Raw genomic sequence first — 115,343 nt, forward strand, 5'->3', positions numbered from 1 at the left:
ATATAAGGATCCATAGAAAGAAAGGTGCACCAAAAAGTGCTGTTACAATCCCAATCGGCAATTCTGCGGGGGCAACAATTAAGCGTGCAAACATATCAGCAAAAATAAGTAATGCTGCTCCCAAGAGAGCAGAGCAAGGAATGAGATAGCGATGATCAGGACCTATGAGCTGACGTAAAATATGAGGAACAATAATACCAATAAAACCAATACCACCACTGACAGCAACAGCACTACCGCACATAAGAGCAACAAGGGGAATAGCAATATTTTTGACGCGTTGAATATGGAAACCAATATGGCCAGCAACAGCTTCTCCAAGAGCAAGGGCATTAAGTGCTCGTGATAAAAAGGGAGAGAAAAGAAGACCAATAACGATAAAAGGGAGAACAAGCCATACTTTCAACCATGTAGCGCCCGCAAGAGAGCCCAGACTCCAAAAAGTGATATCACGCAGTTGTTGGTCATTTGCGACAAAAATCAATGTTCCGACAACTGCACTGCTTAATGCACCAAGAGCAATACCTGCAAGCAGCATGGTTGCAATAGAGGTAAAGCTGTTATGCGTTGCTATTATGTAGAGAATAATCGTTGATAAAAGTCCACCAAAAAAAGCACCTATGATAACTTTATAAGGCTCTAGAAAAGGTGCAAAAGAAACAGGAAAAGCAATGCCGACAACAATTGCTAAGACTGCTCCAAGTCCAGCACCTGCTGATACACCTACAATTCCGGGATCTGCAAGAGGATTACGAAAAAGCCCTTGCATAAGAACACCGGAGACAGCTAAAGCTGCTCCAATTAATAATCCCAAGATAACACGGGGAAGCCTTATGTCGATGAGCACGAGGTAATCACGCGTTTTACTACTTACCGAAAAATCTTGTGTAAGTATCACATGGAGGAGATCAACGAAAGAAACCTTTGCTGCACCATTCAAGAGCCCACCAAAAATACTGAAAATAAGGAATATTATTAAGCTTAATAATAAAATTTTTCCCTGCTTTGAACGGTTTATTTTTTTACCTTCTTTTTCTTTAGGTAAATGCATCTTGGATGTACCGTCTACCATTTTTATCAGCTCTTACCGTTTTGATGTGCACCATAAAGTATCTCAATAAGCTCTCTTGATGCGTCTGCAGTACGTGGACCAAATCCCAAAAAATACATAGCATCCATCTGTTTTATGGCATGATTTTTCGCTGCAGTTGTTGCTTGAATTGCCGGTATGGCTAAAATCTTATCAATGCTGGTTGATCTTGCACCATGTTTTACAAGCAAAATAACATCAGGATCTGATTTCAATAATGCTTCGCCGTTGAGAAGTTTATATCCTTTATAATCGGTGATAGCATTGATAGCACCTGAAAGTTTGATCATACTATCAGCTGCAGTACCTGTTCCAGATGCCATGACGCGTCCATTTTGCACAGAGAAAACAAAAAGAACACGCTTTGGTGTTGTTACTTTCGCCAAACGCGCATCGTTGTCTAAAAAATTACGCTTCAATTTCTCAATTAACGCCGCGGCTTGCACTTCCCGATGAATGGCTTGACCAACGAGGCGAATCTTTTCTATCACATTTTCACGGGAGTAGTCTTCTGGTATGATCACCAGAGGTATTGATGTTTTTTTGAGAATATCAATTGTTGAAGCGGGACCACTTCCTTCAACAAGCAATATACCCTCTGGAGCAAGTGATAAAACCCCCTCAGGTGAAAGAGCACGCATATATCCAAGCACAGGAAGCTTGAGCGCTTCTTGTGGGTAGACGCTTGTACTATCACGGGCGACAAGTTGATCTTGGGCTCCCAATGCATAGACAATTTCTGTAAGTGCTCCGCCGATAGAAACAATTCGAGCATTTTCAGGAAAACGCGTTGCAGGTTCAGCAATTACTTGTTTAGAAAAACAAGTAAGAGAGAGCAGTAAACACGTAAGAAAAAGGTTTGATAACCTATGTAAAAGAGATATGAACATGTCTAACCTTATCTTATCTTAGTTACTGCTGTTTTCTTGGCATGATGGCAAACTATTCAATAAAGAACGCCAATCTTCACGTTCTTTTTGACCCTCCTTGCGTACGCCAAAAAATTGAATAACCATCTCATCATCTTTATCGAAAACTTCAAGTGAACTGACATAACCATCACGGGTAGGTTTGCGAACATGCCATACTCTAGCAATCCCAGACGTGAGTAAATGAAGGTCAAATCTTGGATCAAGAACATTAAGCCAAGGTCCCATTTGCTTAATGTTTTTTACAGTCCCACTAAAAATTTGAATACACCCTTTATTCCCAACAAAACACATGATTGGCAGTTCTTGTTGTGCGACTTGGTTAAGCATTATTTCAACAGCATTTACCTGTAATTCATCGGCAAATTCATTACCAACATATTTTACAGCATGATGTCGATTAATTTTAAATTCGGAAATAATTTTGTGAAGTTGGTGTACATCTGTCATTTTCCGCCAACGATCCCGAAAACTCTCAATATCCAATTCTGTTATGTCACATTGGGCTGGGAGAGAAACGGGAAGAATGTTAAGAACAGGAGACTGATCTTCAAGAAGGAGCTTTTCAACAAGTTCATTCCACTCTTCCATATTTGTCATATCTTTAGAATAGACCTTTAAAATAGCAACGCCATGTTGATCAAAGAATTGCAGACTTTTTGTAGGTTTTCCAAGAATAACGACATCATATTCAAAACCGAACTTCCATTGTTTTGTAAAAATACGCAAATCAATTTCACCAAGTGTGATAGGAATATGTTCGTTTTGAACAATTTTTTCAAAGCGTCCCGTTATTTCGTGAACAGCATATTCATTGCGAGTTAAGACCATGACGGTTCCAAGTCGAGGTGCATTTTCCAAGAGAGTAGCAACATCAGTTTGTAGCCTTTTTGCTTTTCCAATGGTACAATAAGCCGCAATAAGCTCCGCTTCAGATATACCAATCGAAACCGCAAAATCGCGGTTTCGCATTTCTTTTTTTTCTTCACGCAAACGAAGAATCATTTCAGCTGTATGTGCCATGAATTTACCTTATGTTACTTAACTCAAAAACTAACTTTCAAATTTTACAATTCCAAGGCAATAAATTAAATTCTTTTAAGAGTTCAATCTATCACAAAATAACACTCTATCGCCAACAGCTGAGCAATCAAAAAACGATAAAACAGAAAGAATTAAAACTTTTCTACCAAATCTTTGTAATTTTAAAGATGTTGAAAATAGAAACACAATAATTAATCCTTTTATCAATACGATTTTATTGACCGAATAATTAACAGAAGTGACTAAAACTTTTGTACAAACGACACCTTAAAGTTACGACCAGGCTGGCTATAATAATCTTTTGGTGTTGAACTTTTACCTGAAGGAAGTTCAGATACATTCCAATATTTTGTATTGAAAAGATTATAAACACCGGCTCTTAGAATAGGTCCCGTTTCACCGAATGGTTTCCACCACCCTGTCATATCAACGACATGATATCCTGGAATTTTTTGGTAATCAGATTCTCCGGCTACTTTGTCACGTTTAGCTGCCAAAGTAAGGATAATATCGCTTCCCCAAACCTCTTTTGCATATCCTAATCCGATAACTGCTTTCAAAGGAGGAATTGAGTTAAGATACTCCTTTTTATCAAGATCTTTTCCTTGTGAATAAGCAAGAGCAACATTGCTATGAAAACCATTTTTAAGAACTAAATGGGCTTTTGTCTCAACACCAAAAATTTGCACGTGAAAACGATTCATGTAATGCCGACGCGCAAATCTAAATTCCTCTGATGGCCCTCTATCCTCAGTATCTATGAAATTCTTATATTTATTGAAAAAGGCATTGAAGGAACCACCGAAATTTACATTTCCATACCGTAGACCAACATCATACCCATTGCTTGTTTCTGGTTGAAGATCAGGATTCCCTTTCACGTAATAAGCAGAAGGTTTGATATAAGAGACGTAAAGTTCTGAAATACGTGGTGCACGAAAAGCCTGTGCCCACTGAGCATAGAGCGTTACTTGATTACGAACATCCCACTCCACGCGTAATTTAGGAGAAAAGCGTGAACCATTTCTTTCTGGAGGGAATTTATCAGAAATCAGTGCTTTCTCATAAGAAGGTGTTTTCTGAGGAACATATTTGTACCAATCATACCGGATTCCCGGTGTTATACGAAAACGATCATCAACCAACCCAATTTCATCTTCAAAAACAAAACCTAAATTGTAACCATTTGTGTCTGGTGAATCTGATCGATTAGCAGGAACAAAAAGACATCCCCGAGCGTATTCTTTTATATGACAATTGTCTTTACCTAACAAATAGTGATGAAATTTAGATGACGAAACATTCATTACAAACTTTAACGTATGGTTTATAGTGCCAAAATCCACTTTTTTAAGGGCATCAGCATTGAAACCATAATTGATATTACGCAAGAAATTATCTCTCAAATAATCCCCTTTGGGAGCTGAAACACGAACGCCTGTCATAACGTAACGACTTGATTGCCTTTGCCAATAAAGCTGCCCATTAAACGCATCAAGAACTGCATCACCATTACCATTATAATTATAAGAAAGAGAAAAGCGCTCACGAAGTTTATTATCCTGCTCATAAACGGAACCTGGAGCGTATCTTTTAGACGAATTTAATTCATGTGTGTTACTATTATGACCAAAACGCTCTGCGGTAAAACCAAGGCGGTGATTATCACTCAAATATTGATGAATTTTAAAAAGCAAGTTATTTTTATCAAAGTGAGAAGGGTTTTTGCGCGTGCGTTCCTCATACCCTTCTACTGTTCCCATATTTTTGCGCTCATGACCTTCTACATAAGATCCTTGAAAAAGTAAAAATGTTCGGTAATTACGCACAGCAAAAGCTTGATCGGTGCGCCAGCTGTTATCAACAGAATTATAACCACCTTTTATAAGGCTTCCCCAATTCTTTTCTTCCACGATCAGGTCTTCAGGATCAAGGGTACGCAACGCAATGATTCCCCCTAAGGCGCCAGAACCATAAAGACTAGAATCTGATCCTTGAATAGTATCAAACGTAGAAAGAGCATTGAAATCAAAAGTTGTGTTTCCACCTCCACCACGGAATATATCATTAAACCATGGAAGAGAAATACCATCCATTGTCGTAAGAACACGGTTTGCATCTAAACCCCGAATAACGAAACTGTTATTTTCTGAGTTATAGGATACGGAAGGATTAAGACGACTCACATCATAAACATCAGTTATTTGTCTTTCATCAATATTCTTGTTGGTCTTACGATCAGTCAGAATGGTTATTGAATTTGAAGCATCTTCTATTTTTTTTCCTTTAATAAGGATTGGTTTGAGTTCAGTGACAGCACTTCCATCTTTATTTTGTGCAAAAACAAATGAAGGTATACAGACCGATAATGCACTTAAAATTACACAGCTTTTATAGATATTTTTTCGTCTTATTTGCATAACACATCATAACCCTTTTAAACATCCCCTCTCTGTTTTGAAATTTTTTAATACAAAAAGGCTGGACTCACTGATTAAAACTTGCCAGCCAAGTAGGAATGATTTTGACAACGGCACAAAATCATTAGAAGACCATATTAAACATGACAAAATCAGTCAAGAAAAAAGTTGCAATTTCAAAATAGCCTGTTTTAATGAGATTGAACACCAATATTAAGCTTAAAATAGTGGCAGAAGAAACGATGATTTTTGCAAATACGAAACAATTATTAACTCTTTGGATTGGTGCATTTATTGGGGCTTTCTTTTTGCATGTATTATTGGCAGCACAGTTTTATTTTCAAAGTACTGGTATAAGTAATGGTTTGCTCTCGTCGGAGATTATGCTGACTTTTATGCAAGAAACTGTATATCCGGATGTTGATACAGACTTGCCAGATATTCATAGAGAGTCGGATATTAATACAGAGCAAGAAGTATTACAGTCTGATCTCCTAGAGCAGGAGTCAGAAGGATTGGAATCCGTGGATGAAGTTCAATCGGAAGAACCTCAGCATATAGTAGAACAAGATGACTTAAAGCCTTTAGAAGAACCCCTACCTCAAAAAGTGGAGCATAAAGCGTTTATCAAAAAAACAATACCGATGCCAAAGGCTGTAGTAAAGCGCTCCAATGCAAAGGCGGTACGTTCTTCTTCCATCAACAAGGGCGGCGGTACAGCAGGGCTTGAAGATATGTTGTTAATGGAGTGGTTAGCAAAGGTACAGTCACAATTAGAAAGGCAAAAAAATTATATTGTGGGACAGCGCACCAATCGTACAAAAGGAACGGTGAAGTTAGAATTTATGGTGCATGAGCAGGGGAGTATTTTTTCTAGTCGTGTAGTAGTCTCTGCTGGTGACCCGGAACTTGATCGATTAGCGATGGCAGCCCTTCGACGCGTTGGTTCTTTTCCACCACCACCACCATCAAAAGTGAATAAAACAATTAGAGTATCCCTAATATTTAGCTGATTTTTTATGCGGGGCGCTTTCTTATAATATATTGATTTATAATGATTGTTTATAATTTTAATGAAAGTTCAAATATAATTTATTCGAATTTTTTTGATGTTGAATCAATCAAAACCATCCGCTTACTTATGATACAAGTTGAGGAGGAGCATGGATAAAAAACTTCTAAAAAGCAGTGAATATACTTCTTATGAGTGCTCTAAATGAAAGGGCTTTTGCAACATTGGGAGTTAAGGGATGATAGAGCTATAGCTTTTATTAATTAAAGGTCTAATCGATTTTTATACCATTCGTGAGAGGATTTTCGTAAGTACTTTTCAGATACACCGTTGTGAAATGGACTTAGAAACATTAAAATAAAACAATAATATAAATAAGAAAAACATACTATTTGGGGATACTCTGTTTTGTGTGAAGGATGTGAGCTTATATGTAAAGCTTATATGTAAAAATGAGAAAAACAAAAAGCAAAGTTTCATCTTCATTATTAAAAGATATTGACATATTTAAAAGTCGTAAAACCGAATGAAAAGGGAAGATGCAGAAGAAAATTGTTTGTCTTTAAAGGCTTTCTAACTCAATGTGTCTGTCTTTCTGTTATCAGAAATAATCCAAACGATATATATATATAATAACGTGCTCTTATTTGGTATAGAAATGTTATAAGCAGAAAAAATAGTTTTAAAAAATGCTGTTTCACAAGATTTGAATATTGTCTAATAAGCAGTAGTAAAAGGATGAGCTATTTGTTTCACTCTTTTCTTATATTTGTAATCTCTATGATATTGTCGTTTATGTTGAGAAGAAATGAACTATTTGTACGACATGTTTATTTATAATGATAATTCATCATTTTGTATTTGGAATAAAAGACCAAAATAGCGGAGGGTTTTCTCATTTCGAATTTATTAATACTGAATTAATTAAAATTACTTTTTATATATCCTAAGAAGGTTGGTATGTGGGTACTATTTAAAAAGGAATAAAAACACTTCTTGTGAACGCATTTCAAATGCTATTTGGGAAGTTAAGGCATATTATTTCCGTCGACCAGAAAGCAAGTCGGTTGTTATATCTATTTTCCCAGTGAGTCTTGCTTTGTAGACACCATAATTTTCCATGACACGCATCACGTAATTACGTGTTTCTGTATAAGGAATACGTTCAATCCAATCAATGACGTTATCGAGAGATTGACCTCGAGGATCGCCATAACGTTTTATCCATTCATTGACTCGACGGGGACCCGCATTATAGCCAATAAGAGTTAGTATATAGGATCCATTAAAACGTTCTAATTGTTCATTGAGAAAATGAGCACCTAATGTTGCATTATAATGAGCATCACTGCTAAATTTTTTAGGAGACCATGCGATTGAGTATTTTTTTGCCAGTGCTTTTGCTGTTGTAGGAAGCAATTGGAGTATACCTTGTGCACCTGCTTTTGATATGGCTGTTGGATTAAATTCGCTTTCTTGGCGTGCAATGGCATAGATAAGCGATTTTTCTTCTACAGAAATATTAGCAGAAGCTGGTATAGCTCCCAGAGGATGAGAGAGTGCACCGACATTTTTCCCCTGAAAAACAGCCATTTTTCCAATTTTGAGGCTGGTATAATAGTCTCCATTTTTTTCTGCCATAACAGCCAGAAGAGCTAATTCACCGGGGCTTTCTATTTTTTTTCCGAGCTCTCTATAAAAAATTTTAGCAAAATCAGCATAGCCGGCTGCTTCAAGACGTTGAATTGCTTTGATCGCTTTTCGTGCACTAAAATGTTGTCGCTCAGCGGTTGTTGGTTTGGGAAAGAAAACTTTAAGCTTTTTTTGGTTGAGTCGTGCAGCGGCTAATTGACCATAGTAAGTTGCACCAAAATGAGCTGCGCGATGAAAGTATTGCTGGGCATTTTGATGTTCTTCTAGCGTTTCTGCTGTTCGTCCCATCCAGTAATATCCACGTGATGCATAAAAAGGTAAAGAAGAGAGTTGAGGAATACGTGAAAAATGCTGCATTGCCAATTTAGGGTTATGAAGAAACCGTAGTGCATACCACCCTGCATGAAACTCAGCATCGACGGCTAATGCAGATGTTATACCAGTGTGCATTGCAACAAGTTGATAAGCAATTTTTGGTTTGTTTAAATCGAGCATTTCACGAGAAAGGGCGCGTTGTTCTTTCCACAATGAATGAGGGTTCATAAGGCGGAATGCATCTTTTGATGTTTTCATCATGAGTGCTGCTGCTGCATCATATTGCTCTGTTCGTCGAAGATGGCGTATTCGAGCAAACTGAAAAAGAGGATCTTTTTGCCATGATCTCTCTACAGCTTTTAATTTTTGTGTAGCTCTAGGATCATTTTTTTCAACGGCCACAAAAGCATTAAAAAGAGATTGAGCATGGGCTAATTTTGCAACGCGTGCTGCTGAATCAAAACGATGTGCATAGAGCATAAACTGCATGCGTCTCAAATGATCAATAGGTTTTAATGCAGCGTTTGCATTTTTAAGAACAAATACTTCTTCTTTTGCATTAAGCTGTGTTTTATGCCACCATGGCGCAATAACGTGTTGAGCACGAGTGGTTTGTCCCGTTGCGATAAGTGCTTTAGCGAAGAGAGCCATCCCTTGTGCTGTTTGGGGCGGGTGATGAGAAAATTTTTGGATGATTGCGCGTGTGACGTTGGTTTCGTTAAGAAAAGCACGTTCAGCATTGCGTTGCATCGTTTCTATACCGGGCCATCCTTTTAGCATGTTGATTGCATTAAATATTTCAGAACTGGGTATATTAGCTTGGTTTGACACCCCCAGCGCCCATGTCAAAATATGACGATCAAGGCTATGTTTTTCCATTGAATTACGAAGATTTATTGTTTTTGCAATATTGTTGTTTGCTAGTGCATCTAGCCCAGTTTTCAGTTGCTGAAGTGTAGCAGTATTGTGTGATGTAGTGTGTATCTGTTGAAGAGATTCTTGAGCTTCTTTTGCGGTAAAGGGAGTAGGGCGAACCAAAGGGATTGGTACTTTCCCTTGCAAAAGGGGTGTTTGCGCGTATGCACTTGAAAATAAAATTCTTATTGCCAGTATAAGTGTAGTAAAGGTTGATACGAAAAGAGAGGTGGATAATACACGCATAGAGAAAAGACCTTGAGACCTTGCTTTTTGTAAAAACTTAAGGATTTATAGAACACAAGCATGAAAAACGCGTTAATATAGACGGCTTATTTTAAAGAAATGTTCAACATTTAAGGAGGGACATTTTCATCTTATGGGGGCTTTTTTTGAAATTCATCTTGCTTCAATGATAGAGCAAGATTATGTTCTATTTAAAATTTATAAAAGGCGATTATAAAAAAATAAAAGCAAACATTATAGGGAGTTTATCATGCTCAAGGGAGCTATAACTGCGCTTATCACACCGTTTGATAACAAGGGCGCGATTGATGAGAAGGCGTTTTGTGATTTTGTTGAATGGCAGATCACACAAGGGATTAACGGTGTAAGCCCTGTTGGGACAACAGGTGAATCAGCAACGTTAAGTCATGAAGAACATAAGCGGATTATAGAATTGTGTGTTGAGCAGGTTGCAAAGCGTGTTCCTGTTGTTGCTGGAGCGGGATCAAATAGCACAAGCGAGGCTGTAGAGCTTGCACAATACGCGCAAAAAGCTGGTGCAGATGCAGTTTTGGTTGTCACTCCCTATTATAATAGACCAAATCAATCTGGTTTATACAAGCATTTTTCTTCCATTGCCAAAGCTGTTTCTATTCCGATTATAATTTATAATATTCCTGGTCGTTCTATTATCGATATGGCTGTAGAAACGATGAAAGACCTTTATCAAGATTTTAACAATATCATTGGTGTTAAGGATGCAACGAGCAGAATTGAGCGCGTTAGTGAACAAGGTGAAAAGTGTGGAAAAGATTTTGTGCAGCTTTCCGGTGATGATTGTACGGCGTTAGGTTTTAATGCACATGGAGGTATGGGGTGTATTTCAGTTTCTTCTAATGTTGCTCCAAAGCTTTGTGCTGAACTTCAAGCTGCTTGTTTTCGTGGTGATTATAAAACAGCACGAGAATTAAATGATCGCTTGATGCCTCTTAATCGTGCTGTGTTTATTGAACCTAGTCCAGCAGGTATTAAATATGCTGCTGCAAAATTAGGATTTTGTGGTGATACTGTGCGTTCTCCTATTGTTCCATTAACAGAAAGAACAAAGAAGATTATTGATGCAGCCCTCAGTCATGCTGGTCTTTTAAAAGCATAAAATGATATTGACAAAGCCATGAATAAAAAAAAGAACGCGCCCGTACGGAAAATAATTGCTGACAATCGTAAAGCACGTTTTAATTTTGAAATCCTTAATAATCTCGAGGCTGGTCTTGTCCTTCAGGGAGCGGAAGTGAAGTCCTTACGTTCTAATCATGCCAATATTGCTGAAAGCTATGCGAGTTTTGAGAATGGGGAATTATGGTTAGTAAACAGCTATATTCCTGAATATACGCAGGCTAATCGTTTTAATCATGAACCACGACGTTTGCGCAAATTATTACTTTCAAAACGTGAGATGGCACGTTTTTTTAATGCAACGTCTCGTGAAGGAATGACACTTGTTCCTCTCAAACTTTATTTTAATGAACGAGGGCGCGTTAAGTTGGAGATCGCTCTAGCGCGTGGGAAAAAGCTTCATGATAAGCGCGAAACGGAAAAAAAACGCGATTGGGGACGTGAAAAAGCAAGACTTTTAAAAAGATATGGCTAATGGATGCGATCTAGATATTCTTTATTCATAGCGCTGTTTAAAACAGTTTTAGCATTGATCTAAGTATGTTTTTGCTGCTTGAAAGATTTGGTGAAACATGGCGTCTGTCAAGCGCCCAGTATTTGTATTATAACGAGAACAGTGATAGCTCGAAAAGATGCGTAATCTGCCGATGTTATTGATTTCACCGTGTCCAAAAGGGTGAGATAAAACTTTTGCATTAAGGGCACGTATCGTTGAATGGTGCGCAATGGTGCCTAAGGTAATAACGGCTTTAAGTTTGGGAAGATTTGTTAAAAGAGGTGAAAAGAAATAGCGGCACGTGTTAATTTCTGCACCGGTGGGTTTATTTTCTGGTGGAACGCAACGAACAGAGTTAACAATTGCTGCATCAATAAGTTCAAGAGTATCGTCTGCTCTTTCTTCAAAGGTTCCTTGGGCAAAACCAAACTTTTTTAAAGTTGAATAAAGTAAGTGCCCAGCATAATCACCAGTAAATGGACGTCCAGTTCGATTTGCTCCGCGTAATCCAGGAGCAAGCCCAACAATAAGAAGGCGTGTTGTATCTGGCCCTTTATAAGGAAAGAATGGGCGCACCGGTGCGTTATACCAACTTGGTTCTTTTACACGCCAGCCAGCGATAAATTGATGAAGCCTAGGACATAAATTGCAATTTTGGGGTGGTTCTGGGTAAAGTGATGTTAATTGGCTATTCATGGTGTTAGGCATCAATCGTTTTTCTATTTTTTTGAGTCTTTATATAGCGTATATGACGGGTTATGTTTTGATAAACAATCTATAATGAATATAAATAAACTTTTTTAGAAGAAAGTTTAATATAAACTTATTGCTCATTATTGTGTAAAGAGAGATCATCTTTCAGTAATTTATTCGATGAATAAGAGTGCGATACACATGATGTTCAAAGAAAAAAGTTTTCTCTTTAGATAAAGATATTATCATAAAAAGTATGTATAAGGCTGCTGTTATTGCAAAGGGTTTAAACAGCAGGTATTCCTTTTAAAAGGATAAGGACTCCAGACAAGTATTTTGTCAAGAAAGACCTCCCTTTGTTTGAAGTCAATCTATTGGAATGCTTTTAAAAGAAATTTTGATAACAAGCATGAATAGGTTATACATTTTTATAAATTTTCCAAGAATTTTTTTAAATAAGTTCTTTAATCAAAAAATATAAAAGTTTGTGTTGTTTTTCTTGTATTTTATTTTGATTATTGTATATACTCCTCTATCCGCTATTAAATTTTTTTATTTGAGAAAGAGGCATAAATGGCCCGCGTAACGGTAGAAGATTGTATTGATAAAGTTGACAACCGCTTTGAATTGGTACTTTTAGCAGGTCATCGGGCGCGTCAGATTTCACAAGGAGCGCAGATTACGGTTGATCGTGATAATGATAAAAATCCAGTTGTTGCTTTGCGTGAAATAGCAGAAGAAACATTGTCGCCTGCTGATTTAAAGGAAGACCTTATTCATTCGTTGCAAAAGCATGTGGAAGTAGATGAGCCAGAAATGGCAAGTGAATTTATTACCCATTCAGGTGAAGCTGAAAGTGTTTTTAATACGTCGTCGCAAGAAGAAGGTACTTCATTTGATCATATGTCAGAAGAAGAGCTTTTAGCGGGTATTGAAGGTTTGGTTGTTCCAGAAAAAAGTGACGATTATTAATTGCAGCAATTTATGTTACAGGAGTAAAGATACCTTGTCATGTAAGGAGCAATTATTTTTCTTGTCTTTTATTGATAGGACATGTTCAATAAAGATTAGAGGTGTGAAAAGATAAAGGATATGCTCGTATGATGCGTCAGTGTGAGCTTGTTAGACGTGTTCAACGTTACAAGTCTGACGTAGATGAGGCTCTTTTAAACAGGGCCTATGATTATGCAATGAAAAAGCATGCACATCAAAAGCGTGCGTCAGGTGATCTTTATTTTTCTCATCCTTTAGAAGTTGCTGCTATTTTGACAGATATGCGGTTGGACGAGGCAACGATTGCTGTTGCTCTTTTGCATGATACAATTGAAGATACAAGCGCTACACGAGCAGAAATTGATCAGCTTTTTGGTTCTGAAATTGGGAAGTTGGTTGAAGGGCTTACAAAGCTTAATAAGCTTGATCTTGTATCAAAGAAAGCCGTACAAGCAGAAAATCTTCGTAAACTTCTTATTGCTATTTCTGATGATGTTCGTGTTCTTTTAGTCAAACTTGCTGATCGTCTTCATAATATGCGTACCCTTGGTGTTATGCGTGATGATAAACGTCGGCGAATTGCTGAGGAGACGATGGATATCTATGCGCCACTTGCAGGTCGTATGGGTATGCAGGATATGCGTGAGGAATTAGAGGATCTCTCTTTCTTTTATTTAAATCCAGAAGGTTATCGTACGATTACCAATCGACTTTCTGAATTATTGAAACACAACCGTGATTTGCTTTCCACAATTGAAAATGAATTGACAAAACTTTTTTTCGAGCATGGCATTAAAGCAGATGTTAAAAGCCGTCAGAAAAAATCTTATTCAGTTTTTCGCAAAATGGAAAGTAAAGCATTATCTTTTGAACAATTATCGGATATTTTTGGATTTCGTGTGATTGTTGAGTCCGTGAATGATTGTTATCGTGCTCTTGGTGTCATTCATACGACATGGCCAATGGTTCCTGGTCGTTTTAAAGATTATATCTCTATACCAAAGCAAAATGATTATCGTTCTATTCATACAACAATTGTTGGTCCTTCAAGACAACGTGTTGAGTTGCAAATTAGAACGGCTGCTATGGATGAAGTTGCTGAATATGGGGTTGCTGCTCATTCCATATATAAAGAGCACGGTTCCAATTATTCGACTGTGAAGTTATCAAGTGAAACGAATGCCTATGCATGGTTGCGTCAAACGATACAATCTTTGTCTGATGGAGATAATCCAGAAGAGTTTTTAGAACATACAAAACTTGAGCTTTTTCAAGACCAAGTTTTTTGTTTTACGCCGAAAGGTCGATTAATTGCTTTTCCTAAAGGAGCTACGCCTATTGATTTTGCTTATGCCGTCCATACAGACATCGGTGATTCTTGTGTTGGTGTAAAAATCAATGGTCGTATTATGCCTTTAATGACCAAATTAAAAAATGGTGATGAGGTTGATATTATTCGCTCACACGCTCAAATTCCGCCAGCAGCATGGGAATTTCTTGTTGTCACGGGTAAAGCACGTTCAGCTATTCGACGAGCAAGTCGTGCAGCGGTACGTAAACAATATTCGGGTTTAGGATATCGTATTCTCGAGCGTTCATTTGAATATATGGGAAAGCAATTTTCAAAAGACCTTTTGAAGAAAGTTTTGCCACGTTTAGCACGTAAAGATGTAGAGGATGTATTGGCTGCTGTTGGGCGTGGAGAGCTGTTTTCCGCTGATGTGATTAAAGCGGTTTATCCTGATTATCAAGATCACCGTGTGGTACAAAAGTCATCTTTTAAGCCTGGGGAAGAAGGTTGGTTTAATATTGAAAATGCTCAAGGTATGATTTTTAAAGTTCCAGAAAATGAAAAGAATGCAATGGTCGAGAATCATCAATCTAAAGCCTTGCCTATTAGAGGAACCCGTGGAGATATACCCGTACGTTTTTCACCGGAAGGAGCAGTACCTGGAGATCGGATTGTTGGTATTATGCAGCCAGGAGCTGGGATTGTTATTTATCCAATACAGTCTTCAGCTTTGATGGCATATGATGATCAGCCAGAACGATGGATTGATGTCCGCTGGGATATTGATGCCCAAATGAATGAACGTTTTCCTGCACGGATGAATATTTTAGTTGTAAATAGTCCTGGTTCTCTGGCTGAAATTACACAAATAATTTCTGCTAACGATGCCAATATCCAAAATTTATCTTTTATCCGTACAGCACCAGATTTTACAGAAATTATGATTGATTTGGAAGTGTGGGATTTAAAACATTTGAATCGTATTTTTTCTCAGTTAAAAAAGGCAGGTTCAGTAAGTACAGTACGGCGGGTTCATGGATAAAAAGAAAGATTTTGCAATGAAGACACAAGATGTCATTGATATTTTTAAACAAGCAGATGCTATTCTAGAAGGGCATTTTATTTTAACATCGGGGCGCCATAGTGCGACTTATATGCAAAAAGCGAAAGTATTCATGCATGCTGACTTGACGGAAAAGTTATGTCGTGGATTGGCTGAAAAAATCAAAAAATCTATCGAGGGAAAAATTGACTATGTTGTTGGTCCCGCAATTGGCGGTCTTATTCCTTCCTATGAAACTTCACGTCACCTTGGTGTTCCTTCTCTTTGGGTAGAGCGTGTAAATGGCATCTTTGAATTGCGTCGTTTTGAAATCAAGAAGAGTGCACGGGTTGTTATTGTTGAAGATATTGTAACAACGGGTCTTTCCATTCGTGAGACTGTTGAAGCGCTTGTTGCAGCAGGAGCAGAGGTATTGGCTAGTGCATGTATCCTTGATCGTTCTGGTGGTAAGGTCAATGTTGGAGTTCCATTGATTGCGCTTGCTGAATACGAGATAACCTCTTATGCTAGTGATGCACTTCCTGCAGAGCTTTCTGTTCTTCCCGCGATTAAACCAGGCAGTCGAAATATTTAATTGTCGTTATATTTTTTTTGTGCAAAAGCTTAAAAAGATTAATTTGGATGATATAGATTATTTCATCATCAAAAGATGTATATTGAGAGTCATATGCTTTTTCGTCGTCGAGAACCAATAGATTTTGTAACGCGTATTCGACTTTGGTTATGGCCACGTCGTTCATTTTCTCGCTCATTTTGCTACATACATAAACGTATTTTGCGTATATCAGCAACACCGCATGAAGTAGCATTAGGGGTTGCTGTTGGCGTTTTTTTAGCTTGTTCCCCTTTCTTTGGGCTGCATATTATTTTGGCAATATTTTTTTCTTGGCTTTTGCGTGCAAACTTTGCTGCCGCAATCATTGGGACAATTTTTTCTAATCCACTCACATTTTTATTGATTGTCATGGCTGATTATAAAGTAGGGTATTTTTGTTTATCACTTTTTAGCGATGTCAAAGAGATTTCTCTTTCGCAAATTCGTGCTCTATTTAATGGTTTGACATTGTCAAATCTCTCTCTCCTCTTTAAAGGCGCATGGGACACAATTATGAGTCCTATGATTTTAGGGGGAACTCTTTTAGGTATTGTTTTTGGTGGTTTATCTTATATAGGTGTTTACAGAGCAACGGTTCGTTTTAAACAAAAGCGATATCAAAAGATTATAAAAAAAAGGCGTTTAAAGAAGCGCTCATCGCCTGTATTAAAACAGAAATAAATTTAAGAAAGATCGGGTAATATCTTATGATTATTGGTCTTGGAAATGATCTGGTTGATATACGACGTATTGAGAAAATGTTGGTTCGTTATGGTGAGCGTTTTATTGAACGTATTTTTACGGATATTGAAAGAAATAGATCTGAAAATCTCAAAAAAAGCTCCTCTTCTTATGCAAAAAGATTTGCTGCTAAAGAAGCATGTGCTAAAGCCTTAGGAACGGGAATCGCTTGTGGTATCAATTGGAAAGACATGGGGGTAGTTAATTTGCCGTCTGGTAAACCAATATTGCAATTAACAAATCGTGCGCAAATACAACTTCAAAAGTTATTACCTCCTCATCATGATGCAGTTATTCATCTTAGTATAACAGATGATTTTCCTTGGGCACAGGCATTTATTATTATCGAAGCACTTCCACGTGGATAGATGGCATGAGAGATTGTGCTTTTGTTATTTGAATATTATGATGAAAAAAATTATATCTGTGATGAGAAGGCAGTTGGTGATGATCCAAAAAGATAAAGTGCATAAAAAAGAAAAAAAAGGTGGGCTTCGTGAATTTATTTCTGTTTTAATACAGGCTTTGCTTTTAGCAGCGTTTATTCGGACACTTTTTTTCCAGCCGTTTAGTATTCCTTCCGGTTCAATGCGTCCTACTTTGTTGGTGGGAGATTATCTGTTTGTTTCTAAGTATGCATATGGGTATTCTCGTTTTTCCATCCCCTTTTCTCCTCCTCTTTTTTCTGGACGGATTTGGGCATCTCAACCTCAACGTGGAGATGTGGTCGTTTTTCGCTTACCAAGTAATCCGAAGATTGATTATATAAAACGCGTTGTTGGGCTACCAGGTGATCGTATACAAGTCCGTCAAAGTGTCCTTTATATTAATGATGAGGCTGTTTCACGTCACTTTATGGGGGAGATTGATAATTCTGATATAACAGAGGTTAACTATCCTGTTGAGGTTTATCGCGAGACAATGCCTAACGGTGTCAGTTATGATACACTTGATTTAGCTTTCATCCCGAAAGTTGATGATACAGAAGTCTTTGAAGTTCCTCAAGGACATTACTTTATGATGGGAGATAACCGCGACAATTCAGATGATAGTCGTTTAGATGTAGGCTATGTTCCAGAAGAAAATCTTATTGGTCGCGCGAGCGTGATTTTCTTTTCTATCAGTAATGGTTCAAGTGCTTGGCAGATTTGGCGCTGGCCATTTGATGTGCGTTGGAAACGTTTGTTTTCTTTCATAAATACGGTTCATGATTTGCCGCTTATCAAGCAAGGAAACAACGATGAAACGTCTCATGATTGATCAGCTTTTCAAGCTGACGGGGCATCGTTTTAAAGATGAAGAGAGGTTAAAGAAGGCATTAACACACTCGAGTGTACAAGATTCGGAACAGGGGAATTATGAACGACTAGAGTTTCTAGGGGATCGGGTTTTAGGGCTTTTGATTGCAGAGATGCTGTATCAACTTTTTCCTCAGGCAAGTGAAGGTGAATTATCAGTCCGTTTAAATCATCTGGTCAATGCACAGACATGTGCTGATATTGCGCGTGAAATGAGACTTCCTGATATGATCCGTGTTGGTTTTGAGATGAAAAATTTTGAGGGGCGTCGACTTATCAACATGCATGCAGATGTCGTGGAAGCTTTGATTGCCGTAATATATCTCGATGGAGGATTGGAAAGCGTTCGCCCTTTTATTCAAAAATATTGGCAAAGTCGGGCAAAGAAAATGGATGCTGGTCGACGTGATGCCAAGACAGAATTACAGGAATGGGCGCATATCCAAGGCAATGCACAACCACATTATCAGGTTATAAAACGTTCAGGTCCAGATCACGATCCTGTTTTTATGGTAGAGGTCAGTATTTCTGGGTTTGCTTCAGAGATTGGGCAGGGAAGCTCCAAAAGATATGCTGAAAGAATGGCAGCTGAAAAAATTTTGCGACGAGAGGGTGTATGGAAAACAGTAGGAAAAAATGATCATGAGTGACGTTATGAAAAAGCGTTCTGGGTTTGTTGTGCTTATTGGGATGCCTAATGCCGGTAAATCGACATTGGTTAATCAATTGGTTGGAACAAAGGTTTCAATTGTAACACATAAGGTACAAACAACACGAACTTTAATCCGCGGTATTGTCATTCATGATGATGTGCAAATTGTGTTGGTTGATACACCGGGTGTTTTTCGTCCCCATAAGCGCTTAGAACGAGCCATGGTCTCTGCTGCTTGGGGAGGGGCTAAGAGCGCTGATGTTCTACTCGTTTTAATTGACGCTCAAAGTGGTCTTTCGGATGAAGTTGATATGATGTTAGATATTGTAAACAATATGAAACAAGAAAAAGTTCTTGTTCTTAATAAGGTTGATACAGTTGTTAAATCATCTCTTCTAGCGTTAACCACTAAAATAAATGAACGTGTAAAGTTTGCGCAAACATTTATGATTTCTGCTCTAAACGGTTCTGGTTGCAAGGATTTACTTCATGCGTTGAGTAACATGATGCAGGAAGGGCCATGGTATTATCCGGAAGATCAAATTTCTGATATGCCTATGCGTCATCTTGCTGCTGAAATTACGCGTGAAAAACTTTTTCTTCGTCTTCATGATGAACTTCCTTATTCCTCAACGGTTGAAACAGAAAACTGGGAAGAGCGTTCAGATGGTTCCGTTAAAATTAATCAAGTTATTTATGTCGAGCGTGAGAGTCAGAAAAAAATTGTCTTAGGAGCAAAAGGCGATACAATTAAAGCGATTGGTCAAGCAGCACGTAAAGAACTCATGGAAATTATGGATCAAAAGGTGCATCTTTTTCTCTTTGTGAAAGTGCGAGATAATTGGGATACCGATCCAGAACGTTATCGTGAAATGGGATTGGATTTTTTAAAATAAGATTTTTAAAAATAATTAAAGTAAAATGAAGTGGAAAGAACAAGCCGTTATACTTGGTACACGCCAATATGGTGAAACAAGTGTTATTCTTGAGATTATGACACGTGAACATGGTCGTTATATGGGAGTGGTAAAAGGGGGGCGCTCGCGTCGCATGGCAGCTCTTCTTCAACCTGGAAATTTTGTGGAGGCTGAATGGTGGGCTCGTTTAGACGAACATTTGGGACTTTTTCGGCTTGAAGCTCTTGATTTACATGCGGCACGATTAATCTGTCTACCAGAAGCACTTTATGCTTTGCAATTGATAGCTTTTCATTTGCGGCTTCTTCCCGAACGTGATCCGCACCCCATTTTATATGATATTTTACACCTTTTTATGCAGAATTTTGATGAACCATTTGTCAATGCAGAATTGCTTGTACGTTTTGAAATGCGGCTTCTTGAAGAACTTGGTTTTGGTCTTGATTTATCTTGTTGTGCTGCAACAGGTCGTCAGGAAAGGCTTCATTACGTATCACCAAAATCTGGACGGGCTGTCTGTGAAGAAGCAGGGGAACCTTGGAAAAAAAAGCTTCTCATTCTACCACAGTTTCTTGTACACAGAACGACTCGTCCTGCTGATTTTAGTGACATAATAAATGGTTTTATACTGACGGGTTTTTTTCTTATGCGTCATGTCTGGGAGCCACGAGATATAAAGCAGCCGTCAGTGCGCATGAATTTGATACAATTGTTTGAGCGTCAATTTGGTGTACAGGCATTAATTGGTTGATCTGATGATAATTGAATGGGAAAATGAGAATTTTAAAGACAATTGCTGAAGTCCGCCAATATACTTCAGAGGAACGACGTTTAGGTTTTTCGATTGGTTTTGTTCCAACAATGGGGGCATTGCATGATGGCCATCTTGCATTAGTACAGTATGCAAGAGCAATGTGTGATCGCGTAGTGGTTTCTATTTTTGTCAATCCAAAGCAATTTGGACCTCATGAAGATTTTTCTCAATATCCAAGAGATTTGAAGGGCGATTGTGCTTTGTTAAAAGAAGCAGGTGTTGAATGTGTTTTTGCTCCTTCTGTAGATGAAATGTGGCCACTGGGGAATGATACAATTGTACAAGTGAAAAAATTATCACGTATTTTGATGGGAAAATTACGTCCAGGGCATTTTTGTGGTGTAACAAGCGTTGTTGCTAAACTTTTTAACATTGTCCAACCAGATAAGGCTTTTTTTGGGGAAAAGGATTTTCAACAAATTTTAATTATTCGGCGTATGGTTGAAGATTTGGCTTTTCCTATTGAAATCGTTGGAGTTCCTATTCTACGGGAGTCAGATGGTGTAGCGTGTTCTTCACGCAATCAGCTTTTAACATTAGAAGATCGTAAAGCTGCCAAAATTATTCCTGAAAGTGGAAAAGCTGCTGAAAAGCTTTATCATGAAGGTGAACGGTCGGTTGATAAATTATGCAAAACTGTTCGTGATATTTTACAACAAGAAACGCGTGCAATCATTGAAGCGATAGATTTACGGGATATGGAAACTTTATGCGTGGTTAAAGGAACATTGAATAAACCAGCAGTTTTACTTCTTACTGTCCGCTTTGGTGAGATAAGGCTGATTGATCAATATATATTGCAAGAGAAGGGTGGAAAATGAGTGTACATAAAACCGTAAAGCGTATAACATCTTCCGAAATACGTGCACGAAAGGGACAACAGCCAATTGTTTCTTTAACAGCTTATCAAGCTTATACTGCGCGGATTGCTGATCCATATTGCGATATCCTTTTGGTTGGTGATAGCGTTGGGATGGTTGTGTATGGGTTTGAGACAACGCTTCCTGTTAATTTAGATATGATGATTTCACACGGGAAAGCCGTGGTGCGTGGATCTCAAAAAGCTCTTGTTGTTATTGATATGCCTTTTGGTTCTTATGAGGAAAGTCCAGAGCAAGCTTTTTTAAATGCATCGCGCATTCTTGCACAAACGGGGTGTGGTGCAGTTAAGCTTGAAGGGGGCGTTTATATAGCCGAAACAGTAGATTTTTTGTGTAAACGTGGCATTCCAGTGATGGGGCATATCGGTCTTACACCCCAAGCAATGAATCGTTTTGGTGGTTTTAAAACACAAGGACGCAAGGAGAATGATTGGCAAAGAATTGAAGCAGATGGAGCAGCGATTGAAGAGGCAGGTGCTTTTGCTGTTGTTTTAGAAGCAATGGTTGAACCTTTAGCGGTGAAACTGACAGATAAGCTTTCTATCCCTACGATCGGTATAGGGGCGTCCAATCAATGTGATGGGCAAGTATTGGTTATGGAAGATATGTTGGGCTATGGTTCTCATGTGCCAAAATTTGTACGCCGTTATGGAGACCTTGAACAAGCCATGGAAACTGCAATAAAGAATTATGCAGAGGATGTCACATCTCGTGCTTTCCCAGCGGATAATGAAGTTTATAAACTAAAATAAACTTCAGTTTAAGATGAAAGGTTTGACAAGAGAACATTTGTTATTTTGATAATGAATGTGCATTTTTAATATATTTTGTATGCAATTTGAACTGTGATTTTTTCCATTTCTTTAATGAAGTCACGCCTCTCATGCAAAATAGAACGCCATTGGGTCGCTAATTCACATGCTTTTTTAAAGAAAGCTTTCTTAAGGTACCCAACCTATTTCGCGACGGCGTTCGTGAATAGTATAGTGGTAAGTCCCTTATGAAGTGTATAAAATTTATAGAGTACTCCCGTCTTTACGCTTCATAAGAGAGCAAGCCGGCATCATCACACACTTTGCCAATTTTCAATGCTGCGACAGCGCTTAGCACTTGAGATGGTTCATAAGAAGCATTTTAACTCTTTCTTTAAAAAATTTTACCCACACGCCAGACCCGCTTGTGGTGTGCAAGAGAATGATTTTGATTGATTCAATATAAACAGATTTGAAATGAGTGAAGCTTACGATATTAGGAGCTCTCATTCAAAATGAAAAAACAATGAATTATTATTATAAGTCAGTGTGATGATTCTGTAATGACAAGGAATCAACAATGCGAAGGGGCTATAATCTTTGGACATCCAAGTCATTAAAGCGCGTTAAAAATGCGTTTTCAATGTGTTGGGTAGAATAGGGGGATAAATTCAGATCATCGGGTAAAATATTATTGGGAGAGCCAAAATAGTGAAGGGCTTCTTCTGTATTAAATCCAGCAAGCGTAATCGCTTCATAATAGGCAGCGATACGGTCGGCTTGTTTAATTTTTTTTAAAAGTTTTTGAGAAAGATCAACGGGAAGAGAAAAGCGCATGTGGATAGCATCTTGGATGCGCTTTTCAACGCGTTCATATTGTTTTCCTATAACAGCTTTAAAAGGGGAAATCATATCGCCGATGACATATTCTGGAGCATCATGAAGAAGGGCATAAAGACATTCGTTGCTTCCCGATTGTGGAAAAAGTTTTTGAAATATTTGTTCAACCAAAAGTGAATGTTGTGCAACAGAATAGGCATGCTCTCCTCGTGTTTGACCGTTCCAACGTGCTACGCGAGCAAGTCCATGGGCAATATCTTCAATTTCAACATCAAAAGGAGAAGGGTTGAGAAGATCAAGTCGCCTTCCAGAGAGCATTCTTTGCCAAGCGCGGGCTTCTCCATTTTTTAATAATTCAGCTTTAGCCATGAGTGTTTTCTATAGTATTTTCAGGAAAGGTAAAATTCATATTTTCAGCAATGCTTATAGTGACAGGAATGTTTTTTACAGTAAAGGGGATGTTATGATCCATAGCATCTTTGACGTGGTCAATACGCATTAAAGCAAGAGCCTCATTTTCTACACATGTTCCCAAGTAGCCAAGCACTTTTGTTCCTGCTTCAATGCTAGATTGAGGGGTTAATTTACACTGGCCTTTTACAATAAAAATACGGCGACGTGCTGCACGGCGGTGGTGCATTCGTGAAACAATTTCTTGTCCAATATAACATCCTTTATTGAATGCAAGTCCATTGATTTGATCGTAATTAATATCATGAGGAAAGACTTTGCCAATTTCATAGTCTTGATCACTTTCCGCAATTGCATAACGGATACGCAATTGATTCCATGTGTCATGATATTCTGAAGTTAAAAAAGGTTTTTTGCCATAGATTCGTATTATTTTTTCTTTTTGTGGGAAGCGTTTATCAACAAAACTTGAATCAAAATTTAAAGCATCTGATTCATTATTCAAAGAAACTGTAACAAGCTCTTGGAATGGTTGTGTAATTTCTACTTTTTTGCGCAGCTTATAGAGCAACAGACGCTTATGGAGCGTATCAGCTAAAGGCATCCTGATATCAATCAGGTAACCATCTTCTTTTTTTCCGATAAGAAAATCAGCAAGAACCTTTCCTTGTGGGGATAAAAGGGCTCCAGGGAAAAGTTCCTGTGGACTGATTTTTTTTACATCTGTCGTGATCAGGGATTGTAGAAAATCTGTTGCTTCTTCGCCTGTAATTTGAATAAGTCCGCGGTTTTTTAAGCAAATGGCATTTTGTTTTTCAATCATGGTTCTTGCCTTTCTGCTCAAAGTTACATAATCGATAAGTGAGCAATATGTAAGGAGCGTGGTTATGTTTAAAACATTTGATACAATTTTTAAAGGTGCAACACTTGTGAATCATGATGGAAGAAGCAAGCGTGATATTGGTATTACAAATGGTCGTATTGCTGAAATAGGCGACCTTACATGTGCATCGGCTAGTGAGGTCATTGATTGTACGGGGCTTCATATTTTACCAGGAATTATTGATAGCCAAGTGCATTTTCGTGAGCCAGGAAATGAATATAAGGAGGATTTGGAAAGTGGCTCGTATTCTGCTGTGTTAGGGGGTGTTACGGCAGTTTTTGAAATGCCTAATACCAATCCATTGACAACATCAGAAGAAACATTAAGCGATAAGGTTCAACGCGCATTTCATCGAATGCATTGTGATTTTGCATTTTGGGTTGGAGGAACGCGTGAAAATGCTCATGAACTATCTGAATTAGAAAGACTTCCTGGTGCGGCTGGAATTAAAGTCTTTATGGGGTCCTCTACCGGTGATCTTTTGGTTGATGATGATGAAAGTGTACGCCTTATTTTGAAGAATACACGCCGTCGTGCGGCTTTTCATTCTGAAGATGAGGCGAGGCTCAAAGAGCGTAAAATATTGCGTATTGAAGGGGATGCATCGTCACATCCGATTTGGCGTGATGAAGTTGCGGCATTAAAATGTACGCAGCGTTTGGTAAAAATTGCTCATGAGACGAAGGCTCGGATTCATGTGTTACATCTTTCGACAGAAGAAGAAATTGATTTTCTAAAAAAACATAAGGATGTTGCAACAATTGAAGTGACACAACATCATTTGACGCTCACGGCTGATGATTATAAGAAGTTTGGTACATTAATTCAGATGAATCCGCCTATTCGTGAGCCGCGCCACCGTGACGCTCTTTGGTACGGTGTTCAACAAGGAATTATTGATGTCTTAGGTTCAGATCATGCGCCTCATACTCTTGAAGAAAAACTTCAACCTTATCCCTCTTCACCTTCAGGTATGACAGGCGTGCAAACAACAGCAGCAATTATGTTGACACATGTGAATGCAGGAAAAATATCTCTTGAACGTTTTGTTGATCTCACTTCACATGGCCCTAGTCGTATTTTTGGTATAAGTTGTAAAGGGCGCATTGCTGTTGGGTTTGATGCTGATTTAACCATTGTTGATCTTAAGCGAGAGGAAATTATTACGAATAGCTTAATTGGTTCTCGCGCCGGTTGGACACCTTATGATGGTCAAAAAGTTAAAGGTTGGCCTGTTGGGACTATTATCCGTGGTATGCGCGTTATGTGGGAAGGTGAAATTGTCACACCTTCACAAGGAGAGCCTGTTAAATTTATGGAAACTTTGGTGTAAACAGATTAAAATTATAAGTATGCCGTAAAATACCATCCTTTAGAGTGGTGATATAGGGTATGTCAGCCTCTTTGGTACATAAGTGTTTTTTTAATGAGTGGTGAATATTCTTAGGCTTGTTTGTAGAAACTATGCAGCAAATTACATGTGCTAGAAGCCAAGAGAAACCTTGTTCAACAAGAACCTAGATTATTTACAGAGCAAATTTAGTTAAAAATCTTTGTCCGTTAAAGTGTGGGGAGGAAGCCAAAGAACAGTTTTGTATGGGGAAAAAGGCGCATATGAATAAAAGCGTATCAAGACATTATTCTTTAAACGTCTCTCTATTTTCAGAGCTGGTTTATTGCTCCCCGCATTTGTGAAAGGAGTATCATTGATATCGCTAAGATTGAGAGAGCTACTTTTTGTATAGATTAATTATTTATAATGCATGAGGAGGTTTTCAGATAAAATTCTTCCTTCCTCAATGTATCTTTGGTTGGCTTCAATGGCTGCTTGTGTACAATGATGATAATTTTCTGAGAAAGCACGATACGCTTCATTAAACGCTTCATAAAAATAAGCACGTCTTTGTGGAATGGGGCGTTCTGCTTCAATCAGTGCATTCATATAGTCATACCATTGGTTTGTTGGAGGCTCGCAAAGATTTTGGAGAGAATGCAATGATCCCAAAATTTCTGCTAGTCGGAGTAATTTTTTTTCATAAGGTGGAGATTGTTGTGCAAAGGTTGGCATTGAAATGACAAGAAATATTAAAATAATGATGTTCATCAATCTATACCGCATTATTTTTATTGCTTTCTTTGAATAAAACTCTGTAAAGATAAAATAATTTTGTCATGAGAACGGTGTAAAAATAAAGTTAATTGCTACATTATTCTCAATTATTGATTATAAAATATAGGGCGTAAGAGGCAGTAAGGAACCCATTGTGGAATATTGAAAATACTGACGAAGCTTTGTGTGGTTAAAAATTTAAGATTTTCTTTCTGCAAACTATCTATTTTTCACATAGATTTATATTGTATTGCCTATAGATTTTTTTCTAAGCTCATTTTCTTTAAGGAGAGAAAGCATCTCTAATGATAGAACGCTTTTGTCCAATCAAATAAAATAGATTGTTTTTATGATAAACGATGGATACAGCCGTAAATACAATGGGAAAATGGTAAGAAGAATTTACTATAAGATACAAGTTTTTAGCTTAAACCGCGTAATACAATGATTTGAGATAAGATACATCTAAAAGGATCGGTGCATAATATCGTCCATGGAGTCAATAAATGAAAGAGTTGCGATTTTATAATACGCTAACACGTAAAAAAGAAAAATTTACACCAATAGATGCGACAAGAGTACGCCTTTATGTTTGTGGACCGACAATTTATGATTATGCGCATATAGGAAATGCACGTCCTGTTATTGTTTTTGATATTTTATTTCGCTTATTGCGTCATGTTTATGGCAATGAGCATGTTCTATATGCACGTAATATTACAGATGTCGATGATAAAATTAATGCACGAGCAGCTAGCGAATATCCAAACGTATCATTGAATGAGGCTATTCGTCACTTAACAGAACGTACATATTCTCAGTTTCAGCAAGATACCATAGCACTTGGTTGTCTGTTGCCAACCAGTCAGCCACGCGCCACTGAGCATTTAGAGGAGATGCGCTCTTTAATTGAAAGGTTGCTTGAAAAGGGGCACGCTTATGAAGCGGAAAATCATATATTATTTTCTGTAAGTAGCATAAAAAATCCTCCCCATTATGGGGCATTTGCAAATCGTTCTTTAGATGAAATGAGGGCGGGGGCGCGTATCGATGTTGCTGCTTATAAAAGGGAAGAGATGGATTTTGTTTTGTGGAAGCCTTCTGTGGAAGGAGAACCAGGTTGGAAATCACCGGGCGGAATTCCTGTTTTAGGTCGTCCAGGTTGGCATATTGAATGTTCTGCAATGTCAATGGCAAAGTTATTAGCGCCCTATGGCGGTGGTTTAACCTGTGATGATCCGACCGCCAATGTTTTTGATATCCATGGTGGTGGAATTGATTTAATTTTTCCTCATCATGAAAATGAGATTGCACAAAGTTGTTCAGCTTTTGGGACGGAGCGAATGGCTAATTTTTGGATGCATAATGGTTTTTTACAAGTTGAAGGCAAAAAGATGTCGAAAAGCTTTGGCAATTTCATAACTATTCGTTCTGTTTTAGAGAATAATTTGGGGGAGTTTAATGGTATTTTAACCGATGAAATGAAGCAAAATTGGGCTGGTTTGTCTGCGCGTTTTTCGATGTTGCAAACGCATTATCGTGAACCATTAAATTGGACAGCACAGCGTTTAATACAATCGAGCAGCGAACTGTATCGTTGGTATGAATGGCTTCGCAGCAAAAAGAGTGAGATGAAAAACAATGAAGCAATTGATGATACTTTGATAGATGCACTTAGTGATGATCTTAATACTCCAAAAGCACTGACTCTTTTGCGAAAATTTTATAAAGAAGGAAATGCTTTGGCTCTTCTGAATGGGATGAATTTATTAGGACTGTTAAGACAAGAATGGATTAAAGAAATAGATTGCCCATTATTTACGAGAAAAACTTTCCTTGATACAAAATTTATTGATCAGCGCATTGCCGAAAGACTAAGACTTATCCATAATAAAGAGTGGGAAGCTGCGGATACAATTCGTGATGAGCTTGCAGCCAAGGGGGTTCTTTTAAAAGACAGTAAGGATCCGCAGAGTGGTGAGCGCATAACTGTGTGGGAAATAAAGCGACACTAATGTCTCTATTCCAGCAGCTCCATAAAAAAGGAGAATATGATGGAATTTTTATATCATTATGGGTATGTTGCACTAAAACTAGTTGTAGGACTTATCGCTTTCCTCTTGATTTTAAGAACCACAGGTCGTGGTAGTCTTAGTCAAATGACGCCAGTTGATTTGGTAAGTAATTTTGTCATGGGAAGTATTATTGGAGGCGTTATTTATAGTCCGGATGTTAGCAGTATTCAATTGTTGATTGTCTTATTTATTTGGCAGACTTTAGTCACATCTCTTAATTTTCTGATGCGCTATTCAGTTTTTTTTCGTCGTCTTATTGCAGGACGACATATTGCATTGGTTTTAGATGGAGTATTTCAAGTGGATAAGATTAAAAAATTAGGTATCAGTGTGAATGATCTGATTACAATGTTGCGCATTAAAGGCTGTAGTTTACATGAAGCTGCTTTCGTTCGTTTAGAAACCAATGGCGATTGTTCCGTTATTAAAAAGGAAGAAGGAAAGAAGTCTATCATTTTAATACAAAATGGTGAAATTCTTGATAAGGGGCTGAAAGAGATTGGTAAAACAAAAAAATGGCTTCAGGCAGAATTGAAAAAAAAACATGTAAAAGTTGAAAATTTATTTGCAGCAGAGTGGTATGAAAATACAGATCAAAATAATAAATTGTATAGTGGATTATTTCTTGTTCCTTTTTCAAAAACAGTCTAACTTCAAAAAACGGGTAGGTATAGCTTATTGGAAGCCATAATGAAGAGATGAATCTATAAATAACCACAGAGGGTATTTTGCCTGTTTGTGCGGATGATAGAGAAGTAAGGACTTTATGAAACGCAATGAAATGACAAAAACTGTATCATCAGATACAGGGAAGACTCTGCACACACTTTACAATTTATGGCCCTATATGTGGCCGGTAGGGCGGCGTGATCTAAAAATGCGTGTGCTATGGGCAATATTTTATCTTGTTTTGGCTAAGCTCGTTCTCATATCTGTACCGTATTTATTTAAATATTCTACGAATGTGCTTGATTCAAGCTTTCAGCTACCTGAATGGTTCCCATCCAGTTGGATTATTCCCATCATGCTTGTTTTGGCATACAATGTCGCGCGTATTATGCAGGCTGGATTAAATCAATTACGCGATTCCCTGTTTGCCACTGTTGGTCAATACGCTGTTCGTCAATTAGCTTATAAAACCTTTGTACATATGCATGAGTTATCTTTGCGATTTCATTTGGAACGCCGAACAGGTGGGCTTTCTCGTGTGATTGAGCGTGGAACAAAAGGAATCGAAGCGATCGTAAGATTTTCAATTCTTAGTACAGTACCAACAGTTTTAGAATTTATATTAACGGCACTGGTATTTTATATAAGTTATGGGTGGCATTATCTTCTCATTGTTGTTGTAACGGTTGGATTATATATTTTGTTTACCATTAAGGCGAGTGATTGGCGTATTCGCATTCGACAAAAAATGAATACAGCGGATACTGAGGCGAATACTCGCGCTGTTGATTCTCTTTTGAATTTTGAAACGGTCAAATATTTTGGTAATGAAACTCTAGAAGCCGATCGATTTGATGCTTCTATGGTAGGTTATGAAAAAGCCGCAACAAAGATTTGGACATCTTTAAGCTGGCTTAATTTTGGTCAGACTCTTATCTTTGGTATTGGAATGACGATCATGATGCTGATGTCAGCTTATGAAGTTTTTTATAAGACACAAACTTTAGGAGATTTTGTTTTTATTAATGCGCTTTTAATGCAACTTTCCATTCCACTAAATTTTATTGGTTCAATGTATCGTGATATTCGACAAGGTTTAACGGATATTGAAGCAATGTTTGATCTTTTAGATGTTCAGAAAGAGATCGTTGATAAATCGGATGCTAAACCGTTAGAGATAAGCGATGGGACCATTTGTTTTCATCAGGTAAAGTTTTCCTATGATTCGAGACGTCAGATTCTCAGAGATATTGATTTTGAAGTTCCTGGAGGAAAAACAGTCGCTATTGTCGGTCCATCGGGTGCCGGTAAATCTACTATTTCTCGGTTGCTTTTTCGGTTTTATGATGTTGATGCAGGCTCTATCACAATTGATGGGCAGGATATTCGTGACGTAACACAAAAGAGTTTGCGTGAAGCGATTGGCATGGTCCCACAAGATACGGTGTTATTTAATGATACAATTGCCTATAATATTTGCTATGGGCGTCCAAGTGCTACAGATGAAGAGATGCGCAAAGCTGCTGAAATGGCACAAATATCAAAATTTATTGAAATTTTACCGGAAGGTTTTCAGTCTATGGTAGGAGAGCGAGGTCTCAAATTATCAGGTGGTGAAAAACAACGCGTGGCTATTGCACGGACACTTTTAAAAGCTCCTCCACTTCTTATTCTAGATGAAGCAACGGCGGCTCTTGATACGGCGACGGAACAGGAAATTCAACAAGCATTGGATATTGTAAGCCGTGGACGTACAACATTGATTATTGCGCACCGTCTTTCTACTGTTATCAATGCGGATGAAATTTTAGTTCTTAAAAGTGGTCGTATTATTGAAAATGGGACGCATACAGAGCTTTTACGCAAGAAAGGTCTCTATGCTTCAATGTGGAATAAGCAGCTTGAAGCATCGCAAGCAGAAGAAAAATTACGTAAAATGCGTGAAGAAGATGAGACGAGTGTTGTTAATCGTAAAAAATAAATAGAGCAAAATGTAATCTATATCTTTATATGGAGTGATTGATTAAATACATAAAAAGACACAAGAGGAACAAAAAGCTTTGTTGCTTGTTTAAGTTTACGATGAATAGGAAATTATATGAGTATTCTGCAATCTTTCCATAATAGCTTTGTAACGGTTCATAAAGAAGGTTATCCTTTTATTGTAGCGTTTTTTGTTATTTCGCTCATTCTTGGTTGGATATGGAGTCCGTTGTTTTGGTTTGGTCTCGTTCTCACGGTGTGGTGTGTATACTTTTTCCGTGATCCAGATCGTGTGATCCCTTTGAATTCAAATTGGGTTATGTCGCCTGCAGATGGGCGTATTTCATTTGTGGAATCATGTGTTCCACCTGAAGAATTAGGATTAGGGAAAGATGAAATGATCCGTATTTCCATTTTTATGGATGTTTTTTCATGCCATATTAATCGTATTCCTATCAGTGGTACAGTAGAGTCTATCGTTTATCATCCAGGTCGATTTACCAATGCTGACTTTGATAAAGCTAGTCAGTTTAATGAGCGTAATGGGGTGGTAATTGATAGCAAACATGGTAAAATTGGTGTCGTACAAATAGCGGGAATGGTTGCGCGCCGGATTGTTTGCTGGTCAAAAGAAAACGATGCCGTTATGACTGGTGAGCGATTTGGATTGATTCGTTTTGGTTCTCGCCTTGATGTTTATATACCAACTGAAATGAAATTGCGTGTTGCAGTTGGACAGACAGCAATTGCTGGAGAAACAGTTTTGGGTTCTTTTGATGATAAGAGTGCCACAACGGACTTCAGATACGATTAGGACTCACAATGAAAAATTTTTCGCCATTTTCTTCATTCAATCCTGAGGGGCAGCATGATGATGTTGCAAATCGGCGGCGTTCACCTACATCAATGCGGTATGTCATTCCCAATATCATTACTATTTTAGCAATTTGTGCAGGGATGAGCAGCATTCGTTTGGCTTTTGAACATCGCTATGAAGCTGCTATTTTAATGGTGCTTTTGGCCGCAGTTTTAGATGGTGCTGATGGTCGCATTGCCCGTTTAATAGATGGTAGTTCATCTTTTGGGGCACAGATGGATTCTCTTGCTGATGTTATAAATTTTGGTGTTACCCCTGCACTCATTGTTTATTCTTTTATCTTGAATCAAGCGAATCATATTGGGTGGGTTGCTGCCCTTGTTTATTGTGTTGCTTGTTGTTTGCGATTAGCACGTTTTAATGTGATGTTAGATAACCCCAATATACCTAAGTGGCAGAGAAGTTATTTTGTTGGTGTTCCAGCACCAGCAGGAGCATTATTACTTTTATTGCCTACCTATTTAGGCACTCTTGGTTTGGTCCCCAATTGGGGGTGGGCATTATTTTTTAGTCTTTATACTGTAATTATTGCTTTTCTTTTGATTAGTCGTTTACCGGTATGGAATGCAAAAACAATTGATCAAAATTTAAGGCGCGATATCGTTATACCTTGCATGTTGGTCATTGTTATTTATGTCGGTTTTCTTGCGACTTACACATGGGAAACTTTATTGATTACAGCTGTTAGCTATATGATTTTTCTCCCTTGTAGTTTTATCGCTTATAATAAACGTGCTACTTTAGAAGAGAAAAAGGCTGATGCTAAAGCTATCCAAGAATTATAAAGTGCTTCATTCTTCTGTCGAAAAGCACAGGAAAAAGAGAGAGTCAAACGATTTACTTCTCATATGATGATCAATCAGGTACATGATAATCTACAAACCGATTTTTATGGACATTAAAGAGTTTGCCAGTTTCCTTTAAATCAGGTGATAACAAATGGACTATCTTTTTTGCAACCTCTTGTGGTAAAGGAAGAGTTTGTGGATCTTCACCGGGCATAGCTTCAGCGCGCATGGCAGTGCGTGTGGCACCAGGGTTGACACAATTAATCTTAATAGGGGTTTGTTTGAGTTCTTCTGCCCAACAGCGGGCAATCACCTCTAAAGCCGCTTTAGAGGCTGCATAAGCTCCCCAGAAAGGGCGCGCAGCATGCGCAACGCTTGAGGATAACAGGATGGCTCGTCCAGCATCAGATTCACGTAATAAAGGCTCAACGGCTTTCATTAAGCGCCATTGGCTGAAAAGATTTATTTGAAAAACATCTTCAAATACCGTGTTTTCTATATGCGCTATTGGTGAGAGTGTTCCAAGAATTCCTGCGTTTGCAACGATAATATCAAGTTTTTTCCAGCGTTTGGCAATTGAGATAGCAAGGGTATCGATGTTTTCCATATGATGCAAGTCAAGGGGAACAAGGGTTGCATGAGCTCCTTTTTCTCGGATTTGATTATCTAATTCAGTAAGTCCACTGACTGTTCGTGCAAGAGCAATAATATGAGCACCGCGTGCAGCAAGCTCGAGTGCCAAATAATAGCCAATCCCTCTTGATGCGCCAGTAACAAGTGCAACACGCCCATGGAGACTAAAGTCACGTTTTGTCATCATTAATCTCTTGTTTTAAGAACAGATGATTGATGAATTTTGGAGAGATTTTCTTGATCAACCAGATGCGTAGGATAATATCCAGTAAAATAATGGTCAGTAAATTGTGGATCGGCGTTATTCCGTTTTTCCCCTGCTACAGCAAGATATAATCCATCAGTTGAAAGAAATTCTAATGAATCCGCTCCAATAAAATCACACATAGATTTTAAATCTGGATATTGATTTGCTAAAAGGTTTTCAGCTTTAGGTGTATCAATACCATAAAAGTCAGGATAAAAAATCATAGGGCTAGAAATGCGCATATGAACTTCTTTTGCTCCTGCATCGCGAAGCATTCGTACAATTTTAAGGGATGTTGTTCCACGCACAATAGAGTCATCAACCAGAATAACACGTTTTCCTTCAATCACAGGACGGTTTGCCGAATGTTTTAACTTGACGCCAAAAGCGCGAATTTGTTGTGTTGGTTCGATAAAAGTGCGGCCAACATAGTGATTACGAATAATACCAAGCTCGAAGGGAATTCCAATTTCTTGTGCATAGCCAATTGCAGCAGGCGTTCCTCCATCAGGAACAGGAACCACAACATCACCCTCACAAGGGGCTTCCTGTGCTAAACGGATTCCCATATTTTTACGTGTTGTATAAACACTACGCCCTCCAACGATTGAGTCCGGGCGGGCAAAATAAACATATTCAAATAAACAAAGCTTTTCTGGTGTCTCATTTTCTGGTTTTATAATTTTTTTCGTAATTTCCCCATTTTTTTGTATTTCACATATGATGATTTCTCCATTTTTAACATCACGGACATATTTTGCTCCAATAATATCAAGAGCACAAGTTTCAGAACAAAAGATAGGCTTACCATCAAGTTCCCCCATCACGAGAGGTCTAATTCCTGTTGGATCGCGTGCCGCAATAAGCTTTGTACGTGTGAGCGCTAACATAGCATACCCACCTTCTACTTGCCGAATCGCATCAACAAAACGATCAGAGGACGATTCATAACGTGAGCGGGCGATAAGATGGAGAAAAACTTCTGAATCTGACGTTGATTGACAGATAGCACCAGAAGCGATGAGTTCACGGCGTAATGTGAGACCATTGGTAAGATTACCATTATGCGCAATAGCAATACCTCCAACTTTCAATTCAGCAAAAAGGGGTTGAACATTGCGTAATGCCACTTCTCCAGTTGTTGAATAACGGGTATGTCCAATAGCACGATTTCCTGGTAAGCGGGCAAGTGTTGCAGGGTTTGTATAGTGATCGCCAACAAGACCTAAATGCTTTTCTTGATGAAATATTTTATTATGGTAAGAAACAATCCCAGCTGCTTCTTGCCCACGATGCTGAAGTGCGTGGAGTCCAAGAGCTGTTAATGTTGCGGCATCTTCATGCCCAAGAATACCAAAAACTCCACATTCTTCATGAAGGGTATCATCATCTAATGAAAATTCTTGACAGAAAACATCGCTTTTTATCATCATATTCTTTCAGTTGTGATATGGAGGAATCATTAATATCACATTTTACATCATTTAGTTCTCTTTCCTCATGAAAAACTATTCTCTATTTTTTGAAAATTATCTTTTCATGAGAGTGTTGCTCATACGTATGTTTATTGCTGTCTTTAAACAAATTTTCCGTCTTTTCGAGAACAGATCCAATATCTTTGGGGAGTATTTCCCAGACTTTTTGTCCCAATGAATCTAAAATAGGCCTTGTTTTTGCATTTTTTAACCAATTCGCTTGAAGCTCGGGTTTAATCAGTGCATTAAGCAGTAACATACCGATGACCATGATAAGTAAACCACGAAGTGCTCCAAAAATAAAACCAATAGCACGGTCAAGGATACCAATTCGACTATCAATAATAAAATCAGAGATCTTCATTGTAATAATTGAAGTAATAATGAGAACAATAATAAAAATTGTGACCAATGTTGTGATCAATGCAATCATTTTATTAGAGAGATATTGTTCAAAGAAAGGTAAGACAGGTTTGAATAAAAACAGTGTCGTAACAGCTGCAACTGCCCAAGAAATCAACGATAACACTTCACGTGAAAATCCTCGAAGCATAGCAAGAAAAGCGGACAACAGGATGATTACTACGACAATTCCATCAAGGATTGTTATGATCATTTGTTTGTTCCTTATACATAAAGTTGTGTTCTTTTAAGTCTGTGTGCAAATATATTTTTTGTTATGCCATTTTTTGTTCTTATAGCAAGGATCTTTTGTATTTTATAGAGTTTTTTCTATATTATCATATCTGTGGTGCAGATCATTTTTTACTTACGGTAAGAGTAGCAACGAGTTCGGGAAGGTCGGAGAAAGTTTTTTGTTGAAAGTTGAGCGACTTCATCATTTCGGTTGTTGTTGTGGGGTGAAAGGCTCCTTGAAAACCGAGTTTTTTTGCTTCATTGATGCGCTGTGCTGAATGTGCAACAGCGCGGGTAGCTCCTGAAAGACTGACTTCACCAAAATATACATAATCCGTTGGCAATGCGATATTGGCAAGAGAAGATACCAAAGCAGCGGCTACAGCTAAATCAGCAGCAGGTTCTGATATGCGATATCCACCTGCCACGTTCAGATAGACATCATGCTGTCCAAAACGAATGCCACAATGAGCTTCTAAAACGGCAAGAATCATAGAAAGGCGATTTCCATCCCATCCGACAACCGCACGTCTTGGTGTCCCAAGGGAAGAAGGAGCAACAAGCGCTTGAATTTCTACGAGTATCGGGCGTGTCCCTTCCATTCCTGCAAAAACAGCAGCGCCTGGTGCTTTTTCATTACGTTCCCCTAAAAATAATTCAGATGGATTTATCACTTCGCGTAATCCTTTATCAGACATTTCAAAGACACCAATTTCATCTGTTGGTCCGAAGCGATTTTTTACAGTTCTAAGAATGCGATAATGATGTCCTCCTTCACCCTCAAAATAGAGAACGCCATCAACCATATGTTCAACGACTCGAGGACCAGCAATTTGTCCATCTTTTGTAACATGCCCAACAAGAACAACGGCGGCTCCTGTTTTCTTGGCAAAGCGGATCATTGCCTGAGCACCGATACGTACTTGTGTGACAGTGCCAGGTGCTGAATCTGCTGTATCTGACCATAGGGTTTGAATCGAATCGATAATCACCATATCAAGGTTTTTATGTTCGCTTAAGGTTGCCAGAATATCTTCAACATTGGTTTCAGCAGCAAGTTTCACTTCTGTATTGTTAGCTTCAAGCCTTTGTGCGCGCAGACAAATTTGCGCAATAGCCTCTTCACCTGAAACATAGATGACATTATATCCTTTACGTGATAAAGCAGCGGCTGTTTGTGTCAGCAATGTTGATTTACCAATACCCGGATCACCTCCAACAAGGAGTGCTGATCCACGGACAAAGCCCCCACCGGTAACACGATCAAGTTCAGCAATACCAGAATGAATACGTGGAGCATCTTCGATATTTCCAGAAAGAGATGTGAGTGTGACAATGCGTCCTTTACGAGCATTCTGCTTAGGACCACTTCCTATGCCGCTATTTATAGTTTCTTCGATAAGGGAATTCCATTCCCCACAAGCGCTACATTTTCCTGCCCAACGGGAATGGATGGTTCCGCAATTTTGACAGATAAATTGAATACGATTACGCGCCATGTCGATTTAACCAATTTGCTCTGGAAGGTAATTGCTATCGGCCAGATCACTAAAGCGTGTGAAATCAGATTGAAAGGCAAGGGGCACGATTCCTGTCGGCCCATGGCGCTGTTTTGCAATAATAACGTCAGCTTTTCCAAAAGCTTTATCCATTATTTCTTGCCATTTCGTATGTTCCAAGCTACCTAGTTTTGGTTCTTCATTTTTGAGATAGTATTCTTCGCGATAGACAAACAGAACGATATCGGCATCTTGCTCAATTGAACCAGATTCACGTAAATCTGAGAGCTGTGGACGTTTATCTGTTCTATTTTCTACTTGACGAGAAAGTTGAGAGAGAGCGATAATAGGAATATTCAATTCTTTTGCTAATGCTTTTAATCCTGTGGTAATTTCTGTGATCTCTTGAACACGATTTTCTGATGAACGCTTTGAACTGCTTGTCATGAGTTGGATATAGTCAATAAACAAGATATCTAAACCATGTTGCCGCTTGAGACGCCGCGCACGAGCAGCTAATTGCGTAATTGATATTCCCCCAGTTTGATCAATATAAAGTGGTGCCTTTTGTAGTTGGTTCACCGCACGAATAATTTTTGAAAATTGTTCATCTGAAATATTGCCACGCCGAATATCAGAAGAAGAGACTTCTGTTTGTTCAGAAATAATACGGGTTGCAAGCTGTTCGGATGACATCTCAAGTGAGAAGAATCCCACAATGCCGCCTTCATTTTCTTGGATATTGGCATTACGATTATAAGCATTAGCAATATTAAAGGCAATATTGGTAGCCAGTGAGGTTTTACCCATACCAGGGCGGCCCGCAAGGATAATTAAGTCAGATGCTTGTAATCCTCCCATTTTTTCATCAAGTGTTTTAATATGGGTGGCTATCCCTGATAATTGTGAAGAGCGCTTTTTCGCAGCACTTGCCATATCGATAGCTTTTTTAATAGCCTCATTAAAATTTTCAAATCCACCTCCATATTTCCCTTTTTCTGCTAGCTCAAATAACTGATTTTCAACAGTTTCAATTTGTTGGGTAGGTGTGAGTTCTACAGGAGCATCAAAGGCTGTATTGACAACTTGAGTTCCAAGGTTAATCAAAGACCGTCGGATAAAGAGATCGTAAATGACGCGTCCATAATCTTCAGCGTTAATAATAGTGACTGCCTCTGTGGCTAAGCGAACAACATATTGGTATACAGTAATATCTCCAATTTTTTCTTCCATTTGGATATAGGGCTTGATTGTAACTGGATCTACACGTTTTCCTATTTTAATAAGGTGAGATAAAACATGATAAATTTTTTGATGCAATGGTTCAAAAAAATGTTCTGGTTTTAGAAAATCTGAAACGCGGTCAAGAGAATCATTGTTGATAAAGATGGCACCAAGCAATGCCTGTTCAGCTTCAATATTATGCGGAAGTTGCCGAAAAGAAGGAGAATCCTCTTTCTTTGAAGAGCTGACATTAACAACGTTAGTTTCTTCCATAATATTTTTCCACTAAAATTCTAAGTCTAGCTACTTTAGGCGATAAATTGAAAATCGTATAATTAAAAGAATAGAGCTACAAATCTTCATTTTAAGTTAAAATTATATAATTTTTAAAAACTCTCTTTTCGTTCCTCATTTATCATTTGTGTATTATTTATATAACGTCTATCTATTTTATTTTATAATATGTGATTTTAAAGTGGAAGTTTTGCTACTCTAAATTTAAGTATTTTTAAGTTACTTAACCTTAAAATTCCAATATCTGTGTAAGTAGAATTATTTTTTTATAACTGAAATTATTTCAGATCATGTGAGGATATAATCAACTTAACGCTCATACAAACTTTAGCCTTAAGGGTAGAACTTTAAATTATTTTTGCTTTATATGCTGGAAAAAAAAGACATTTCACTCTTAGTGATATTATCATTCTCGGCATGTAATGCCTTTAAATAATATATTTCTAATTCTTTCATAAAAATTAGGTTCTTTATGTACGATAGCCATAAAATACTCACTTTTAAAGTGTGAGTATTTTATGAGCGATATTTAAAATGGAATAAAAAATATAAAACAGAAAGCAAAAATAGCAATTAAGCTTCTTGATGAGAACTGTTTATATCGTTGTCATTAATTTCTTCTGCCAATAATTCTTCCTGACTTTCTTCTAATAATTCTTCTTGAATATTATATATTTCTTTAGCCGAAGTGAGGGTTTCACCTTCTGCTTGGCGTTGTGCTTCACTGGTAGAACGCGCAACATTAATAATCACAGAAATTTGAACCTCTGGATGTAAGCTAAGAGTGATAGTGTGAAGACCGATCATTTTTATTGGATGATTAAGTTCGATTTGATTTCTTCCAATAGAAAAGCCTTCATCTGTTATGATTTCAGCAATATCACGTGTTGACACAGAACCATAAAGTTGTCCTGTTTCACCAGCAGAACGAACAACAATGAATGATTGTCCATCAAGTTTTTCAGCAATTTTTTGCGCTTCGCTTTTGCGTTCAAGATTACGTGCTTCAAGTTGTGCACGTTGTACCTCAAAATGTTTTTTATTAGCTTCATTTGCGCGTAAAGCTTTACCTTGAGGCAAGAGAAAATTACGCGCATAACCATCTTTAACTGAGACAATATCACCCATCTGACCAAGACGAGGAATGCGCTCAAGTAAAATAATATCCATAGTTTTTCCTTTCGAACAAATAAATTTAGTGGAGTTTTTTGCGTGATTGAAAATTGTATTGAATAGCAGCCCAAATTCCCATCAAAAGCATCATGAAAACAATAGGTGGAGTAAAAACGACTGTAAAAATAGCAATATAAACAAGAGAAAGTATAATAATCCGACCGTTTACCCCTTTTGTAATATTGTGAAGATATGCTAGACCGCTAATTAATATGATGACAATGTATGCAGTACTAAAGACACGGGTACTCAAGTTAAGAGAAGCGCTCAGCTCAACCATCGATGCTATGCAAACAATAATGAAAATAACAATTCCAGAAATGGGAAGGCGGAGAGTTTCGCTCCAATCATCACGGGGTCTTTTCAGCCATTTCATATGTTGTGCTGCTATCATGGAAAAGTAAAGGTTACCAATGAGAAAAACCAAACTATAAATAGTCAAAGAAAAAGCAGTAAAAGTTGCTGTATGCGTCATTAAAAGCTCACTAAAAGCGCGTATATCGGCTTCTTTTATTGACTGTGTTTGTTGCAGAGTTTGTGCTATGTTTTCGGTGATTTTTTTTGCAACGATGGGTGTGGAAGGACGTGTTTGAACATAGAGCCCAATGAAAGTTGCTATAAGAGCGATAAAATTAGTTAAATGAAAAATAACCGATGATAATGGATACCATATCAGTTCGTTTTCTTTTTGCGCTGGTCGTGCAAGCCCAAGAAGCCAAGAAGCATAGACAGCAGGAAGGAAAAATAAGAACATAAAGCCAAGAGCAATATAGGTATTAGTGGTTATGATAAGAACAACAGTGGCACTTATGAGGGCGATGAGACTGGCTAATGTTCCTTGACCGAACGCAACAATAAAAATTGGCAATGAAAGAAAGCAGCCAAGAAGAAGAGAAAAAAAGGGCGCGATATTTGCAACACTGATGATTGCCAGTCCTATCACAACAGCAAATAATCCTGCCAAAATACCGGTTAATATCTCATAAGTACGATTTTTTTTCATTTATTGCTGTCCTGCTTTCTGCAGTTAGAGGTGTGTCAATACCCCAACTTTGACATTTAATAGCTTAACATAGGATACAACAAGCTATTTTTTAACCATATAAGAAATGCAACTGGAGAAACTCTCCAGTTGCATAGCGTATTGATTGCTTACTTTATAACGTACGGAAGTAAGCCTAAAAAGCGAGCACGTTTGATAGCATTAGCTAATTCACGCTGTTTTTTCTGACTAACAGCAGTAATCCGTGAAGGAACAATTTTCCCACGTTCGGAAATATAACGTTGTAACAACTTGATGTCTTTATAATCAATTTTGGGAGCATTGGTCCCTGAAAAAGGACATGTTTTACGACGACGATGAAAGGGGCGACGTGCAGAGTTTTGATTAGTATCAGTCATTATTCTACCCCTTCTATAGTATTTTCACGTTGACGACGTGGAAAACGAGGACGCTCTTCATCATGTCCAATGTGACTATTGCGATCAAGGTGTGAGAGCATAGCAGATTTTTCTTTTTCGTGTTTTTCTACGCGAATGGTCATATAACGCAAAATATCCTCATTGATGCGCATCTGACGCTCCACTTCAGCAATTGCTGAAGCTGGTGCATCAATATTGACTAAGACATAATAAGCTTTACGGTTTTTACGAATACGGTAAGCAAGAGGACGAAGTCCCCAATTTTCTATACGCCCAACTTTTCCACCATGCGCTTCAATGACACCTTTGTAGAGACTCAAAAGTTCATCAACTTGCTGCGGTGCAATGTCTTGTCGGGCAAGGAACATATGTTCATAAAGAGCCATTGTTTTGCCTTTCTTCAATTAAATTTCACCGGTTTTAGCGCAAAGCCTCTGCGACTTGTCTTTTTTGGAAATCCAAAGAAGAAAGGACGCGTTTACAATTCGAGACATCTCAGAGCGGAGATACGGGAGGCCGGAAACATTGTATTTCCTACTGATATTTTACAGCCCTCCGTTCAACCTCCAGCTAAAGTGCCGGCAACGAATATTTCATATCTACAGGTTATCTTTTAAAATAGCAAGTTTATGCACACAAAAAAATTGATTTGTTAAATCTTGATATATTTCCTTCTTCTACAAAAAGATAATACTGTAATATAAAGGCAAAGGAGGGAAAAATGGACTTTTTAAACCAGATTGATGTTACACTCTTTGAAATGTTTGTCGGCAATCATCAAGCTTGGTCGATTGTAGTTTTGTTTAGTATTTTTTGTGCAAAGTTTTTAATTTATATTATTCCTCTCCATCTTTGTGCGTTGTGGTTTTGTGGTGGGGAGAGGGAACGGTGTGTTGTGCTAAGCATTTGCATGAGTATTTGTGCATCTCTTTTCATAGGTTATCTCATTTCTCTTTTTTATTTTCATCCTCGCCCATTCGTGGTAGGGCTGACGACACCGCTTATTCAACATCGTGCAACAGCTTCTTTTCCTAGTAATCATGCCTTGACCATTGCATCTTATGCAGCTAACTTTTATTTTTACCGATACAAAGTTACTTTTAAATTTGCCACCGTATTTTTGTGTTTGATCTGTTGGGCGCGCATCTTTGTGGGTGTACATTATCCCTTTGATATTTTAGCAGGTGCACTTTTAGGAAGTCTCATAAGTTTGGGTGTTATTCAGTTTATAGCACCCTATTTTCCTAAGTTTTTATATCAAATTCCGCCCTTAAAATATAATTTTAGGTGTGGTATTCGTTTTAAATAAAGGGCTTTATATTGATTTGTGCGGATGAATAAGGTCAAAAGAAAATAATTTAATTGTACAGTTTTAGGAGTTGATAAATGGGTGCAGCTTTTATTTTTCCAGGGCAGGGGAGTCAACTTGTTGGTATGGGGAAAGCGCTTGCAGAGCAATTTATTGTCGCACGGATGGTTTTCGAGGAAGTTGATGATGCTTTGGGTGAGAAATTATCAAAGATCATTTTTGAAGGACCAGCAGATGTTTTAACGTTAACAGCAAATGCACAACCGGCATTAATGGCTGTATCTATGGCTGTCATTCGTGTGATGAAACAATTAGGGCTTCGTATAGAAGAAAAGGTAAGGTTTGTTGCTGGTCATTCTTTAGGCGAATATTCGGCTCTTTGTGCTGCTGGTACATTTACTCTCACAGATACGGCAAGACTTTTGCGTATTCGTGGCAATGCTATGCAGGCTGCTGTCGCGGTTGGTGAAGGTTCTATGGCTGCATTAATTGGTTTAGAAGAGCACATTGTGGAAGAAATTTGTGAAACTGTTTCTGGAGAAGGACTATGTCAGATTGCTAATGATAATGGTGGTGGGCAAATTGTTATTTCCGGTAAAGCAAAAGCAGTTGAGGCAGCGGTAGAGATTGCATCAACAAAAGGTGCAAAACGTGCACTTCTTCTTCCTGTTTCTGCACCTTTTCATTCATCTTTAATGCAACCTGCTGCTGATGCCATGAAGAAAGCACTTTTGACTGTTAACAAAATGTCCCCTATTGTTCCTTTGATTGCCAATGTTTCTGTTGCACCTGAGAGCAATCCAGAGCGTATTACTACTCTTCTTGTCCAACAAGTGACTGGGAGGGTGCGATGGCGTGAAACAATAGAATGGATCGCTGCGAATGGGGTTGATACGCTTTTTGAAGTTGGTTCTGGAAAAGTATTAACAGGTTTAACGCGTCGTATTAACAAAGATATAAAGGGGGTAACAATTGGAACAGTTGATGAAATAGAATCAGCGCTAGGCATGCTTGGCGTTTAATCTATAAGGAGTTAAAAAATGTTTAGATTAACAGGGCGTAAAGCTCTTGTAACGGGGGCTTCGGGAGAAATTGGTGAGGCAATTGCACGCTGCTTTCATGCACAAGGAGCTATTGTTGGACTTCATGGAACACGTGAAGAAAAGCTCAGAGAAGTGGCGGCAGAATTAGGGCAGAATGTTTTTGTATTTCCCGCTAATCTTTCTGAACGCCAATCGGTGAAACAATTGGCTGAAGTTGCAGAGAGAAAAATGGATGGCGTCGATATTTTGGTTAACAATGCGGGAATCACTAGGGATGGTCTTTTTGTGCGTATGCAAGATAAAGACTGGGATGATGTTTTAGAAGTTAACCTAACAGCTGCTTCTCTTTTGACGCGTGAATTAATACATTCTATGATGCGCCGCCGTTATGGAAGGGTTATTAACATTACATCTGTTGTTGGTGTTGTGGGAAACCCTGGACAAACGAATTATTGTGCTGCAAAAGCAGGCTTGATAGGTTTTTCTAAAGCATTGGCACAAGAAATTGCTTCGCGAAACATCACTGTCAATTGTATTGCTCCAGGATTTATTAAATCCGCAATGACAGACAAGCTTAATGAAAAGCAAAAAGAAGCCATTATGGCTGCGATTCCGATGAAACGTATGGGAAGTGGGCAAGAAATAGCCGCTACTGCTGTTTATTTAGCAAGCGATGAAGCAGCCTATACGACAGGTCAAACACTCCATATCAATGGTGGAATGGCAATGATTTGAGTATTTATTTTATTCCACATTGATTTATGAGTTGTATTATTTTAGATAGTAACGATTGAAATGGATAGATGCATCTATTTCTTTAATATGGTCGTTGATCAATTGATGTCGGAATGTCAGATTGGTTCATTTTGTAGGGGATATCCACAGGATGTTTTAAATCATTACTAAAATCTTTTAAAGTAATGCATCTATTGCTTGATTAGATGAACCGATATAGTTAACCAAATTATAGGAAATATAAATTCGAGGATTTCAACATGAGTGATACAGTAGAGCGCGTTAAGAAAATTATCGTGGAACATCTTGGGGTTAATGCTGATAAAGTTGTAGAAAATGCAAGCTTTATCGATGATCTAGGGGCTGATAGCCTTGATACGGTTGAACTCGTTATGGCTTTTGAAGAAGAGTTTGGGGTAGAAATTCCAGATGAAGCTGCTGAAACGATTTTTACAGTTGGCGATGCAGTCAAGTTCATTGATAAAGCTTCTGCGTGATTACTAAAGGGCAAAGGCATAAATTGCTTTTGCCTATATTCTTCGGAGCTCTTTTGAAAAGAGAGCTTTGAGAGGTGAAGTTTAGTTCAAGGTTAGAAGTTATGAGACGTGTTGTTGTTACTGGTTTAGGGTTGGTATCTCCATTAGCTGGTAATACTGAATATAGTTGGAAACGACTTCTTGAAGGAAGAAGTGGTGTCCGACGTATCACTGAGTTTGATGTGTCAGATTTGCCATGCCAGATTGCTGCGCGTATCCCCTTAGGGGATGGAACAGAGGGGACTTATAATGCTGATTTGTATATGGAACCTAAAGAGCAACGTAAAGTTGATGCATTTATTGTTTATGCAATGGCAGCTGCTAACCAAGCGCTTGCAGATGCCGAATGGTTTCCTAAGAGTGATGAAGATCAGATTTGTACAGGCGTGTTAATTGGCTCGGGAATTGGGGGAGTTGAGGGTATTGTTGAAGCTGGTTATACGCTTCGTGATAAGGGTCCACGTCGTGTTTCTCCTTTTTTTATTCCAGGTCGTTTGATTAATCTTGCTTCTGGTTATGTGTCTATTCAATATGGTTTACGGGGGCCTAATCATTCTGTTGTAACGGCTTGTTCAACAGGGGCGCATGCGATTGGTGATGCGGCACGTTTGATTATGTTTGGTGATGCAGATGTCATGGTGGCAGGGGGAACCGAATCTCCAATAAATCGGATATCTCTTGCAGGTTTTGCAGCTTGTAGAGCTCTTTCCACTTGTCGCAATGATGATCCTGAACGGGCGTCACGTCCTTATGATACTGATCGTGATGGTTTTGTGATGGGGGAAGGAGCAGCTGTTGTTGTTTTAGAAGAGCTGGAACATGCCAAAAAACGAGGGGCGCGTATTTATGCTGAGGTTATTGGCTATGGTTTATCTGGTGACGCTTACCACATTACAGCGCCTTCAGAAAGTGGTGAAGGGGCTCAGCGTAGTATGATAGCTGCTCTTAAGCGTGCACAAGTGAATGTAAGTGAACTTGATTATATTAATGCTCATGGTACATCTACGATGGCTGATTCCATAGAGCTAGCGGCTGTTGAGCGTGTTTTAGGGAGTTATGCACCACAAGTTTCTATGTCATCAACGAAATCATCTATCGGGCATTTACTTGGTGCAGCCGGTGCTGCTGAGGCTATTTTTTCTATTTTAGCTATACGGGATAATATAGCCCCAGCGACACTTAATCTTGACAATCCATCGATTGAAACGAAAATCGATCTTGTACCACACAAACCGCGTGAACGAAAGATTGATACGATTCTTTCTAATTCTTTTGGATTTGGTGGGACAAATGCATCGTTGGTGATGCGACGTTTTAGGGGATAATAAGTATTTTTATTTAATTTTTGCTTTTGAGTTTTCTACTTTATTATAAGGTGAATAAGAAATTATAATATTATCCTTAATCGCTATTGAGGGGTTATGTCCGATGTGAAAAATGGAAAATCATTAAAGGACGTAAGTGATTCCTCTTCGAATCATTTAGCAGATAGTTATGACATGTTAATACATAAAAAACGAAAGAAATCATCTATCGTCCGTAATCCGTTTGTCATTCTCGGTCATTTTTTTCTTATGCTGATTGTGATTATTCTTTTTGCCATAAGTATTCCTCTTTATATTGGAAAAAGTATTTTTGAAGAAAAGGGTAAAATTGAGGAAGAACAAATTGTTCTTATCCATCCTGGTACCGGAATTCGTGAAATTGCTTCATTGCTAGAAAAACGTGGTTTCATTCGATCATCAGATATTTTTGTTTATGGGGTTGGTTATCACCAAAAAACAACGCATCTGAAGGCTGGTGAATATTTAATTCCAGCTCATGCTTCGATGCAGGATATTATGGATATTCTTGTGAAAGGAAAATCTATAGAGTATACATTTACAGTACCTGAAGGTTTAACGGTTCAGCAAGTTTTCGATCGATTAGCTGCGAATGAAATTTTGATTGGAGACCTTCCAAAAATTTTGCCTCCAGAAGGTTATTTAATGACGGATACTGTTCGTTTTATTCGGGGAACAACGCGTAAAGAGATTGTAAACAGGTTGCGTGAAGGACAGACAAAATTAATTCATGCTATATGGGCTACGCGTTCACCTAATTTACCTATTAAATCAATTGATGAATTTGTTATATTAGCCTCAATTGTTGAGAAAGAAACGGGAATTGCAGCAGAAAGACCAATGGTTGCTGCGGTATTTTATAACCGCCTTACAAAGCATATGCGTCTTCAATCGGATCCAACAGTAATTTATGGTCTCTTCGGAGGAAAAGGAAAACCATCCGGTCGTGCAATTTATCGTTCAGATCTTGAGAAGGAAACACCATATAATACTTATAAAATTAATGGTTTGCCCCCAACGGCTATTGCAAATCCAGGTCGAGATTCTTTAAAAGCGGTGGCACATCCACCAAGCAGTGATGCACTTTATTTTGTTGCTGATGGTTCAGGAGGGCATGTTTTTTCTCGAACTTTAGAAGAACATAATATGAATGTTCGCAAGTGGCGAGAATTAAAGGCAAAACATTGAATTTATAGTGATAACACCTCTTTTTGCATCGTAAATGAAAATCTCAAATATAGTAAAATTTTTCTATTTAAACTTTTTATGAGAATGATAAAAAATTATTTCCTTGTCTGTCACAAGTGGGATTAGCGTATGGATAAAAATATTTAAGAAAGAAGTGAATACACTGCTAATACCTTATCTCAAAAAAGAGCAGAATAACATTGAGAATTGCTAAGAAAACACATTGATTAGGGGAAAGGTTGAGATAATGTATAATTCAAACTTTGGAGAAACATTTATGAACAAAGTAGAGTGATGTAATGACAGTCTTTGAAAGTAAATTGAGTACTATAAAAATGAATCAACGCCGCGGTTTTTTATTTATTCTCTCTTCACCTTCAGGTGCTGGTAAATCAACAATTTCTCGATTACTTCTAAAAGAGGGACAATTAGAGCTTTCCGTAAGTATGACCACAAGGAAAAGGCGTCCTAGTGAAGTAGATGGGCTGCATTATTACTTTATTTCAAAGGAAGAGTTTGAATATAAGCGTGATAGGAATGAATTTATTGAGTGGGCAGAAGTTCACGGAAATTATTATGGCACTTTACGTGAAACTGTTGAAAGCGCATTGAATGCTGGCCAAGATATGTTATTTGATATTGATTATCAAGGTACCGAGCAGCTGCAAAAAAAGATGCTAGGAGACACTGTATCTGTTTTTATTCTTCCACCATCAATGAAAGAGCTTGTTTCGCGTTTACATCGTCGAGCAGAAGATAGTCAAGATACTATCAATTTGCGATTGGAAAATGCACGAACGGAGTTAAAGCATTGGCTTTCTTATGATTATGTTGTGATTAACGAAGATTTAGATCAGTCTTTATCTTTTATTAAATCAATTTATTTAGCTGAAACCGTAAAACGTGAGCGTTGTTCTTATCTTGGTTCTTTTGTTGATGGGCTTATTGCTGAAAAAATCGATAAATATTGTGATTAAAAAAGGTTTTATAACACAAAGTGCATGTTTTAGAGCACTAGATGCGCTAAAGTTACAAATTCAGAAACCGAGAGCGTTTCAGCACGGCGCATTCCATCAATTCCAGCTTTTTCTAATAGCTCTTCACCTCCAAGTGTTTTGAGATTTTGACGAAGCATTTTTCGTCTTTGCCCAAAGGCGGTTTTTGTGACGAGGCTTAGTTTTTGTGCAGAGCAGGCAAGAGGTTGTGTTCGCGGAATAATATGAACAACGGAAGACGTTACTTTAGGTATTGGTATGAAGGCTTGAGGGGGGACATCAAAAGCAATTTTAGCAGTTGTACGCCAGCCAGTTAAGACACTAAGACGTCCATAATGAGTAGATTGAGGTTTAGCTGTAATCCGTTTGGCAACTTCACGTTGAAACATCAATGTCATTGATTCATAAAAAGGAGGCCATGGTTCAGTCAAAAGCCAATTTAATAAGAGTTGTGTCCCAATATTATAGGGAAGATTTGCAATAATGCGCGGTTTTACAGGGCTTGTTTCAAAGAGTTTTGAGAAATCTTGCTTCAGTGCATCATTACAAATAACTTTTAATTTTTTAGGATAGTGTTTTTCTATTTCTAAGAGAGCCGGTATGCAGCGCTCATCGCGTTCTATTGCTGTTACAATGGCACCCTTTGCTAGCAAGGCACGTGTGAGACCTCCAGGACCTGGACCAATTTCAAGAACAGGTTTTCCTTCTATATTGCCTGCTTGATGAGCAATTTTAGATGTTAAATTAAGATCAAAAAGAAAATTCTGCCCCAAAGATTTATGCGCTTGTAATCCATATATATCAATGACCTCACGCAGAGGAGGGAGATTATCTATTGGCATGGGTTTAAACTATTTTTTGCAAGTTGATTTGCAAGTTTAAGAGCAGCAATAAAGCTTTCAGGAGAGGCTATCCCTTTATCAGCAATGTCAAAAGCAGTTCCGTGATCTGGAGATGTGCGAATAAAAGGTAGACCTAACGTGACATTAACAGTGCTGTCAAAGTCTAATGTCTTAACAGGGATAAGGGCTTGATCATGATACATACAAATGGCAACGTCATATGCCTTTCTTGCGCATTCATGGAACATTGTGTCGGCAGGCAGCGGGCCTGCAATATTGAGTCCTTTCTTTTTAAGATATTCAATAGCAGGAGTGATAACTTCAATATCTTCTTTTCCCATTGCACCTCCTTCTCCAGCATGAGGATTAAGACCAGCAACAGCTAGTCGGGGTGACGTTATTTTAAACCTTGTTTTTAAGTCATATTCAGTAGTAAGTACCGTTTGAATAATTAAATCACGGGTAAGCTGTGAAGGAACATTTTTAAATGGAATATGAACAGTTATTGGTACTGTTTTTAATCGGGGTCCTGCTAACATCATAACTGGATGATAACATTTATGAAAAGCTTTATGGGCTAAATCGGCTAAAAATTCTGTATGACCTGGAAATCGAAAACCGGCATCATAAAGACTCTTTTTTGCAATAGGACAAGTGATAAGTGCACATGCATGGCCATTTTGAATCAATTGAACACAGCGTTTAATTGCTTCAATAATTCCAGCTGTATTTTTCGATGAAGGTATACCTAATTGATCACTTTGTTTGTTTTTTAACGGTATGATAGGAAGAGCTTTTTGAAAATTTTTTGCAGGATTATTGATTAAAACAGATTGCACCTCAACATCAATCTGTAAAAAACGAGCGCGCGAACGAATAACATCTGGATCAGCAAGAAGTACAAAAGGTGGAATTTGGCGCGTAACACGCAAATTCCACGCTTTTAGTACTATTTCAGGACCAATTCCGGCAGGATCACCACCGCTAACAATAAGAGCAGCCATTATGAATTTTGAATGCGTGCCACTCGGCGCAGTTCTTCTAAATATTTGTCGCTTAATTCTTCAAGTTTTTGCGGGCTTCTTTTTTTACTATCTTGAAGAGAAAATATCAGTCGAGCGACATAATCATCAGAAACTCTTTTTATTTTGCAGACAGCAATTGCTTCGATTCCATCAGATGTTTCTTGTAATTTTGTCATTTTTCCAGCAGGCGTTTCAAGAATAGCTTGTTCCCATGCATTAGGAAGTTGTGGCTCCAGAAACTTTCCTAAGTGGCGGATAGTAACGTCTAAAATACCTCTTGCTTGATTGTGAGCATTGGCACATCCACGGAAATGTGCGCGAAAATTACTTGCTTCTCTTTGACGTCTTTCAAAGATCTCTGAACGACGATGTGCAGGAATGACAAAAACAATTCGCTGTAATGTATATTCGTTGGTTGAAGGTTTTACACCACCATTTTTTAATATTCTGCGTACAGCTTCTTGTTCGCTAATCATACCTGTTTCAGCTTGATAGCGTGCGCTAACAAGACGCCCCCATCCTATTTGTCCACGGATGTAATCTTTAAAGTGTTGCACTGTGATCTCAGTTTGGATCAGAATCTGGTTGAGCTGATCAATCGTCATATTATTTTGTGTCGCAAAATTCTCAAAAGCTCTATCAACTTCATCATTGCTTACTTCAATATTACGACGTTTTATTTCAATATTTTTTAGCTTTTCATCAATAAGCTCTTTTTTAGCCTGTGCCACCAAATTGCCTTGCTTTTGTTGTAGCCTGAGAAAAGCAAGGCGTCGTTGTATATCATAATTTGTGATGGGGTTGCCATTAACTGTAACAACAATAGAAGTCTGCGCAAAGACTGTCGGAATCAAAAATCCATTTATTAGCAGGCTACTTACGCTCAAAGATGCAATGTAAAATAAAGCAAGAAAACGCTTTTTCAATTTATTCATGTAAATAGGCTTTCGCATTGTTTATTAATTCTCATCAACAACTTAAAATACACGCTTTCTTTCATAAAAACAATGATAAGTTAAATGACTGATACATTCCCTTTATAAATTAATCTATCTTTTTTCCGATATCTGCAATCGTACGCAATGAAAGAGAGAAATTAAAGTTTTGCAAGGGTGCTTTCCTGCCTGGATTCGTTACCTGTTGATAACCGAATGTTAACCCGAAACATTCATCCATATAACTCAAGCTAATTCCTCGCTTTATAAATGTACCAGATACTAAATCATAACCGGCGTTGCTATTAATGGACCAATAATCTGCTAATTTAAGTCCTGTTTGAAAAGAAATTTCTTGGCGCTCTTGAGAATATTCATAATCTGGTTGCTTTGCGATATAGGCATATTGTAGAGCCGCCCAAAAATTTTGCCATTTTTGTGATGCTTCGATTTCACTACGGCGGATTTTTCCTGTTTTTTTGTCAAAGCGTCCACGCGTTTCTAAGGAAAAACCACTTTTATGGGTTGTACCAAACATTGCAACATAGTCTGAACGTTTTGCCTCTAAGCTAGAATGAGTACCGACATTGATAAAGTCCTTTTCTGCAAAAGAATTCTTTCCTGCTAGATGGAAGGATTGTCCAATGAGACCATAAAGAGACCAATTATCATTAAGGCTTCCAGAATATCTTATACCTATATTGGCTCTTGTACCACCTTCTACACGATCATAACCAGAAAATTTGTCTCGTTGAAAGAGAGTGGTTGCATCAAAGACAAAGCTTTGAGCATCTTCATTAGGAATTTGTCCAATAGATTGTTCATTATTGCGTATAAAAATTTGTGCAGTTGGTTCTATAATATGTGTAGAATGATCAGCTGTAATGAGGAAGGGATAACGTAGTTCCAACCCTGCTGTTGCCATGCCACGAATTGCTGAACCATGAATTGCGGATAAGGCATTGTTTTCTATAGAATCTGTGTGATTTTCGCTTGCATTGGTTGTAATGATATCAGCTCGTAGAGAGAGAAGAGGGGTTAAGATGAGTCCGTTGTGCGTGTTGAAGCGCTTTTTCCACTGAAGCTCGTTTGTTAAACGCAAACTATTTCCAGCCATACCAGAAAGTTTTACTGTGTTGAGAGGGTTTCCGTTCTGGTCGGGTGAACTGAAGTCAGCATGGCGACGATAAACTGATTGCATATTACTATGGAAGGTAAGCTCTCCATTATAAATGGGTTCATCTGGTGTGAAAAAATAATCGATGCGTGGTAAGACCCACGCTTGTCGAGAGTGACGTTCATAATGAGGATCATTCAGTATTGAATCTTGAACTTTAAAATGATAAAAACGCATATCAAAATAATTTTTTCCTGCAAGACCATTCAAATAGATCTGAGAAAGTTGTGTAGGATTGTTATAGTTTTCAAGTTTATAGGCACGACTAAAATGCCGATCCGATTGTGCAAGAATATCCCATCCATAAGTCCAGTGTGAGTTAATACGAAAATCCCCCTTTGTCGCCAGCATATAACGGTTTTTATGTTGGGCATCAATCGTATCATTATCAAATCTATGCGGTTTCATTTGATATATATGAGCAAAGCGAATGTTATAACGGCCCGTTTTTAAACGCTGACGCCATTCCCCTTCGGTTAAAAGCCCTTGTTGGGTATAAACCGTAGAAGAAAGGGTAAAATCATAATGGGGGGCGAGATTCCAGAAATAAGAATTCTTTATCCCCATACCGAGATAATCAGTATAAAAAAAATGAGGAGTAAGCAGACCGCTAGCACGCCTGACAGTTGGATCATAGATCTCAAAATTTGGAAATTTTATAATCGGTACACCAAAAACTTCAAAACTGCTATTTTCAAACCGAATTTTTTTGACGCTATTATTCCATATGATCTTTCTTGCTTTAATTTTCCATAGGACGTCTCGATCTGGTTTATAAGAGCAAGGTTCACAGGCTGTATAGGTTGCATTTTCAAAGACTGTTATGTGATTGTGTTTGCGTGTAGCATTTTGGGCTGAAAAGTGAACATTGTTGGCTGTATCAATACGTAAGGCGTTTACAAAACCCTCGCCAAGATCTTTGGTCATATCAATTTGGTTGGAATAAATTTTATTACCATCCTTTTGAGTAATTTCAACGTTCCCTTGTGCTATAAGCCGTCCTGTTTTTTGATTGTAAATAATTTTTTGAGCGACAACTTTATTGCCATCATATTCGATTTGGACATTACCGTGTGCAGAAACAGTGTTTTCATCACGATTGTAGATGAGTTCATCCGCAGAGAGCAAAAGAGGAGGTTCCGGATTTTGAATGCGACTTTGAGAAGGAGATTGAAGGCTTTGAGCGTGCGCACAATAAGATAAAGCACCTCCTAAAATAACCCCCACAACACTTTTAAAAGCGAGAGCACTTAATTTTGTTAAAATAGTTTTTTTAAGTGTTAATGCTTTCACTTAGCCATCCTCTTTATGAAGTAAAAAAGAGATTCCTAAGAATAACGCAATAACAACGGGTGTCCAAGCTGCAATAATTGGTGGAATATATCCAGCATTACCAAAAGCTTGAACAAGTACGGAAATAACATAAAGTATAAACCCAGCTATTACGCCACCAAGAATCAACATTCTAGATTGCCCAAAACGTGTAAAATTTAAAGATACAGTTGCTGCAATGAGGGTCATTGCCACAAGCAATGCCGGTAATGCAATCAGAGATTGGAAATACATATCAAAATTATTAGCAGAATAGCCAAATGAACGTGCAATCATAATTTTTTTTGGCAATTGGTAAAATGGAATAGTTGCGGGATTCACTAAACGTTCCGTTAAAAATTCAGGTTTTAGATTGGTTTTTATTTGCAACACGGTAAATTTTTCAGGAGGATGCCCTATTTTATAGATTGTTCCATTTGTTAATAGCCAGAATCCATTAGTCAAGGTTGCTTTTGGGACGTTAATCCAATTTTTAACGGTTGCATTGTCATTGTATTGTACAAAGGTTGCATCGAGAAGAGAAAGTCCTTGATCGGTGATAGATTTAGCACCAATGGTTGTTCTGCCTAAATTTGTACGTTGTGTTAACCAGTGGATACTTGTATTGTGAAGAGGTGTTAGTACATTGTGATTGCGCCATTCAGTCATCTTTTTTTCTGCTTGAGAAAATCCCCATGCAGCAAGTGGATTAATGAGAAGAATTGAAAATAATCCTAAAAGAAAAGCTCCAAAACAAGCTGGCATAAGAAATTGCCATGCAGAAATACCGATTGAACGAGTCACCACAAGTTCAAGTTTTTTGTTGAGCGAGATAAGCGTTGCTATTGCAGAAAAGAGTGCAATGAAAGGGATAAGTTGTTGCATGATAAAAGGGATGCGTAAAGCAGAGAGGAAAAATGCATCTTTTGCTGTATAATGCGGAAGGGAAGATAGCCTACCGGAATTCTCTGTGAAATCGATTAAAAGAGCAAGAACAAAAATGCTCCCCCAGAAATAACAAGTTATTTTAAGATAACGTATAAAAAAATATCGTCCAAGTGTCCACCCAATCATGATATTTTATCCGAGGAATCTTGAGATTTTCGCTGTTCAAATTTGTTCATTATTTTTTGAAAAGCGATTTGAAGTATCTCATTAACTTTTGTGGGAAGCCCAATTTTATGATTCGTTAAAAGCATAAAAAAGACAAATGCACTTGTTCCTATAGGTATAATATAAAGGAGAGGAACGTATGCAAGATCGCTTTTTGCTTTTTCTGCGAAAAAATATCCTATCCAATACACCAGAAAAGAGAGGGCAATTGCCGAGAGATTTGCGGAATGACGAGCTTGTCGATGGGAGCGTACATCCCCTGCGGCTGCTAATGCAATAAGTGAAAAAACAATAGGGTAGAGCCATTGTGTTAATCTGCGGTGAAATTCAGCTTTATATTGGAGTGGTTTTCGTTGATAGTAGGGATCTTTTGGGTCAGGGTTTTGTAAATAAGAAAGAGACCGATCTTTTGGATAAAGAGTAGGTGTTTTATCACTGGGGATAAACTCTCCTAGGCTAAAAGTATATGAGCTAAATTGCACGATTGAAACACTGTTATTTTGATGATTGACTCTTTCTATTTCACCGTTATTGAGAACCAGAAAACTGCCGTTTTTATTGCTCACAATGGATGCGTCTGTTGCATAATAAAAAAGATCAGTCTTAGGATCACGCTGGTCGGCAATGAAAAGGCGTTCAAGTGTTCCATTTGGATTTCGTTCGCCAATTTCTATGTAAAGGTTATTGGCGAGTTTTTGGAAGCTCCCTTCACTAATGAATAGATTAATAAGATCAAAATGAGCGCTTGCTAGCATTTGTCGCATATGAAGACGCGCTTGAGGAACAACAAAATTAGCTATAGAAAAGGAGATACAGGATGCAACAATAGCAAGAAGAAGGATAGGTTTCCAAACAGTACTTTTAGGAAAACCAGAGGCATTGATGACAGCAAGTTCTGAGTCTTGATGCATTGCTGAGAGGATGGTTGTAATTGCGATCACTAATGCAAACGGAATGACAACAAAAATAACAGAAGGAACCAATGAGAGTGAAAATTGTAAGACTGTGAGGAGTGTTTGTTTACTTGTTGTGAGAAAGTTTATCCGTGCAAGAATTTGTATAGTCCAACTAACGCCCACTGCTGCAATCATGACAGAACTAAACAAAACAAGGACACGTTTCAGGATGTAGAACTCAATAATACGCATAAATTGGGGAAAATCCTCAGTTTTTAATTCGATAGCAAATATTCTTACTGCTTTCGGTTAAAATGTAATAAAGTTTGTAAAAATATCCTTTCATGAATTGGATATTTTTACCAAATAAATAATATAAAATTGCCTATGAGGTCCTCTTTAAATTTTCCGTACATTATATTTTATTTTCAACTATAGTCTACAAAGAATCTAGAAGAATCTAGAAAATAACTTAAAAAACTTTTTTATTAACGTTGAAGATAAAAATTTTTGTCTTTTAAAGACACGTGCAAAAAGATAATGCATCTCAATCAAAAAAGAGGGTTTATATCTTGAACCGTTTCCTTTGTATTAGGGATATAGAAGTTTTTTTAAAAAGATGTTAGCTTTTTTATAAAGAATGATGAAAGCTTAAGAGATTGGATATTTTATTCTATCATTTGACGCAGTCAACGCTGAAGGATATTTTGCCGACGCTTGTGGAGCGTGCATTGGCTCGTTTTGGTAAAGTAACAATACAGTGTGTGAGTAAAGAACAACGCGATTCTATAGATATACATTTATGGGTTTATACTGATGAATCATTTATTGGACATGGAACGGAGTGTGATCAATATCCAAACTTTCAGCCTGTATTTCTTACGACAGGACAAGAAAATCCGAATGATTCAAAGATTCGTTTTCTCATAGAGGGAGCTGTTTGTTCGGATATTGATGCTTATCAACGGCTTGTCGTGATATTTGATGGTAGAAGTGAAGAGCAGTTGAATCTCGTTCGTGCACAGTGGAAAAAATATAAAATGGAAAATCATAATTTAACGTATTGGCAACAGACTGAAGATCGTCGCTGGGAAAAACAGATTTAATGCGTCTTGTATCTATTGTTCTGATTTTTATAGGATTACTGGGAATAGTAAATCCTGCACTTTTTATTACGGAAGGCTCAGGGGGAGGGCGTTGGGTTTTTATTGTGATTTTTCTTTTAGGCATGTTAAATATATGGACTATAATTAAAAAAACGAAACGCCATAATGATGATCATTGATCGAATTTTGCTTGTTTTATGGGCTGTGATGTTGGCCTTCTTTTGCGTTTCATGGTTGGGGACAACGCATATCTTATCAGAAATGTTTGCTGTTTCTTATATAAGCAATATTGCAGATTTTTTATTTTTCTTTTTGAGTGCCTTGTTTGCAGGAATATTGTGGTGGAAAATACCTCAACCCCTATCTTTAAAAACGAAACTGGCAGCATTTTTGCCGCCAGTCCTTATTTTATTCTTCGTTATTATATTTTAGTTGGATATTTCATCATCTGTAAATCCGACGAAGCAAATCAGTGAAATAAAAGAAGCAAGAAGCAAATAATAACCGATATAAGATGTATCGAAATGTTGCACCAGATATTCTGCAATATAAGGCGCGAGAGATGCTCCTACAATAGCAGATAAATTGAAAGTAATAGAAGAACCGGTATATCGAATTGCTGTTGGGTATGGTGAAGCCAAAACAGCACCAAGAGGACTGTATATCATTCCCATGAGAGACAAACCGATAACAGACATTGCAAGGACTCCTATAACTCCAGAATTTAAGAAATAAGGAATTGCGAAAGAATAAATACCGGTGATGATTGTAATCCAAATCATCAAAGTTCTACGTCTAATACGGTCAGCGAGTCTTCCCGTGATGACAGTAAAAATCCCACAAAAAATAGCACCGACAATTTCGATTTGAAGAGCTTGATGAAATGGCAATTGCAAATGGTTTGTTGAATAGCTTAACAAATATGTAGTAACCAAGTAAAACAAAACAAAAGTTGCCATACCAGAAAATATTCCAAGAAATAGGATTCGTGGACATTTTAAAAAGACATCTATGATAGGAACTTTGACATGTTTTTTACTTTCAAGAGTTTTTTTGAATTGAACAGTTTCATTGATTGAAAGACGGACCCATAATCCTATAATCATAAAAACAACTGAAGCAATAAAAGGAATACGCCATCCCCAGGCTAAAAGTTCTTCACGATCAAGGAAATGCAGCAGACCCAAATAAACAGCAATAGATAAAAACAAACCTATTGAAACGCCTAATTGGGGGAACATTGCATACCAGCCGCGCTTTTCTGGAGGGGCATTTTCTGTTGCGAGCAAAACAGCTCCTCCCCATTCTCCTCCTAATCCAATTCCCTGTCCAATACGGCACAAGGTTAAGAGGAAAGGGGCAAACCACCCAGCTATTTCATAAGTAGGAAGAAAACCAATAATGACTGTTGAAAGACCCATTGTGAGAAGAGAAGCGATAAGTGTTGCTTTTCTTCCAATTTTATCTCCAAAATGTCCAAAAACAACTGATCCAAAAGGGCGGGCAAAAAAGGCTGCTCCAAATATTAGGAAAGATTGTAAAATGGCAATTTGATCATTTTGTGTTGGAAAAAACACATGAGGAAATATAAGAGCTGCGGCAGTGCCAAAGACATAAAAATCAAAGAATTCAATTGTTGGGCCAATAAGGCTTGCAAATAAAATCCGACGAGGGGAGTTTCTGTTGCTTGTAGCTTTCATTTCTGAGTTTATAGACATGAATAGAATGTCCCTTTCAGTATATGACAAATCAAATGACGAGTTAACTGACTATAACTATAGAAATTTCAAATCAGTGTCGAGTCAATATTATGACACTTCGTTATATATTAGAACAATGATTATGGGCTGATGAGTATGAATAAGTGCTCTATATATTATCCATATTGAATAAGATAAAGACACTGCTTTAAATGCTGTAGAAGATGGCAATAGGTGGCTATAAACGCAGCTCTCATTCACATTGCTGTGTCCTTTAAAGTTTAATGCCATTTTTATCTATTAAGGGATCAATCTTATTCGTAGATCAGTGTTTAGTGTCTCAAAATATTAAAAATATTTTTCATGGATGCAATTATAACACTTTTAAAGTGTATCTAAAACAAATTAAATCTTTTAGTTGTGCATGCATTTTAAAACACATGGTGTATATTTGATCTGTCAGAGCTTAATCCATCGAATGCTTTGCTATCTTAAAAGACATGAGGTTGAGCAATTACGTTGTGTTGTTTTGATCTATGCACTTTTTTCTAAATGGGAGAATTTAAATTTAAAATTATGGAGTGTAAATAATGCAACGCAAATTGAAATTAAGTTTTTGTGCGGTAATGGCCAGTGGTTTTTTTGTCAAGATTGCGAGTGCATATGGAGTAGCTACACCAAGAGAAAAGTTATTAACACCAGTAAGTATCAGTGAACACCTAGAAGAGACAAGAAAGTTGTTATCGGAAGTGAGGGGACTAAAAGAAAAAAAGGGGGGATCAAAAAAGATAGAGAATAAACAGACAGTAGAAGGAAGTGATCTTTCAGAAGAGGAAAGGAAGAGATTAGAAAAGCTATTCTTTGAAGTACTCACAAATTCAATAATAAGCGATGGTGCTACGATCTATATTACTAACCGTGACTCTGAAGGTTCTGAAATAAATAGCTTTAACTATAAAGATGCAGCTTATTCCATTAATAATACGGTTAGAGAAGGGGGAAAACTCTACATTGATGCAGCAAGTGTTAGCAGGGATACGACAATTGAGCATGGTGGGATTGAGTTTGTCCAAAACTTGAGCAGTTCGGAATATGCCGCTGTTAAAAAAGGGGGGAAACAAATTGTTGAGAGTGGTGCAAATGCAGAAGGGGCTCAAATCCATGGCGGTGAGCAGATTATTTTTGGTAAGGGGTTTCTTGGGGATGGTTTGTCGCGTAAAGATAAGGAAAGTAGTGCTTATGGCACTGAAATTCATGCTGCAGATGGAATGCTAGGAATACAAAGTGTCTATAGTGGGGGGATGGCTGTTGACACAAAGATTATGAAAGGTGGTGTCCAGAATCTTGATGGTAAAGAGAATTTTCATAACGGTTTCTCAGAAGATGCTGATACAGCCGATATAAAAGATGAAGATTTTACAATTAATGAGGGGGCGTTTGCACTGAGTACCGAACTTTTTAAAAATGGTATGCAGAATATCTTTGCAGGAGGGAATGCGAGCGAAGTTACTTTATACGATAGAGCTACTCAGAAGATATATGATTCTGGATACGTGGATAATCTAACCATTAATCATCAAGCACAATCATGGGTTTTTGCCGGTGCGATATTAGATAAGGATACAAATGTTAATGATTTTGGCAACCTCTATCTCTATGCTGGAAATGGTGAAGCTGTTACGGAAGTAGAAAATCTTAATTTAAATGGAGAAGATAGCAAACTATACATTATTGCTCCTGAAGATAACAGCAAAAAACCTCACGTTAATATCCAGAATTTAACTGGAAGTGGCAGAGTTATTTTTACGTACTTAGGGACTAATAAGCATTACTCTAAGCTTAATATTGATGATCTTTCAGGTTCTTTACATTTTGATTTTAATGTCAACTTTGCCAAGCATCTTAGTGATTATCTTGTCATTAAAGAAAGTGGTTCAGGTTATCACACAATAAGTGTGGCTGATTCTGGGCGTGAAATTACAATCCCTTCCCACAAAAAGCTTAAATTAATTTCTGATCGCAGCGGAAATGCTCATTTTATTCTGGCAAACACTTTTGGTGAAAAAATCAAAGCTATTGATGCCGGAACCTATCGGTATAGTTTGAAACATAGAAACAATAAGGGGGCTGGTAAAATTTGGTATTTAGATGCGAATTATGCTCTTGATGAGACAAATACCTCTTTATTTTCTGATTTTAGCTTGCAACCATTTGCTATAGCTTCATTATCGAAGGATCTCACAGAACGCACAATTGAAAAGGGGATGATTGTTACGATTGCTGATCCTAGCTTTGATAGTAACGTTGAGAAAGTTGAAAGCACTGGAGAAACTTCGATTAGTAATACAGTTAAAGACGGTGGAAAGATCTCCGTTTATCACGGTGGTTTTAGCTTGTATACAACAATTCAAAGAGGCGGCACTGAGCTTGTTAGAACACAGGGTCTTTCACAGGATAGTACAGTTAAGAGAGAGGGAAAACAAAAGGTTAAAGATGGGGGAAAAGTTGAAGGGGCTAAAATTTACGGTGGTGAGCAGTTTGTTTCAGGAAAGTCTGATATCAAAGGGGAGATGGTAAGGAGTAGCGCTCATGACACTATCGTTTCTGGTGAGAATGGAGTGCGAGGATATCAGAATGTGTATGATGATGGAGAGGTTTTTAGCTCAAAGATCATGGAAGGAGGGGTACAAAATCTTTATGTGGAAGAAGATTTAGACCATTATAGCAGTTTTGCCTTTGATACGAAGGTCTTTTCTGGTGGACAGCAACATGTTTTAGCGGGAGGAATCGCGATTGGCGTTCTTTTAGAAGGGACTGCTTTTCAGGCAATAGATTTAGGAGGTTATGTAAAAGATTTAACCGTTAAGGATCAAGCACAATCGTGGTTACATGGTGGCGCAACATTGGAAGGAAAGACAACGGTTAATGATTCTGGACGGATTTATCTTTATGCTGGTGCAGAGCAATCTCGTACTGAAGTAGAAAAAATTGTCTTAAATGGCAGAGATACAAAATTGTACGCGATTGCCTCTAATATAGATGGTGAAAGTTCTTTGATTGAGAATCTGAGTGGGAATGGTCGTGTTATTTTTACTTCTACCGTGTTTGATCCACATTACTCTAAACTTGAGATCAATGATCTTTCAGGGAGTTTACATTTTAGGTTGCATACTAATTTTGCAGAACAGCGCGGTGATTATCTTCTGATCAAAAAAGGATCAGGTAATCACACCATAAGCGTTATCGATTCTGGTGTTGAAATTACCAATTCTCCTCTACAAGATCAGAATTTAGTTTTGGAGCTTGATTTAATTCATGTTCAAAGCGGAAATGCGCATTTTACTCTGACAGATTTTTCTGGTGAAGAGACGAGTACGATTGATGGTGGAGCCTACATGTATGGCTTAAAGACAAAAGATGATAATGGGGGAAAGACTTGGTCTTTGGCTACATCACAAATAACTTCTGCTCCTGTAATTCCTTCACCTCATGTGGAGTCGCCTATAGATAAGCTTCCTGAAAAAGAAGAAAATATGACATCGGCAAAAGATTTTAGTATCTCTGATGTAATTCATTACAGCATTGGGGAAGGAGGAGGAATTCTACAAAGCTCTTTGCTCGGTGATGATAACGTAGTTTATGTCTCTGATGATGGAGAGCAAGGTGTTCTTAAGAAGTCTATTAATAATACAATTCAGGGATCAGGAAGACTTTATGTTGAAGCTGGTGGTTTCAGTAAAAATACAACCATTGAAAATGGTGGTACTGAGATTGTAGGGGAACAGGGGGTCTCAGAATCTACGATTATTTACGAGGGTGGAAAACAAAAAGTGGAGGGGGGAGGCTCTGCATTGAGAGCTGAAATTTATGGTGGGGAGCAGCTTGTTTTCGGAAATGGTTATGTAAATGGTGGAATTGTTGGGAGCAGTGCTTATAACACGACACTTTATGGTCAAGGTGATACGCCGGGACAGCAGAATGTATATGATGATGGGATGGCTGTGGGAACAAAAGTGATGAGTGGAGGAGTACAAACTCTTGCTAAGTGGTTTCCTAATGATGATAACTTTGCAGAAAAAGCCGGCGGTTTAGCTGTAAATGCTGAAATCTTTTCAGAGGGTGTGCAGCGTGTTTTAGCAGGAGGTGAAGCCAATACAGTCATTTTACGCACTGGTGGTGTTCAAGAAGTCTATGCAGGTGGAATTGTAAAGAATCTAACGATTGAAGATAATGCTAATTCATGGATTTCTCCTGGTGCAATATTAGGAGGAGAAATAAAAGTTCAGGATTTTGGTGGGCTCCATCTTGATGCTGGAGACGATGGTCAACAAACTATAGTAGAAAACATTGAATTAAATGGAGAAGACGCTCAATTATACTCCGTTGCTCGTGGGTTTGACGACAAAAGTACACGCATTCAGCAGTTAAGCGGTGTAGGAAAAGTCATTTTTACTTCTTCTGAAGATGATTTATATTACTCTCAGCTTTATATTGATAATCTAGCAGGGAGTCTACATTTTGACCTTAATGTTAGCCTTGCAGAAGGAAAAGGTGATTACCTCTTTATTGAGAATGGGAGTGGTTTTCATACAATAAGTGTCGTAGATTCTGGTATTGAAATTGTTGATCCTTCTTCAGCAGGACTTGATTTAATTTTTGATCAAAGTGGTGACGCACATTTTACCCTGAGAAGCTTTTTTGGTGCAAATGTTAAAACTATTGATGGCGGAACCTATACGTATGGTTTAAAACACAAAAATATTGAGAATGAAGAGGGAAAAATTTGGTATTTGACTGCAGTTTACATGGATAGTGCGTCACACAGAAGCAGATCTATGCGGCATTTAAATCAAAATCAATCAGTTTTTTCTCTTTCAACTATTGCAGCACCACAAGCGCATGCTATTAAATTGCCACGTCGAAGAAAAAACCGCCAAAACTTAAGGCAAAAATCTCAGGTTTCTGTATCTCCAACTGTTTCCTCTCTTGGAAGTCATGTTATTGAAGTCTTAGGTTCAGGAAGTTCTCATCCTCTTTCTGATGAAAAACAACAAACTGCTGTTTCAACCTCTTCTCAATCTTTAGCCGATCAAATGACTTTGCGTCCAGTTCATAAAGAACACCCTTTTCCACAATTGAGTGAGAAACTTTCAGTTTCTCACTTTTTGACTACTCCCTCTACAGATGCGGTATTGTCTATGTCTGCGGCTCCAGCGATGGTTTTTCACAATGAAATGCAAACTGTACGTGCGGGAAGAGGAATTCTAGATAAAAGTAAAAAGAATGCAGCTTTATGGACCTATGCGATTAAATCTAAAGAGAGCATTGCGACAGAGCATATAGATTTTAAACTGGATCAGACCGGTATCGTTTTGGGGATCAATGGTTTAAGCGAGTGGGAAAATGGAGAGTTTTATATAGGTGGTTTTAGCAGTTATGATCGTGCCCGTGTTGCGCATGCACGGGGGGGTAACAGTGGAATCAATACTTATGGTATTGGTGCTTATGTCACTTATTTTGATCATAGTGGATGGTATCTCGATGGTATTTTAAAATACAATCATTATCAAAATACTCTAAAAGCCGTTTCAACGAATGGTTTAGAGATTGAAGGAACATATACTCAAAGGGCATTGGGAACTTCCTTTGAAGCTGGTTATCGACTTAAGACGTCAAAGAACAGTTGGTTACAGCCTTATGGACAATTTACATGGTTACAAGTTGAGGGTAAAGAAATCAAGTTATCGAATGACATGACAGGTGACATGCGTCCATTCACTTCATTACGCAGTGAGGTTGGCTTATCTTTAGGATATGAATTTGGTTCTCACATGGATTCCTCATCGCTTGCGTATATTACAGCAGCATGGTTGCGTGAGAATAAAGATGACAATCAAACGTTAATTAATCAACGCCATCCATTTACCACTGACTTGTCGGGGAATGCAGGTAAATTAGGAATAGGTTTAAGCAGTTTAGTGAGTGAGAAGTTAAAGTTATATGGTGAGGCCCATTATATTAAAGGGCGTAAAACAAAACAGTCCTTTCAGGGTATTTTAGGTGTACGCTATCGTTTCTAACGATATGGTTATTTTTTAGTTATCTTTAAATATATGATTGTTTTTAAAGGTCTTTAATTAAAGGTTCAGAGAACAATTTTTCAGAGCACGCAGCTTCGTTGTTCATGATAAACTGTATACCCTTATATACTTGATTATGCATTACTTTTTATCTTTGATAAGAAAACTCCGAGAAAATGCTAAAGAAGCACTATAAGAGCGCTCTTATATTCTTGATCAAAAAAGTATTTAAAAACTATAAAGAGCGGTTTTTTATGAGATAAGGAGGATTTTTAAGAAGGATTGTTGCAATCTAAGGTTGAAAATATATTTTGTAGAGCTAATTACGTTTAGTGTCTATGCAGGCGTGAAGGGGGGAGGATATGGCTCTACAATATAAATGGAAACGACATTGTTGGATACTCATGTTGAGCAGCTGTTTTGTGCAAGCTGCTGCTGCAAATGAGGGGGGAACAGCACTTTTTTGTCAATCTTCAAGTTATGAAAATGATAAAGTATTTCAAGATCAATACAATGAGGATATGAAATCAGCAAGATGCATACTTGGAGCCTCTAATGATGCCATGGTAAGAACGCGCAATGAATTAGACTTTTTGAAAAAGCCTAGAGATTTTATCATGGATAAGGGTGCTAGAGTGTTTGCGAGTCAACAGGAGCTTGACAGCAGTCATCGTGACAATGCTGGATATAATGCACAAGAACAAAATACTGCATTTCTTAAAAAGCCTGAACTTATTTCCATTAAAGATGGGGCAATGTTAGAAAATTATATCCTTGATAATGAAGGTAAAGCATACATTTCAAATGATGGTGAGATTGATAGTCCAGGGCGATCCATTAATAACACTGTAAGGAATGGTGCAGAGCTTTATGTGTATGCAGGAGGACTCAGTGAGAATAGTAAAATTGAACATGGTGGAATTGAAAATGTTCAGGCTTTAAAGGGAAAACAAGGTTTTTCGAAAAATGCTGTTGTTAAAGAAGGCGGGCACCAAAGTGTTGGAAATGGAGGGAAAGTAGAGGGGACTAAAATTTATGGCGGTGAGCAGCTTGTTTTCGGCGAGGGGGATATTGGAGGAGAGATTAAAGGCAGTAGTGCTTCTCATACTATCATTTATGGTCAAGATGAAACACTAGGCCAACAAAAAGTATATGATGGCGGAAAAGTTTGGAATACAAAAGTTATGCAAGGGGGTGTCCAAGAAGTTGGACAAAAGTCTCAAAGTGCAAAAAATGGTGGTTTTGCATTTCACACAGAAGTTTTTGGTGGTGGTAAACAACGTATCTTAAAAGGCGGTCAGGCTATTGGAGTCACTTTAAATGAGAGTGCTATTCAGGAAATATATACTGATGGATCTGTAAAAAATCTAACAATGAATGATCAAACAAAATCATGGGTGCATGCTGGAGCAACATTAGAAGGCAAGACACAGGTAAACCATTCTGGGCAGATCCATCTTTATGCTGGGAATGATCAACAACGCACCACAGTAGAAGATATTATTTTAAATGGAAAAGATACAAAACTATACTCTATTACTGATGAGTTTGATGAAAAAAGTTCTTTGATACAAAAATTAAGTGGTGAAGGGAGTGTTATTTTTTCGTTTACAGGTTCTGATCCATATTATTCTCAGCTTCATGTGAATAATCTTTCAGGAAATTTACATTTCGCGTTCAATACTACGATTGCCCATAACCGTGGTGATTATCTCTTGGTTGAGAAAGGCGCTGGGAAACATACAATAAGTGTTGCTGATTCTGGAGTTGAAATCACGGATCCTTTTTCAAATAAGCGTGATTTAATTACGGATCAAAGTGGTGGAGCGCATTTTACGCTGACAGATCTTAAGGGTGAAAAAATTAACGCCATTGATGGTGGAACTTATATGTATGATTTGAAAGAAAGAAAGGATGAAAATGGAAAAGTTTGGTTTTTATCGGCAGACCGCCTCAGTGGACCAGAACCTTCTATACCAGATCCGACAAATCCTTTTTTTCCTGGAGAAACATCAACAACCCCCTCTACAGATGCAGTGTTAACGTTGTCCGTAGTTCCTGGGCTTATTTTTAATAATGAGTTGCAAATTATACGGAATGGTAGAAAAATTTGGGACAGAAATAAGAAGGATATCGAACTATGGACTTATGGGATTAAGAGCAGAGAACGTGTTGCGACAGGCCATACACACTTTAAGCTTGGGCAGACAGGTTTAGTCTTTGGTGCTGATCAGTTGAGTGAATTAAGGCATGGAGAGTTGTATGTTGGTGGTTTCGGGAGTTATGATCAAGCACGTATTTCTCATGCACGAGGTGGTGACAGCGATTTGAGCTCTTATAGTATTGGAACTTACGCAACTTATTTTGATCATCGTGGATGGTATATGGATGGTGTTTTGAAATATAATTATTACCGAGATAATTTGAAAGCCATATCAACGAATGGTTTAGCCATTCAAAGTCATTACAATCAGTGGGCGATAGGTGGATCATTTGAGATTGGTTGTTATTTTGAACCGGCACAGAATACTTGGATGCAGCCTTATATCAAGCTAACAGGTTTGCAGGTTGAAGGTAAAAGAATAAAACTTTCCAATGGAATGATAGGTGATCTAAGCCCATTAACTTCATTCCGCAGTGAAGTTGGATTGACTGCAGGACATGAATTTTTTGTGAGTTCAGAAACTTCATTAACAGCTTACATTATGGCAGCTTGGTTGCGTGAGAATATAAATAATAATTATACGACAATTAATAACCAGTATAAATTTATTACAGATTTATCAGGCAGTGCGGGTAAATTGGGAATTGGTTTAAACGGTTCGGTCAATGATAAACTAACACTTTATGCGGAAGCACATTATCTAAAAGGACATAAGATTAAGAATGCTCTTCAAGGTATTTTAGGATTACGCTATAGTTTCTAAATATGTGTGCATGGCTGATTAACTTTACAAATGTAATTGTTTTGCAAACTTAAACAGATAACGTTCGGCTATGTCTTCTCGAGAGTGTAAGGACTTTCTCAAATAGTAGAAATGTCTTTATACTCTCTCTTTTAAAGGCAACATACTGAATTTATAATAATAATTCATTTCTATGCATGTTGAATGAGAGTCGCGAAAATCATAGGATTCTCTCATTCCAAATCTGTTTATGTTGAATCAATCAAAACCATTTTCTTGCACGTCACAAGCAGGGAAGCCTGCGTGGATAAAAATTGTACAAGAAAGAACTAAAAATACCTCTTATAAACTGCCTCAAGTACCAAAGGGTGTCGCGTTGCAACATTTTAGGGCTGGAAAAGTGTATGATGATATCGGCTCGCTTCTTCATAAGCGTAAAGATTGGGGGGGGTCAATGGCTTTACCGGTATATCATTCATGGATGACGTGGCGAAATGGGCTTGAGTGCATTGAGAGATGTCTCTTTAAAACAAGTGAGTGAATGTACAACCCAATGGCGTTTTGTTTTACGTGAAGAGGGGGCCCCATTAAAGGGCACGAGCATTTTTTTCATCTATAATTCCAGATATGCAAATTATTCCTTTAACTTAAGTGAACATTTTGAATTTTATTCAATTTTTCTGCCTTAAGTTAGAGTTTTTTAGTGGTTTATAGATAAACAACTTTAAGTTGTTTAAATTAAAAAAATACACTAAAAAATTGTATTTAGACATAAATAAAACACATTATGATACAATCTAAAATGAGCTATCTATGTAGTCGCGGGGTATTTTTCTAAATAATTGAGAGTGGAGTGTGGATAATGCGGTATAAATACAAATTAAGTTTTTCAGTATTGATGATCAGTAGTTGTCTTTTGCAATCTGCAAGTGTAGTTGAGAGTAGGAATAGAGTGCTAACAAGAGCAACAGATGTGGGAAATAGAGAAGAGGAAGAAAAAAATTTAGAACTGATTGCTAGTTTTTTCAAAAATAATATTACGATTGAATATGGTGATGTAGAGCTTGTTGAGAATGGAAAAACTTCCGTGGGGTCCACTATTAAAAAAGGAGGGATGCAAATAGTTACACGAGCAGGAATTGCAATGAGCGCCAAAATTTTGGGAGGTCAGCAGTTTATTCATGAAGAGCCAAATATTGATCTTACACTCGTGGTTAGACGAAGTAGTGCATATAATTCCACAGTTACTGGTGGAGATGGAGCAATAGGGCAGCAGAATGTGTATGATGGGGCAGAGACTTGGTATACGAAAGTGGGAGATAACGGAGAACAAAATCTTTATGCAGGACAAAGAAAAGAGGGGGGAAAATCAATGTATGCTGAGGTCTCTGGGAATGGGAGACAGCATGTCTTAGCGTTAGGAGAATCGGTGAAAACTACTTTGAAGGATCGAGCTACTCAAGTTGTATATCCTATAGGATTTGTAGATACTTTAACAATTACGGATTTTGCCAAATCGTGGCTACATGTTGGTGTAAAAGAAGTCGTTGGGGAAGTAAGGGTTAATCATCATGGAGAACTTTATTTGTTTGCAGGTGATTCAACAAACCATATCACCAAGAAAAGCATTCCTATAGAAAGAAAAACTGATGAAATAATAAAACCTGATGAAATAATATTTGAGATTGGTGAACGGGATACCCAGCATAAACCTCAGATTAAAATTAAAGATTTAGGTGGTAATGGAGGGACTGTTACTTTTACTTCTATTCCGTATGATCCACGACATATTTCGCTTCATGTTGAGAAACTTTCAGGGGATTTACATTTTCGTTTTAATATAAATGCTATGGGAGATTATAATAGCGATTATTTGTTGATCGATAATGGTGCCGGTAACCACAAAGTAAGTGTTACAGATTCTGGTCGGGAAATTACAGATTCTCTCCTACAAAGGAATGGTTTAGTTAGCGGAGTCAATTTAATTACCGATAAAAGCCAAGAGGGAGGTGCTAATTTTACTCTGGCAGACCTTTCGGGGACGGACATTACAGCTGTTGATGGTGGAACCTATCAGTATCGCTTGCTGAAGAGAGAAAGATGTGCTGATTCTAGTGGTCATTCTACAATTTGGTATTTATCTAGAGCTTCTGAAGATATGGGACGTTCGGATACTGAGGTACAGTGTGTGAATAAGAAAGCGAAGACTCCTCTTCCATTATCTGGAAGGAGTGGTACACAGTCTGATCAAGCCGCCTCTTCTGGAGAGAAAAACACCAGTCTTCGTTCACCTACTAAAAAAGAGATGCCCAAGCAACGTCCTCCACGTCATTTAAGAGGGGCACAGAATGTCTCTAGTGTTTCTGTATCTCCCTCTCAAGAAAATCAGACTCTTGTAGCGTTTCCTCTATCAGGTCTTCATCCTTTTTCTGATGAAAAACAACAAACTGCTGTTTCAACCTCTTCTCAATCTTTAGCCGATCAAATGACTTTGCGTCCAGTTCATAAAGAACACCCTTTTCCACAATTGAGTGAGAAACTTTCAGTTTCTCACTTTTTGACTACTCCCTCTACAGATGCGGTATTGTCTATGTCTGCGGCTCCAGCGATGGTTTTTCACAATGAAATGCAAACTGTACGTGCGGGAAGAGGAATTCTAGATAAAAGTAAAAAGAATGCAGCTTTATGGACCTATGCGATTAAATCTAAAGAGAGCATTGCGACAGAGCATATAGATTTTAAACTGGATCAGACCGGTATCGTTTTGGGGATCAATGGTTTAAGCGAGTGGGAAAATGGAGAGTTTTATATAGGTGGTTTTAGCAGTTATGATCGTGCCCGTGTTGCGCATGCACGGGGGGGTAACAGTGGAATCAATACTTATGGTATTGGTGCTTATGTCACTTATTTTGATCATAGTGGATGGTATCTCGATGGTATTTTAAAATACAATCATTATCAAAATACTCTAAAAGCCGTTTCAACGAATGGTTTAGAGATTGAAGGAACATATACTCAAAGGGCATTGGGAACTTCCTTTGAAGCTGGTTATCGACTTAAGACGTCAAAGAACAGTTGGTTACAGCCTTATGGACAATTTACATGGTTACAAGTTGAGGGTAAAGAAATCAAGTTATCGAATGACATGACAGGTGACATGCGTCCATTCACTTCATTACGCAGTGAGGTTGGCTTATCTTTAGGATATGAATTTGGTTCTCACATGGATTCCTCATCGCTTGCGTATATTACAGCAGCATGGTTGCGTGAGAATAAAGATGACAATCAAACGTTAATTAATCAACGCCATCCATTTACCACTGACTTGTCGGGGAATGCAGGTAAATTAGGAATAGGTTTAAGCAGTTTAGTGAGTGAGAAGTTAAAGTTATATGGTGAGGCCCATTATATTAAAGGGCGTAAAACAAAACAGTCCTTTCAGGGTATTTTAGGTGTACGCTATCGTTTCTAACGATATGGTTATTTTTTAATTGATCTCAATGATAATTTTGATGGAAAGCGTTGAGGAATATAAAAGAAGTTCAACATTTGCTAAGGAGCGGTAGCGCATCTTTATGATGGGATGAGCAATTGCAGGTGTTTTTATTAAAGTCTTCTTTATAATTCATTCTATATTTTTGAGAATTTGTATAGATTTTTGCAGAGTCACTTGGCAAAGGGCTCCTTGCTCGCTATAGAAATGGCTAGAGAATATTATAAATGAAATAAAGGTGGTTAAATGGCTTTAGAGCGTACTTTTTCGATGATTAAACCAGACGCAACCCGTCGTAATTTGACTGGCGCAATTACTAAAATGCTTGAGGATGCGGAGCTACGTGTTATTGCGTCTAAACGTGTCTGGATGAGCAAACGTGAGGCTGAAAAATTTTATGCTGTTCATAAAGAACGTCCTTTTTTTAGTGAATTGGTTGAATTCATGTCTTCTGGTCCAACCGTTGTACAAGTTTTGGAAGGTGAAAATGCAATAGCTAAAAACCGTGAAGTAATGGGGGCTACGAATCCTAGTGATGCAGAAGAAGGGACAATTCGTAAGGTTCATGCTTTATCGATTGGCGAAAATTCTGTCCATGGATCCGATAGTGCTGAAACGGCAAAAACAGAAATCGCCTTTTGGTTTCCTGAGGTAGAAATTGTTGGTTAATAAAGCGTTTATAATAATAAAGCGTATATAAGAAGCAAAAATCCGAAACACTATATTTCGGTTTTTTGCTTATGAGATTATAGATTTTTTTGAAAGCATATGGAGCATTAATCGTTTTTTTAGCTTTTAATATTGCAGCTGCTTTTACGAAAATATAAAGGCTATTTACTCTTTTTTGAATAGCTTTTATCTACACGTCTCCCTTATTTGTAATGTGCAAAAAAGCATTTTATTGATCTATCATTAATAAAAATAAATCAATCTTATGCTATTCTCATCTCTTATTTAAGTACAAAAAGATAAATCATCATTATAAAATTCCATACTATTCATAGGATAACGTGTTTTAAACCTGCACGAAAATAATCCCACCCTGTCCACAATGTAAGGAGGGCAGAAATCCACAGCATAGTAATGCCAAACTCTACTGTGTAAGGGAAAATTTTATTACCGGCTGGTCCAGCTAAAAGAAATACAATAGCGATCATCTGTACAAAAGTTTTCCATTTTGCAAGACGAGAGACAGGAACACTAACTTTTAACTCCGCCAAATATTCACGTAATCCTGATACAAGAATTTCTCTGCAAAGAATGATAATAGCTGCCCATAGAGTCCACCCAGCGATGGTACTGTCTGCGGCAAGCAAGAGCAAACAAGCAGAGACGAGAAGTTTATCGGCAATTGGATCTAACATGCGACCAATATTGGATGTTTGTTCCCAAATACGAGCAAGGTAACCGTCAAGAAAGTCAGTAATGGATGCAACGATAAAAATAGAAACAGCAATCCAGCGAGTGATATCACTTGATTGTAGTCGCCCTTCTAAAAAAAAGCATGCAACAACCATTGGGACTGCAACAATTCGTGCATAAGTTAAAATATTTGGAAAAGAAAAAGTATGATTTTTCATGGAGCCATTTTTAATTCTTGTGAAAGAGAATATATTTCCTAAACGTAACAAGGCGAAGGTTATGAAACAAGCCTATTTTTCATGAAAATGGTTATAAATTTTTTGTGCAATTGTCATAGAGATTCCCGTAACTTTTTTTAAATCTTCAAATGAGGCACTAGCAACAGCTTTGGCACTTCCAAAATGATGAAGCAATGCACGCTTTCTTGTCGGACCGATATTTTCGATTTCATCAAGTGGGTTTTTGAATGTTGCTTTTTTTCGTTTTATCCTATGAGTTCCAATCGCAAAACGGTGTGCTTCATCACGCAGACGTTGCAAAAAATAGAGGATAGGATCACGTGGAGGAAGTGTAAAGGGGGGAATACCTTTTATAAAAAATCGTTCACGTCCCGCATGACGGTCAACACCTTTGGCGATTCCAACAACTGTGAAGAGATCATTTAATTGTAATTCAGCAAGTATTGCATGTACGCTGTTGATTTGTCCTTCACCACCATCGATTAAGATAAGGTCAGGCCAAATGGGAAAAAGATCATCATCTTTTATGTTATGACTTCTATTTGGCAGATCATGCTCTTTGATAAGGCGTGAAAATCTTCGTTTAATCACTTCTTTCATCATGCCAAAATCATCGCCAGGCGTGATATCTGTTGAGCGAATGTTGAATTTTCGATATTGATTTTTAATAAATCCCATTTGACCAGCAACAATCATAGCCCCTACAGCATTTGTTCCCATGATATGAGAATTGTCATAGACTTCTATCCGGTGTGGAGGAAAAGGTAGTTGGAATGTTTTAGCAAGACCTTGAAGCAATTTTGTATGGGTGGCTGTTTCAGAAAGCTTATGTTCAAGTGCTTCATGAGCATTGAGATAGGCACGATTAACAAGAGTTTTCCGTTCACCTTGTTTAGGTAAAGAGAGGGATACTTTGTGGTTTGCTTTGAGACTAAATGCTTCTGTAAGAAGTGCCTTTTCTTCAATTTCTTCAGATAAAAGGATGCTTTTGGGAAGTGGTTTATCATCGTAAAATTGGGCAAGAAAACTCGCTAAAATTTCAGTGCGGGAAAAAGAGGGATCTGCTTTAGGAAAATAGGCACGGTTTCCCCAATTTTGCCCCATGCGAAAAAAGAACACTTGAATACAGGTCATTCCTTCTTTTTGCGCAATTGCAAATACATCCGCTTCTTTTATCGTTTGAGGATTAATACCTTGATGGCTTTGTATGTGAGAAAGGGCTGATAAGCGGTCACGATAGGAAGCTGCTTGTTCAAAATCAAGATTTTCTGCGGCTTTATGCATAGCTTGAACCATATCGCTTTTAATAGATTGATCTTTTCCCGAAAGGAACGCTTTTGCTCCTTTCACCAGTTCTTTATAATCACTGTCACTAATTTCATGAGTACAAGGTGCAGAACATCGCTTAATTTGATAAAGCAAACAGGGGCGTGTACGGTTTTCAAAAACTGAATCAGTACAGGTTCGTAATAAAAAGGCGCGTTGTAAAACATGAACTGTTTGTGTCACTGCACCAGCAGAAGCAAAAGGACCAAAATAGTGAGCTTTTCGTGTTCGAGCACCACGATGTTTGTAAAGTGCAGGCACTCGATGATCATCTGTAATCATAATATAAGGGAAACTTTTATCATCACGCAGGAGTACATTAAAATGTGGATGCAATCTTTTGATGAGATTGGCTTCTAAAAGGAGTGCTTCTGTTTCTGTATGGGTGACGATAAATTCCATATGATATGTTGCACGAATCATGCGGGTAATACGATTATTGTGTCCTTGTTCACGTGTATAGTTTGAAACACGTTTTTTGAGATTACGGGCTTTGCCAACATAAAGAATATCACCATTTTCACCAATCATCCGGTAAACCCCTGGCTTATGCGGAAGGTGTCTAACAAACTCTTGTATGAATTTGATACCTTGGAACTGATTTTTCTCATTGCTTTGATTGGCATTATGCCATGTAACATTAGAGAGAAAAGAAAGTTTTTCCCGTTCATTTTGCGGACAATTTGTATTATTTTTCAGGACCATTCCGTTTGTTACGAATATGTTGTTTGTTTAATATATGAAATATTCTTTTTTATTAAATAATGATTATTTATGTCTTTATAATTTTTTTCTATAAATAATATCTTATAACATAAGAGTATGATTTTAGAGAGCCGATCTTTCATAAAAAATATGAGAGTTGTTATTCTAAGACAGCTTTATGAATTTGCCCAATTTATCCATTAAAATGATTGAAATAAGAAATCCATGATGATTAAGAGGATAGACTTTCTAAAAGGAAAAAAATTAATTCACGCTGATCGTTATTAGCTTACCATTATAATATGTTGGTATTATCCAAAGAATCAAAGAACTTTATCATTTAATGCCTTTGTATTTTACAACATGATATTTGATTTAGAAAAAATATCAGAGAAAGATCTAACATAACAGATGTTCTTTTTGAAGCCACTTATGCGTTATTTGGGCATTTTCATCTTGTCCCAGACGGTTGATAAGAAAGGGGCTGAGTTTTTTCATTTCTTCTTCCAAAAGGTAGGGAGGGTTAATAATAATCATACCACTTCCATTCATTGTCGGTGGACTTGAACTTTTTCGGATACGCATTTCAAGCTGTAGAATCTTAGGAATTCCGGTTTGATAAAGCGCGTGAAGAAAACTTTCAATTTCTTTGTCATATTTAACAGGATACCATAAAGCGTAGATTCCTCCAGAAAAGCGACGATAGGCTTTCGTTAATCCATCAATAAGGCGGGAAAACTCTCCAGTTTTTTCAAAGGGAGGGTCAACAAGGATAAACCCACGTTTTTCTTTTGGTGGTACATGAGCATTTAAGGAAAGCCAACCATCTAAATGCAGAACTTTTGTTTGATAATCTCCTGCAAAGTTTTTTGCTAAAATATGATAATCTTCATTGTGCAATTCTATTGCGGTGAGGCGATCTTGTTTCCGTAATAATTGACGAATAAGAACAGGAGATCCAGGATAAAATACAATTTCTTTTTCCCCTTTATTGAGGGCATCAATGATATCACACCATGGACAAAGGAGTGTTCTTAAATCTTCTGGGATAGGAGTTGAAAAAAGTCGTTGGACACCTTCGCGACACTCTCCTGTTTTATGTGCTTCTAAAGAAGAAAGGTCATAAATACCGATTCCAGCATGCGTATCTATAACGCGAAAAGCTTTTTCTTTGCGTTTGAGATATTCTACAATGCGAGTGACAATAATGTGTTTAAAAACATCAGCAAAATTGCCAGCATGATAAATATGCCGATAATTCATGGAGTAAACTCTATCATATGTATAACTGTACCGGATTATTAGCATAGAATAATAGAATTGATATCCATAAAAATACTCTTGTAGAAATCAAACAATACCCTCACTCCCACATTATACACTACAGAAAAAATATTAATGTCATTGGAGCATTTATTCACAAGGCTATTTTTATATTATGAGATTAATCGTTAAAATTTTAAATTTTTTATATGAAAGATAGACAAGAAGAGATCAAACATTTCAATAGAGATATTTATGTTGTAAGAGAAATTTTTTATGATCGCGGACTCTTCTAGGAAGACTATAAAAAACACTCAATTAACGAGAATATTAGTGAAGTTTGTTGAAAATTGAAGGGTATCTTTCAAATTCATTCATCAATTTGCTTGTTTAAAGATTAAAGAATTTCAAATGCTTGATAAAAACATTGTTACATTTATAAGTTTTTTAGCAAGCGTAAAATTATGGATAGAGCAATAAAGTGCTGGTGTTATAGTGATAGATTTTTGTAAAAGTGTGAATGAATTTCATTGCTTTAAGCGGAGCCAAAGCTTTACATTATACACGCTAAATAGCTAGGTTATTGTGTATGATGCTAAAATAAAACTTTTGAAAATTGATATGTGCTCTGCAAGCTATCTCAATCAAAATGAGGAATTTTAAACTAAAGTAAATAGGTTTATCTATCTCTAACACTGTATTATCGAGCGGCTTTATGAGGTAATCTTATAAAAAAGGCTAGGATAAGAAATTCTTTTTATATGGATTATGCTTCTATACCATGCTTTTGATTGAATGTAATTTTCTATTCATGCCCATTCTGTTTTCAATACTGAGATAGGTTAAACACATGATATTATGAGAACGCATGCCCAGAATCCGGAGACTTGTAATAGTTAGAGCATACAGTGGCTTAGAGAGCTGGTTATATGGAGGTATTTTACTGAATAAAGGCACAAGCTGGTACCTTTTTTATTTTTTAGCAGTATTGCCATACCTCTTGGCACTTGAGTTGGTTCATAAAGTACATTTTTACTCTTTCCGCTAATAGTTTTATTTACACGACAGATATTTAATTGAATACGATGATGGCTCATATTTCGTATTGTATATGGAATAATGGATGATAAAATTCCCACCCCAACGCAAAGAGTAAATGTTGTGCGTAAGATGATCGTTTTTGAAGAGACTGATGATGTGTTAAGAAAGTTTTTTAGAGATTTTTCTTTCTGATTTTTTTAATTGAATACGTAAAATGTTTTACAGCATGTTATGATTTTTATCAGTAAAGGATAATTTGGCGGAAATGTTTGTAATGATACGTACAACATTGTTTAAAAGGAAAGACATTGGCTATAGTATTTACAGGAAGATGAGTAACCTAAGAGATCAGATGAAGTTATTTTAGAAAAGTTTTTAAGTGTTTTGAACTTTGTATGAAGTGGTTTATCATTTTTGAATGGTTTGTGTTATAATACGCTAAAAAAGGATGAGAGGATAAAAAGTTCTTTTTGCAATAAAAGCGTGTAATTGCTTTTAAGTTAAGAAGAAAATATATAAGTAAGATATTATATTTGATACCTCCTTCAGAGGAAGCATGAATAAATGAAATCAAATTTAAAAGCATAAAGTTAGAGAGAATAATGGGTAATATTTTTTCACCAACGCATTTAATTATAATTTTATTGATTATCTTTGTGCTTTTCGGTCGCGGTAAAATTTCTGAATTAATGGGCGATGTTGCTAAAGGAATTAAAGCCTTCAAAAAAAATATGAAAGAAGAAGATGATAGCATTGAGGATAAAGTTGAAATGGCTCCTACTTCCCAAATGATTGATGTAGAATCTCAACAATCTCAGCCGTTATCGGTAAAACATGCAACAGCGCGCAGAAAGGTTTCTTCTGCTTCTAAAAAAAGCAAAACATCTGTTGCTAAAAAACAGTAACAAAAACGCAATCATCATTGTGCAATATTTTTTGATGAGAAAGTCGAATTAAGAGATGTTTGGGATTGACGGACCAGAGTTTATCGTAATCTTACTTGTTCTCATCATTGTCGTTGGACCAAAAGATTTACCTAAAATATTAAAGACAGTAGCAAAGATAAGAGCGTATGTGTATTCAACAGCAAATGAACTTCGTCATCAGTTTGATGATGTAATAAAACAAATCGAGCGCGATAATTTGCAAAAAGTATGTTCGGATATTAGCGATTCAAGCAAGAAGTTGGCAGAAACTTTTGATCCCACTCAAAATATATTAGAGGATATCCACGATAATTGGGATGTTAAGGAAACACATCATAAATCAAAAAAAGATAAAGAAATTTTGGAATGCGATCAAAACGTAACCAATAAAGATACGACAGTATCTATTGCTTCTAAAGATAAAGAAGATATGTCATGAATGTTAAGAAAGATGAAGTTGATGCTAATATGGCTCCACTTTTAGAACATTTAATTGAACTTCGTCAGCGAATTATTTCTGCCTTGGTTGCATTTATGATCGCTTTTATGATGTGTTTTCTTGTTAAAGATTATATTTTAAATTTTTTACTATGGCCATATCAGTGGGCAATGAAAATAGCAGAGGGTAATCCTGAGGGGATTCGTTTACAATCAACGCAAGTATGGGAAACTTTTTTAACGAAGATGAAGCTTTCTGTTTTTGGGGGAATTATTTTATCTTTTCCCTATACGGCTTTTCAGTTTTATAGTTTTATTGCACCAGGGCTTTATAAAAATGAGCGTATGGCTTTTTTACCATTTCTCATTGGGGGGCCTATTTTATTTTGTATTGGGGGAGCGTTTGTTTATGGTCTATTAGCGCCAATAATACTATGGTTTAGCCTTTCTCAACAATTTCTTCCAGATGTTCATTTAAAAATAGAGTTTATAGTGCGTATTTCTGATTATTTGGGCTTTATGACATCGTTTATCCTAATTTTTGGTTTGATTTTTCAATTACCTCTTGTCATCAGTCTTTTAACAAAAATTGGATTTGTAACATCTCATGATTTGGCGTCTAAACGAAAATGGGCTATTTTGCTCTCTTTTATCATAGCGGCAATCATAACGCCGTCGGATTTTTTTACGATGTTTGCAGTGGCTTTACCAACGATAGCACTTTACGAGATTTCAATTTTAATTGCTTACAGTATAGAAAAGAGAAGAAAATCCGCTTAAGAAAAGTGTATAATCTTATGCGATAAGGAATGAATAAAAACAATATAAATGAGGAATTTTTATGCTTGATATTAAGTGGATTCGTGACAATCCTGAGAAATTAGATAAAGCACTCGTAAGTAGAGGTCTTGAGCCACAAGCTGAAAGGTTAATACAACTTGATCTTGCACGTCGGTCGTATATTGCTAAGGTGCAATTGGCGCAGGAACGTCGCAATGCTGTTTCAAAGGAAATAGGACAGGCTTTAGCGGTATCGGATCAGCAAATGGCTGAACGTCTTAGGGCTGAAGTTGAAGAGATTAAAGCTTTTCTTTCCTCTGCAACAGTGGAAGAAAAACAGCTGACGGAGAGTCTTGAGAAACTTCTTTCAGCACTTCCAAATATTCCATTAGATGATGTTCCAGAAGGTAAAGATGAAAGTGATAATGTCGTCATTCGACATTTTGGTACACCTCCAACATTTAATTTTACACCAAAGGAACATTTTGATCTTGGTCAAGATCTCAAACAGATGAATTTTGAACGAGCTAGTCGTTTGTCTGGAACACGTTTTACAGTACTTTCAGGGGCATTAGCACGGCTAGAACGAGCATTAGGCCAGTTTATGCTTGATGTGCATGTCAATGAGAATGGTTACACAGAAGTCTCAGTACCTCTTCTTGTTCGTGATGAGATTGTTTACGGAGCAGCACAATTACCGAAATTTGCTGAAGACCTTTTTCGTACAACAGATGGTCGATGGCTTATTTCCACAGCAGAAGTGCCATTAACCAATTTGGTCAACGATGAAATTCTTGAAATATCAGATTTACCACTGCGATTTTCTTCTTTATCTCCCTGTTTTCGTTCAGAGGCGGGAGCAGCCGGTCGTGATACGCGCGGTATGTTGCGTCAGCATCAATTTTGGAAAGTTGAAATGGTCTCGATTACCAGTGAAGAGCAGTCTTTAATTGAATTAGAACGTATGACGGAATGTGCAGAAGATATATTAAAGCGGCTTGGTTTGCCTTTTCGCACAGTGGTTCTTTCTACGGGTGATATGGGGTTTGCAGCGCGTAAAACCTATGACATCGAGGTTTGGCTTCCTGGTCAAGAATGTTATCGTGAAATTTCTAGCTGTTCAGTTTGTGGAGATTTTCAAGGTCGCCGTATGAATGCGCGCTATCGTAAAGAAGGCGATAAAAAATTGCATTTTGTTCATAGCCTTAATGGTTCTGGTACGGCTGTTGGACGTTGTCTTATTGCCGTACTTGAAAATTATCAACAGGCTGATGGATCAATTATTATTCCAGATGTTTTACAACCTTATATGGGAGGCATGCGCTGTATTACTGCTTAATTTTACGAAAGGAGAGACAATATGCGTTTATTGCCAAGAGGTGATGATACACAGACGCAAGTTTTTGCCATTTTAAAAGAAGCAGTTTGTCAGTATGATAAAAGTGCACCTCCATTGGAGATTGAATGATACTATGGGGCAAAAGGGTATTTTACAATTTCGTGAGGAGTTAGCCGCTCTTGTACTGAAAATGCGTAGCAAAGGCATTGATGACGTGCGATTTTTTTCGGCATTAGAGAAAATTCCGCGTCAACAGTTTGTTGCTGCTCCTTGGTTCAATAGTGCTTATGATAATAAAGTTATTCCCCTTGAGTGTGGTGAATATATGGAACGTTTGGAAGAACAACTCTTAATTCTTTCGGCATTATCGTTGAAAAAAAGGCATCGTGTCTTAGAAATTGGTACAGGATCTGGTTTTTGTACTGCTCTTATGGCATGTCTGAGTGACCGTGTGACAACGATTGATCGTTATAAAACGCTTGTTGATTTAGCACGCCAAAAATTTCAAACTTTAGGAATTGAAAATATTGTTATACGGCAGATTGATGGAAGTCATAATGTGACAGGCTTAGGATCATTTGATCGCATTCTTATTTGGCCATCACGTTTTGATGAACCAAAGGAATTTTTAGAACTTTTAGCTGAAAATGGAATTCTCATTCAGGCGATAGGACCTGACGAAGGGGTACAAACGGTGACGCGCTATACAAAAATTGGTAGTCGATTTGAGTGTTTAGAACTGTTCCAAGTGCGTTACCAACCTTTTATTAAAGGCATTGCAGAGATACTTTAATTTTTAAAAGCTAAGACGTTTCTGCAAATTGTCTACGTTAAATTCATTTTGATCTTATATAAAGATATTTATGAATAAAACATCTCATTTTAACTCTTCGGTAATTTAAAAAAGCTTTAATGGAATGAGTTGATTATTGATGAGTGAGCAAAACGATGTGTCTAAAAGCTTTGGATAATATTTTCCAGCATAATTTTCAGAGAATAACTTTGTTAGCGGTGGTAACTATTGTTGCTGGTTGTAGTTCTGGTACACAGCGTTTTTCCAATACGTTCTCTCATCGTACGGTATCATCTCAATCAAATATATCAAGCACTATGTATACAGACCCGCGAATGCTATCATACGGTAGTGGTATGATACAAAGCACTGAATTGCCACCTGTGGAATCAAGCGATGATTCATGGGGAGATGATAATTCCCCCTATAATTTTCCACATCAAGGTAGGATAACTTCTTCTGATGGTCGCGTTATGGGCGCCCCTCCACGTAATCTTGGAACACTTTCTCGTTCACAAATGGATAAATCTTCTATTTTTCGGCGGAATTCTTATATTGTCCAGAGTGGAGATACACTGCTCAGTATTGCACGACAAGTAGGGGTTAGTGTTGAGGCATTAAAATTAGCAAATGGTATAAACAGCAATTCCATTTATATCGGTCAGGTCCTTGTTGTTCCAAGCAGGCGTACATTAGCAGCTTCAAATGCACACAATAATAACGATTGGGCAGTGTCAACAACAGAATCTGCATCCCAATCTGTGATGTCCTCTATAAAAAACAAGAAGTCCTCTCCTATATATAAAGCTCCTGTAACAACGCCACCCTCTGCAAAGATAAACAAATCAAGTTCTGAGAAAAATTTTTCTAAACAGATGACGCAATTGAAACATGAGACTGGTTTGTCAAGTACTGTTACGAATACAGATAATATGACGACTCCGCAAGCCACAGGAATTTCTAAGATGCGTTGGCCAGTACGAGGGCGTTTATTAAGCCAGTTCGGTCAAAAAAAGGGAACAGTAATGAATCGAGGAATAGATATTGCAGTGCCTGAAGGGTCTTCGGTAAAGGCGGCAGAAAATGGTGTGGTTATTTATGCGGGAGATGGACTAAAAGAGCTTGGTAATGTTGTGATGATTCGACATGAAAATGATATTATCACTATTTATGGATGTAATAGTAAGCTTGTTGTTAACAAAGGACAAAGGATAAGGCGCGGTGATGAGATTGCTAAATCTGGTGTTTCAGGAAATGTTAAAACGCCACGTGTCTATTTTGAGATGCGTAAGAATTCATTACCTGTTGATCCCCTTAAATATTTAGAAAACTAATTTATTGATAACTTTGACATTTGAATAGTCTTACAGTTTATAGAAAATTCATGAAAAACAATTGATTTTCTTAAATTAATAACATTGCAGCAAAAAATCATTGGTTTTAGAAAAGTAGTTCGTTGGGGTCGTTAGATATTACCATCTTTGTATTTATGAAAGTGTAAGACAATAGTATCATACTATTTGTCAGCTTTGAGTGTTCCAATTGCTCTTGCATTTGAGAGAAGCATGAAAAAGATATTTTCACGCCTTTCTTAAAAAGTTTTTATCTACAGGCTCATTTAATATGTGTGACGTGCAAGAAAATCGTTTTGATTAATTCAGAAGGTTTGAAATGAGAGCGTTTTATTGTATTTAGATCTGTCATTTGATATCAAAAACGATAAATTATCTATATAAATTAAGTTTGTTCATTAGAAAAATTATCTTGTATAATTTATTGAGTTAGTGAAAAGATTTATGTTGTAGGATATACAATAGGGGAAAGTGAATCTATTTTTTAAGATTTTTCTCATTGTATTTTGGTATTCTGCCTCTTAAGGATTTATTGTATTTTTGTAAAGCTGTGATTAGATTATGTAGTTATTGCTTTTTATGATAAATTCTTTAGGAATTTTTTCTGTATCGGAATTTCATTTTAATAGAGTGGGAAATACCTGAGGTTTAACTATAGGAGATAAAAATGTTTATTACGAACGCTTATGCTCAAGTTGCAGGCGATGTTTCCGGTGGAATTTCATTTGCTAACGCTGTCCCATTCATTTTAATTTTTGCAATTATGTATTTTTTTATGATTCGTCCACAGCGTGCCCAAATGAAAAAACGCCAAGAAATGCTTAATGCAGTACGTCGTGGTGATACAGTTATAACGGGTGGTGGTATTATCGGCAAGGTTACGAAGGTTCACGACGAGAGTGGTGAATTAGAGGTTGAAATTGGTGAGAGTATAAATATTCGTGTTATTCGCTCAACATTAGCTGATGTGCGCGTTAAAGGTGAGCCGATTGCAGAAAAAAAGTCAAAACTTAATGCTAAAGCAAAAACACCACAAAAGTCTAAATCTAAAACGACAACGAAAGAAGATATGAGTATCTCTGAAGAGAAAAAAGCTGTATCAAAGGAAAATGCATCTTAAGGTGTAATGGCAGTTTATTACATTTTTTAAGCATTTTTATAAAAAGCTTGGCAAGATCAAGACAATTTCATTGGAAAAGGGGCTTTTATAGTGGCTACAGAAAATGGAGTTTTTGTTTTCTTTAGATTATTAAAATAGTTGCTTTATTTATAGAATATTACGCAATTTTTTTCTGTTTTTTAAAGAAGATCATTGTTTTTATAAAAAGAAATTTGTGAGTAAATAAGCTGAAGAAACTTTTCAAAAAATAGATTTATTTAAGTAGGTATAGCATTTTACTGCGGTTTATGACCAAATTTTCATATATTTGTTGTATGAGAAGATTAGGGCATTATATAAAAACGTTCACTTCAATACTAGGCTATCTATGTTTAACATATCAATGTTTATATCAGCCTTACTTTAATTTTTATGGTGAGAAGTAGCAAAGACAATTGGATTATTCAAAAATAAAAGGTGCATATTCATGTTCGATGCAATTCAAATTCGTGAAGCACATTTTCCAAGTCGCGCACCTATTGATGCTTATGGAAATGGTGGGTTTCGTTTTGCTGATATGTCTCATAGAGGTTCTATTATTTGTGTCCCATCAGGTATTTATGGCATTGACATGGCAGGGCCTATTCCTACTCAAGGGGATATATCTCGTATTTTAGAAGAAGCTTCTGAAATCGAGGTTTTATTAATAGGTACTGGAATTGAATTATTACGATTACCTGAAGAGTTACGGGTGCTTTTATGGGAAAAACGTATTTCATCAGATACAATGAGTACGGGAGCGGCGGTGCGTACATTTAATGTTTTATTGGCTGAAGATCGCGCTGTTGCGGCGTTATTATTTGCGGTAGAATAGAGTATTGTTTCATAAAACAAAGGCTCTGGTCTAGCATGAAAGACTTGTGTAATTATTTTCTGCTCTGTAAAATACTGTCGTTTAAGGCGGTGATATAAGGGTGTAGAATATACATAACATAACACATTAAGTTTTTTAAATACAGCAGCAAGTATTCAGAACAAAGCTTGCTCGTCGTTCCTAATGAATCACATGAGTGATCAACTCTTGGCACTTGAGACAGTTCATAAGAGGCATTTTTAGTTCTTTCTCATACAGTTGTTACCTACAAGCCAGTTACGCTTGGGACGTGCAAGGGAATAGTTTTTATTGATGTAACATGGAGTTGGTTTAAAATGAAAGCATATCTACGATATTTGGAATTCTAATTTAACATACAAAATAACAGATTATGATTATAAATCAATGTATTGATAGTAACAGAAAATCACCGAGAGCAATTGGATTTTTTACAAATTGGTGTTGGTAAGAACCTTTGTCTTTTAGGATGGGGAGGAGGTCAATGATTTGATGAAGTTTTTGTGATCAGTGTATTTTTTATAAAATAACATTGTCATCTATCCACTGAAAAAGTGTTTTTCGTTGTTTGTTGTTCAAGTTTTACTATGCATGTTACGATTGTTTTTTAGCTTTTTTACTGCAAATGAAAACTTGAAGTCCTATAAGATAAGTTTTATCAGAAAAATTATTTATTTAATTTTTTCTTTCTAAAACGAAAAGTGACTAGAAAAGAAACTTTAATTCACAATACAGTTAAGAGACACATTTAAAAATCTTATTTTCTGAACTGTATTTGCTTATCCTTCATTTTTTAATATGAATAAAAAGAGGATATTAATTTAATTGCTAAAAAAGGGACGTTAATAGGTTCATAGAATGATAGGCTCTCTTCCTTATTGTCTTGATATTTTACGTACCATAGATCGTGATCGCTATATATCGGTTTTATTTGCGCCTAAAAAAAAGCGCCAAGCATTGGCTGCTCTTTATGTATTTAATGCTGAAGTTTCTCGTATTCGCGAAAGTGTACATGATCCATTCATAGGAGAAATACGGTTACGTTGGTGGTATGATGCTATTGCTCATGGTGAAATGCAAACGAGTGGAAACAATCCGATTTTGAATGATTTATTAAAAGCAATCACTCTTTTTAATTTACCTAAGACAGCTTTTTTACGTTATTGTGATGCGCAAATTTTAGATCTTTATCACAATCCAATAGAAACACTTCATGATCTAGAGCATTATTGTGGTGAGACAGCAGGCATAATTTTACAGCTTTCTTGTCAGATATTAGATCCTGAAACTGCACTAGAGTTTACAGATATCTATGAACATGGAGGGATTTCTCAAGGATTAAGCGGTGTATTACGTCTTTTATCATTCATGCAATCACGATATCAATATTATTTACCTACTGATATATTAAAGGCTGTAGGAGTGAATAGGGAAGATTTGGAATCCCATCGTCTCAGTGATCAACAAAAGGGTCGTATTGTTGAAGCTATGGTAGCATTATCGCGCGATCATTATACCCAATTTTACGAGTATTCTTGTATTTTACCGAGAGTTCTTAAGCCAGCTTTTCTTCCATTGGTCATTGTACCGGCTTCTCTTCAAAAAGCTATACAGCTGGGGGCAGCAATTTTTCAAGAGAGTGCAACTTTGCCATTGATGTATCGCTATTGGTTGATAACAAGGGCAGCAATAAGCGGCAATTTTCCAAAGATATTGTAAAAGAATATTACTACGTTAGAATGCGTAACATGTAGACTGATTTTTTCATAGGAAGATAAAGGAGCTATTGTGATTCCAAACCATTTTTTTGTTATAAAAAATGTTGATGTTTTGGTTGTTATGAACGCAAAAGAATAAGAAATTTTGTGATCTTGAAAATACGGTATATTTCTTCATCAGTAGTATGTTTTATTCAGTATATTGGATGGGTGAGATGCAGAGAAAGAAAAACATGAAATAAAATTTCTATTTTATGAGAGAAGTTATCTTAGCAGTCTATAAGTCTATAAAAAACTCTTATTTTTGAGAAATTATAACATCATAATTGATGACTGTTATGATTTATGAATATATTGATTTATAATGATAATTTGTTTTTTCTCATATTGAATGAGAGTCTTGAATAGAAAAAGATTTCTCCATTTTTATAATGAATTTTAAAAATAGTTTTTTTATCTATTATAAGTTGGGTGTGTAAATGAAATCATTTAAGGAAGAAGCAATACGCTTCCTATGAATGAATATTAAGAGTAGAAATATGCTGAGCTATGAATGAATGACGATAGGGATGACATTTATAGCTTAATAGGCGACAACCTTTACAACCTTGGATGGATAATGTTTTTTAATGCGTTGCAAAAACAACTCTACATTCCATTGACTATTTTCTCGCAAATCCATACATGCACTGATTTGCGAGAGAATGAATCATTATACAAACGCTGATCCTAAGATATGCAAACAAGAGATCTATCTTACCTCTTCAACTATAGACGAAGAGCTGATGGAAAATTTATCAAATAAGTTCTTTAAATTATATAAAATCTTTTTATTGGAGAGCGTTAAAGATCTGATTATAATTTGTGCTATTAATTTCCAAAGGATGTTCTTTATTGGCAACTTGTAGCATTTCTAACTTGAGATCTTCTCTTATCATCATATCTATATTGGCGCGGGCCTCAGTTGAAAGAGTATGAGACGTGATATCTTTAGGCATGGTTACAGTCTTTATTTGATAAATGATACGGTTTGTTGCAACCGGACCTTTTATGATGCCATAATGACCTTTGGGACCGGAAAATAATGCTTTAATGCCTTCAACGCCAAGGATTTCAGATGAGTCTTGACGCCGGAGGGTTGGTGTTGTTTGTTTTGTAACACCAAGGGTATGAGCAAGAGCAACAAGACTTTTTCCTTCCGTGAGCTGTTTGAGAGCATTTTGGGCTTTTTCATCAAGAAGACGTTGGATTTCCTCATTTTTCCATTGAGCAAGAACATCTAGCTTAGCCTCTTCAAGTGTCTTATCACGGGCAGGAATAATTTTATCGACCTTGTACCAGAGATATCCACCATTTTGAAAAGAGAGAGGATCAAGATCGACTCCTTCGTTTGATTGATAGATGGCATTCAGTAAAATATCTTTTTGAGGTAAATCCGTGAGTATTGCACCTTCAAGCGTTTTTCCCGTTTTATCAATAGTAATTGTGCGCAAAGATAACTTGTATTGGTCAGCTAACTCTTTGAGAGAAGCACCCTCAAAACGAGCATTTTCAATGGCTACATAATTGTTACGGATATCATCAGTAGCACGATTTTTGGCAAGTATTTGGCGAATATTTTCTTCTACACTTTCAAAAGGAAGAGAGCTTGAAGGTTCAATATGCGTAACGCGAATGAGAACAGGTCCCTGTAAGTCATTTATCACAGGACTGACTTGGCCTTGTTGAAGTTCAAAAATTTCAGATGTCAGATGATTAGGAAGTTCATTTTCTGCGAGAGGACCTTTTTTTATGTCATTAAGAGTCTTTTTTTCAGCTTTTACCAGTTCATCAAAACTCAATCCATCAGCTATTTTTTTTGCTGCATTATCGGCTTCTTCGCGTGAGGGGAATCGCAGTTCTTCGAATGTACGCTTTTCAGGCGTTACAAAACGTGAAGCATTTTGTGTATAATAGGCTTTCGCCTCATCTGTTGAGATATCTTTAGGTTTTACAAAATCATTAAGTTCCATAGATAGCAAAGAGACAGTACGGTATTCTGGAGCACGAAATTGACTTTGATGTGTTTCAAACCATTTTTGTAATGTTTCGTAATCAGGATCAGCAATTGTTTTCTTTTCTTTTAGATCAATAATGAGATAATCAGCAATACGCATTTCTCCTTGATAAAGAGCAAGTGCTTTATAAAAGAGATTTGGTGCCTTCATATCAGAAAGTAAAGCAGCAATAAGCTGATTACGCTTTTCTTGTTTGGTGTAATAATTAAGAAAAGCACTTTCACTAATGTGTAAATGCTGAAGATAGTTATAAAACAAGTTTTTATCAAAAGTGCCATTTACCTGGAACATCTTATCAGAACCAATCGCATGAGCTATTGTATCTTTTGAAAGACTTATTTTCATTTTACGTGCTTGTTCATCAAGCAGTACATTTTGTTGTAATTGATTAAATACAAAAGCAGGAATTTGGTATTGCTGCATTTCATTTGCTGTAAACATTCGTCCAAGATGAGCAGCATATGCTAAACGTGCGCTTTGATCGGCGAGTGCAAGACGATAATCATCGACAGTTACTGTGGACTTTCCAGAAGTAATAAGATCTCTTTCACTTTTTTTGTGTAACTGCGGTACCCCCCATAAAAGAATGAAGCATAAGAGTAAAATAGCAAGGAAAATTCTAAAAATCCAAGAATTTGTAGCATTTCTTATGATGTCAAGCATTGTTCAAGTCCATTTTTAATGTGAGTTATTATCAAAGCTGTAATGGAATTTGCAATAAAGGGATGAAAGATGCAAGCTTTAAAGACTTGCTTTCATTTTATAATTTGGTAACTACAGATAAACAATGTATTGTAAAAGCTCTTGAGGTGAAAATATGTCTCCAAATATTCGGCCTTTTCTTGCTGGAAATTGGAAAATGAATGGAACGAGTGAATCGCTTGGAGAGTTGCGTGCTATTGCTACAGGCGTTAGCTCTGATCTAGGTCATCTTTTTGAGGCGCTTATTTGTGTTCCAGCAACGCTTTTATCGCGTGCTTCTAATACGCTGAATGGTGAAAATCTCCTTTTGGGAGGACAAAATTGTCACTTTGATGATCATGGTCCTTATACTGGAGATATTTCAGCTTTTATGCTTAAAGAAGCGGGAGCAAGTCATGTTATTATTGGGCATTCAGAACGTCGTACAGTGTACCAGGAAAATGATGCGATTGTCTGTGCCAAAGTGCAAGCTGCGTGGCGAGCAGGTCTTGTGGCTCTTGTATGTATTGGTGAAACATTGGAGGAGCGTAATAATAATAAAGTACTGGATATTCTCACGCAGCAGCTTGAAGAATCTCTCCCAGATGATGCAACAGCAGAGAATACCATTATCGCTTATGAACCAGTTTGGGCGATAGGCACCGGCAATACAGCGACTCCAGAAGATATTGCAAAAGTACATCATTTCATTCGTGATAGGGTGCGCTCTCGTTTTGGTGATGAAGGCAATAAGATACGTTTGCTTTATGGTGGATCCGTAAAACCATCCAATGCATTTGAGCTTTTAAGCATTGCTCATGTTAATGGTGCTTTGATAGGTGGAGCAAGCTTAAAAGCGATTGATTTTTTAACTATTTGCGATGTTTGTCGTAAACTATAGCAGAGAAATTTGAGTTTCCCCTTGGATTGTGCGTTATTTATGTGTAAATAGCTATTAAAGAGTTATTTAAAGAGCAGGGTTTATGCAAACAGTACTTATAGTTATTCATTTTTTGATTGTGATTACTTTGGTTGGTATTATATTAATTCAACCTTCAGAAGGTGGTGGGTTAGGTGTGAGTAATAGCTCAGGGTTGATGAAAACTCGTGGATCTCGAAACCCTTTAACACGTTTGACTGCTATTTTAGCCTGTTGTTTTTTTGTTGTATCTATTGGACTTACCGTGGTGAGTAATATATCAAATTCTAGTTCTGATATTTTAAAGCGTATACCGGTTAATTCAGAGCAGAATTCTACCAATAAAGACTCAGGATCAGTCCCATCATCAGATGGTGAGTCTTCCCCTTCTATTCTTGAACAGCTAGGAGGCACTTCGAATTCTTCGCAGGAACAGAAACAGTCCACAAATCCTGAAGTAGAAAGTCCAGTTCCTCAGGTTCTTGAAAATACAGTTCCCGATAACAGTACAAAATAGTTTTTTAAGAAAACATAGACTTTTTAAAAAAGGTGATTTTTTTTTCGCCTTTTTTATTTTAGAAGGAAAATTGTTTCTTTTTGCATTTTTTGCTGGAAAAATCATTATAAATTGCTTATCACCATAAGCCCATGGCACGTTATGTTTTTATTACTGGTGGTGTGGTTTCTTCCCTTGGAAAAGGCATCGCAGCGGCGGCGTTAGCAGCGTTATTACAGGCTCGTGGCTATCGCGTACGTCTTCGCAAACTTGATCCTTATTTAAATGTTGATCCAGGTACGATGTCACCTTATCAACATGGTGAAGTATTTGTGACCGATGATGGTGCAGAAACGGATCTTGATCTTGGTCATTATGAGCGTTTTACTGGGCGTTCTGCAAATAGCCAAGATAATATTACAACAGGGCGTATTTATCGCAATATCATTGAACGAGAGCGGCGTGGTGATTATTTGGGGGCAACAGTCCAAGTTATCCCTCATGTTACAGATGAAATTAAGAGATTCATTACGATGGGAAATGAAGAATTTGATTTTGTTTTGTGTGAGATAGGTGGAACGGTTGGTGATATTGAAGCAATGCCTTTTCTAGAAGCGATTCGTCAGCTTCGCAATGAGCTACCGAGACAAAATGTCGTTTATGTCCATCTCACATTAATGCCTTATATTCCTTCAGCAGGTGAATTAAAAACGAAACCAACACAACATTCTGTCAAAGAATTGCAAGCAGTTGGTATTTCTCCTGATATTTTGCTTGTACGTGCAGATCGATCTATTCCAGAAACAGAACGGTGCAAATTATCACTTTTTTGCAATGTTCGCTCCAATGCAGTCATTCAGGCATTAGATATGCCAACAATTTATGATGTTCCTATGGCATACCATAAGGAGGGTTTGGACTCTGAAGTTCTTTGCGCTTTTGGAATCGATTCGGCACCTTCCCCCAAAATGGATCGTTGGGAAGATATTACGCATCGTATTCACCATCCTGAAGGAGAAGTTACGATTGCTGTTGTGGGAAAATATACGGGCTTAAAGGATGCTTATAAATCTCTTATTGAAGCGATTGCGCATGGTGGTTTAGCGAATAGAGTGAAGGTTAGTATTGAGTGGATTGATTCGGAGCTTTTTGAAAAAGAAGATTCTGTTTCAGCTTTACAAAAAGCCCATGGAATTTTGGTTCCAGGTGCTTTTGGGGCACGAGGGGCAGAAGGGAAGATTCGAGCAATTCAATTTGCGCGAGAGCGTAAAGTTCCATTTTTAGGGATTTGTTTTGGGATGCAATTAGCTTGTATAGAAGCTGCGCGCAATATTGCACAGATTGAGAATGCTTCATCAAGTGAGTTTTGCGAAACAGACAATCCAATTGTAGGTTTAATGACAGAATGGCTTAAAGGAGACGTTCTTGAAAAACGTACAAGAAATGGTGATCTCGGCGGTTCAATGCGCCTTGGTGCTTTTGCTGCTGAATTAAAAGAAGAGAGTCATATTGCTCAAATTTATGGGGTGACCAAGATTGTCGAGCGACATCGTCATCGTTATGAGGTCAATATTGATTATAAGGATAAGTTAGAACAGTGTGGTTTGATTTTTTCTGGGATGTCTCCTGATGGTATTTTACCAGAAACGATAGAATATGTAGATCATCCATGGTTTATTGGTGTTCAATATCATCCAGAATTAAAATCCCGTCCTTTTGATCCACATCCGCTTTTTTCTTCTTTTATTGAAGCTGCTGTAGAACAAAGTCGATTAGTTTAATGCATAAATTGGGTTACTTTGCTTTTGAGGGATAAAATGACTAAACCAAATGCCCGTGTGAAAGTTGGAAATATGATTTTTTCAAATGAAATGCCTCTTTCATTAATTGCAGGGCCGTGTCAGATGGAAAGTCGTGATCATGCTTTTGAAATGGCTGGTCGTATTAAAACAATTACCGATCAGCTTGGTATCGGGTTTGTTTATAAATCAAGTTACGATAAAGCCAACAGAACCTCTTTGGGGGCGGCACGTGGTATTGGTCTTGAAAAAGCAATGTCCATTTTTTCTGATTTAAAAAAAGAGTTTAATTGTCCCATATTAACTGATGTGCATACAGAAGAGCAATGTACAATTGTTTCTTCTACAGTTGATATTTTACAAATACCGGCTTTTTTATGTCGTCAAACAGATCTTTTGGTAGCAGCCGCCAAAACAGAATGTGTTATTAACATTAAAAAAGGTCAGTTTTTAGCGCCGTGGGATATGGAGAATGTTTTAAAAAAGGTTGTTTACAGTGGTAATCCGAATGTTATGCTTTGTGAGCGAGGCACGTCATTTGGTTACAACCGACTTATTTCTGATATGCGTTCGTTGCCTATTTTACGTTCATTTGGAGCTCCTGTTATTTTTGATGCAACGCATTCTGTTCAAGAACCTGGGGGGCAGGGGGCTTCATCTGGTGGACAGCGTCAATTTGTTGAAATTTTAGCGCGTGCAGCTGTTTCTGTTGGGGTAGCTGGTATTTTTTTAGAAACACATCAAGATCCAGATAATGCACCTTCTGATGGACCCAATATGGTTAAAGTTGATGATTTACAAAGATTGCTTGAGACTTTAATGGAATTTGATTATCTGTCAAAAAAGTTGAGTTGAGAAGAGAAAAAATATTTCATTAATAGGGCATTATAAATGAATCGAGACTTTTATTGGATAAGGAAACACATATGACTATAATTGTCGATATCATTGGGCGTGAAGTTCTTGATAGCCGTGGTAATCCAACGGTAGAAGTTGATGTTCATTTGGAGAATGGAGCTTTTGGTCGCGCTCTGGTTCCTTCGGGAGCTTCAACAGGAGCACATGAGGCTATAGAGCTTCGTGATGGTGGTTTGCGCTATCAAGGGAAAGGTGTTGAAAAAGCGGTTGCTGCAGTTAATGGCGAAATTCTTGAAGAACTTGGTGGGCGGGATGCAACAAATCAAATTGCTATTGATCAAGCAATGATTGCTTTGGATGGAACGCCAAACAAAACCCGTCTTGGTGCCAATGCACTTCTTGGTGTTTCATTAGCTGTTGCAAAAGCAGCTGCGGATTCATTAAATTTACCTTTGTATCGTTATATTGGTGGTACACAAGCGCATATTCTTCCAACCCCCATGATGAATATTATTAATGGTGGCGTTCATGCTGATAATTTGATTGATTTTCAAGAGTTTATGATTATCCCTATAGGAGCTCCTACTGTAAGAGAAGCTATCCGTTATGGCGCTGAGATTTTCCATGCATTGAAAAAGCGTTTAAAAGATGCAGGTTATAATACCAATGTTGGTGATGAAGGTGGTTTTGCACCTCAATTTAAAAGTGCTGATCAAGCAATTGATTTTATTATGGAATCTATCATGATATGTGGTTATAAACCAGGTGAACAAATTGCCATTGGTTTAGACTGTGCTTCAACCGAATTTTATAAAAATGGTTCGTATTTTTATAAAGGTGAGGGGAAATGCCGAGACATCCAAGAGCAGGTAGATTATTTAGCGCAGCTTGTGAAAAATTATCCTATTATTACAATTGAAGATGGAATGGCAGAGGATGATTGGGAAGGTTGGAAGCTACTCACTGACACAATTGGAGAAAAATGTCAGCTTGTTGGCGATGATTTGTTTGTAACGAATTCAGCACGTTTGCGTGATGGTATCAAAATGGGGGTAGGCAATTCTATTCTCATAAAAGTTAATCAAATTGGTACATTGAGTGAAACACTTGATGCTGTAGAAGTAGCACATAAAGCAGGTTATCGTGCCATTATATCTCATCGTTCAGGCGAGACAGAGGATTCTTTCATTGCAGATCTTGCTGTTGCAACGAATTGTGGACAAATTAAAACAGGTTCTCTTGCACGTTCGGATAGATTAGCAAAATACAATCAACTTATTCGTATTGAAGAAATGCTAGGAGCCCAAGCGCATTATGCTGGTGATTTATATCGTGTATAGTTGTGAGCACAAAATATGAAAGTATAAGATCATTTAGATTATGAAATTGATATTTCTTATCAAAGGCATATACGCAATAATTTTTAAGTGTTTAAATTTATAGGGATTAAGATGAGAGGTATAATTATTAGTCAAGATCAAGGAAATTATCTCGTTTCGGGTGATGATGGTAAACGTTATCAGTTTGCGACTTGGGATTGGTTGGGAAAGAATCCACCAAGGATTGGTAATGCTGTTGATTTTGTCTGTGAAGGAGGTGTTGTCAGTTCTGTTTTCCCATTGTTGAGACCAGGTACAGAGAACACAAAGATAATGTTCGCACTGCTTTGTTGGGTTGCAGGTATCTTTGGTGTTCATCGCTTTATGGTTGGGAGAGTTCGGACGGGTACTTTAATGCTCGTTTTATCTTTATCATTGTTTGGATTGATGATTACCGGTATTTGGGCGATTGTTGATTTTATACTCATTATTGCTGGAAAATTTACGGATAAAGATGGGAATCAGATTACAGATTTGTGAAAAATTTACAATAAAAAGAAAATAATAAAGTTTACTTTTTATTTCGATCAATATATTAAGTTGCAATAATGCAAGATTATTGTACTCTATTTCTTTAATGTGAGATATTAAGAGAAATATGCACAGTTGAATAAAAGTATTGAAAAAGACTGTGCTATTTTATGTGGGTAAATCAACTAAGGTTGTTTTGTATTGCTGCTTATAGCAGCAGAAAGCGTTAGATCATTGGGGGGCAAAACTATTTTAATTTCATGTTTATCACGGCTGCTACAAATTTTATTTACGCCGTGAGGTTAATCAGCATATTATAAAAAGAAATAGTTTCTTTATGAATAACACATAAGGAGCAGCTTTATAGGTGGGCAAGGATGAAGGGTAAAATTATTGGTCAAGATCAAGGAGTTTATCTCGTTTCGGGAGGTGATGATAAGCGTTATCAATTTGAGGATTGGAATTGGTTAGGAAAAAAACCGCCGAGTATAGGGGATATTGTTGATTTTGTATATGAAGATAATGTTGTTAAATCTGTTCTCCCTCTCTTAAGTCAAAAAGAATCAGAGCAATCAAGATTAGGTCTGGCAGTTATTTGTTTTTTTTTGGGATGGTTGGGTATTCACCGCTTTATGGCTGGTAAAATTGGAACGGGTATCGTAATGCTTCTCATAAATGTAACAGGTATAGGAATTCTTATCAATATACTGTGGTCATTTATTGATTTTATAGTTATTTTATCTGGATATTTTAGAGATGCAGATGGCAATAAAATTACCAAGTTATAGCAACTCGACAAAATTTTAATATAAACAAATAATTTTATTTATATTTATCAATATATTAATTTAATAATGTAAGTTATTTTATTCTATGTCTTTAATGTTAAATATTAAATAAAATTATGAATATTTAAATAAAAATATTGAAAAAGAATGTACTATTTCATATAAAAAGCAAAAGTACAAATCGAACAGCGTGCTTTGTATTGCCACTTATAAATGCGGGAATTTTAAGTTGTTGGGGGATTTTAAGCTTTTTAAAATGTCGTATATCACGGTGAGTACAGATCGTATTCATGCCGTGAGGTTTATCCAACATATTATCATATTAGAAGAAAAGCTTCTTTATGCATAACAATTTTATAGGTGGTGAAGATGAAAGGTAAAATTATTAGTCAGGATCAAGGAAATTATTTCGTTTCAGGTGGTGATGGTAAGCGTTATCAGTTCTTGAGTAGGAATTGGTCAGGAAAAAAGCCACCAAAGGTTGGTGATATGGTTGATTTTGTCTGTGAAGGGGATACCATTAAGTCTGTTTTTCCTATCTTGTCAGCAGGGCAGCCACAACAATCAAAAATGTTGTTAGCGATCGTTTGCATGTGTTTTGGTGCATTGGGGATTCATCGTTTTATGGTTGGTAAAATTATAACAGGCATTGTAATGCTTCTTATAACTATACTAAGTACAATAGGTCTACTATTTATGGGGATAGGGCTTATAGGGATTATTTTTATAATTATACCTTGGGTATTGATTGATTTTATCCTTATTTTAACAGGAAATTTGGGGAAAAAATCTACAAATTAGAGGATATCCAATATTTGTAATAGAAAAAGTGGGGCATTCAACTTACTTTGATTGTCTTAAGGGGGGAATTGAACATAATAAGATTATTTAGTGTAGATTTGGTAATGAGGTATTAATCAAAATCGTGCATAGTTGGGCTGATTATTAAGAAATTTGTGCTGTAAAGACTGTGCTATTTTATGTGGACAAAGCAGAAACGTCGATCAATCAAAGTACGCTTTGTACTACCTCTTATGACGGTGGGAGTCTTAAGCTATTTCAGTTATCACATTTATCATGGTGAGTATGGATTGTATTCACGCAGTGAAGTTAATCAGCATATTAGCGAATTAGAAAAGGAGCTTCATAAAATAGAAGCTGAGCGGATATTCATGGAAAAGCGTATTTCTCTTTTACGCAATGGGCATATAGAAAAAGATATGTTGGATGAGTATGTCCGAAAGAATTTGAACTTTTCTAAGCCAAATGAATTGACGATCTTAATACCTTGAAATGATACCAAAGGTAAATGAAAAATCGCTTAATTTAAACAACAATCAGCAATGATATTGTTTAAGCCGATTGATAAGGCTTGTAACTTTTGTTCGTAAAGGTTATTCCTAAATAATCATAAAAGGGAGTTTAATATGGCAGAACGACTTAAAAAAAATTCTGCGTCGGCGGCGCGCACTGCATTATCAAGCACCACAAAGAAAGCACCAATAGCAGATTTTACAAAAGAAGAAGAAATTGATGCTTATCGTGAAATGCTTTTAATTCGCCGTTTTGAAGAAAAAGCAGGACAACTTTATGGTATGGGGCTTATTGGGGGATTTTGTCACCTTTATATTGGTCAGGAAGCCGTTGTTATAGGAACATTGAAAGCGGCAAAAGAAGGTGATCAGGTTATTACGTCTTACCGTGATCATGGACATATGTTAGCGGTTGGGATGAGTCCGCGTGGTGTCATGGCAGAATTAACGGGGCGCCAAGGTGGCTTTTCCAAAGGGAAAGGTGGCTCGATGCATATGTTCTCTAAAGAAAAGAACTTTTATGGAGGACATGGTATTGTTGGTGCGCAGGTTCCCATTGGTTCAGGTTTGGCATTTTCGAATCAATATCTTGGTAAAGATAATGTGACATTGGTTTATTTTGGTGATGGTGCTGCAAATCAGGGGCAGGTTTACGAGAGTTTTAATATGGCTTCACTTTGGAAGCTTCCCGTTGTTTATATTATTGAAAACAATCAGTATGCTATGGGAACATCAGTTTCACGTGCATCTGCAGAAACTGATTTTTCCCGACGCGGTCTTTCTTTTGAAATTCCAGGTATTGTTGTTGACGGTATGGATGTTCGATCAGTAAAAGGAGCTGCTGATGAAGCAATTTCTTGGGCACGCTCAGGTAAAGGACCGATCATTCTTGATATGCAGACCTATCGCTATCGTGGTCATTCCATGTCTGATCCAGCAAAATATCGTTCCAAGGAAGAAGTCCAAAAAATAAAAGAGGAGCACGATCCGATTGATCAAGTAAAAAGTCGGATTCTTAAAAAAAATTGGGCGAGCGAAGACGATTTAAAATCTGTTGAGAAAGAGGTCCGTGCAATTGTTGCTGATGCGGTAGATTTTGCACAAAGTGATCAAGAGCCAGATGCTTCTGAGCTCTATACTGATATTTTAGTTTGATGCGAGGGAAGCAAGTATGTCTATTGATATTTTGATGCCGGCGCTTTCACCAACTATGGAAGAAGGTAAACTGTCTAAATGGCTCAAGAAAGAAGGTGATAAGGTTAGCTCTGGCGATGTTATTGCTGAAATTGAAACGGATAAGGCTACAATGGAAGTAGAGGCCGTTGATGAAGGTACTCTTGGTAAAATTTTTGTGCCTGAAGGTTCAGAAGGCGTAAGGGTTAACACTGTTATTGCAATTTTGTTAGAAGAAGGTGAGCGTGCTGAGGATATTTCGCAACCTACTGATACAGCACAAAAACCTAAGGAATCTGCTCTTTCTCTACCTTTGTCAGTTCCGCAGGCTGCTCCTACTTTTGATACATCTCTTAATTTTGATATTCCAGCGGGAACACAAATGGTTACAATGACAGTTCGTGAAGCGCTTAATCAGGCTTTGGCTGAAGAAATGCGGCGTGATGAAACAGTTTTTCTTATGGGGGAAGAAGTCGCGCAATATCAAGGTGCCTATAAGGTTAGTCAGGGTTTGTTGGAAGAGTTCGGGGAACGCCGAGTTATTGATACCCCAATTACAGAGCACGGCTTTGCTGGGCTGGCTGTTGGGGCTGCTTTTGGTGGGTTACGTCCTATTGTCGAGTTTATGACCTTTAATTTTGCGATGCAGGCGATGGACCAAATTATTAACTCAGCAGCCAAAACACGTTATATGTCTGGTGGACAAATGACCGCTCCTATGGTTTTCCGAGGTCCCAATGGTGCGGCTGCCCGTGTTGGTGCTCAACATTCTCAATGCTATGCTGCATGGTATAGTCATGTACCAGGTCTGAAAGTTGTCATGCCTTATAGTGCTGCAGATGCAAAAGGTTTGCTGAAAGCTGCTATTCGTGATGATAATCCTGTTATTTTCCTTGAAAATGAGATTTTGTATGGGCATCAATTTGATGTTCCTCAACTGGATGACTTTCTTTTGCCTATTGGTAAGGCGCGTATTCATAAGTCTGGACAAGATGTGACGATTGTTGCATGTGGAATTGGGATGCATTATGCTGTTCAAGCGTTACCAGAAATTGAAAAACTTGGTATTGATGTTGAATTGATTGATTTACGAACCATTCGCCCTATGGATCTTCCAACAATTCTTTCGTCAGTTAAAAAAACAGGTCGTTTGGTAACAATTGAAGAGGGATTTCCTCAGTCATCCGTGGGAACTGAAATAGCAACGCGTGTTATGCAGCAGGCTTTTGACTATCTTGATGCGCCAATTGCTACGATTTCTGGCAAAGATGTTCCGATGCCTTATGCCGCTAATCTTGAGAAGTTGGCTTTGCCTAATACTGCTGAAATTATTGAGGCAGTTCAGGCTGTGACATACAGAGCATAACGGAGGAAAGCATAATGCCCATTAAAATTACAATGCCAGCGCTTTCCCCTACGATGGAAGAGGGAAATTTAACAAAATGGAATATTAAGGAGGGAGATAAGGTTTCCTCTGGTGATGTTATTGCTGAAATTGAGACGGATAAAGCGACAATGGAAGTCGAAGCCGTTGATGAAGGTAGGGTTGCTAAAATTGTTGTTCCTGCTGGAACACAAGGCGTTAAAGTAAATGCTTTAATTGTTGTTTTAGCAGAAGAAGGTGAAGATTTAGCTGAAGCTGCAAAAGTTACAGAAGAAATCTCTTCTTCTACAAGACAAGAATCAGAGGGCATCAAACAGACAGATTCTCTGAAACAGACGGACTCAAAGGGAATAAAAATGTCTCATGAATCATCAACTGGGCAATTAATACAGCAAGATAAAAAGGAAGCTCGTCTTTTTGCCTCTCCCTTAGCGCGGCGATTAGCATCTCAGGCAGGTCTTGATTTATCCCTTATTTCTGGAAGTGGTCCGCATGGGCGCATTATTAAGCGCGATGTAGAAAAAGCTGTGAGCAGCGATATGTCTAAAGTGTCTTATTCATCATCGATAGGGGAGCTAATAGCTACAGGTGCTTCGGACAAACAGATATTGAAACTCTTCAAAGAGGATGAATATAGCTTCGCTCCCCATAATAATATGCGTAAAACAATCGCGACACGTTTGGTGGAATCAAAACAGAGAGTCCCACATTTCTATGTAACGGTAGATTGTGAACTTGATGCGCTATTAGCACTGCGTACACAACTGAATGCTGCTGCACCAATGGTTAAAAGGCAGGAAGAAACTCAGCCTACTTATAAGCTTTCTGTTAATGACATGGTGATCAAAGCTGTCGCACTTTCTTTGAAAGCGGTTCCTGATGCGAATGTCTCTTGGCTTGAAGGTGGGATGATTCATCATAAACATTGTGATGTTGGGGTTGCTGTTTCTATTCCCAATGGATTAATTACACCGATTATTCGCCATGCAGAGGAAAAGCCGTTATCACTTATTTCCAAAGAGATGAAGGATTTTGCAAAGCGTGCGCGCGAGGGCAAGTTAAAAATGGAAGAATATCAGGGTGGAACAACAGCTGTATCAAATATGGGGATGTATGGTATAAAAAGTTTTTCTGCTATTCTTAATCCACCGCATGCGACGATTTTTGCGATTGGAGCAGGGGAGCAACGCGCCGTTGTTAAAAATGGTGCATTAGTTGTTGCGACAGTTATGTCAGTTACGCTTTCTGCGGATCATCGTGCTGTCGATGGTGCTTTAGCAGCAGAGCTCGCGCGGACTTTTAAGAAGATGATTGAAAATCCATTAGCAATGTTGGTTTGAACTGTTTAACAGTTCTTCACATAAATTGTGAGAAAGCGTGTTAAGAGAATAGAAACAAATTTAAAGAGTTTAAAGAGCAATGTTATTGCTATTTCTGGTTTGGATAAAGCATTTACGTGAAGCTTAAAGCAAAGACATAAGATAATTCTCTCATGTTTTTTTACAGACTTAAGTTCAAAAAATGCATATCCATTTTATATATATCCATGGAGGAATTACTGTGGTAAATCTTTATGATGTAATTGTGATTGGATCAGGTCCAGGCGGATATGTAACCGCAATTCGTGCAGCACAATGTGGCTTTAAGACTGCGATTGTTGAACGTGAACATTTGGGAGGGATCTGTTTAAATTGGGGATGTATTCCAACAAAGGCCCTTCTACGTTCAGCGGAAATGAAACATTTTGCTGAACATGCGACAAATTATGGATTAAAAATTAATGGTTCAATTGAGGCAAACATCAAAGATGTTGTGGCACGTTCACGCGGTGTTTCAGCACGTTTAAATGCTGGTGTTGGTTTTTTAATGAAAAAAAACAAAATTGATATTATCTGGGGTGAAGCAAAGCTTACTAAAGAAGCAAAGGGAAGCCTTCCTGCGGAAATTATGGTTTTTTCATCCTCCAAACCGATTATGCAACCGCAAAATCCAGTCCCTAAAGGGACGTTAGGGGAGGGAACTTATCAAGCAAAGCATATCATTATTGCAACGGGCGCACATCCTCGTGTCCTTCCTGGTATTGAGCCAGATGGAAAACTCATTTGGACTTATTTTGAAGCTATGATACCGCCAGCAATGCCAAAATCGCTTTTGGTTATAGGGTCTGGGGCTATTGGCATTGAATTTGCTTCTTTTTATCATGATATGGGGGCGACAGTAACTGTTGTTGAAATGATGCCCCATATCATGCCTGCTGAAGATATTGAAATTTCAACGTTTGCTCGTAAACAGTTAGAGAAAAGAGGTTTACGCATTCTTCGTCAAGCAAAAGTAACAAAGGTTGAAAAGTCTTCCGATTCTGTGACTGTACATATTGATGTTCAAGGTAAAATAGAGACAATAACTGTTGACCGGTTAATTTCCGCTGTAGGGGTGCAAGGTAATATTGAGAATCTTGGTTTAGAATCTTTGAGAATAAAAACCGATCGCGGCTGCATTGTAACTGATGAATGGAGTTGGACGGGGGTGGAAGGTATTTATGCTATTGGTGATGTAGCAGGCCCACCTATGTTGGCCCATAAAGCAGAAGAAGAAGGTGTGATATGTATTGAGCATCTTGCAGGTTTGAAAAGCGCTCATCCACTTGATAAAAGAAAAATTCCAGGGTGTACATATTGTACACCACAGGTTGCCTCTGTAGGGCTTTCAGAAGCGGCAGCAAAAGAAGCAGGTTATGATATACGTATTGGTCGTTATTCTTTTGCTGCGAATGGTAAGGCGATTGCTTTGGGTGAAGATCAGGGGTTAGTAAAAACGATTTTTGATAAAAAAACAGGACAGCTTCTCGGGGCCCATATGGTAGGGGCTGAGGTAACAGAATTGATACAGGGTTTTGTTATTGCTATGAATCTTGAAACAACAGAAGAAGAATTAATGCATACTGTCTTTCCACATCCGACTTTATCGGAAATGATGAAAGAAAGTGTATTAGATGCTTATGGTCAAGTTTTAAACGCTTGATGACTGGATTGTATGAAAAATTTTATATTTTTGATTGTTACTTCGTATTTATAAGGCAAAGGCTTAAATGGTTACGGTTGTTGATAGAGTTGCAAATAGACGATTGCGTCATCCTGAAAAGGCACATCGTCCTGATACAAGCGTTCAAAAAAAGCCAGATTGGATTCGTGTAAAAGCGCCAACATCACCAATTTATAAGGAAACACATAGTATTGTACGTACGCATAAGTTAGTGACTGTATGTGAAGAAGCTGGTTGTCCTAATATTGGCGAATGTTGGAGCCAGAGGCATGCTAGCTTTATGATTTTAGGTGAAATATGTACGCGTGCTTGTGCTTTTTGTAACGTTGCAACAGGTATTCCACTTGCCGTTGATGATAATGAGCCAGAACGTGTCGCTGATGCTGTTGCACGGATGGAATTAAAACATGTTGTCATTACATCTGTTGATCGTGATGATCTTGCTGATGGTGGTGCTGAGCATTTTGCAAAAGTTATTTATGCGATTCGTCAAAAAACTCCTAAAACAACAATTGAAGTTCTTACACCTGATTTTCGTCATAAGGATGGCGCTTTAGAAGTTGTTGTTGCTGCTAAGCCTGATGTTTTTAATCATAACTTAGAAACAGTTCCTTCTAAATATTTGAAGGTCCGTCCAGGGGCACGTTATTTTCATTCAATTCGTTTATTACAACGTGTTAAAGAACTTGATCCAACAATTTTTACAAAATCGGGAATTATGGTTGGCCTTGGGGAGGAGCGAAATGAAGTTTTGCAATTGATGGATGATTTGCGCGCTGCTGATGTTGACTTTATGACAATTGGACAATATTTGCAGCCTACACGAAAACATCATCCAGTTGTTCGTTTTGTGCCTCCTGAAGAATTTGAGTCTTTTGCCAAGATTGGTAAAGTAAAAGGATTTTTACATATGGCCTCCAATCCTCTAACGCGTTCATCTCATCATGCTGGAGATGATTTTGCCATTTTGCAAAAAGCGCGTGATGAAAAATTTTCCTTACAGAGATAATTATGCCGATTTTTACAATACATCGGCAGATCACCCATAGTGCCAGTGAAATGTTTGATCTGGTTTCAGATATTGAGCGTTATCCTGAATTTTTACCAATGTGTGAGTCTTTAATAATACGTTCTCGAAAAGAATATGGAAAAAAAATATTGCTTCTTGCGGATATGACCGTTGGCTATAAGATTATTCGTGAAACTTTTACGACTCAAGTATTTCTTCAGCCGGAAAAAAGTCTTATAGAAGTTAAATATATTGATGGTCCATTCAAATATCTTGAAAATCGTTGGGCCTTTCATGATATTGAAAATACCAATGCATGTAATGTAGAGTTTTTTATTGATTATGAATTTAAAAGTAAAACGCTTGGATTAGTGATGGGCTCAATGTTTGATATTGCGTTTCGTAAATTTACCGAGGCTTTTGAGAAGCGTGCGCATCAGATTTATGGCTCTACGGTAACATAGTCTATTCTGTTATTTTTTAACAATACCTATTGCTTAAACAGCGTGAAGGTGAAAACCGGTTTCCATCTTTACTATTTGTTTTTAATTCAGCTTTCAAAAGCATATTGAGGGAATATCATTTTAAATGATGAAGATGATGCACAGTTTCATGCTTTTGTTTCTCTCTTTTTTAATGGATGCACACTCGTTAAACAAAACGCCCAAATAGAACATGCTTGCGTCATACCCATTTCATAATAGTGCTCATAATAAATAGTATAGATTCTCGTAAAAGTATATAAAATCTACATCTGTACACTTATGAAGAAGTTCTCCTGTATCATTTATTTGCCATCTCTCAAGATGTTGTACCAGCTCTTAGCACTTGAGAGAGAGGTACAAGTTTCCCTTTCATTAATCATTTTATTTATACAGTTTTTTCTCTTGTGGCGTGTAAGTGAATAAATTTGATTAATTCAACCTACACAGGACTAAAGTGAGATAATTTTAGGCTAGTCAGATCGTTCATTTTCAAGTTGTGATACAATAAAATTTTTTCAAGATGTTGACGATTATAGACTCGATGGGGAATAAAGAATTTTGAAATTAGTATGGGGAATTCAGTGAAGCAATTCCAGAATCATTTTAAAAGCATTTTCAACAGTTGCGTGGCGGATAGCATTGCGATTAAGATGAGCAAAGTGCATTTCTTTGTGCAGGGGGGAGTGGTTTTTATAAGCTACTGCGCAATGCACAAGTCCTACAGGTTTATCAAGACTTGCACCTCCTGGACCAGCAATTCCTGTTACAGAAACTGCAATGTCAGCTTGTGAATGTTTTAATCCACCCTCAGCCATTGCAAGAGCAACTTCTTTTGAAACGGCACCATAGGTTTTTATAAGTTCAGCACAAACGCCAACAAGGCGTGTTTTAGATTCATTTGAATAAACAACAAATCCACAATCGAGAACATCTGACGATCCTGCTATATTTGTGAGGCATGCAGCAATGAGTCCCCCTGTACAAGACTCTACAGTTGTTAACAGCAAACCTTTTTGGCGAAAGGTATTAAGAACTTCATGTGCTTGTTTTTCACAAAGATATGTCATTGGGGAATTTCTCCTGAATAAAGGACGCTCACTGTTGCAAGAGCAGCAATTCCCTCACCACGACCAATAAATCCAAGCCTTTCATTTGTTGTTGCTTTGATAGAGATACGATCAGGTGTTATTGCAAGTATTGTTATAAGATTTTCTGTCATGGCATGACGATATGGACTAATTTTAGGATTTTCAGCGATAATTGTGATATCAACATTGGCGATACGACCACCTGCTTGTTTTATAATATCAAGAGCATGACGGAGAAAAATTTCTGATGATACATTTTTCCATTGAGGATCAGAGGGAGGAAAATGTGTACCGATATCTCCAGCACCTTGAGTTGCAAGAAGGGCATCTGTTAATGCATGAAGAGCAACATCCGCATCGGAGTGTCCATTTAATTTTTTATGAAAAGGGATTTTTATACCACATAATATAAGAAAATCACCATCCTCAAAAGAGTGAACATCATAACCATTGCCGGTACGAATATCAGGAAATATTTGCATTTTCTTTTGGAGATATAAATGTGCAGTATTAAAATCTTCATGCCATGTAATTTTTATGTTGTTAGGATCTCCAGGAACGGTACGCATAGGAATTCCAAACCATTCGGCAATTGCAGAATCGTCAGTGAATTCTTGTTTGCAAGCTTGTTTTGCTTGTTTATGGGCCGCTAAGATATGTTCAAAGGGAAAACACTGTGGAGTTTGTGCACTATAAAGATGGGTACGGGGAATTGTTTCTAAAACATGCTGATTATTTATACGTTTAAGGGTATCAGAGATGGGCAGAACAGGAAGAACACCTTCTTGAGGCGTGATAGTGTTGTGAATGTTATTAAGAAGCTTGTTTTCGATAAAAGGGCGTGCACCATCATGAATATGCACATATTGGGGGGCAAATTTTTTGAGTGCCTGAAGTCCATATAAGGTAGAGATTTGACGTGTATTGCCTCCTTCAACGATAATAAGGCGCTCTTTAAAATCGTCAATAGCTTGTTCACAGATTTGACGATCTTCTGGATGAATAACAAGAATAATTGTTGTGATAGCTGGATGCTGCAAAAAACAATGCACGGTATGATAAATAATTGGCTTTTGTCCTAGAAGCCGATATTGTTTTGGAATTTTATGGGGAGATCCTGCTCTTTCACCCCGTCCAGCGGCTAATATTATTGCTGCAATAGAAATACTTAATCTCCTTGTATTATAATCTTAGTTTGCTTTTTTGTCATTAATTTTAAAATGATTTTGAAAGGATGGTTGTTGTAGATCAGCAAGGGATATCACGGATAACACCTCAAAAAAAGCATTTAATGCTTTTTGAAGTGCGGTATTTAAACCACAAAAATCAAACAAGGGGCAAGTTGGTTCTGCAGTATCGAAACATTCTGCGAGGGAAAAGTTGTCTTCTGTTACTTTCACAACATCCGCGACTGAAATTTCTGCTGCGGGTTTAGCCAATCTAACTCCACCATTGCGTCCACGCACTGTTTGTATAAAACCTGCTTGAACAAGCAGCTGAAGGATTTTAAATAAAAAAAGCTCTGAAACGGCATATGCTTTAGCAATTTCTGGAACACGACTGAGAGTTCCCTGATTATCTGCACAATACATAAGCATTCGAAGAGCATAATTTGTTTGTTTTGTTAATCGCATCTCATTTCCTTCGTAAAGTATCGTCGAACACAGTCTATTTTAAAGATATTTTGCAAAATGTAGAAGTTTTTTCTCGTTGACTATATTTGCCTATTTTAAATGTAGTATTAGTATTGTCAATTTTTGCTACAAAAGGTTATATGAGAATAATGGGATAAGGGTATGTAAGCTCATGACGAATATAACATCTGTGACGAATCTTCAAGACATAGATAAAAATACTTATAACGATGAGTTGTATCGTTTAAGTAAGGTATATATTTTTTTAGGGATTACAATTATTGTATTGGCTTTACTTACGGCCTCTGTTTCATTTATTATTCTTATTGGATTAACTCCTGTTGTTCCCAGTAGAACAGTAACCCTTATTCTTATAGGAATTAATAGTTTTTGGGTTTTAGGGCTTATTGTCATCGTTTTTTATGAGATGATACCGATCATTCGTGCTTGGCGTTCAAGGCGTGCAGGATCGCGTCTTCATGTGCGCCTTATTTCATTGTTTGCACTTGTTGCGACAATGCCAGCTGTTGCTGTAGCTCTTGTATCGGGTCCAGCACTAAATTTGGGACTTGATCGATGGTTTGATACAACAACGCGGCAAATTGTGGGCTCTTCTATTGATTTAGCAAATGCTTATGCAGATGAAATGCTCCAAAATTTAAAAAATTTATCCTACGCGATGGCATTTGCACTTGATAACAAAAAACTCTTAGAACGTAATCCAGCTGAATATAGGATGCAATTGACGCGTCATGCTCTAGGACGCAATTTGCGTGGTGCATTTTTGTTAAGTTCTAGTGGAGCTATTTTTGTATCGAGTGCTCTTGGTGATGAAGATAAACTGCCAATTCCTCCTTCTCATCTTATTGAACGTGCAACCAGTGCGAGACCTTTTTCTTTTCAACCAGGCATTCATGATTATTTTGGTATTATTTTAAAATTTACCAATATTCCAAACACATTTTTATATTTGGTGCGTGACGTTGATAAAGGTGTTTTATCTGCTTTGCGTTTGACAGAAGTTAATACAGATCGTTATCGTGATTTAAATGAGAATCGCCTGCTGACACAGATTGCATTTGGTATGCTTTATTTGTGTCTTTTTTTTAGTTTATTCTTATCAGCCATTTGGGCTGCTATTGCTGTTGCTGATCGCTTAGTACGTCCTATTCGTCTTCTCATTAGTGCTGCCGATGATGTTGCTTCTGGAAATATGGAAATTTTCGTGCCAGTACGAGCAAAAGATGGAGATATTGGGCAATTATCCAAAACTTTTAATTACATGGTCAGTGAATTGAAAAGTCGGCGTAATGAATTGATTGCAGTGCGTGATCAAATTGATGAAAGACGGCGTTTTTCTGAAGCTGTGTTATCGGGTGTAACAGCGGGAGTAGCAGGTATAGATGATAATGGTGATATCACCATTATCAATCGGTCTATTGAAGCGATGTTTGATATTCGCTCAGAGCGCGTTGTTGGAAAAAGTCTTTTATCTTTAAGCGCTGAAATTTGGCAGGTTTTTCAGTTTGTGCGTTCATTGGATCGTAAAAACCATCGTGAGCAGGTCACTTTAAACGTTGCAGGAAAAGAGCGTGTCTGTAATGTCCAAGTTACGATGGAGGAGGATGATGGACAAGGGCAATCTTGGGTTCTAACAATTGATGATATTACAGACCTTGTTGCAGCGCAACGTACAGCGGCGTGGGCGGATATTGCGCGGCGTATTGCACACGAAATTAAAAATCCTCTTACACCTATTCAGTTATCCGCTGAACGCATTCGTAAACGTTATAACAAAGCTATTACACAAGATAGAGAGGTCTTTGAGCGGTGTATTGACACAATTATTCGGCAGGTTGGAGATATTGGGCGTATGGTTGATGAGTTTTCCTCTTTTGCACGTATGCCCAAACCCAAAATGCATATTTTAGATATACGAGAATTGTTGCGCGAAGCATGTTTCTTGATAGAGGTGACGCGACATGATATTCATTTTGAGCAAGATTTAGGAACTCTACCACTTATGGGTGCATTTGATAACCGTCTCATTGTACAGGCTTTTTGCAATGTTATCAAAAACGCGAGCGAATCCATAGATTCAGTTATGCGAGAGGAAAATATTCACGGTCATATTCTTATCCGTTCTTATCGTCAGGAAGAATGGGTGGTTGTGGATGTTGTTGATAACGGGAAAGGACTTCCTAAAGAGCAAAGACAAAAGTTATTAGAACCCTATATAACAACGCGGGAAAAAGGAACAGGGCTGGGGTTAGCTATTGTGCGCAAAGTTATTGAAGATCACGGTGGTTTCATGGAGCTTCATGATGCACCGGAGAGTTTTTATGAAGGTCGTGGTGCGATGATCCGTTTGATATTTCCAGCGGATGGGGGTAAGCAGGGTAATATTATACAAGCCATAAATCATAAGATAGGGGAATAGTATGGTATCAGATATCTTGATTGTTGATGATGAAGCAGATATTCGTGAGCTTGTTGCTGGTATTTTAGATGATGAAGGTTATGAAACGCGTGTTGCTTGTAACTCTGATGAAGCATTGGCTCAAATTAGTGAGCGTATTCCAAAGCTCATTTTTTTGGATATTTGGCTACAGGGTAGTCGTCTCGATGGTTTAGCACTGCTTGATGAAATTAAAACACAATATCCGGCTCTTCCGGTCGTTATGATCTCTGGTCATGGTAATATTGAGACGGCTGTTTCCGCTATAAAGCGAGGGGCATATGATTTCATTGAAAAACCTTTTAAAGCTGATAGACTTGTATTGGTTGCAGAGAGAACACTTGAAAATTCAAATTTAAAACGTGAGCTTTTAGAATTGCGAAAGCGTTCGAACGAGACATTAGAGTTGCTCGGAAAATCGACAGTTATAAAAAATTTGCGTCAAATCATAGAAAAAGTAGCACCAACCAATAGTCGCATCATGATAACAGGTCCTTCAGGGGCAGGAAAAGAGACTGTTGCACGAGCTATTCATGCGCTCTCAACGCGTTCGAATGGGCCATTTGTTACAATAAATGCTGCAACGATTACTCCGGAAAGAATGGAAATAGAGCTGTTTGGCAGCGAAATGGAGGGAAGAGAGCGTAAAATTGGTGCCTTAGAGGAAGCTCATGGCGGTATCTTATATCTTGATGAAATTGCTGATATGCCGCGTGAGACTCAAGGGAAGATTCTTCGGGTTTTAACGGGGCAAACATTTGAGAGAATTGGCGGCACAAAACGTGTTAAGGTGGATGTCCGTATCATTTCTTCGACAGCGCAAAATCTTGAAAACCTCATTTCTGATGGGCGCTTTAGGGAGGATCTTTTTCACCGTCTTTCCGTTGTTCCTATTGTTGTTCCGCCCCTTTCAGCGCGTCGTGAAGATATTCCAGAACTTGTACATCATTTTGTAAAAACAATATCACAGCAGGTTGGGATTAAACCGCGTGCAATCAGTGATGATGTGATTGCTATTTTGCAAACGCACGCTTGGCCGGGTAATGTGCGGCAATTACGTAATAATATTGAGCGTCTTCTTATTCTTGTGCGGGATGGTGATGGTCCTATAACAGCGGACTTTCTTCCCAGTGAAGTAAGTGATTCTTTGCCACGTCTTCAAATGGATTCAGATGAAAGTATAATGGATTTGCCGTTACGTGAAGCTCGAGAATTATTTGAAAAGAGATATTTAGTGGCGCAGATTGGGCGTTTGGGTGGAAATATATCACGTACTGCTGAATTTATAGGCATGGAGCGTTCAGCTTTGCACCGTAAACTTAAAGCGCTTGGAGTTTCTTAAAGCGATGCGTATTATTATTTGTGGAGCAGGACAGGTTGGTTATGGGATAGCAGAGCGTCTTGCTGCTGAAAATCACGATGTTACTGTTATTGATATTGAAACGAGATTAATTGAAAAGATTCGCGATACATTGGATGTGAGAGGTTTTGTTGGTCACGGTTCACGGCCTGAAGTTCTTTTGGCTGCAGATGCAGACAAAGCTGATATGTTGATTGCTGTCACTTTGTTTGATGAAGTTAATATGGTAGCTTGCCAAGTAGCACATTCATTATTTAATGTGCCCACAAAAATTGCTCGTATTCGCTCACAATCTTATTTAGAACCACGTTATAAGACGCTTTTTTCCAGAGAGAATATTCCCATTGATGTGGTTATTTCGCCAGAAGTTGAAGTTGGGGAAATGGTTTTGCGCCGTATTGCTTTACCTGGTGCAATAGATGTTCTTTATTTTTGTAATGATGATATTGTGGCACTAGCTTTGGAATGCATGGAAGATTGTCCCGTTATTAATACACCTTTGCGTCAATTAACAGAGCTTTTTCCAGATCTTCATACGACGGTTACTGCTATTAAACGTGGCGCGGAATTATTGGTTGCACATTCAGAAACGCAACTACGCGTTGGTGATATAACCTATCTTGTTGTTTCTCGTGAACAGATGCGTCGTGCTGTTGGGCTTTTTGGTCATAAAGAACAAGATGCCCACCGCATGATTATTGCAGGGGGTGGTCACATTGGCCTTTATGTTGCACAGGCTATTGAAAAGCGTTTTCATAAATTAAAATTGAAGATTATAGAAGCGCATAGAGAAAGAGCCCTCACAATTGCTGATCAGCTTGAAAAAACAACAGTTTTATACGGTAACGTGTTAGATCCAGTGATTCTTCAAGATGCGGGAATTGATCAGTCCGATTTAATGATTACATTGACCAATCAAGATCAGGTTAATCTCTTAAGCGCTATTATTGCTAAAAGATTGGGCTGCAAAGCCAATATGGTATTGATTAATAATGTTGCCTATCAAGAATTTAGTCGTGCTGTTGGTGTGGATGCATATCTTAATCCCCATAGTGTTACAATATCGAGAATTTTGCAACAAATGCGCCGTGGGCGTATTCGTTCTGTTCATTCAGTTTTTAATGGCCGAGCAGAAATTATTGAAGCTGAAGTGATGCAAACATCTTCATTGGTTGGTAAGTCATTATCAGAGCTCAATTTATCAGATGGTTTGAGAATTGGTGCAATTTATCGCAATAAGACAATAATACAGCTTTCGGCAGATACGCGTATTTTGTCTGGTGATAGAATAGTGATTTTTGCTCTTGCTGATAGGGTTCGTGATGTTGAACAACTCTTTCGCGTAAGTTTAGAATATTTTTGATATATTATCTATGGATATTTGTACTTTTTGGTATAGTGGACAATTAAGATTGGTAGATAGGCTTTGTTTGTCTTCAATGGTTAAAACTGGACAGCGCGTTAAGCTTTTTAGTTATGATAAAAAATAGATAATCTCCCTGCTGGTGTTGAGCTGCATGAAGCCGAATCAATTTTACCACGCTCAGCAATTTATCGCCTTGATTCCGATTTTTCTGATGATAAATTAGGGTGTACAATTGTTCAGTTCTCGGATTTTTTTCGTGTTATGCTGATGAAATATCAACAAGGTGTTTGGTTAGATACAGATGTTTACCTTGTTAAACAATTTCATCCAGATGCGGATAAGGTTTGGTTGGCAAGAAAAATAATACAAGAGTAGGCGTTTCTGCACTTTATTTTCCGCCCAATAACCCTATTATAAAAATATTTGAGGATTATTGGGCAGGTGCAGAAATTATTCCTCATTGGCTTGGGTTTAAGCGTCGTGTTTGGAGACCGTTTTGGTTAAAGAGGAAAAAAATGCCGATTTTACCGGGAAATCTTGGCGTTACAATATTTGGCAATGATGGTATTTCACGATTAGCAAAACAATATGTTTTTTTTCATGAAGCAAAGGAAAAGGAAACTTTTTATTATTGGACTGGGCGAAAAACTGAACGTATTTTTGAACCAGCTTTTGGCGTAAAGCCGCTTACAGATTCACGCTTGATAGGCTTTCATATTCACAGAAAGACAAAGACCACGAAAAGACCTCAGGAAGGAAGTTTTTACCATTGGGCGGTATCTCGCATTCCGGATGTTCATCATTTGTTTAGGTAGAGTTATTATTGCTATTTTAACTATTGAGATTTTAATCTATCTTATACAATCTCTTGATTGTAGCTTGCACAAGAGAGTAATGTTAACATATGGACAAAAACATTGAATGTGTAAAGAGCGGTTGTTATATGAACGGAAAGTAAAAATATGAGTGATCCAATGAAAACAGCATTAAGCCTTGTTCCTATGGTTATTGAACAAACAAATCGTGGTGAACGGGCCTATGATATTTTTTCCCGTCTTTTAAAGGAACGGATTATTTTTATTAATGGACCTGTTGAAGATGGTATGGCAATGCTTGTTTGTGCACAATTGCTTTTTTTGGAAGCGGAAAATCCTAAAAAAGAAATTAGTCTTTATATTAATTCTCCAGGTGGTGTCGTAACATCTGGTATGGCTATTTATGATACTATGCAGTTTATTCGCCCTCCTGTTTCTACGCTTTGCATGGGGCAAGCGGCATCTATGGGGTCTTTATTATTAACGGCTGGAGCAAAAGGTCATCGTTTTACATTGCCAAACGCACGTATTATGGTGCATCAACCATCTGGTGGTTTTCAAGGTCAAGCTTCAGATATTGAGCGACATGCGCAAGATATTATAAAGATGAAACGGCGTTTAAATGAAATTTATGTTCAACATACGAGTCAAGATTATGAGGTTATAGAGAGAACTCTCGATCGCGATCATTTTATGACAGCAGAAGAAGCCAAAGCGTTTGGCTTAGTTGATGATGTTATACAATACCGTGCAGAAACTGAAAAAGAAGAAAAAGATTAAGAATTTTTATAGAAAAAACAGCTACTTTAAATCAAGAGTTTTATAAAAAATATCGCAAAATAAGAGAAACACCTAAAAGTATTGAGACATGCATGGTTTTCTATATGTCTTTTAGTTTTCATGATGAAAGGCTTCCTTTGAAAAGGCAAAGTGTTCATATATTGTGGTGAAAGGAAAGAAAAATGAGCAAAATTAGCAATAGCGGGAACGAATCAAAAAATACTCTCTATTGCTCGTTCTGCGGCAAGAGTCAGCATGAGGTGCGTAAGCTCATTGCGGGGCCTACTGTATTTATCTGTGATGAATGTGTAGAGCTTTGCATGGATATTATTCGGGAAGAAAATAAGTCTTCTGGGGTTAAGGTGCGTGATGGTGTTCCTACGCCACAGGAAATTATAACAGTTCTTGATGACTATGTTATTGGTCAGCAGCATGCAAAGCGTGTTCTTTCTGTTGCTGTTCATAATCATTATAAACGGTTGGCGCATCAGTCTAAAAGCAATGATATTGAGTTGGCTAAATCAAATATTCTTCTTGTTGGTCCAACGGGTTGTGGTAAAACTTATCTTGCACAAACATTAGCACGTATTATTGATGTGCCTTTTACGATGGCGGATGCGACCACTTTGACTGAAGCGGGTTATGTGGGAGAAGATGTTGAAAATATTATTCTTAAGCTCCTTCAAGCAGCAGATTATAATGTTGAACGTGCACAGCGTGGTATTGTTTATATCGATGAGGTTGATAAGATTTCTCGTAAAGCAGACAATCCTTCTATTACAAGAGATGTTTCGGGGGAAGGAGTTCAGCAAGCATTATTAAAAATTATGGAAGGAACGATTGCTTCTGTTCCTCCTCAAGGTGGACGTAAGCATCCGCAACAAGAGTTTCTTCAGGTTGACACCACAAACATCTTATTCATTTGTGGGGGAGCTTTTGCAGGTTTAGAACGGATTATTTCAGGGCGTGGTGAAAAAACTTCTATTGGTTTTTCTGCGACTGTTAAGGCTCCGGATGAGCGTTGTGTCGGTGAAATTTTTCGTGATTTAGAGCCTGAAGATCTTATTAAATTTGGTTTAATACCAGAATTTATTGGGCGGCTTCCTATAGTCGCTACCTTAGAGGATTTAGATGTTAACGCCCTCATGCAAATTTTATCCCAACCTAAAAATGCGTTAGTAAAGCAATATCAGCGTCTTTTTGAAATGGAGAATGTTGAGTTAGCATTTCATGAAGATGCTTTACGTGTTATTGCAAAGAAAGCAATTGAACGTAAAACTGGTGCTCGTGGTTTACGTTCTATTATGGAGAAGATCCTTCTTGAGACGATGTTTGAGCTACCGGCTCTTGAAGGCGTTCAAAAAGTGGTTATTTCGAGTGATGTCGTTGATGGTAAAGCGCGTCCTCTTTATATTTACTCAGAACGTGCAGAAGATAAAGAAAATGTATCAGCATGACATTGTGCGATGCACAATATAAAAGGTGGTAGTGAACGGTATTTGATAGGTGTTTCTAATAATATCATTATAATGCTTGATTTATGTATGAGTAATTACCACTTCATGTACAGTGAAGAGCTGAGATTTTCTAAAGGTGGGCTAATTGTTGTAGATAGCTCATAGGCTCCAGAAAGGAGAGTTATGCAATATATTGATGAAAAGACAGATGAAGTAAGAGATGGGGTTTATGCTGTTTTACCTCTTCGTGATATTGTTGTCTTCCCCCATATGATTGTTCCACTTTTTGTGGGCCGCGAAAAATCAATTCGTGCTCTTGAA

96 protein-coding genes and 1 pseudogene (2 of these 97 only partly in view) are annotated in these 115,343 nt (G+C 37.5%); 65 read left to right on the forward strand and 32 right to left on the reverse strand.

What is annotated here, in order from left to right; translation table 11 throughout:
- From ACFINK_RS00910 to ACFINK_RS00925, 4 genes are all read right to left on the reverse strand, one after another.
- On the reverse strand, positions 1 to 1,072 hold the 5' portion of the coding sequence (locus ACFINK_RS00910) for a FecCD family ABC transporter permease (protein WP_375638085.1). 26 nt of this gene lie to the left of the window's left edge; 1,072 of the gene's 1,098 nt are visible here — the first part of the coding sequence; its start codon is at positions 1,070 to 1,072; its stop codon lies beyond the left edge, outside the window.
- 5 nt (positions 1,073 to 1,077) lie between these two features.
- Entirely contained in the window at positions 1,078 to 1,980 is a 903-nt protein-coding gene (locus ACFINK_RS00915) for a heme/hemin ABC transporter substrate-binding protein (protein ID WP_375638086.1), read from the reverse strand.
- An 18-nt stretch (positions 1,981 to 1,998) separates the two neighbouring features.
- Positions 1,999 to 3,042: a hemin-degrading factor gene (locus ACFINK_RS00920; protein WP_375638087.1), complete on the reverse strand. Its 1,044-nt coding sequence runs from the start codon at positions 3,040 to 3,042 to the stop codon at positions 1,999 to 2,001.
- A gap of 263 nt (positions 3,043 to 3,305) precedes the next feature.
- Entirely contained in the window at positions 3,306 to 5,483 is a 2,178-nt protein-coding gene (locus tag ACFINK_RS00925) for a TonB-dependent hemoglobin/transferrin/lactoferrin family receptor (protein ID WP_375638088.1), read from the reverse strand.
- 242 nt (positions 5,484 to 5,725) lie between these two features.
- On the opposite strand from ACFINK_RS00925, the gene ACFINK_RS00930 reads away from it, so the two are divergent.
- Positions 5,726 to 6,496 (forward strand): energy transducer TonB family protein, encoded by a 771-nt coding sequence (locus tag ACFINK_RS00930; protein WP_375611295.1) that lies wholly within the window; start codon positions 5,726 to 5,728, stop codon positions 6,494 to 6,496.
- A gap of 1,037 nt (positions 6,497 to 7,533) precedes the next feature.
- On the opposite strand, the gene ACFINK_RS00935 is transcribed toward ACFINK_RS00930, so the two are convergent.
- A complete protein-coding gene (locus ACFINK_RS00935) occupies positions 7,534 to 9,624 on the reverse strand; it encodes a lytic transglycosylase domain-containing protein (protein ID WP_375638089.1) in 2,091 nt (696 codons plus the stop codon).
- Between the two features lie 250 nt (positions 9,625 to 9,874).
- Here ACFINK_RS00935 and dapA point away from each other — a divergent pair, with 250 nt between their 5' ends.
- Both dapA and smpB read left to right on the forward strand, forming a co-directional pair.
- Positions 9,875 to 10,759, forward strand: coding sequence for a 4-hydroxy-tetrahydrodipicolinate synthase (gene dapA, locus ACFINK_RS00940; RefSeq protein WP_375612952.1), 885 nt, complete (start codon positions 9,875 to 9,877; stop codon positions 10,757 to 10,759).
- 18 nt (positions 10,760 to 10,777) lie between these two features.
- Complete coding sequence (smpB, locus tag ACFINK_RS00945) at positions 10,778 to 11,254, forward strand: SsrA-binding protein SmpB (protein ID WP_012231306.1); 477 nt, start codon at positions 10,778 to 10,780, stop codon at positions 11,252 to 11,254.
- Positions 11,255 to 11,302: 48 nt separating this feature from the next.
- On the opposite strand, the gene ACFINK_RS00950 is transcribed toward smpB, so the two are convergent.
- A complete protein-coding gene (locus ACFINK_RS00950; RefSeq protein ID WP_375638131.1) occupies positions 11,303 to 11,971 on the reverse strand; it encodes a uracil-DNA glycosylase in 669 nt (222 codons plus the stop codon).
- Positions 11,972 to 12,541: 570 nt separating this feature from the next.
- On the opposite strand from ACFINK_RS00950, the gene rpoZ reads away from it, so the two are divergent.
- The 11 genes from rpoZ to panB all read left to right on the forward strand — a co-directional run bounded on the left by rpoZ (position 12,542) and on the right by panB (position 21,965).
- Complete coding sequence (rpoZ, locus tag ACFINK_RS00955) at positions 12,542 to 12,940, forward strand: DNA-directed RNA polymerase subunit omega (protein ID WP_273791104.1); 399 nt, start codon at positions 12,542 to 12,544, stop codon at positions 12,938 to 12,940.
- 128 nt (positions 12,941 to 13,068) lie between these two features.
- Positions 13,069 to 15,294 (forward strand): RelA/SpoT family protein, encoded by a 2,226-nt coding sequence (locus tag ACFINK_RS00960; RefSeq protein ID WP_375638090.1) that lies wholly within the window; start codon positions 13,069 to 13,071, stop codon positions 15,292 to 15,294.
- A 16-nt stretch (positions 15,295 to 15,310) separates the two neighbouring features.
- Positions 15,311 to 15,889 (forward strand): orotate phosphoribosyltransferase, encoded by a 579-nt coding sequence (gene pyrE / locus ACFINK_RS00965; RefSeq protein WP_375611297.1) that lies wholly within the window; start codon positions 15,311 to 15,313, stop codon positions 15,887 to 15,889.
- A gap of 93 nt (positions 15,890 to 15,982) precedes the next feature.
- Positions 15,983 to 16,591: a DUF2062 domain-containing protein gene (locus ACFINK_RS00970; protein ID WP_375610146.1), complete on the forward strand. Its 609-nt coding sequence runs from the start codon at positions 15,983 to 15,985 to the stop codon at positions 16,589 to 16,591.
- 26 nt (positions 16,592 to 16,617) lie between these two features.
- Positions 16,618 to 17,019: a holo-ACP synthase gene (gene acpS, locus ACFINK_RS00975; protein WP_375638091.1), complete on the forward strand. Its 402-nt coding sequence runs from the start codon at positions 16,618 to 16,620 to the stop codon at positions 17,017 to 17,019.
- 79 nt (positions 17,020 to 17,098) lie between these two features.
- Positions 17,099 to 17,911, forward strand: a complete 813-nt coding sequence (gene lepB / locus ACFINK_RS00980; protein WP_375611213.1) for a signal peptidase I — start codon at positions 17,099 to 17,101, stop codon at positions 17,909 to 17,911.
- Positions 17,892 to 18,599: a ribonuclease III gene (gene rnc / locus ACFINK_RS00985; protein WP_375612949.1), complete on the forward strand. Its 708-nt coding sequence runs from the start codon at positions 17,892 to 17,894 to the stop codon at positions 18,597 to 18,599. The genes lepB and rnc overlap by 20 nt, the downstream gene beginning before the upstream one ends.
- Positions 18,592 to 19,497: a GTPase Era gene (gene era, locus ACFINK_RS00990; RefSeq protein WP_375612948.1), complete on the forward strand. Its 906-nt coding sequence runs from the start codon at positions 18,592 to 18,594 to the stop codon at positions 19,495 to 19,497. Before rnc ends, era begins: the two co-directional genes overlap by 8 nt.
- Positions 19,498 to 19,522: 25 nt before the next feature.
- The gene (recO, locus tag ACFINK_RS00995; protein ID WP_375638092.1) at positions 19,523 to 20,269 is read left to right on the forward strand and encodes a DNA repair protein RecO; all 747 of its coding nucleotides are present in this window, start codon (positions 19,523 to 19,525) and stop codon (positions 20,267 to 20,269) included.
- Positions 20,270 to 20,292: 23 nt separating this feature from the next.
- Positions 20,293 to 21,153: a pantoate--beta-alanine ligase gene (panC, locus tag ACFINK_RS01000; protein ID WP_375612946.1), complete on the forward strand. Its 861-nt coding sequence runs from the start codon at positions 20,293 to 20,295 to the stop codon at positions 21,151 to 21,153.
- Complete coding sequence (gene panB / locus ACFINK_RS01005) at positions 21,150 to 21,965, forward strand: 3-methyl-2-oxobutanoate hydroxymethyltransferase (RefSeq protein ID WP_375612945.1); 816 nt, start codon at positions 21,150 to 21,152, stop codon at positions 21,963 to 21,965. The genes panC and panB overlap by 4 nt, the downstream gene beginning before the upstream one ends.
- A gap of 591 nt (positions 21,966 to 22,556) precedes the next feature.
- Here the strand turns inward: panB and ACFINK_RS01010 are convergent.
- Positions 22,557 to 23,174, reverse strand: a complete 618-nt coding sequence (locus ACFINK_RS01010; RefSeq protein ID WP_375610152.1) for a YfbR-like 5'-deoxynucleotidase — start codon at positions 23,172 to 23,174, stop codon at positions 22,557 to 22,559.
- Positions 23,167 to 24,039: a CAF17-like 4Fe-4S cluster assembly/insertion protein YgfZ gene (gene ygfZ / locus ACFINK_RS01015; protein WP_375629274.1), complete on the reverse strand. Its 873-nt coding sequence runs from the start codon at positions 24,037 to 24,039 to the stop codon at positions 23,167 to 23,169. The genes ACFINK_RS01010 and ygfZ overlap by 8 nt, the downstream gene beginning before the upstream one ends.
- 64 nt (positions 24,040 to 24,103) lie before the next feature.
- Here ygfZ and ACFINK_RS01020 point away from each other — a divergent pair, with 64 nt between their 5' ends.
- Positions 24,104 to 25,432 (forward strand): dihydroorotase, encoded by a 1,329-nt coding sequence (locus ACFINK_RS01020; protein ID WP_375612943.1) that lies wholly within the window; start codon positions 24,104 to 24,106, stop codon positions 25,430 to 25,432.
- A 417-nt stretch (positions 25,433 to 25,849) separates the two neighbouring features.
- Here the strand turns inward: ACFINK_RS01020 and ACFINK_RS01025 are convergent, their stop codons facing one another.
- Positions 25,850 to 26,218 carry a TIGR02301 family protein gene (locus tag ACFINK_RS01025; protein ID WP_375612942.1) on the reverse strand — a complete coding sequence of 123 codons (369 nt, stop codon included), beginning with the start codon at positions 26,216 to 26,218 and terminating at the stop codon, positions 25,850 to 25,852.
- 497 nt (positions 26,219 to 26,715) lie between these two features.
- Between ACFINK_RS01025 and cysS the strand changes: the two genes are divergently transcribed.
- The 5 genes from cysS (at position 26,716) to pssA (ending at position 32,598) form a co-directional block, all read left to right on the forward strand.
- Entirely contained in the window at positions 26,716 to 28,224 is a 1,509-nt protein-coding gene (gene cysS / locus ACFINK_RS01030; RefSeq protein ID WP_375611222.1) for a cysteine--tRNA ligase, read from the forward strand.
- Between the two features lie 39 nt (positions 28,225 to 28,263).
- Positions 28,264 to 28,935 carry a DUF421 domain-containing protein gene (locus ACFINK_RS01035; protein WP_375611298.1) on the forward strand — a complete coding sequence of 224 codons (672 nt, stop codon included), beginning with the start codon at positions 28,264 to 28,266 and terminating at the stop codon, positions 28,933 to 28,935.
- Between the two features lie 115 nt (positions 28,936 to 29,050).
- Positions 29,051 to 30,934: an ABCB family ABC transporter ATP-binding protein/permease gene (locus ACFINK_RS01040; protein WP_375620728.1), complete on the forward strand. Its 1,884-nt coding sequence runs from the start codon at positions 29,051 to 29,053 to the stop codon at positions 30,932 to 30,934.
- Positions 30,935 to 31,051: 117 nt separating this feature from the next.
- Positions 31,052 to 31,750 (forward strand): phosphatidylserine decarboxylase, encoded by a 699-nt coding sequence (locus ACFINK_RS01045; RefSeq protein ID WP_375612939.1) that lies wholly within the window; start codon positions 31,052 to 31,054, stop codon positions 31,748 to 31,750.
- Between the two features lie 8 nt (positions 31,751 to 31,758).
- On the forward strand, positions 31,759 to 32,598 hold the full coding sequence (gene pssA, locus ACFINK_RS01050) for a CDP-diacylglycerol--serine O-phosphatidyltransferase (RefSeq protein WP_375611225.1): 840 nt from the start codon (positions 31,759 to 31,761) through the stop codon (positions 32,596 to 32,598).
- A 70-nt stretch (positions 32,599 to 32,668) separates the two neighbouring features.
- On the opposite strand, the gene ACFINK_RS01055 is transcribed toward pssA, so the two are convergent.
- The 9 genes from ACFINK_RS01055 to rpsF form a co-directional block, all read right to left on the reverse strand.
- Positions 32,669 to 33,418 carry an SDR family NAD(P)-dependent oxidoreductase gene (locus ACFINK_RS01055; RefSeq protein WP_375613045.1) on the reverse strand — a complete coding sequence of 250 codons (750 nt, stop codon included), beginning with the start codon at positions 33,416 to 33,418 and terminating at the stop codon, positions 32,669 to 32,671.
- 2 nt (positions 33,419 to 33,420) lie between these two features.
- The gene (gene purF, locus ACFINK_RS01060) at positions 33,421 to 34,914 is read right to left on the reverse strand and encodes an amidophosphoribosyltransferase (RefSeq protein WP_375638093.1); all 1,494 of its coding nucleotides are present in this window, start codon (positions 34,912 to 34,914) and stop codon (positions 33,421 to 33,423) included.
- An 82-nt stretch (positions 34,915 to 34,996) separates the two neighbouring features.
- The gene (locus ACFINK_RS01065) at positions 34,997 to 35,572 is read right to left on the reverse strand and encodes a CvpA family protein (RefSeq protein WP_375629260.1); all 576 of its coding nucleotides are present in this window, start codon (positions 35,570 to 35,572) and stop codon (positions 34,997 to 34,999) included.
- A 142-nt stretch (positions 35,573 to 35,714) separates the two neighbouring features.
- A complete protein-coding gene (radA, locus tag ACFINK_RS01070; RefSeq protein WP_375612937.1) occupies positions 35,715 to 37,091 on the reverse strand; it encodes a DNA repair protein RadA in 1,377 nt (458 codons plus the stop codon).
- 6 nt (positions 37,092 to 37,097) lie between these two features.
- Entirely contained in the window at positions 37,098 to 38,588 is a 1,491-nt protein-coding gene (locus tag ACFINK_RS01075) for a replicative DNA helicase (protein ID WP_375610161.1), read from the reverse strand.
- A gap of 594 nt (positions 38,589 to 39,182) precedes the next feature.
- Positions 39,183 to 39,779 carry a 50S ribosomal protein L9 gene (gene rplI / locus ACFINK_RS01080; protein ID WP_273791080.1) on the reverse strand — a complete coding sequence of 199 codons (597 nt, stop codon included), beginning with the start codon at positions 39,777 to 39,779 and terminating at the stop codon, positions 39,183 to 39,185.
- A 25-nt stretch (positions 39,780 to 39,804) separates the two neighbouring features.
- The gene (locus ACFINK_RS01085; RefSeq protein WP_375638094.1) at positions 39,805 to 40,785 is read right to left on the reverse strand and encodes a hypothetical protein; all 981 of its coding nucleotides are present in this window, start codon (positions 40,783 to 40,785) and stop codon (positions 39,805 to 39,807) included.
- 149 nt (positions 40,786 to 40,934) lie between these two features.
- A complete protein-coding gene (gene rpsR / locus ACFINK_RS01090; RefSeq protein WP_012754957.1) occupies positions 40,935 to 41,183 on the reverse strand; it encodes a 30S ribosomal protein S18 in 249 nt (82 codons plus the stop codon).
- Positions 41,183 to 41,590: a 30S ribosomal protein S6 gene (gene rpsF / locus ACFINK_RS01095; RefSeq protein WP_375612935.1), complete on the reverse strand. Its 408-nt coding sequence runs from the start codon at positions 41,588 to 41,590 to the stop codon at positions 41,183 to 41,185. Before rpsF ends, rpsR begins: the two co-directional genes overlap by 1 nt.
- 335 nt (positions 41,591 to 41,925) lie before the next feature.
- Here rpsF and ACFINK_RS01100 point away from each other — a divergent pair, with 335 nt between their 5' ends.
- From ACFINK_RS01100 to gmk, 7 genes are all read left to right on the forward strand, one after another.
- Positions 41,926 to 42,513 (forward strand): undecaprenyl-diphosphatase, encoded by a 588-nt coding sequence (locus ACFINK_RS01100; RefSeq protein WP_375612934.1) that lies wholly within the window; start codon positions 41,926 to 41,928, stop codon positions 42,511 to 42,513.
- A gap of 77 nt (positions 42,514 to 42,590) precedes the next feature.
- Positions 42,591 to 43,535, forward strand: a complete 945-nt coding sequence (gene fabD, locus ACFINK_RS01105; protein ID WP_375612933.1) for an ACP S-malonyltransferase — start codon at positions 42,591 to 42,593, stop codon at positions 43,533 to 43,535.
- A gap of 18 nt (positions 43,536 to 43,553) precedes the next feature.
- Positions 43,554 to 44,291, forward strand: a complete 738-nt coding sequence (gene fabG, locus ACFINK_RS01110; protein WP_375638095.1) for a 3-oxoacyl-[acyl-carrier-protein] reductase — start codon at positions 43,554 to 43,556, stop codon at positions 44,289 to 44,291.
- 260 nt (positions 44,292 to 44,551) lie between these two features.
- Positions 44,552 to 44,788, forward strand: coding sequence for an acyl carrier protein (locus ACFINK_RS01115; protein ID WP_004860281.1), 237 nt, complete (start codon positions 44,552 to 44,554; stop codon positions 44,786 to 44,788).
- Between the two features lie 101 nt (positions 44,789 to 44,889).
- A complete protein-coding gene (gene fabF, locus ACFINK_RS01120) occupies positions 44,890 to 46,152 on the forward strand; it encodes a beta-ketoacyl-ACP synthase II (RefSeq protein ID WP_375622331.1) in 1,263 nt (420 codons plus the stop codon).
- Between the two features lie 96 nt (positions 46,153 to 46,248).
- Positions 46,249 to 47,358 (forward strand): endolytic transglycosylase MltG, encoded by a 1,110-nt coding sequence (gene mltG, locus ACFINK_RS01125; protein WP_375638096.1) that lies wholly within the window; start codon positions 46,249 to 46,251, stop codon positions 47,356 to 47,358.
- Between the two features lie 299 nt (positions 47,359 to 47,657).
- Entirely contained in the window at positions 47,658 to 48,335 is a 678-nt protein-coding gene (gmk, locus tag ACFINK_RS01130; RefSeq protein ID WP_375638097.1) for a guanylate kinase, read from the forward strand.
- Between the two features lie 29 nt (positions 48,336 to 48,364).
- On the opposite strand, the gene rsmA is transcribed toward gmk, so the two are convergent.
- From rsmA to lptF, 6 genes are all read right to left on the reverse strand, one after another.
- On the reverse strand, positions 48,365 to 49,195 hold the full coding sequence (rsmA, locus tag ACFINK_RS01135) for a 16S rRNA (adenine(1518)-N(6)/adenine(1519)-N(6))-dimethyltransferase RsmA (RefSeq protein ID WP_375638098.1): 831 nt from the start codon (positions 49,193 to 49,195) through the stop codon (positions 48,365 to 48,367).
- A complete protein-coding gene (gene pdxA, locus ACFINK_RS01140; RefSeq protein WP_375638099.1) occupies positions 49,186 to 50,199 on the reverse strand; it encodes a 4-hydroxythreonine-4-phosphate dehydrogenase PdxA in 1,014 nt (337 codons plus the stop codon). Before pdxA ends, rsmA begins: the two co-directional genes overlap by 10 nt.
- Complete coding sequence (locus ACFINK_RS01145; protein WP_375629237.1) at positions 50,199 to 51,155, reverse strand: SurA N-terminal domain-containing protein; 957 nt, start codon at positions 51,153 to 51,155, stop codon at positions 50,199 to 50,201. The genes pdxA and ACFINK_RS01145 overlap by 1 nt, the downstream gene beginning before the upstream one ends.
- A gap of 109 nt (positions 51,156 to 51,264) precedes the next feature.
- Positions 51,265 to 53,625 (reverse strand): LPS-assembly protein LptD, encoded by a 2,361-nt coding sequence (locus ACFINK_RS01150; RefSeq protein WP_375629234.1) that lies wholly within the window; start codon positions 53,623 to 53,625, stop codon positions 51,265 to 51,267.
- Positions 53,626 to 54,717 carry an LPS export ABC transporter permease LptG gene (gene lptG, locus ACFINK_RS01155; RefSeq protein WP_375638100.1) on the reverse strand — a complete coding sequence of 364 codons (1,092 nt, stop codon included), beginning with the start codon at positions 54,715 to 54,717 and terminating at the stop codon, positions 53,626 to 53,628.
- Positions 54,714 to 55,904 carry an LPS export ABC transporter permease LptF gene (lptF, locus tag ACFINK_RS01160; RefSeq protein ID WP_375638101.1) on the reverse strand — a complete coding sequence of 397 codons (1,191 nt, stop codon included), beginning with the start codon at positions 55,902 to 55,904 and terminating at the stop codon, positions 54,714 to 54,716. Before lptF ends, lptG begins: the two co-directional genes overlap by 4 nt.
- A 407-nt stretch (positions 55,905 to 56,311) precedes the next feature.
- On the opposite strand from lptF, the gene ACFINK_RS01165 reads away from it, so the two are divergent.
- From ACFINK_RS01165 to ACFINK_RS01175, 3 genes are read left to right on the forward strand one after another with little or no spacing between them, the layout of a single operon-like run.
- A complete protein-coding gene (locus ACFINK_RS01165) occupies positions 56,312 to 56,758 on the forward strand; it encodes a DNA polymerase III subunit chi (RefSeq protein ID WP_375629226.1) in 447 nt (148 codons plus the stop codon).
- Positions 56,758 to 56,937: a hypothetical protein gene (locus ACFINK_RS01170; protein ID WP_375629223.1), complete on the forward strand. Its 180-nt coding sequence runs from the start codon at positions 56,758 to 56,760 to the stop codon at positions 56,935 to 56,937. The genes ACFINK_RS01165 and ACFINK_RS01170 overlap by 1 nt, the downstream gene beginning before the upstream one ends.
- Entirely contained in the window at positions 56,927 to 57,190 is a 264-nt protein-coding gene (locus tag ACFINK_RS01175; RefSeq protein WP_375629333.1) for a hypothetical protein, read from the forward strand. The genes ACFINK_RS01170 and ACFINK_RS01175 overlap by 11 nt, the downstream gene beginning before the upstream one ends.
- Here the strand turns inward: ACFINK_RS01175 and ACFINK_RS01180 are convergent.
- On the reverse strand, positions 57,187 to 58,476 hold the full coding sequence (locus ACFINK_RS01180; protein WP_375611247.1) for an MFS transporter: 1,290 nt from the start codon (positions 58,474 to 58,476) through the stop codon (positions 57,187 to 57,189). The two genes, ACFINK_RS01175 and ACFINK_RS01180, sit on opposite strands and share 4 nt — an antisense overlap.
- Positions 58,477 to 59,048: 572 nt before the next feature.
- Between ACFINK_RS01180 and bafA (ACFINK_RS01185) the strand changes: the two genes are divergently transcribed.
- From bafA (ACFINK_RS01185) to ndk, 4 genes are all read left to right on the forward strand, one after another.
- A complete protein-coding gene (gene bafA / locus ACFINK_RS01185) occupies positions 59,049 to 64,538 on the forward strand; it encodes a BafA family autotransporter (protein WP_375638102.1) in 5,490 nt (1,829 codons plus the stop codon).
- A gap of 362 nt (positions 64,539 to 64,900) precedes the next feature.
- A complete protein-coding gene (gene bafA / locus ACFINK_RS01190; RefSeq protein ID WP_375638103.1) occupies positions 64,901 to 67,465 on the forward strand; it encodes a BafA family autotransporter in 2,565 nt (854 codons plus the stop codon).
- An 841-nt stretch (positions 67,466 to 68,306) separates the two neighbouring features.
- Complete coding sequence (gene bafA / locus ACFINK_RS01195; RefSeq protein WP_375638104.1) at positions 68,307 to 70,916, forward strand: BafA family autotransporter; 2,610 nt, start codon at positions 68,307 to 68,309, stop codon at positions 70,914 to 70,916.
- Between the two features lie 267 nt (positions 70,917 to 71,183).
- Entirely contained in the window at positions 71,184 to 71,606 is a 423-nt protein-coding gene (ndk, locus tag ACFINK_RS01200; protein WP_375612918.1) for a nucleoside-diphosphate kinase, read from the forward strand.
- 329 nt (positions 71,607 to 71,935) lie between these two features.
- On the opposite strand, the gene pgsA is transcribed toward ndk, so the two are convergent.
- The 3 genes from pgsA to ACFINK_RS01215 all read right to left on the reverse strand — a co-directional run bounded on the left by pgsA (position 71,936) and on the right by ACFINK_RS01215 (position 75,832).
- Positions 71,936 to 72,517: a CDP-diacylglycerol--glycerol-3-phosphate 3-phosphatidyltransferase gene (gene pgsA / locus ACFINK_RS01205; RefSeq protein ID WP_273723320.1), complete on the reverse strand. Its 582-nt coding sequence runs from the start codon at positions 72,515 to 72,517 to the stop codon at positions 71,936 to 71,938.
- 72 nt (positions 72,518 to 72,589) lie between these two features.
- Entirely contained in the window at positions 72,590 to 74,569 is a 1,980-nt protein-coding gene (uvrC, locus tag ACFINK_RS01210) for an excinuclease ABC subunit UvrC (RefSeq protein WP_375638105.1), read from the reverse strand.
- 399 nt (positions 74,570 to 74,968) lie between these two features.
- A complete protein-coding gene (locus tag ACFINK_RS01215; RefSeq protein WP_375612916.1) occupies positions 74,969 to 75,832 on the reverse strand; it encodes a 23S rRNA (adenine(2030)-N(6))-methyltransferase RlmJ in 864 nt (287 codons plus the stop codon).
- A gap of 1,643 nt (positions 75,833 to 77,475) precedes the next feature.
- Here ACFINK_RS01215 and tatA point away from each other — a divergent pair.
- The 9 genes from tatA to ACFINK_RS01260 all read left to right on the forward strand — a co-directional run bounded on the left by tatA (position 77,476) and on the right by ACFINK_RS01260 (position 86,211).
- Positions 77,476 to 77,778 carry a twin-arginine translocase TatA/TatE family subunit gene (tatA, locus tag ACFINK_RS01220; RefSeq protein WP_375612915.1) on the forward strand — a complete coding sequence of 101 codons (303 nt, stop codon included), beginning with the start codon at positions 77,476 to 77,478 and terminating at the stop codon, positions 77,776 to 77,778.
- A 55-nt stretch (positions 77,779 to 77,833) separates the two neighbouring features.
- Positions 77,834 to 78,238, forward strand: a complete 405-nt coding sequence (locus ACFINK_RS01225; protein WP_375638106.1) for a twin-arginine translocase TatA/TatE family subunit — start codon at positions 77,834 to 77,836, stop codon at positions 78,236 to 78,238.
- Complete coding sequence (tatC, locus tag ACFINK_RS01230) at positions 78,235 to 79,017, forward strand: twin-arginine translocase subunit TatC (RefSeq protein WP_375612913.1); 783 nt, start codon at positions 78,235 to 78,237, stop codon at positions 79,015 to 79,017. The genes ACFINK_RS01225 and tatC overlap by 4 nt, the downstream gene beginning before the upstream one ends.
- Positions 79,018 to 79,078: 61 nt before the next feature.
- Positions 79,079 to 80,356, forward strand: a complete 1,278-nt coding sequence (gene serS / locus ACFINK_RS01235) for a serine--tRNA ligase (protein WP_375638107.1) — start codon at positions 79,079 to 79,081, stop codon at positions 80,354 to 80,356.
- 133 nt (positions 80,357 to 80,489) lie between these two features.
- Entirely contained in the window at positions 80,490 to 81,149 is a 660-nt protein-coding gene (locus ACFINK_RS01240) for a protein-L-isoaspartate(D-aspartate) O-methyltransferase (protein ID WP_375622329.1), read from the forward strand.
- Between the two features lie 155 nt (positions 81,150 to 81,304).
- A complete protein-coding gene (locus tag ACFINK_RS01245; RefSeq protein ID WP_375638108.1) occupies positions 81,305 to 82,483 on the forward strand; it encodes a peptidoglycan DD-metalloendopeptidase family protein in 1,179 nt (392 codons plus the stop codon).
- A 685-nt stretch (positions 82,484 to 83,168) separates the two neighbouring features.
- On the forward strand, positions 83,169 to 83,621 hold the full coding sequence (gene yajC / locus ACFINK_RS01250) for a preprotein translocase subunit YajC (RefSeq protein ID WP_375638109.1): 453 nt from the start codon (positions 83,169 to 83,171) through the stop codon (positions 83,619 to 83,621).
- 466 nt (positions 83,622 to 84,087) lie between these two features.
- Positions 84,088 to 84,474, forward strand: a complete 387-nt coding sequence (locus tag ACFINK_RS01255; RefSeq protein WP_375622169.1) for an Mth938-like domain-containing protein — start codon at positions 84,088 to 84,090, stop codon at positions 84,472 to 84,474.
- 876 nt (positions 84,475 to 85,350) lie between these two features.
- Positions 85,351 to 86,211, forward strand: a complete 861-nt coding sequence (locus tag ACFINK_RS01260) for a phytoene/squalene synthase family protein (RefSeq protein ID WP_375638110.1) — start codon at positions 85,351 to 85,353, stop codon at positions 86,209 to 86,211.
- A gap of 829 nt (positions 86,212 to 87,040) precedes the next feature.
- On the opposite strand, the gene ACFINK_RS01265 is transcribed toward ACFINK_RS01260, so the two are convergent.
- On the reverse strand, positions 87,041 to 88,930 hold the full coding sequence (locus ACFINK_RS01265; RefSeq protein ID WP_375638111.1) for a peptidyl-prolyl cis-trans isomerase: 1,890 nt from the start codon (positions 88,928 to 88,930) through the stop codon (positions 87,041 to 87,043).
- Between the two features lie 154 nt (positions 88,931 to 89,084).
- On the opposite strand from ACFINK_RS01265, the gene tpiA reads away from it, so the two are divergent.
- The 15 genes from tpiA (at position 89,085) to ACFINK_RS01340 (ending at position 104,043) form a co-directional block, all read left to right on the forward strand.
- On the forward strand, positions 89,085 to 89,849 hold the full coding sequence (tpiA, locus tag ACFINK_RS01270) for a triose-phosphate isomerase (RefSeq protein ID WP_375620758.1): 765 nt from the start codon (positions 89,085 to 89,087) through the stop codon (positions 89,847 to 89,849).
- An 82-nt stretch (positions 89,850 to 89,931) separates the two neighbouring features.
- Positions 89,932 to 90,384 carry a preprotein translocase subunit SecG gene (secG, locus tag ACFINK_RS01275; protein WP_375638112.1) on the forward strand — a complete coding sequence of 151 codons (453 nt, stop codon included), beginning with the start codon at positions 89,932 to 89,934 and terminating at the stop codon, positions 90,382 to 90,384.
- 131 nt (positions 90,385 to 90,515) lie between these two features.
- Complete coding sequence (gene pyrG, locus ACFINK_RS01280) at positions 90,516 to 92,144, forward strand: CTP synthase (RefSeq protein ID WP_375638113.1); 1,629 nt, start codon at positions 90,516 to 90,518, stop codon at positions 92,142 to 92,144.
- Positions 92,145 to 92,180: 36 nt separating this feature from the next.
- Positions 92,181 to 93,017, forward strand: a complete 837-nt coding sequence (gene kdsA, locus ACFINK_RS01285; protein ID WP_273791141.1) for a 3-deoxy-8-phosphooctulonate synthase — start codon at positions 92,181 to 92,183, stop codon at positions 93,015 to 93,017.
- A gap of 71 nt (positions 93,018 to 93,088) precedes the next feature.
- On the forward strand, positions 93,089 to 94,360 hold the full coding sequence (gene eno / locus ACFINK_RS01290; RefSeq protein WP_375638114.1) for a phosphopyruvate hydratase: 1,272 nt from the start codon (positions 93,089 to 93,091) through the stop codon (positions 94,358 to 94,360).
- 111 nt (positions 94,361 to 94,471) lie between these two features.
- Complete coding sequence (locus tag ACFINK_RS01295) at positions 94,472 to 94,879, forward strand: TM2 domain-containing protein (RefSeq protein WP_375638115.1); 408 nt, start codon at positions 94,472 to 94,474, stop codon at positions 94,877 to 94,879.
- A 368-nt stretch (positions 94,880 to 95,247) separates the two neighbouring features.
- On the forward strand, positions 95,248 to 95,658 hold the full coding sequence (locus tag ACFINK_RS01300; protein ID WP_375620764.1) for a TM2 domain-containing protein: 411 nt from the start codon (positions 95,248 to 95,250) through the stop codon (positions 95,656 to 95,658).
- 369 nt (positions 95,659 to 96,027) lie between these two features.
- Positions 96,028 to 96,459: a TM2 domain-containing protein gene (locus tag ACFINK_RS01305; RefSeq protein ID WP_375622161.1), complete on the forward strand. Its 432-nt coding sequence runs from the start codon at positions 96,028 to 96,030 to the stop codon at positions 96,457 to 96,459.
- A 179-nt stretch (positions 96,460 to 96,638) separates the two neighbouring features.
- Positions 96,639 to 96,950, forward strand: coding sequence for an FtsB family cell division protein (locus ACFINK_RS01310; RefSeq protein ID WP_012754998.1), 312 nt, complete (start codon positions 96,639 to 96,641; stop codon positions 96,948 to 96,950).
- Positions 96,951 to 97,085: 135 nt separating this feature from the next.
- On the forward strand, positions 97,086 to 98,126 hold the full coding sequence (gene pdhA / locus ACFINK_RS01315) for a pyruvate dehydrogenase (acetyl-transferring) E1 component subunit alpha (RefSeq protein WP_375611269.1): 1,041 nt from the start codon (positions 97,086 to 97,088) through the stop codon (positions 98,124 to 98,126).
- A gap of 16 nt (positions 98,127 to 98,142) precedes the next feature.
- Complete coding sequence (locus tag ACFINK_RS01320) at positions 98,143 to 99,510, forward strand: pyruvate dehydrogenase complex E1 component subunit beta (RefSeq protein ID WP_375638116.1); 1,368 nt, start codon at positions 98,143 to 98,145, stop codon at positions 99,508 to 99,510.
- A 14-nt stretch (positions 99,511 to 99,524) separates the two neighbouring features.
- The gene (locus ACFINK_RS01325; protein ID WP_375638117.1) at positions 99,525 to 100,868 is read left to right on the forward strand and encodes a pyruvate dehydrogenase complex dihydrolipoamide acetyltransferase; all 1,344 of its coding nucleotides are present in this window, start codon (positions 99,525 to 99,527) and stop codon (positions 100,866 to 100,868) included.
- Between the two features lie 220 nt (positions 100,869 to 101,088).
- Positions 101,089 to 102,549, forward strand: coding sequence for a dihydrolipoyl dehydrogenase (lpdA, locus tag ACFINK_RS01330; protein ID WP_375638118.1), 1,461 nt, complete (start codon positions 101,089 to 101,091; stop codon positions 102,547 to 102,549).
- 67 nt (positions 102,550 to 102,616) lie between these two features.
- Complete coding sequence (gene lipA / locus ACFINK_RS01335; RefSeq protein ID WP_375612897.1) at positions 102,617 to 103,579, forward strand: lipoyl synthase; 963 nt, start codon at positions 102,617 to 102,619, stop codon at positions 103,577 to 103,579.
- Between the two features lie 2 nt (positions 103,580 to 103,581).
- Positions 103,582 to 104,043, forward strand: a complete 462-nt coding sequence (locus ACFINK_RS01340; protein ID WP_273791149.1) for a type II toxin-antitoxin system RatA family toxin — start codon at positions 103,582 to 103,584, stop codon at positions 104,041 to 104,043.
- A 599-nt stretch (positions 104,044 to 104,642) separates the two neighbouring features.
- On the opposite strand, the gene ACFINK_RS01345 is transcribed toward ACFINK_RS01340, so the two are convergent.
- The 3 genes from ACFINK_RS01345 to rirA are packed head-to-tail and all read right to left on the reverse strand — an operon-like array spanning position 104,643 to position 106,786.
- Complete coding sequence (locus ACFINK_RS01345; RefSeq protein ID WP_375628982.1) at positions 104,643 to 105,131, reverse strand: CinA family protein; 489 nt, start codon at positions 105,129 to 105,131, stop codon at positions 104,643 to 104,645.
- A complete protein-coding gene (locus tag ACFINK_RS01350; RefSeq protein ID WP_375613044.1) occupies positions 105,128 to 106,318 on the reverse strand; it encodes a bifunctional 2-C-methyl-D-erythritol 4-phosphate cytidylyltransferase/2-C-methyl-D-erythritol 2,4-cyclodiphosphate synthase in 1,191 nt (396 codons plus the stop codon). The genes ACFINK_RS01345 and ACFINK_RS01350 overlap by 4 nt, the downstream gene beginning before the upstream one ends.
- A 24-nt stretch (positions 106,319 to 106,342) precedes the next feature.
- Positions 106,343 to 106,786, reverse strand: a complete 444-nt coding sequence (gene rirA / locus ACFINK_RS01355; RefSeq protein WP_375611276.1) for an iron-responsive transcriptional regulator RirA — start codon at positions 106,784 to 106,786, stop codon at positions 106,343 to 106,345.
- A 172-nt stretch (positions 106,787 to 106,958) separates the two neighbouring features.
- On the opposite strand from rirA, the gene ACFINK_RS01360 reads away from it, so the two are divergent.
- From ACFINK_RS01360 to lon, 7 genes and pseudogenes are all read left to right on the forward strand, one after another.
- A complete protein-coding gene (locus ACFINK_RS01360) occupies positions 106,959 to 109,226 on the forward strand; it encodes a sensor histidine kinase NtrY-like (RefSeq protein ID WP_375638119.1) in 2,268 nt (755 codons plus the stop codon).
- 1 nt (position 109,227) lies between these two features.
- A complete protein-coding gene (ntrX, locus tag ACFINK_RS01365; protein ID WP_375611278.1) occupies positions 109,228 to 110,586 on the forward strand; it encodes a nitrogen assimilation response regulator NtrX in 1,359 nt (452 codons plus the stop codon).
- Between the two features lie 4 nt (positions 110,587 to 110,590).
- Positions 110,591 to 111,967, forward strand: coding sequence for a Trk system potassium transporter TrkA (gene trkA / locus ACFINK_RS01370; RefSeq protein ID WP_375611279.1), 1,377 nt, complete (start codon positions 110,591 to 110,593; stop codon positions 111,965 to 111,967).
- Between the two features lie 10 nt (positions 111,968 to 111,977).
- Positions 111,978 to 112,785: pseudogene (locus tag ACFINK_RS01375) on the forward strand (glycosyltransferase family 32 protein).
- Positions 112,786 to 112,932: 147 nt separating this feature from the next.
- Complete coding sequence (gene clpP, locus ACFINK_RS01380; RefSeq protein ID WP_375611281.1) at positions 112,933 to 113,565, forward strand: ATP-dependent Clp endopeptidase proteolytic subunit ClpP; 633 nt, start codon at positions 112,933 to 112,935, stop codon at positions 113,563 to 113,565.
- A 182-nt stretch (positions 113,566 to 113,747) separates the two neighbouring features.
- Complete coding sequence (clpX, locus tag ACFINK_RS01385; protein WP_273723371.1) at positions 113,748 to 115,022, forward strand: ATP-dependent Clp protease ATP-binding subunit ClpX; 1,275 nt, start codon at positions 113,748 to 113,750, stop codon at positions 115,020 to 115,022.
- Positions 115,023 to 115,205: 183 nt separating this feature from the next.
- Positions 115,206 to 115,343 carry the 5' portion of an endopeptidase La gene (gene lon / locus ACFINK_RS01390; RefSeq protein ID WP_375628987.1) on the forward strand. Its footprint extends 2,289 nt past the window's final position, so 138 of the gene's 2,427 nt are visible here — the first part of the coding sequence; the start codon lies at positions 115,206 to 115,208; its stop codon lies beyond the right edge, outside the window.

Origin of the sequence: Bartonella sp. AA16NXGY (assembly GCF_042197325.1) — a bacterium.
Taxonomy (GTDB): domain Bacteria; phylum Pseudomonadota; class Alphaproteobacteria; order Rhizobiales; family Rhizobiaceae; genus Bartonella.

Bases quoted from the DNA above. Each gene is read 5' to 3' on its own strand.
- ACFINK_RS00915 (WP_375638086.1), bottom strand. From the start codon at position 1,980: ATGTTCATATCTCTTTTACATAGGTTATCAAACCTTTTTCTTACGTGT.
- ACFINK_RS00920 (WP_375638087.1), bottom strand. From the start codon at position 3,042: ATGGCACATACAGCTGAAATGATTCTTCGTTTGCGTGAAGAAAAAAAA.
- ACFINK_RS00925 (WP_375638088.1), bottom strand. From the start codon at position 5,483: ATGCAAATAAGACGAAAAAATATCTATAAAAGCTGTGTAATTTTAAGT.
- ACFINK_RS00930 (WP_375611295.1), top strand. From the start codon at position 5,726: ATGATTTTTGCAAATACGAAACAATTATTAACTCTTTGGATTGGTGCA.
- ACFINK_RS00935 (WP_375638089.1), bottom strand. From the start codon at position 9,624: ATGCGTGTATTATCCACCTCTCTTTTCGTATCAACCTTTACTACACTT.
- dapA (WP_375612952.1), top strand. From the start codon at position 9,875: ATGCTCAAGGGAGCTATAACTGCGCTTATCACACCGTTTGATAACAAG.
- smpB (WP_012231306.1), top strand. From the start codon at position 10,778: ATGAATAAAAAAAAGAACGCGCCCGTACGGAAAATAATTGCTGACAAT.
- ACFINK_RS00950 (WP_375638131.1), bottom strand. From the start codon at position 11,971: ATGAATAGCCAATTAACATCACTTTACCCAGAACCACCCCAAAATTGC.
- rpoZ (WP_273791104.1), top strand. From the start codon at position 12,542: ATGGCCCGCGTAACGGTAGAAGATTGTATTGATAAAGTTGACAACCGC.
- ACFINK_RS00960 (WP_375638090.1), top strand. From the start codon at position 13,069: ATGATGCGTCAGTGTGAGCTTGTTAGACGTGTTCAACGTTACAAGTCT.
- pyrE (WP_375611297.1), top strand. From the start codon at position 15,311: ATGAAGACACAAGATGTCATTGATATTTTTAAACAAGCAGATGCTATT.
- ACFINK_RS00970 (WP_375610146.1), top strand. From the start codon at position 15,983: ATGCTTTTTCGTCGTCGAGAACCAATAGATTTTGTAACGCGTATTCGA.
- acpS (WP_375638091.1), top strand. From the start codon at position 16,618: ATGATTATTGGTCTTGGAAATGATCTGGTTGATATACGACGTATTGAG.
- lepB (WP_375611213.1), top strand. From the start codon at position 17,099: ATGATCCAAAAAGATAAAGTGCATAAAAAAGAAAAAAAAGGTGGGCTT.
- rnc (WP_375612949.1), top strand. From the start codon at position 17,892: ATGAAACGTCTCATGATTGATCAGCTTTTCAAGCTGACGGGGCATCGT.
- era (WP_375612948.1), top strand. From the start codon at position 18,592: ATGAGTGACGTTATGAAAAAGCGTTCTGGGTTTGTTGTGCTTATTGGG.
- recO (WP_375638092.1), top strand. From the start codon at position 19,523: ATGAAGTGGAAAGAACAAGCCGTTATACTTGGTACACGCCAATATGGT.
- panC (WP_375612946.1), top strand. From the start codon at position 20,293: ATGAGAATTTTAAAGACAATTGCTGAAGTCCGCCAATATACTTCAGAG.
- panB (WP_375612945.1), top strand. From the start codon at position 21,150: ATGAGTGTACATAAAACCGTAAAGCGTATAACATCTTCCGAAATACGT.
- ACFINK_RS01010 (WP_375610152.1), bottom strand. From the start codon at position 23,174: ATGGCTAAAGCTGAATTATTAAAAAATGGAGAAGCCCGCGCTTGGCAA.
- ygfZ (WP_375629274.1), bottom strand. From the start codon at position 24,039: ATGATTGAAAAACAAAATGCCATTTGCTTAAAAAACCGCGGACTTATT.
- ACFINK_RS01020 (WP_375612943.1), top strand. From the start codon at position 24,104: ATGTTTAAAACATTTGATACAATTTTTAAAGGTGCAACACTTGTGAAT.
- ACFINK_RS01025 (WP_375612942.1), bottom strand. From the start codon at position 26,218: ATGCGGTATAGATTGATGAACATCATTATTTTAATATTTCTTGTCATT.
- cysS (WP_375611222.1), top strand. From the start codon at position 26,716: ATGAAAGAGTTGCGATTTTATAATACGCTAACACGTAAAAAAGAAAAA.
- ACFINK_RS01035 (WP_375611298.1), top strand. From the start codon at position 28,264: ATGGAATTTTTATATCATTATGGGTATGTTGCACTAAAACTAGTTGTA.
- ACFINK_RS01040 (WP_375620728.1), top strand. From the start codon at position 29,051: ATGAAACGCAATGAAATGACAAAAACTGTATCATCAGATACAGGGAAG.
- ACFINK_RS01045 (WP_375612939.1), top strand. From the start codon at position 31,052: ATGAGTATTCTGCAATCTTTCCATAATAGCTTTGTAACGGTTCATAAA.
- pssA (WP_375611225.1), top strand. From the start codon at position 31,759: ATGAAAAATTTTTCGCCATTTTCTTCATTCAATCCTGAGGGGCAGCAT.
- ACFINK_RS01055 (WP_375613045.1), bottom strand. From the start codon at position 33,418: ATGACAAAACGTGACTTTAGTCTCCATGGGCGTGTTGCACTTGTTACT.
- purF (WP_375638093.1), bottom strand. From the start codon at position 34,914: ATGATGATAAAAAGCGATGTTTTCTGTCAAGAATTTTCATTAGATGAT.
- ACFINK_RS01065 (WP_375629260.1), bottom strand. From the start codon at position 35,572: ATGATCATAACAATCCTTGATGGAATTGTCGTAGTAATCATCCTGTTG.
- radA (WP_375612937.1), bottom strand. From the start codon at position 37,091: ATGGCGCGTAATCGTATTCAATTTATCTGTCAAAATTGCGGAACCATC.
- ACFINK_RS01075 (WP_375610161.1), bottom strand. From the start codon at position 38,588: ATGGAAGAAACTAACGTTGTTAATGTCAGCTCTTCAAAGAAAGAGGAT.
- rplI (WP_273791080.1), bottom strand. From the start codon at position 39,779: ATGGATATTATTTTACTTGAGCGCATTCCTCGTCTTGGTCAGATGGGT.
- ACFINK_RS01085 (WP_375638094.1), bottom strand. From the start codon at position 40,785: ATGAAAAAAAATCGTACTTATGAGATATTAACCGGTATTTTGGCAGGA.
- rpsR (WP_012754957.1), bottom strand. From the start codon at position 41,183: ATGACTGATACTAATCAAAACTCTGCACGTCGCCCCTTTCATCGTCGT.
- rpsF (WP_375612935.1), bottom strand. From the start codon at position 41,590: ATGGCTCTTTATGAACATATGTTCCTTGCCCGACAAGACATTGCACCG.
- ACFINK_RS01100 (WP_375612934.1), top strand. From the start codon at position 41,926: ATGGACTTTTTAAACCAGATTGATGTTACACTCTTTGAAATGTTTGTC.
- fabD (WP_375612933.1), top strand. From the start codon at position 42,591: ATGGGTGCAGCTTTTATTTTTCCAGGGCAGGGGAGTCAACTTGTTGGT.
- fabG (WP_375638095.1), top strand. From the start codon at position 43,554: ATGTTTAGATTAACAGGGCGTAAAGCTCTTGTAACGGGGGCTTCGGGA.
- ACFINK_RS01115 (WP_004860281.1), top strand. From the start codon at position 44,552: ATGAGTGATACAGTAGAGCGCGTTAAGAAAATTATCGTGGAACATCTT.
- fabF (WP_375622331.1), top strand. From the start codon at position 44,890: ATGAGACGTGTTGTTGTTACTGGTTTAGGGTTGGTATCTCCATTAGCT.
- mltG (WP_375638096.1), top strand. From the start codon at position 46,249: ATGTCCGATGTGAAAAATGGAAAATCATTAAAGGACGTAAGTGATTCC.
- gmk (WP_375638097.1), top strand. From the start codon at position 47,658: ATGACAGTCTTTGAAAGTAAATTGAGTACTATAAAAATGAATCAACGC.
- rsmA (WP_375638098.1), bottom strand. From the start codon at position 49,195: ATGCCAATAGATAATCTCCCTCCTCTGCGTGAGGTCATTGATATATAT.
- pdxA (WP_375638099.1), bottom strand. From the start codon at position 50,199: ATGGCTGCTCTTATTGTTAGCGGTGGTGATCCTGCCGGAATTGGTCCT.
- ACFINK_RS01145 (WP_375629237.1), bottom strand. From the start codon at position 51,155: ATGAATAAATTGAAAAAGCGTTTTCTTGCTTTATTTTACATTGCATCT.
- lptG (WP_375638100.1), bottom strand. From the start codon at position 54,717: ATGATTGGGTGGACACTTGGACGATATTTTTTTATACGTTATCTTAAA.
- lptF (WP_375638101.1), bottom strand. From the start codon at position 55,904: ATGCGTATTATTGAGTTCTACATCCTGAAACGTGTCCTTGTTTTGTTT.
- ACFINK_RS01170 (WP_375629223.1), top strand. From the start codon at position 56,758: ATGCGTCTTGTATCTATTGTTCTGATTTTTATAGGATTACTGGGAATA.
- ACFINK_RS01175 (WP_375629333.1), top strand. From the start codon at position 56,927: ATGATCATTGATCGAATTTTGCTTGTTTTATGGGCTGTGATGTTGGCC.
- ACFINK_RS01180 (WP_375611247.1), bottom strand. From the start codon at position 58,476: ATGTCTATAAACTCAGAAATGAAAGCTACAAGCAACAGAAACTCCCCT.
- bafA (WP_375638102.1), top strand. From the start codon at position 59,049: ATGCAACGCAAATTGAAATTAAGTTTTTGTGCGGTAATGGCCAGTGGT.
- bafA (WP_375638103.1), top strand. From the start codon at position 64,901: ATGGCTCTACAATATAAATGGAAACGACATTGTTGGATACTCATGTTG.
- bafA (WP_375638104.1), top strand. From the start codon at position 68,307: ATGCGGTATAAATACAAATTAAGTTTTTCAGTATTGATGATCAGTAGT.
- ndk (WP_375612918.1), top strand. From the start codon at position 71,184: ATGGCTTTAGAGCGTACTTTTTCGATGATTAAACCAGACGCAACCCGT.
- pgsA (WP_273723320.1), bottom strand. From the start codon at position 72,517: ATGAAAAATCATACTTTTTCTTTTCCAAATATTTTAACTTATGCACGA.
- uvrC (WP_375638105.1), bottom strand. From the start codon at position 74,569: ATGGTCCTGAAAAATAATACAAATTGTCCGCAAAATGAACGGGAAAAA.
- ACFINK_RS01215 (WP_375612916.1), bottom strand. From the start codon at position 75,832: ATGAATTATCGGCATATTTATCATGCTGGCAATTTTGCTGATGTTTTT.
- tatA (WP_375612915.1), top strand. From the start codon at position 77,476: ATGGGTAATATTTTTTCACCAACGCATTTAATTATAATTTTATTGATT.
- ACFINK_RS01225 (WP_375638106.1), top strand. From the start codon at position 77,834: ATGTTTGGGATTGACGGACCAGAGTTTATCGTAATCTTACTTGTTCTC.
- tatC (WP_375612913.1), top strand. From the start codon at position 78,235: ATGAATGTTAAGAAAGATGAAGTTGATGCTAATATGGCTCCACTTTTA.
- serS (WP_375638107.1), top strand. From the start codon at position 79,079: ATGCTTGATATTAAGTGGATTCGTGACAATCCTGAGAAATTAGATAAA.
- ACFINK_RS01240 (WP_375622329.1), top strand. From the start codon at position 80,490: ATGGGGCAAAAGGGTATTTTACAATTTCGTGAGGAGTTAGCCGCTCTT.
- ACFINK_RS01245 (WP_375638108.1), top strand. From the start codon at position 81,305: ATGTGTCTAAAAGCTTTGGATAATATTTTCCAGCATAATTTTCAGAGA.
- yajC (WP_375638109.1), top strand. From the start codon at position 83,169: ATGTTTATTACGAACGCTTATGCTCAAGTTGCAGGCGATGTTTCCGGT.
- ACFINK_RS01255 (WP_375622169.1), top strand. From the start codon at position 84,088: ATGTTCGATGCAATTCAAATTCGTGAAGCACATTTTCCAAGTCGCGCA.
- ACFINK_RS01260 (WP_375638110.1), top strand. From the start codon at position 85,351: ATGATAGGCTCTCTTCCTTATTGTCTTGATATTTTACGTACCATAGAT.
- ACFINK_RS01265 (WP_375638111.1), bottom strand. From the start codon at position 88,930: ATGCTTGACATCATAAGAAATGCTACAAATTCTTGGATTTTTAGAATT.
- tpiA (WP_375620758.1), top strand. From the start codon at position 89,085: ATGTCTCCAAATATTCGGCCTTTTCTTGCTGGAAATTGGAAAATGAAT.
- secG (WP_375638112.1), top strand. From the start codon at position 89,932: ATGCAAACAGTACTTATAGTTATTCATTTTTTGATTGTGATTACTTTG.
- pyrG (WP_375638113.1), top strand. From the start codon at position 90,516: ATGGCACGTTATGTTTTTATTACTGGTGGTGTGGTTTCTTCCCTTGGA.
- kdsA (WP_273791141.1), top strand. From the start codon at position 92,181: ATGACTAAACCAAATGCCCGTGTGAAAGTTGGAAATATGATTTTTTCA.
- eno (WP_375638114.1), top strand. From the start codon at position 93,089: ATGACTATAATTGTCGATATCATTGGGCGTGAAGTTCTTGATAGCCGT.
- ACFINK_RS01295 (WP_375638115.1), top strand. From the start codon at position 94,472: ATGAGAGGTATAATTATTAGTCAAGATCAAGGAAATTATCTCGTTTCG.
- ACFINK_RS01300 (WP_375620764.1), top strand. From the start codon at position 95,248: ATGAAGGGTAAAATTATTGGTCAAGATCAAGGAGTTTATCTCGTTTCG.
- ACFINK_RS01305 (WP_375622161.1), top strand. From the start codon at position 96,028: ATGAAAGGTAAAATTATTAGTCAGGATCAAGGAAATTATTTCGTTTCA.
- ACFINK_RS01310 (WP_012754998.1), top strand. From the start codon at position 96,639: ATGTGGACAAAGCAGAAACGTCGATCAATCAAAGTACGCTTTGTACTA.
- pdhA (WP_375611269.1), top strand. From the start codon at position 97,086: ATGGCAGAACGACTTAAAAAAAATTCTGCGTCGGCGGCGCGCACTGCA.
- ACFINK_RS01320 (WP_375638116.1), top strand. From the start codon at position 98,143: ATGTCTATTGATATTTTGATGCCGGCGCTTTCACCAACTATGGAAGAA.
- ACFINK_RS01325 (WP_375638117.1), top strand. From the start codon at position 99,525: ATGCCCATTAAAATTACAATGCCAGCGCTTTCCCCTACGATGGAAGAG.
- lipA (WP_375612897.1), top strand. From the start codon at position 102,617: ATGGTTACGGTTGTTGATAGAGTTGCAAATAGACGATTGCGTCATCCT.
- ACFINK_RS01340 (WP_273791149.1), top strand. From the start codon at position 103,582: ATGCCGATTTTTACAATACATCGGCAGATCACCCATAGTGCCAGTGAA.
- ACFINK_RS01345 (WP_375628982.1), bottom strand. From the start codon at position 105,131: ATGACATATCTTTGTGAAAAACAAGCACATGAAGTTCTTAATACCTTT.
- rirA (WP_375611276.1), bottom strand. From the start codon at position 106,786: ATGCGATTAACAAAACAAACAAATTATGCTCTTCGAATGCTTATGTAT.
- ACFINK_RS01360 (WP_375638119.1), top strand. From the start codon at position 106,959: ATGACGAATATAACATCTGTGACGAATCTTCAAGACATAGATAAAAAT.
- ntrX (WP_375611278.1), top strand. From the start codon at position 109,228: ATGGTATCAGATATCTTGATTGTTGATGATGAAGCAGATATTCGTGAG.
- trkA (WP_375611279.1), top strand. From the start codon at position 110,591: ATGCGTATTATTATTTGTGGAGCAGGACAGGTTGGTTATGGGATAGCA.
- clpP (WP_375611281.1), top strand. From the start codon at position 112,933: ATGAGTGATCCAATGAAAACAGCATTAAGCCTTGTTCCTATGGTTATT.
- clpX (WP_273723371.1), top strand. From the start codon at position 113,748: ATGAGCAAAATTAGCAATAGCGGGAACGAATCAAAAAATACTCTCTAT.